Annotated in this window: 91 protein-coding genes, 1 other RNA gene, 2 pseudogenes, 1 riboswitch and 2 other annotated features (1 of these 97 running past the window's edge); of the genes and pseudogenes, 64 read left to right on the plus strand and 30 right to left on the minus strand. The window is 35.8% G+C overall.

Going from position 1 to position 95,247, the window contains the following annotated elements:
* The 11 genes from FS802_RS21815 to eno all read left to right on the plus strand — a co-directional run.
* Positions 1-365, plus strand: partial view of an imm11 family protein gene (locus tag FS802_RS21815; protein ID WP_000708219.1) — the 3' portion only. Its footprint begins 205 nt before the window's first position; 365 of the gene's 570 nt are visible here — the last part of the coding sequence; the start codon falls outside the window, past its left edge; its stop codon occupies positions 363-365.
* A 37-nt stretch (positions 366-402) separates the two neighbouring features.
* On the plus strand, positions 403-678 hold the full coding sequence (locus FS802_RS21820; RefSeq protein WP_000380119.1) for a hypothetical protein: 276 nt from the start codon (positions 403-405) through the stop codon (positions 676-678).
* Between the two features lie 419 nt (positions 679-1,097).
* Positions 1,098-1,394: a hypothetical protein gene (locus FS802_RS21825; RefSeq protein WP_098653617.1), complete on the plus strand. Its 297-nt coding sequence runs from the start codon at positions 1,098-1,100 to the stop codon at positions 1,392-1,394.
* A 272-nt stretch (positions 1,395-1,666) separates the two neighbouring features.
* Positions 1,667-2,974: an RNA polymerase factor sigma-54 gene (gene rpoN, locus FS802_RS21830; protein ID WP_098653616.1), complete on the plus strand. Its 1,308-nt coding sequence runs from the start codon at positions 1,667-1,669 to the stop codon at positions 2,972-2,974.
* 9 nt (positions 2,975-2,983) lie between these two features.
* Positions 2,984-3,229 carry a glutaredoxin family protein gene (locus FS802_RS21835; protein ID WP_000869735.1) on the plus strand — a complete coding sequence of 82 codons (246 nt, stop codon included), beginning with the start codon at positions 2,984-2,986 and terminating at the stop codon, positions 3,227-3,229.
* A 135-nt stretch (positions 3,230-3,364) separates the two neighbouring features.
* Positions 3,365-4,393, plus strand: a complete 1,029-nt coding sequence (gene cggR / locus FS802_RS21840; RefSeq protein ID WP_001258183.1) for a gapA transcriptional regulator CggR — start codon at positions 3,365-3,367, stop codon at positions 4,391-4,393.
* A 26-nt stretch (positions 4,394-4,419) separates the two neighbouring features.
* On the plus strand, positions 4,420-5,424 hold the full coding sequence (gap, locus tag FS802_RS21845; RefSeq protein WP_000161234.1) for a type I glyceraldehyde-3-phosphate dehydrogenase: 1,005 nt from the start codon (positions 4,420-4,422) through the stop codon (positions 5,422-5,424).
* A 139-nt stretch (positions 5,425-5,563) separates the two neighbouring features.
* On the plus strand, positions 5,564-6,748 hold the full coding sequence (locus FS802_RS21850) for a phosphoglycerate kinase (RefSeq protein WP_001036333.1): 1,185 nt from the start codon (positions 5,564-5,566) through the stop codon (positions 6,746-6,748).
* A 32-nt stretch (positions 6,749-6,780) separates the two neighbouring features.
* Positions 6,781-7,536 (plus strand): triose-phosphate isomerase, encoded by a 756-nt coding sequence (gene tpiA, locus FS802_RS21855; RefSeq protein WP_001231043.1) that lies wholly within the window; start codon positions 6,781-6,783, stop codon positions 7,534-7,536.
* Positions 7,533-9,062: a 2,3-bisphosphoglycerate-independent phosphoglycerate mutase gene (gene gpmI, locus FS802_RS21860; protein ID WP_001231145.1), complete on the plus strand. Its 1,530-nt coding sequence runs from the start codon at positions 7,533-7,535 to the stop codon at positions 9,060-9,062. Before tpiA ends, gpmI begins: the two co-directional genes overlap by 4 nt.
* A 30-nt stretch (positions 9,063-9,092) precedes the next feature.
* A complete protein-coding gene (gene eno / locus FS802_RS21865; RefSeq protein WP_000103948.1) occupies positions 9,093-10,388 on the plus strand; it encodes a phosphopyruvate hydratase in 1,296 nt (431 codons plus the stop codon).
* Positions 10,389-10,439: 51 nt separating this feature from the next.
* Here the strand turns inward: eno and FS802_RS21870 are convergent, their stop codons facing one another.
* Positions 10,440-11,390 carry a nucleoside hydrolase gene (locus FS802_RS21870; protein ID WP_098653615.1) on the minus strand — a complete coding sequence of 317 codons (951 nt, stop codon included), beginning with the start codon at positions 11,388-11,390 and terminating at the stop codon, positions 10,440-10,442.
* A 335-nt stretch (positions 11,391-11,725) separates the two neighbouring features.
* Here FS802_RS21870 and FS802_RS21875 point away from each other — a divergent pair, with 335 nt between their 5' ends.
* The 13 genes from FS802_RS21875 (at position 11,726) to alo (ending at position 25,340) form a co-directional block, all read left to right on the plus strand.
* Complete coding sequence (locus FS802_RS21875) at positions 11,726-12,094, plus strand: CidA/LrgA family holin-like protein (protein WP_000673212.1); 369 nt, start codon at positions 11,726-11,728, stop codon at positions 12,092-12,094.
* Positions 12,091-12,783: an LrgB family protein gene (locus FS802_RS21880; RefSeq protein WP_000078299.1), complete on the plus strand. Its 693-nt coding sequence runs from the start codon at positions 12,091-12,093 to the stop codon at positions 12,781-12,783. Before FS802_RS21875 ends, FS802_RS21880 begins: the two co-directional genes overlap by 4 nt.
* Positions 12,784-12,877: 94 nt before the next feature.
* On the plus strand, positions 12,878-13,111 hold the full coding sequence (secG, locus tag FS802_RS21885) for a preprotein translocase subunit SecG (protein WP_000557263.1): 234 nt from the start codon (positions 12,878-12,880) through the stop codon (positions 13,109-13,111).
* A 162-nt stretch (positions 13,112-13,273) separates the two neighbouring features.
* Positions 13,274-14,014, plus strand: a complete 741-nt coding sequence (estA, locus tag FS802_RS21890; protein ID WP_000761972.1) for a carboxylesterase — start codon at positions 13,274-13,276, stop codon at positions 14,012-14,014.
* Between the two features lie 142 nt (positions 14,015-14,156).
* Positions 14,157-16,589, plus strand: a complete 2,433-nt coding sequence (gene rnr / locus FS802_RS21895; RefSeq protein WP_097860409.1) for a ribonuclease R — start codon at positions 14,157-14,159, stop codon at positions 16,587-16,589.
* A gap of 248 nt (positions 16,590-16,837) precedes the next feature.
* Positions 16,838-17,305: an SsrA-binding protein gene (gene smpB / locus FS802_RS21905; protein ID WP_001123922.1), complete on the plus strand. Its 468-nt coding sequence runs from the start codon at positions 16,838-16,840 to the stop codon at positions 17,303-17,305.
* A 125-nt stretch (positions 17,306-17,430) separates the two neighbouring features.
* Positions 17,431-17,785: a transfer-messenger RNA gene (gene ssrA, locus FS802_RS21910) on the plus strand.
* Between the two features lie 387 nt (positions 17,786-18,172).
* Complete coding sequence (locus FS802_RS21915) at positions 18,173-18,853, plus strand: response regulator transcription factor (RefSeq protein WP_098653614.1); 681 nt, start codon at positions 18,173-18,175, stop codon at positions 18,851-18,853.
* Between the two features lie 520 nt (positions 18,854-19,373).
* The gene (locus tag FS802_RS21920) at positions 19,374-20,387 is read left to right on the plus strand and encodes a siderophore ABC transporter substrate-binding protein (protein WP_002144931.1); all 1,014 of its coding nucleotides are present in this window, start codon (positions 19,374-19,376) and stop codon (positions 20,385-20,387) included.
* 19 nt (positions 20,388-20,406) lie between these two features.
* Entirely contained in the window at positions 20,407-21,423 is a 1,017-nt protein-coding gene (locus tag FS802_RS21925; RefSeq protein WP_002129872.1) for an ABC transporter permease, read from the plus strand.
* Positions 21,420-22,484, plus strand: a complete 1,065-nt coding sequence (locus FS802_RS21930; protein ID WP_078214700.1) for an iron chelate uptake ABC transporter family permease subunit — start codon at positions 21,420-21,422, stop codon at positions 22,482-22,484. Before FS802_RS21925 ends, FS802_RS21930 begins: the two co-directional genes overlap by 4 nt.
* Positions 22,481-23,233 carry an iron ABC transporter ATP-binding protein gene (locus FS802_RS21935; protein ID WP_078214699.1) on the plus strand — a complete coding sequence of 251 codons (753 nt, stop codon included), beginning with the start codon at positions 22,481-22,483 and terminating at the stop codon, positions 23,231-23,233. The genes FS802_RS21930 and FS802_RS21935 overlap by 4 nt, the downstream gene beginning before the upstream one ends.
* 568 nt (positions 23,234-23,801) lie before the next feature.
* A complete protein-coding gene (gene alo / locus FS802_RS21940; protein WP_002167407.1) occupies positions 23,802-25,340 on the plus strand; it encodes an anthrolysin O/cereolysin O family cholesterol-dependent cytolysin Alo in 1,539 nt (512 codons plus the stop codon).
* A gap of 51 nt (positions 25,341-25,391) precedes the next feature.
* Here alo and FS802_RS21945 read toward each other — a convergent pair whose 3' ends face one another.
* From FS802_RS21945 to FS802_RS21955, 3 genes are all read right to left on the minus strand, one after another.
* A complete protein-coding gene (locus FS802_RS21945; RefSeq protein WP_144525466.1) occupies positions 25,392-26,672 on the minus strand; it encodes a purine/pyrimidine permease in 1,281 nt (426 codons plus the stop codon).
* 127 nt (positions 26,673-26,799) lie between these two features.
* The gene (cynS, locus tag FS802_RS21950) at positions 26,800-27,249 is read right to left on the minus strand and encodes a cyanase (RefSeq protein WP_001081567.1); all 450 of its coding nucleotides are present in this window, start codon (positions 27,247-27,249) and stop codon (positions 26,800-26,802) included.
* 31 nt (positions 27,250-27,280) lie between these two features.
* Complete coding sequence (locus tag FS802_RS21955; protein WP_002129867.1) at positions 27,281-27,862, minus strand: beta-class carbonic anhydrase; 582 nt, start codon at positions 27,860-27,862, stop codon at positions 27,281-27,283.
* 167 nt (positions 27,863-28,029) lie between these two features.
* On the opposite strand from FS802_RS21955, the gene FS802_RS21960 reads away from it, so the two are divergent.
* Complete coding sequence (locus FS802_RS21960) at positions 28,030-28,461, plus strand: Lrp/AsnC family transcriptional regulator (protein ID WP_002016035.1); 432 nt, start codon at positions 28,030-28,032, stop codon at positions 28,459-28,461.
* A 281-nt stretch (positions 28,462-28,742) separates the two neighbouring features.
* Here FS802_RS21960 and FS802_RS21965 read toward each other — a convergent pair whose 3' ends face one another.
* On the minus strand, positions 28,743-29,696 hold the full coding sequence (locus FS802_RS21965; protein WP_144525467.1) for a DUF4822 domain-containing protein: 954 nt from the start codon (positions 29,694-29,696) through the stop codon (positions 28,743-28,745).
* Positions 29,697-30,125: 429 nt separating this feature from the next.
* Here FS802_RS21965 and FS802_RS21970 point away from each other — a divergent pair, with 429 nt between their 5' ends.
* Positions 30,126-30,560 carry an Lrp/AsnC family transcriptional regulator gene (locus tag FS802_RS21970; RefSeq protein ID WP_144525469.1) on the plus strand — a complete coding sequence of 145 codons (435 nt, stop codon included), beginning with the start codon at positions 30,126-30,128 and terminating at the stop codon, positions 30,558-30,560.
* Positions 30,561-30,600: 40 nt separating this feature from the next.
* Here FS802_RS21970 and FS802_RS21975 read toward each other — a convergent pair whose 3' ends face one another.
* Positions 30,601-31,158, minus strand: coding sequence for a cysteine hydrolase family protein (locus tag FS802_RS21975; protein ID WP_144525471.1), 558 nt, complete (start codon positions 31,156-31,158; stop codon positions 30,601-30,603).
* Positions 31,159-31,452: 294 nt separating this feature from the next.
* Between FS802_RS21975 and psiE the strand changes: the two genes are divergently transcribed.
* The 6 genes from psiE to FS802_RS22005 all read left to right on the plus strand — a co-directional run bounded on the left by psiE (position 31,453) and on the right by FS802_RS22005 (position 36,649).
* Complete coding sequence (gene psiE, locus FS802_RS21980) at positions 31,453-31,857, plus strand: phosphate-starvation-inducible protein PsiE (RefSeq protein WP_000834706.1); 405 nt, start codon at positions 31,453-31,455, stop codon at positions 31,855-31,857.
* 361 nt (positions 31,858-32,218) lie between these two features.
* Complete coding sequence (gene speG, locus FS802_RS21985) at positions 32,219-32,734, plus strand: spermidine N1-acetyltransferase (protein ID WP_000076834.1); 516 nt, start codon at positions 32,219-32,221, stop codon at positions 32,732-32,734.
* 435 nt (positions 32,735-33,169) lie between these two features.
* Positions 33,170-34,717, plus strand: coding sequence for an ABC-F family ATP-binding cassette domain-containing protein (locus FS802_RS21990; protein ID WP_098653610.1), 1,548 nt, complete (start codon positions 33,170-33,172; stop codon positions 34,715-34,717).
* Between the two features lie 5 nt (positions 34,718-34,722).
* Positions 34,723-35,916 carry an MFS transporter gene (locus FS802_RS21995; protein ID WP_144525473.1) on the plus strand — a complete coding sequence of 398 codons (1,194 nt, stop codon included), beginning with the start codon at positions 34,723-34,725 and terminating at the stop codon, positions 35,914-35,916.
* Between the two features lie 159 nt (positions 35,917-36,075).
* Positions 36,076-36,309 (plus strand): DUF3955 domain-containing protein, encoded by a 234-nt coding sequence (locus tag FS802_RS22000; protein WP_080349982.1) that lies wholly within the window; start codon positions 36,076-36,078, stop codon positions 36,307-36,309.
* Between the two features lie 100 nt (positions 36,310-36,409).
* Positions 36,410-36,649 (plus strand): DUF3947 family protein, encoded by a 240-nt coding sequence (locus tag FS802_RS22005; RefSeq protein WP_000980964.1) that lies wholly within the window; start codon positions 36,410-36,412, stop codon positions 36,647-36,649.
* 33 nt (positions 36,650-36,682) lie between these two features.
* Here FS802_RS22005 and crcB (FS802_RS22010) read toward each other — a convergent pair whose 3' ends face one another.
* Both crcB (FS802_RS22010) and crcB (FS802_RS22015) read right to left on the minus strand, forming a co-directional pair.
* On the minus strand, positions 36,683-37,039 hold the full coding sequence (gene crcB / locus FS802_RS22010; RefSeq protein WP_064476233.1) for a fluoride efflux transporter CrcB: 357 nt from the start codon (positions 37,037-37,039) through the stop codon (positions 36,683-36,685).
* Entirely contained in the window at positions 37,036-37,440 is a 405-nt protein-coding gene (gene crcB / locus FS802_RS22015) for a fluoride efflux transporter CrcB (RefSeq protein WP_176545795.1), read from the minus strand. The genes crcB (FS802_RS22010) and crcB (FS802_RS22015) overlap by 4 nt, the downstream gene beginning before the upstream one ends.
* Before the next feature lie 54 nt (positions 37,441-37,494).
* A riboswitch (Fluoride riboswitch) is annotated at positions 37,495-37,554 on the minus strand.
* A 221-nt stretch (positions 37,555-37,775) separates the two neighbouring features.
* Between crcB (FS802_RS22015) and FS802_RS22020 the strand changes: the two genes are divergently transcribed.
* From FS802_RS22020 to tyrS, 5 genes are all read left to right on the plus strand, one after another.
* Positions 37,776-38,834, plus strand: a complete 1,059-nt coding sequence (locus FS802_RS22020) for an endonuclease/exonuclease/phosphatase family protein (protein WP_000734839.1) — start codon at positions 37,776-37,778, stop codon at positions 38,832-38,834.
* Positions 38,835-38,868: 34 nt separating this feature from the next.
* Positions 38,869-40,371, plus strand: coding sequence for a DUF4077 domain-containing protein (locus tag FS802_RS22025; protein ID WP_078183283.1), 1,503 nt, complete (start codon positions 38,869-38,871; stop codon positions 40,369-40,371).
* 211 nt (positions 40,372-40,582) lie between these two features.
* Complete coding sequence (locus FS802_RS22030; protein ID WP_000573650.1) at positions 40,583-40,978, plus strand: SET domain-containing protein; 396 nt, start codon at positions 40,583-40,585, stop codon at positions 40,976-40,978.
* A gap of 388 nt (positions 40,979-41,366) precedes the next feature.
* Positions 41,367-42,284, plus strand: coding sequence for a UDP-N-acetylmuramate dehydrogenase (gene murB, locus FS802_RS22035; protein WP_144525475.1), 918 nt, complete (start codon positions 41,367-41,369; stop codon positions 42,282-42,284).
* A gap of 97 nt (positions 42,285-42,381) precedes the next feature.
* Positions 42,382-42,597: a binding site (T-box leader), on the plus strand.
* A 52-nt stretch (positions 42,598-42,649) separates the two neighbouring features.
* Positions 42,650-43,909: a tyrosine--tRNA ligase gene (gene tyrS / locus FS802_RS22040; protein ID WP_001021120.1), complete on the plus strand. Its 1,260-nt coding sequence runs from the start codon at positions 42,650-42,652 to the stop codon at positions 43,907-43,909.
* Positions 43,910-44,105: 196 nt separating this feature from the next.
* Here the strand turns inward: tyrS and FS802_RS22045 are convergent, their stop codons facing one another.
* The 3 genes from FS802_RS22045 to FS802_RS22055 form a co-directional block, all read right to left on the minus strand.
* Positions 44,106-45,284: an NAD(P)/FAD-dependent oxidoreductase gene (locus tag FS802_RS22045; RefSeq protein WP_144525477.1), complete on the minus strand. Its 1,179-nt coding sequence runs from the start codon at positions 45,282-45,284 to the stop codon at positions 44,106-44,108.
* A gap of 44 nt (positions 45,285-45,328) precedes the next feature.
* The gene (locus FS802_RS22050; protein WP_001115312.1) at positions 45,329-45,769 is read right to left on the minus strand and encodes a DUF1641 domain-containing protein; all 441 of its coding nucleotides are present in this window, start codon (positions 45,767-45,769) and stop codon (positions 45,329-45,331) included.
* Between the two features lie 430 nt (positions 45,770-46,199).
* Positions 46,200-46,547, minus strand: coding sequence for a winged helix-turn-helix transcriptional regulator (locus tag FS802_RS22055; RefSeq protein ID WP_000760478.1), 348 nt, complete (start codon positions 46,545-46,547; stop codon positions 46,200-46,202).
* A 395-nt stretch (positions 46,548-46,942) separates the two neighbouring features.
* Between FS802_RS22055 and FS802_RS22060 the strand changes: the two genes are divergently transcribed.
* From FS802_RS22060 to FS802_RS22075, 4 genes and pseudogenes are all read left to right on the plus strand, one after another.
* Positions 46,943-48,106, plus strand: coding sequence for an MFS transporter (locus tag FS802_RS22060; protein ID WP_176542134.1), 1,164 nt, complete (start codon positions 46,943-46,945; stop codon positions 48,104-48,106).
* A 15-nt stretch (positions 48,107-48,121) separates the two neighbouring features.
* Positions 48,122-48,961: an aldo/keto reductase gene (locus FS802_RS22065; RefSeq protein ID WP_144525479.1), complete on the plus strand. Its 840-nt coding sequence runs from the start codon at positions 48,122-48,124 to the stop codon at positions 48,959-48,961.
* Between the two features lie 124 nt (positions 48,962-49,085).
* Positions 49,086-50,015: a thioester domain-containing protein gene (locus tag FS802_RS22070; protein ID WP_144525481.1), complete on the plus strand. Its 930-nt coding sequence runs from the start codon at positions 49,086-49,088 to the stop codon at positions 50,013-50,015.
* A 570-nt stretch (positions 50,016-50,585) separates the two neighbouring features.
* Positions 50,586-54,381, plus strand: a pseudogene (locus FS802_RS22075) (putative mucin/carbohydrate-binding domain-containing protein).
* A 42-nt stretch (positions 54,382-54,423) separates the two neighbouring features.
* On the opposite strand, the gene FS802_RS22080 reads toward FS802_RS22075, so the two are convergent.
* On the minus strand, positions 54,424-55,062 hold the full coding sequence (locus FS802_RS22080) for an NAD(P)-dependent oxidoreductase (RefSeq protein ID WP_000689918.1): 639 nt from the start codon (positions 55,060-55,062) through the stop codon (positions 54,424-54,426).
* A gap of 299 nt (positions 55,063-55,361) precedes the next feature.
* On the opposite strand from FS802_RS22080, the gene FS802_RS22085 reads away from it, so the two are divergent.
* From FS802_RS22085 to FS802_RS22100, 4 genes are all read left to right on the plus strand, one after another.
* On the plus strand, positions 55,362-56,792 hold the full coding sequence (locus tag FS802_RS22085; RefSeq protein WP_001022949.1) for an alanine/glycine:cation symporter family protein: 1,431 nt from the start codon (positions 55,362-55,364) through the stop codon (positions 56,790-56,792).
* Between the two features lie 332 nt (positions 56,793-57,124).
* The gene (locus tag FS802_RS22090; RefSeq protein WP_000346396.1) at positions 57,125-58,567 is read left to right on the plus strand and encodes an alanine/glycine:cation symporter family protein; all 1,443 of its coding nucleotides are present in this window, start codon (positions 57,125-57,127) and stop codon (positions 58,565-58,567) included.
* Positions 58,568-58,932: 365 nt separating this feature from the next.
* Positions 58,933-60,114, plus strand: a complete 1,182-nt coding sequence (locus FS802_RS22095; RefSeq protein ID WP_000673848.1) for a NupC/NupG family nucleoside CNT transporter — start codon at positions 58,933-58,935, stop codon at positions 60,112-60,114.
* 356 nt (positions 60,115-60,470) lie between these two features.
* The gene (locus tag FS802_RS22100) at positions 60,471-61,652 is read left to right on the plus strand and encodes a NupC/NupG family nucleoside CNT transporter (protein WP_000706847.1); all 1,182 of its coding nucleotides are present in this window, start codon (positions 60,471-60,473) and stop codon (positions 61,650-61,652) included.
* A 43-nt stretch (positions 61,653-61,695) separates the two neighbouring features.
* Here FS802_RS22100 and FS802_RS22105 read toward each other — a convergent pair whose 3' ends face one another.
* From FS802_RS22105 to FS802_RS22115, 3 genes are all read right to left on the minus strand, one after another.
* Complete coding sequence (locus tag FS802_RS22105; RefSeq protein ID WP_098653602.1) at positions 61,696-62,865, minus strand: DUF418 domain-containing protein; 1,170 nt, start codon at positions 62,863-62,865, stop codon at positions 61,696-61,698.
* A gap of 147 nt (positions 62,866-63,012) precedes the next feature.
* Positions 63,013-63,519: a ferritin gene (locus tag FS802_RS22110; protein WP_000949397.1), complete on the minus strand. Its 507-nt coding sequence runs from the start codon at positions 63,517-63,519 to the stop codon at positions 63,013-63,015.
* Positions 63,520-63,572: 53 nt separating this feature from the next.
* The gene (locus FS802_RS22115) at positions 63,573-63,896 is read right to left on the minus strand and encodes a MazG nucleotide pyrophosphohydrolase domain-containing protein (RefSeq protein ID WP_098653601.1); all 324 of its coding nucleotides are present in this window, start codon (positions 63,894-63,896) and stop codon (positions 63,573-63,575) included.
* A 73-nt stretch (positions 63,897-63,969) separates the two neighbouring features.
* Here FS802_RS22115 and FS802_RS22120 point away from each other — a divergent pair, with 73 nt between their 5' ends.
* Together FS802_RS22120 and FS802_RS22125 are read left to right on the plus strand one after the other, a co-directional pair.
* Positions 63,970-64,548, plus strand: a complete 579-nt coding sequence (locus tag FS802_RS22120; RefSeq protein WP_098653600.1) for an LOG family protein — start codon at positions 63,970-63,972, stop codon at positions 64,546-64,548.
* Between the two features lie 118 nt (positions 64,549-64,666).
* Entirely contained in the window at positions 64,667-64,948 is a 282-nt protein-coding gene (locus FS802_RS22125) for a hypothetical protein (protein ID WP_048563497.1), read from the plus strand.
* Between the two features lie 16 nt (positions 64,949-64,964).
* On the opposite strand, the gene FS802_RS22130 is transcribed toward FS802_RS22125, so the two are convergent.
* The 3 genes from FS802_RS22130 to FS802_RS22145 all read right to left on the minus strand — a co-directional run bounded on the left by FS802_RS22130 (position 64,965) and on the right by FS802_RS22145 (position 67,957).
* A complete protein-coding gene (locus tag FS802_RS22130; RefSeq protein ID WP_000656330.1) occupies positions 64,965-65,162 on the minus strand; it encodes a hypothetical protein in 198 nt (65 codons plus the stop codon).
* 512 nt (positions 65,163-65,674) lie between these two features.
* Positions 65,675-66,115 carry a Dps family protein gene (locus FS802_RS22140; protein WP_001041898.1) on the minus strand — a complete coding sequence of 147 codons (441 nt, stop codon included), beginning with the start codon at positions 66,113-66,115 and terminating at the stop codon, positions 65,675-65,677.
* A 408-nt stretch (positions 66,116-66,523) separates the two neighbouring features.
* Entirely contained in the window at positions 66,524-67,957 is a 1,434-nt protein-coding gene (locus tag FS802_RS22145) for an alanine/glycine:cation symporter family protein (RefSeq protein ID WP_098653599.1), read from the minus strand.
* 409 nt (positions 67,958-68,366) lie between these two features.
* Here FS802_RS22145 and FS802_RS22150 point away from each other — a divergent pair, with 409 nt between their 5' ends.
* From FS802_RS22150 to nprB, 7 genes are all read left to right on the plus strand, one after another.
* Positions 68,367-68,864 carry a cation:proton antiporter regulatory subunit gene (locus tag FS802_RS22150; protein ID WP_001026069.1) on the plus strand — a complete coding sequence of 166 codons (498 nt, stop codon included), beginning with the start codon at positions 68,367-68,369 and terminating at the stop codon, positions 68,862-68,864.
* Entirely contained in the window at positions 68,865-70,064 is a 1,200-nt protein-coding gene (locus FS802_RS22155; protein ID WP_000380224.1) for a cation:proton antiporter, read from the plus strand.
* Positions 70,065-70,144: 80 nt separating this feature from the next.
* A complete protein-coding gene (uptA, locus tag FS802_RS22160; RefSeq protein WP_000900216.1) occupies positions 70,145-70,738 on the plus strand; it encodes an undecaprenyl phosphate transporter UptA in 594 nt (197 codons plus the stop codon).
* A 137-nt stretch (positions 70,739-70,875) separates the two neighbouring features.
* Positions 70,876-71,310 (plus strand): DUF3920 family protein, encoded by a 435-nt coding sequence (locus FS802_RS22165; RefSeq protein ID WP_000422829.1) that lies wholly within the window; start codon positions 70,876-70,878, stop codon positions 71,308-71,310.
* 112 nt (positions 71,311-71,422) lie between these two features.
* The gene (locus tag FS802_RS22170) at positions 71,423-71,833 is read left to right on the plus strand and encodes a MarR family winged helix-turn-helix transcriptional regulator (protein ID WP_000845461.1); all 411 of its coding nucleotides are present in this window, start codon (positions 71,423-71,425) and stop codon (positions 71,831-71,833) included.
* Between the two features lie 51 nt (positions 71,834-71,884).
* Entirely contained in the window at positions 71,885-72,583 is a 699-nt protein-coding gene (locus tag FS802_RS22175; RefSeq protein WP_098720812.1) for a pirin family protein, read from the plus strand.
* Between the two features lie 156 nt (positions 72,584-72,739).
* Positions 72,740-74,389 carry a neutral protease NprB gene (gene nprB / locus FS802_RS22180; protein WP_033657710.1) on the plus strand — a complete coding sequence of 550 codons (1,650 nt, stop codon included), beginning with the start codon at positions 72,740-72,742 and terminating at the stop codon, positions 74,387-74,389.
* A 42-nt stretch (positions 74,390-74,431) separates the two neighbouring features.
* Here nprB and FS802_RS22185 read toward each other — a convergent pair whose 3' ends face one another.
* The 4 genes from FS802_RS22185 to FS802_RS22200 form a co-directional block, all read right to left on the minus strand.
* Positions 74,432-74,749, minus strand: a complete 318-nt coding sequence (locus tag FS802_RS22185) for a metal-sulfur cluster assembly factor (protein ID WP_000082523.1) — start codon at positions 74,747-74,749, stop codon at positions 74,432-74,434.
* A gap of 117 nt (positions 74,750-74,866) precedes the next feature.
* On the minus strand, positions 74,867-76,558 hold the full coding sequence (locus FS802_RS22190; protein WP_001009430.1) for a methyl-accepting chemotaxis protein: 1,692 nt from the start codon (positions 76,556-76,558) through the stop codon (positions 74,867-74,869).
* Positions 76,559-76,782: 224 nt separating this feature from the next.
* Positions 76,783-78,477 carry a methyl-accepting chemotaxis protein gene (locus tag FS802_RS22195; protein ID WP_098720811.1) on the minus strand — a complete coding sequence of 565 codons (1,695 nt, stop codon included), beginning with the start codon at positions 78,475-78,477 and terminating at the stop codon, positions 76,783-76,785.
* A 411-nt stretch (positions 78,478-78,888) separates the two neighbouring features.
* Positions 78,889-79,707 carry a class I SAM-dependent methyltransferase gene (locus tag FS802_RS22200; RefSeq protein WP_001072278.1) on the minus strand — a complete coding sequence of 273 codons (819 nt, stop codon included), beginning with the start codon at positions 79,705-79,707 and terminating at the stop codon, positions 78,889-78,891.
* A gap of 114 nt (positions 79,708-79,821) precedes the next feature.
* Positions 79,822-80,092 (plus strand) — a binding site (T-box leader).
* Positions 80,093-80,165: 73 nt separating this feature from the next.
* On the opposite strand from FS802_RS22200, the gene metG reads away from it, so the two are divergent.
* Positions 80,166-81,800 carry a methionine--tRNA ligase gene (metG, locus tag FS802_RS22205; RefSeq protein ID WP_000021555.1) on the plus strand — a complete coding sequence of 545 codons (1,635 nt, stop codon included), beginning with the start codon at positions 80,166-80,168 and terminating at the stop codon, positions 81,798-81,800.
* A gap of 41 nt (positions 81,801-81,841) precedes the next feature.
* On the opposite strand, the gene FS802_RS22210 is transcribed toward metG, so the two are convergent.
* The 5 genes from FS802_RS22210 to FS802_RS22230 form a co-directional block, all read right to left on the minus strand.
* Positions 81,842-82,744 carry an EamA family transporter gene (locus tag FS802_RS22210; protein ID WP_000410502.1) on the minus strand — a complete coding sequence of 301 codons (903 nt, stop codon included), beginning with the start codon at positions 82,742-82,744 and terminating at the stop codon, positions 81,842-81,844.
* A 139-nt stretch (positions 82,745-82,883) separates the two neighbouring features.
* The gene (locus FS802_RS22215) at positions 82,884-84,326 is read right to left on the minus strand and encodes a sensor histidine kinase (RefSeq protein WP_000201984.1); all 1,443 of its coding nucleotides are present in this window, start codon (positions 84,324-84,326) and stop codon (positions 82,884-82,886) included.
* The gene (locus FS802_RS22220) at positions 84,304-84,969 is read right to left on the minus strand and encodes a response regulator transcription factor (RefSeq protein WP_000148836.1); all 666 of its coding nucleotides are present in this window, start codon (positions 84,967-84,969) and stop codon (positions 84,304-84,306) included. Before FS802_RS22220 ends, FS802_RS22215 begins: the two co-directional genes overlap by 23 nt.
* Before the next feature lie 364 nt (positions 84,970-85,333).
* A complete protein-coding gene (locus FS802_RS22225; protein ID WP_000735052.1) occupies positions 85,334-85,795 on the minus strand; it encodes a L,D-transpeptidase in 462 nt (153 codons plus the stop codon).
* Between the two features lie 30 nt (positions 85,796-85,825).
* Positions 85,826-86,269 carry a DUF3978 family protein gene (locus FS802_RS22230; protein ID WP_000388758.1) on the minus strand — a complete coding sequence of 148 codons (444 nt, stop codon included), beginning with the start codon at positions 86,267-86,269 and terminating at the stop codon, positions 85,826-85,828.
* Positions 86,270-86,682: 413 nt separating this feature from the next.
* Between FS802_RS22230 and FS802_RS22235 the strand changes: the two genes are divergently transcribed.
* Positions 86,683-87,297, plus strand: a complete 615-nt coding sequence (locus FS802_RS22235; RefSeq protein ID WP_000454765.1) for a DedA family protein — start codon at positions 86,683-86,685, stop codon at positions 87,295-87,297.
* A 55-nt stretch (positions 87,298-87,352) separates the two neighbouring features.
* On the opposite strand, the gene FS802_RS22240 is transcribed toward FS802_RS22235, so the two are convergent.
* The gene (locus FS802_RS22240; protein WP_144525483.1) at positions 87,353-88,141 is read right to left on the minus strand and encodes a hypothetical protein; all 789 of its coding nucleotides are present in this window, start codon (positions 88,139-88,141) and stop codon (positions 87,353-87,355) included.
* 164 nt (positions 88,142-88,305) lie between these two features.
* Between FS802_RS22240 and FS802_RS22245 the strand changes: the two genes are divergently transcribed.
* The 4 genes from FS802_RS22245 to FS802_RS22260 all read left to right on the plus strand — a co-directional run bounded on the left by FS802_RS22245 (position 88,306) and on the right by FS802_RS22260 (position 90,556).
* Positions 88,306-88,527, plus strand: coding sequence for a helix-turn-helix transcriptional regulator (locus FS802_RS22245; protein WP_000776169.1), 222 nt, complete (start codon positions 88,306-88,308; stop codon positions 88,525-88,527).
* Positions 88,517-89,224, plus strand: a complete 708-nt coding sequence (locus tag FS802_RS22250; RefSeq protein WP_033657711.1) for a DUF3169 family protein — start codon at positions 88,517-88,519, stop codon at positions 89,222-89,224. The genes FS802_RS22245 and FS802_RS22250 overlap by 11 nt, the downstream gene beginning before the upstream one ends.
* Before the next feature lie 12 nt (positions 89,225-89,236).
* Positions 89,237-90,319: a M50 family metallopeptidase gene (locus FS802_RS22255; protein WP_000353765.1), complete on the plus strand. Its 1,083-nt coding sequence runs from the start codon at positions 89,237-89,239 to the stop codon at positions 90,317-90,319.
* A gap of 96 nt (positions 90,320-90,415) precedes the next feature.
* Complete coding sequence (locus FS802_RS22260) at positions 90,416-90,556, plus strand: DUF3985 family protein (protein WP_000404783.1); 141 nt, start codon at positions 90,416-90,418, stop codon at positions 90,554-90,556.
* Positions 90,557-90,814: 258 nt separating this feature from the next.
* On the opposite strand, the gene FS802_RS22270 is transcribed toward FS802_RS22260, so the two are convergent.
* Positions 90,815-91,201 carry a DUF3938 domain-containing protein gene (locus FS802_RS22270; RefSeq protein WP_001077775.1) on the minus strand — a complete coding sequence of 129 codons (387 nt, stop codon included), beginning with the start codon at positions 91,199-91,201 and terminating at the stop codon, positions 90,815-90,817.
* A 461-nt stretch (positions 91,202-91,662) separates the two neighbouring features.
* Here FS802_RS22270 and FS802_RS22275 point away from each other — a divergent pair, with 461 nt between their 5' ends.
* Positions 91,663-92,184 (plus strand): GNAT family N-acetyltransferase, encoded by a 522-nt coding sequence (locus FS802_RS22275; protein WP_098720810.1) that lies wholly within the window; start codon positions 91,663-91,665, stop codon positions 92,182-92,184.
* A gap of 110 nt (positions 92,185-92,294) precedes the next feature.
* On the opposite strand, the gene FS802_RS22280 is transcribed toward FS802_RS22275, so the two are convergent.
* A complete protein-coding gene (locus FS802_RS22280; protein ID WP_000530033.1) occupies positions 92,295-93,188 on the minus strand; it encodes a YitT family protein in 894 nt (297 codons plus the stop codon).
* Positions 93,189-93,464: 276 nt separating this feature from the next.
* Between FS802_RS22280 and FS802_RS22285 the strand changes: the two genes are divergently transcribed.
* From FS802_RS22285 to FS802_RS31730, 3 genes and pseudogenes are all read left to right on the plus strand, one after another.
* On the plus strand, positions 93,465-93,749 hold the full coding sequence (locus FS802_RS22285; protein ID WP_000394931.1) for a hypothetical protein: 285 nt from the start codon (positions 93,465-93,467) through the stop codon (positions 93,747-93,749).
* 28 nt (positions 93,750-93,777) lie between these two features.
* Positions 93,778-94,560, plus strand: a complete 783-nt coding sequence (gene yidC, locus FS802_RS22290) for a membrane protein insertase YidC (RefSeq protein ID WP_000920517.1) — start codon at positions 93,778-93,780, stop codon at positions 94,558-94,560.
* A 129-nt stretch (positions 94,561-94,689) separates the two neighbouring features.
* A pseudogene (locus tag FS802_RS31730) lies at positions 94,690-95,247 on the plus strand (hypothetical protein); the annotation flags it as partial.

Consider the following 95,247-nt stretch of genomic DNA (forward strand, 5'->3'; position numbering starts at 1 on the left):
TAATTAGTGAGAAAGCTAAAGGAGTATTAGAACCCTTAGTAGGCAATAATGTTGAATTTTTACCATTAATTCATAAAACAACAAACGAAAAGTACTATGCTATTCATGTTTTACGTGTATTAAATGCACTTGATATTAATAATACAATATTTGAAAAGTTAAGTTCAGGTTTAATAATAGGCTGTGAAAAATTTGTATTTATTCCTAGTGTTGTTCAAAATGAAACGATTTTTAAATTGTATATAAATGAAAAAATTCATCCGAACTATCTGTTGGTATCAGATGAATTTAGAAATGCAGTTTTAGAGAGTGATTTAAAAGGCTTTGAATTTGTAGAGGTATGGGATTCAAAAGCGGACATGTAAAAGAAAGTCCTTAAAATAACTGATAGGAGTTAACAGCATGGACACAAAAGTTTCAGAAATCCTAAGAATGTTAGACAATTATGAGGGGAATGAGAAAGAAATTTTTGAACAGATTCAAGCTAAAGCAATGGTTAAATATAAACAATGTGAAGAAATGATAGATACGATACTTAATAATAAGTCTAGAACTGAAACAGAAAAACATGAAGCTATAATGAATATGATAGGGCATATCTTCACTTGTGGGGTTTCTTATGGAACTGTTCAAATTCCATTAGCAATGATTGAGAAACATCAATCGTCTACGCATTAATTTATATTTTAAAATAAAGGTGAAACAATAGAAGAAATGAAATTAATATTGAAAAAAGTACGTAAGCGATTTATAATCGAAATAGTTTAGCATACATAACGTTGTATGTTCATGTCAAAAAAAATCATTTCTAAATTACATGCAAGGTAAAACCTTGATTTTACTGATAATTTTACATAACCGTTACCGTTTGGTTTCCGGTACCACGTCTGCCGGGGGTTCGAATCCCTCTGGGCGCGTTATGTATTGTTGGTGTTATGTGTTGAAAATAGATAGTAAATTTAAAACAACCTCTTGTATGTGATTAGAAATAATCGTGTATAGGGGGTTTTTGTTATGGCCCTACAAGGTTCTTCTGTTAATTTTGTAATGAGTTTATACTAAAATTATCTAAAACTTATAGTATGAGGGGATTGCAGGTGCGTAAAATTAGTGGATATTTAAGCATTTTAGGGGATAACGAACGTAGAACCGTTGCTGTATCTGATTCTGGTGAAATTACAGGCGATGAGATGTTGAAATTCATGTTAAATATGGAATTGCACTATAAAGAAATTGATAGGGATTGTTTTGGACCTAGTCACTATTTGCCTAGCGGAGGCTACCATAAGGATTTCATAGCGATTGTCTTTACGGCTGAAATGATGTTAGACGAAATGGAATTAGAGGGTGAATGGCCTGCTGAAGAAGGGGATGTTATATTTAACGAAGCATAATGAATCTATCTGCATAAAAAGGTCTGCACTTACAAATATAAGTGCAGACCTTTTTTATTAATGCTTGTTATATCTGATAATAAGATTTACTATTAGTATGTGGTAATAATTTTTATCGCGCTATTATTTTCTTTCAATATTATTCAAATTTCGGTTGTAAGTTGTAAATCTCATTAATACATATAAATTAATAATATTTTGGAATGGGTGTCTGTGATAGCATTCTCCTTTTACCAAACTTATTGTACAATAGAAACAAGGGGGAGATTAGTTTGAAGGCAAGTCTTTTACAAGAACAAAGCTTACGTTTGGCAATGACACAAGAGTTAAGGCAAGCGATTACAATGCTCCAGTATAATGTACAAGAATTATCGGAGTTTTTGTATGAGCAATCGTTAGAGAATCCCCTTATTGAGTTAGGTGGTTTTGAGAGGGAGAAGAAAAAGAGCTCTAACAACAGTAAAAGTACCAGCAAACAAGTCGAGAATCAGATGGAAATCTACAGTGTGGATTCAACAACGATTCAACAACATTTATTAAATCAAATACAGTATTATAAAATAGATGAAGAAGAGAGAAAATTAGCTTCTTTCATTATTATGAACATGGATGGAAATGGGTATTTACAAGAAACGAACGAAGAGTTAGCGGAGCTCCTTTCCGCACCGATCCATGTAGTCGACCGCTCTGTAGAGCTTGTCCAATCACTCGAGCCAGCAGGGGTAGGAGCGCGTAATATTCAGGAATGTCTAACTTTGCAATTGAAGCGCTTACAAAGACGGAATGGATTAGCGGAAGAGGTTATAGAGGATCACTTCGCTTATTTCGTGAAGAAAGATTGGCGAAAGCTCGTTCAAGTGTTGAAGTGTAGTAATGAAGAATTGCAATCGGCGGTGAACTGTATTACGTCATTACAGCCGAAACCAGGTCTTGCGTTTTCTTCTGATAAACCACTTTATATTGTGCCTGATATGGCGGTGAAAAAAGATGGTGATCGTCTCGTTTTACAAATGAACGAGAGAAATATGCCGAGAATTGAAATTCATTCTGAGTATAGTGCGCTTCTGAATAATAGTGAAAGTGAAGTAGCATCTTACGTATCAGAAAAGTATCAGCATGTGCAGTGGATTATGCGCAGTTTAAAACAGAGAAAACAAACGCTTCTGCAAGTGATGACTATTATTATGGAAAAACAACGTGATTTCTTCTGGGAAGGTCCAGAATATTTAAAACCGCTTGCTTTAAAAGAGGTAGCGGAAGAGTTAAGTGTGCATGAATCTACAATTAGTCGTGCAACGCGAAATAAATATGTGCAAACACCACACGGTTTATTTGAGATGAAATCGTTCTTTAGTAATGCTGTTTCGACTACTGAGGATGAAGCAGTTTCTACAAAGCGTGTGAAACGATTTATCCAAATGCTTGTTGAGGCAGAGAATAAGAAAAAGCCACTTTCAGATCAAAAGATTTCAAAATTATTAGAAGAAGAGCATGAAATCATTATTTCTCGAAGAACAGTGGCGAAGTATAGAGAACAAATGCACATTCCAGCGTCATCATTACGAAAAACGATCGGATAGGTGAAGAATATGAAAGTTGTACTGTATACAAAAAAAGATTGTGGCCTTTGCGTGCAGGCGAAACAAGTTTTACAGGAAGTACAATATGAATATTCTTTTCAAATCGAGGAAATAGATATATATGAAGATAATGACCTTTTGGAGAAGTATCATTTAATGATTCCGGTTGTAGAAATAGGCGGGAAACAGGTAGAATATGGTAACATTCACAAAGGTGTCATAATAAACTATATAAACAATGCAGTTAAGAGTTGAATAAGTTTCTATCTCCTGTTACAATAATACACGTAGCAGGGATTATTTTTTTAACCTATGTGGGACACAAAATGTCACTACGGGACGTAAAGTGACCACGAGGAAAAATGAACCAATGTAGTGAGGAGAAAAGATATGCGCTCATGGATTCAGAACACAAAAAAATTATTACCTGATCTGCTACCTGTTATGCAAACGAGAATGCAAATTCTTCAATACATTAGGCTCATGCAGCCGATTGGAAGAAGAAACTTGTCAGCAAGTCTCGGTATGACAGAACGAGTATTGCGAAGTGAAGTTCAAGTTTTGAAAGAACAAAACTTAGTTCACGTCGCTTCTTCTGGAATGACTTTGACAGAAGAAGGAACAGCTTTAGTTCTTGCTTTGGAAGACTTTATGAAAGAAATTTCCGGGTTAAAGGTTTTAGAAAAACAACTTAAGGAAACATTAGACTTGGATGAAGTTTTCGTTGTCCCTGGTGATAGTGATGAATCACCTTGGGTCAAACTGGAGATGGGCCGTGCTTGTGTGACTTGTATAAAAGACCGTCTGACAGCGAATAATATCGTTGCTGTGGCTGGAGGAACTACGCTAGCTGCTGCTGCGGACATGATGCAGCTTGATTGCAAAGATTTACATATGCTATTTGTCCCAGCGCGTGGTGGAATTGGAGAGGGCGTCGAATTAGAAGCCAATACCATTTGTGCCAAGATGGCGCAAAATACGATGAGTAATTATCGCTTATTGTATGTTCCAGACCATGTTAGTAGCGAAGCATATGCGTCTATTGTGACAGAGCCTTCCGTGAAAGAAGTTCTTGAGTTGATTCGATCTTCCAATATCGTCATTCATGGAATAGGTGATGCGTTAACAATGGCACGTCGCAGAAATACTTCAGAAGCAGATTGGTTAAAGATTCAAGCAAGCGAAGCAGTAGGCGAAGCTTTCGGTTACTACTTTAATGAACAAGGAAATGTTGTTCATAAAGTAAGAACAGTTGGTATGCAACTTGAGGATTTACAACATGTATCTCACGTTGTTGCAGTCGCTGGAGGTTCTTCAAAGGCAAAGGCAATACAGGCTGTAATTAAACAAGGGCACACTTCAATTCTAATTACAGATGAAGGTGCAGCAAAACAGTTAACAAAGGGTATTACCCTTTAATATAATCCCCCAAGGAGGAAATTCAAATGACTAAAATTGGTATTAATGGATTTGGACGTATCGGACGTAACGTATTCCGCGCAGCTCTTAACAACTCTGAGGTAGAAGTAGTAGCAATCAACGACTTAACAGATGCTAAAACATTAGCTCACCTTTTAAAATATGACACAGTTCACGGAACTTTAAATGCAGAAGTATCTGCTAACGAAAACAGCATCGTTGTTAACGGTAAAGAAATTAAAGTTATCGCTGAGCGTGACCCAGCTCAATTACCATGGAGCGACTACGGAGTAGAAGTAGTAGTAGAATCTACTGGCCGTTTCACTAAAAAATCAGACGCTGAAAAACACTTAGGTGGATCAGTTAAGAAAGTTATCATCTCAGCTCCAGCTTCTGACGAAGATATCACTGTAGTTATGGGTGTTAACCACGAACAATACGATGCAGCTAACCACAACGTAGTATCTAACGCTTCTTGTACTACAAACTGTCTAGCTCCATTCGCTAAAGTATTAAACGAAAAATTCGGCGTAAAACGCGGAATGATGACAACAATTCACTCTTACACTAACGACCAACAAATCTTAGACTTACCACACAAAGATTTACGTCGTGCTCGTGCAGCAGCTGAAAACATGATCCCAACATCTACTGGTGCAGCTAAAGCTGTAGCATTAGTATTACCAGAACTTAAAGGTAAATTAAACGGTGGCGCTGTACGTGTTCCAACTGCTAACGTTTCTCTTGTTGACTTAGTTGTTGAACTTGACAAAGAAGTAACAGTTGAAGATGTAAACGCAGCATTCAAAGCAGCAGCTGAAGGCGAATTAAAAGGTATCCTTGGATACAGCGAAGAGCCATTAGTATCTATCGACTATAACGGATGTACAGCTTCTTCTACAATCGATGCATTATCTACAATGGTAATGGAAGGTAACATGGTTAAAGTACTTTCTTGGTACGATAACGAAACTGGTTACTCTAACCGCGTAGTAGACCTAGCAGCATACATGACTTCTAAAGGTCTTTAATTCTTAATTATATAAGTAATCAATGACAAAACGAGGGAGAGGGTTTGTTCCCTCTCTCTCTTCTTTCGTTTTAAAAGCAAATGTGTTAAGCTTTTGAGTGGGTTTTGTCAATCCTAACTAGTAGTCGGAGGGAAATCCAATGAACAAAAAATCAATTCGTGACGTAGATTTAAAAGGTAAGCGTGTATTTTGCCGCGTTGATTTCAACGTACCTATGAAAGAAGGCAAAATTACAGATGAAACTCGTATCCGTGCAGCTCTTCCTACAATTCAATATTTAGTAGAGCAAGGTGCGAAAGTTATTTTAGCAAGTCACTTAGGCCGTCCAAAAGGTCAAGCAGTAGAAGAATTACGTCTTACTCCAGTAGCAGCACGTTTAGGCGAGCTTCTTGGTAAAGATGTTAAAAAAGCAGACGAAGCATTCGGACCAGTTGCACAAGAAATGGTTGCAGCAATGAACGAAGGCGACGTATTAGTTCTTGAAAACGTACGTTTCTATGCGGGCGAAGAAAAGAACGATGCAGAACTTGCGAAAGAATTTGCAGCTCTTGCTGATATCTTCGTAAACGATGCATTCGGTGCAGCTCACCGTGCTCACGCTTCTACAGCAGGTATCGCAGACTACCTACCAGCAGTATCTGGATTATTAATGGAAAAAGAGTTAGATGTACTTGGAAAAGCACTTTCTAACCCAGAACGTCCATTCACAGCTATCATTGGTGGTGCGAAAGTAAAAGATAAAATCGGTGTAATTCGTCATCTATTAGACAAAGTAGATAACTTAATCATCGGTGGCGGACTTGCTTACACATTCGTTAAAGCTTTAGGTCATGAAATTGGTCTATCTCTATGTGAAGACGACAAGATCGAACTAGCTAAAGAATTTATGCAACTTGCAAAAGAAAAAGGCGTAAACTTCTACATGCCAGTTGATGTTGTAATCACAGAGGAATTCTCTGAAACTGCAACAACTCAAATCGTAGGTATCGACTCTATTCCTTCTACATGGGAAGGCGTGGACATCGGTCCTAAAACACGTGAAATTTATGCAGATGTAATTAAAAATTCTAAGCTTGTTGTATGGAATGGACCAATGGGTGTATTCGAAATGACTCCATTCGCAGAAGGTACAAAAGCAGTAGGACAAGCATTAGCAGATGCAGAAGATACATACTCTGTTATCGGCGGTGGTGACTCTGCAGCAGCTGTTGAAAAATTCGGTATGGCTGATAAAATGAGCCACATTTCTACTGGCGGCGGTGCGTCATTAGAATTCATGGAAGGTAAAGAGCTTCCAGGTGTAGTTTGTCTTAACGACAAATAAGTAGCAGCCAAAGAAAAAGGACGGTGCAAAGCATGCGTAAACCAATTATCGCAGGTAACTGGAAAATGAATAAAACTCTATCTGAAGCAGTTAGCTTCGTAGAGGAAGTTAAAGGTCAAATCCCAGCAGCTTCAGCTGTTGATGCAGTAGTTTGCTCTCCAGCTCTATTCTTAGAGCGTTTAGTAGCAGCAACTGAAGGAACTGATTTACAAGTAGGTGCACAAAACATGCACTTCGAAAAAAATGGTGCATTCACTGGTGAAATTAGCCCAGTAGCACTTAGCGACTTAAAAGTAGGCTACGTAGTACTTGGCCACTCTGAGCGTCGTGAAATGTTTGCTGAAACAGACGAGTCAGTAAACAAAAAGACTCTTGCAGCATTTGAACATGGTTTAACACCAATCGTATGTTGTGGTGAGACTTTAGAAGAGCGCGAAAGCGGAAAAACATTTGATCTAGTAGCAGGTCAAGTGACAAAAGCACTTGCAGGTTTAACAGAAGAGCAAGTTAAAGCAACTGTTATCGCTTATGAGCCAATCTGGGCTATCGGTACAGGTAAATCTTCTTCTTCTGCAGATGCAAACGAAGTATGTGCGCACATCCGTAAAGTTGTTGCAGAAGCTGTTTCTACAGAAGCTGCAGAAGCTGTTCGTATTCAATACGGCGGTAGCGTAAAACCAGAAAACATTAAAGAGTATATGGCACAATCTGACATCGACGGCGCTTTAGTTGGCGGTGCTAGCTTAGAGCCTGCTTCGTTCTTAGGTCTTCTGGGGGCGGTAAAATGAGAAAGCCAACAGCTTTAATCATTCTTGATGGTTTCGGACTACGTGAAGAAACTCATGGGAATGCTGTAGCACAAGCTAAGAAACCTAATTTTGATGGTTACTGGAACAAATTCCCTCACACAACGCTTACAGCTTGTGGTGAGGAAGTAGGTCTTCCAGAAGGTCAAATGGGTAACTCTGAGGTTGGTCACTTAAATATCGGTGCTGGCCGCATCGTATATCAAAGCTTAACACGCGTAAACGTTGCAATTCGTGAAGGTGAGTTCGATCAGAACGAAACTTTCCAAAATGCAATTAAAAGCGTAAAAGAAAAAGGTACTGCTCTTCATTTATTCGGTTTACTTTCTGATGGTGGTGTGCACAGTCACATGAACCATATGTTTGCTCTTCTTCGCTTAGCAGCAAAAGAAGGCGTGGAGAAAGTTTATATCCATGCATTCTTAGACGGCCGCGATGTTGGACCACAAACAGCAAAAGGTTATATCGATGCAACAAATGAAGTAATTAAAGAAACAGGAGTAGGACAATTCGCGACTATCTCTGGTCGTTATTACTCCATGGACCGTGACAAGCGTTGGGATCGCGTAGAAAAATGTTACAGTGCTATGGTGAATGGTGAAGGCCCTACTTATAAATCAGCAGAAGAGTGTGTAGAAGACTCTTATGCGAACGGTATCTATGATGAATTCGTATTGCCGTCTGTAATTGTTAACGAAGATAACACGCCAGTTGCAACAATCAATGATGATGATGCAGTTATCTTCTATAACTTCCGTCCAGACCGTGCAATTCAAATTGCTCGTGTATTTACAAACGAAGACTTCCGTGAGTTCGATCGTGGTGAAAAAGTGCCTCACATTCCTGAATTCGTTTGTATGACACATTTCAGTGAAACTGTAGATGGTTACGTGGCATTCAAGCCAATGAACCTTGATAACACATTAGGTGAAGTTGTTGCGCAAGCGGGATTAAAGCAACTTCGCATCGCGGAAACTGAAAAGTATCCGCACGTTACATTCTTCTTTAGCGGTGGTCGTGAGGCTGAATTCCCAGGAGAAGAGCGTATTTTAATTAACTCACCGAAGGTTGCAACGTATGACTTGAAACCTGAAATGAGCATTTACGAAGTAACGGACGCTTTAGTAAATGAAATCGAAAATGATAAACATGATGTTATCATTCTTAACTTTGCAAACTGTGATATGGTTGGCCATTCTGGGATGATGGAACCAACAATTAAAGCAGTAGAAGCAACTGACGAATGTTTAGGAAAAGTTGTAGAAGCGATTCTTGCAAAAGATGGTGTAGCACTTATTACTGCTGACCATGGTAATGCTGATCAGGAGTTAACTGCTGATGGTGGACCAATGACAGCTCATACAACTAACCCGGTTCCTTTCATCGTTACAAAAAATGATGTAGAGCTTCGTGAAGGTGGTATTTTAGGAGATATCGCTCCAACAATGCTTACGCTTTTAAATGTGGAACAACCGAAAGAAATGACAGGTAAAACAATTATTAAATAATTTGCTTATATAAAAAGGAGAGAATTTATTATGTCAACAATTATTGATGTTTATGCTCGCGAAGTCCTTGACTCTCGTGGTAACCCAACTGTAGAAGTAGAAGTTTACACAGAAAGCGGCGCTTTCGGACGCGCTATCGTACCAAGTGGTGCATCTACTGGTGAGCACGAAGCAGTAGAATTACGTGACGGTGACAAATCTCGTTACCTTGGTAAAGGTGTTCTAAATGCAGTAAACAACGTTAACGAAGCAATCGCTCCAGAAATCGTTGGTTTCGACGTAACTGACCAAGCTGGTATCGACCGTGCTATGATCGAATTAGATGGCACTCCAAACAAAGGTAAACTAGGCGCTAACGCTATCCTTGGTGTATCTATGGCAGTAGCTCACGCAGCAGCTGACTTCGTAGGTCTTCCATTATACCGTTACCTTGGTGGATTCAATGCAAAACAATTACCAACTCCAATGATGAACATCATCAACGGTGGTTCTCACGCTGATAACAACGTAGACTTCCAAGAGTTCATGATCTTACCAGTTGGCGCTCCAACATTCAAAGAATCAATCCGTATGGGTGCTGAAGTATTCCATGCGCTTAAAGCTGTATTACATGACAAAGGCCTTAACACTGCAGTAGGTGACGAAGGTGGATTCGCTCCAAACCTTGGTTCTAACCGTGAAGCATTAGAAGTAATCATCGAAGCTATCGAAAAAGCTGGTTACAAAGCTGGCGAGAACGTATTCTTAGGAATGGACGTTGCTTCTTCTGAGTTCTACAACAAAGAAACTGGTAAATATGACCTTGCAGGCGAAGGCCGTACTGGCTTAACTTCTGCAGAAATGGTTGATTTCTACGAAGAGCTTTGCAAAGACTTCCCAATCATCTCTATCGAAGATGGTTTAGACGAAAACGACTGGGATGGTCACAAATTATTAACTGAGCGTATCGGTGATAAAGTACAATTAGTTGGTGACGACTTATTCGTAACTAACACTCAAAAACTTGCTGAAGGTATCGAAAAAGGTATCTCTAACTCAATCTTAATTAAAGTTAACCAAATCGGTACTTTAACTGAGACTTTCGAAGCTATCGAAATGGCTAAACGTGCTGGTTACACAGCAGTTGTATCTCACCGTTCTGGTGAAACTGAAGATGCTACAATCGCTGACATCGCAGTTGCAACTAACGCTGGCCAAATCAAAACTGGTTCTATGAGCCGTACTGACCGTATTGCTAAGTACAACCAATTATTACGCATCGAAGACGAACTAGGCGAAATCGCTGTTTACGATGGTATCAAATCTTTCTACAACATCAAACGATAATTGTAGAAAATAACGACAGACCGTGAGAAATCACGGTCTGTTTTTTTATGCTTAAAATTGCTCACCCGTCATAAGTGACATGAAATGTTTAAAGAAACGGTTATAATCAAAATCAATTGCAATTTGATGATTCGGCCAATCAGTAAATGGTTTAGATTCTCCTAAAGAGCGAAATTCTCCAATGCTTGCTCCTTGTGCATAGGATTCCGTCATGACAACGATAGGTGATTTGTGATACGTAAACATAGAGTTATCGAGTAAAGCGAGTATTGGCATTGTGTCATGGAAGGGGCTTCCCTCTAAATGCGGTAAGGCGTCTTTATAATAGCCGTAGTAATAATGATCGAATAACGGTTTGACGAGTGGGGCTTTTCCTTTTGCTTCAATGTATTCAGCCATTTCTGGTGTAATGATGGAATACTGAGTGACGTTTAATGGATAGATGTACATGTTAGGTGAGGATTGAAGGACTATATTAGCGGCAGTAGGATCGCCATAAAAGTTCGCTTCGGAAATAGGGGTCACATTACCAGGATGTAAAAAGGCGCCGCCCATTACGTAGTAAGATTTAATTTGCTTCATGAGCTGTTTACATAAGATGAATAAAATTGCTAGGGAGGTAAGTCTTCCTAAACTAACAATGATTAATTCATCTTTATACTGTTCAATAAGAGGAATGACTTCGAAAAAATTCTCCATTTCTCCGTTAGTCACATGTCCCTTTGGAATAATTGGCCCGAGCCCTTGTTTCCCGTGTACTTCCGTAAAGAAAGCAGGAGGGGCGCCAGTAAGTGGGCGTTCTGATCCACCAAATATCTTGATATTTCTATCCTTTGCTTCGCTCTTAAGAAAATGAGCGTTTTGTACGGCCATTTCTTTTGGAACATTGCCGTAATCAGCAACAATGCCGACGATTTCTATTTCATCGATAAAGAATGCTAAGAGGAGAGCCATCGTATCATCAATCCCAGGATCACAAAAAATAAGAACTTTTTTTGGCATATGCTCACCACCTATCTTGTTTATCCCGTAAAAGTCCGATTGTGGGGAGGAACAAAACTGCCACTAATGAAAGTTTCACTTTATATATATGTAAGTTTAAGGATAAAAAGATTATTTTATTGAAATAATAATGTTACAAATTCAGAAAATAAAAACTTTTTATATTAGGTCAAGGGTTTTGACTTATTTTTTGTTTAGAAATGCAGTCATATCAAGGGTGTAAGCGTATAACATAGGCTGTTTTTGCTGTCGAGTTGATAAATTGCAGCTTTTTACAATTTATACTATGATAAAGATATTAAGAGAAGATCGTATAAACATGAGGGATGATGAACATGAAATTTACAAAGATTCTTGTCCAAATTGCAGCTCTTTACGTTTTTTATATGGTTGGAAATTGGGTACAAGAAGTGTTAAATATTCCGATTCCAGGAAGTTTGATTGGAATGTTCCTCTTACTTGTTTTACTTAGCCTAAAAGTCCTTCCAGTGAAATGGTTCGATTTAGGAGCAGAAACACTCGTTGCTATTATGCCGTTTTTATTAATTCCGCCAACGCTTGGCCTAATGAATTACGGTGCTTTTTTTATGAGTAAAGGAATTTCTCTTTTCATTACAATTGTAGCGAGTACATTTTTAATTATTATTGTCGCAGGACATACAGGACAATATCTTGCGAATAGAAAGGAAAGAGAGTCGCGATGAGCCAAATATTAATCGGAATCGGTTGGGTTCTTTTTACGGTGCTATTATACCAATTATCTAAAAAAATCTATAAATTATTTCCAACACCATTCACCATTCCAATGCTTGTAGCAACAGGATTAATGGCTTTCTTATTTATCATGCTTGATATACCATATCAACATTATATGGAAAGCGGTGGTGGCTGGATTGCAAAACTGCTGGGACCCGGTGTTGTAGCATTTGCAATTCCTCTTTATAAGCAACGTCACGTTCTGCAAAAATATGTTGTACCGATTGCTGGTGGCGTATTAGTAGGGACAACAGTTGCAATCGCAAGTGATTTTGCCATCGCATCACTTATGGGAACAGATAAAAGCTTAATTTTATCTTCTTTACCAAAATCGGTGACAATGCCAGTTGCGATGAGTGTTTCAGAGCAAGTTGGTGGTGTACCTTCATTAACAGCAGCTTTCGTTGTTATCGCAGGTATTACTGGAACGATTACCGGCCCACTTTTATTAAAATGGAGCCGTGTTACAAACTCAGTTGGTAAAGGTATCGGATTTGGATGTGCTTCTCATATTATGGGTGTAATGAGAGCGATGAAAAATAATGAACATGAAGGTGTTATTGGATCGGTAACAATGACATTAACAGCAATTTTGACATGTTTGCTCGGGCCGTTATTTGCAATGATGTTTATGTAATAGAAGAAAAGCGAGAGCGACTCTATAGCTCTCGCTTTTCTATAGAATTTATGCTACAGTTAAAATAACTGAATCTTTGTAGGAGGTACGCCAAGTGCATACGTTATTATCCGTTTTACTTATTATTGTATCGATTTTAATGATTGTTATGGTACTTATGCAGTCTAGTAATAGCTCAGGCCTTTCAGGTGCAATTTCAGGCGGTGCAGAGCAATTATTTGGTAAGCAAAAAGCACGTGGAATTGAAGCAGTATTAAACCGTATTACAATTGTTTTAGCTGTTCTATTCTTCGTATTAACAATTGCTGTTACGTACTTAAATTTATAGAATTGAAAGAAGAAGCGTTAGTAAGATGTACTAATGGTTCTTCTTTTTTTATTTTGCCATTTGAAAGATGTTTCTAATTAGATTATAGAAATATAAATATGGTACACTAAGATATAGAAAGAATACGACTAGATTACAGAAGAGAAAGAGGAGAAGTACATGATGAAATTAGCATCTCCGAAACCATTTACATTTGAGGGTGGAGACCGCGCTGTTTTATTACTACATGGTTTCACAGGAAACTCAGCTGATGTACGTATGTTAGGGCGTTTCTTAGAGAAGAAAGGCTACACTTGTCATGCGCCAATTTATAAAGGGCACGGTGTACCACCAGAAGAGCTTGTTCATACAGGTCCTGAAGATTGGTGGCAAGACGTAATGGAGGCATATCAGCTTTTAAAAGATAAAGGCTTTGAGAAAATTGCTGTTGTTGGATTATCACTTGGCGGCGTATTTTCTTTAAAATTAGGTTATACAGTACCTGTTTTAGGTGTAGTACCAATGTGTGCACCAATGTATATTAAGAGTGAAGAAACGATGTACCAAGGTATATTGGCATATGCCCGCGAATATAAAAACCGTGAGCAAAAATCACCAGAGCAAATCGAACAAGAAATGTTGGAATTCCAAAAGACACCGATGAATACATTAAAAGCATTACAACAATTAATTGCTGACGTACGTAACAATGTGGATATGATTTATGCACCGACATTTGTTGTACAAGCACGTCATGATGAAATGATTAATACAGATAGTGCTAACATTATTTATAACGGTGTAGAATCTACGTTAAAAGACATTAAATGGTATGAAGACTCTACGCATGTCATTACACTTGATAAGCAACGTGACGAGCTACATGAGGATGTATATAACTTCTTGGAGCAACTAGATTGGTAAGATCTAGTTGCCTCTTTTTTTCATAAGGAATTTTTTGTGAAAACTGTAAAAATCATTAGGGGAGTATTAAAGTTTCGCTTTATACATCCCCAGTCTTTCGGATACACTAAATAATATAAGGGTTTAAAGGAGGTATTTCTGCTTGGAAGAAATCATACAAGAAAATATTGATAAGTTGTTATTATTTATGAGAGAAGAAGCGTATAAACCGTTAACAATACAAGAGTTAGAAGAGGCATTTGGAATTGAAGGATCTGAGGGCTTTAAAGATTTTGTAAAGGCACTTGTAATGATGGAAGAGAAGGGACTTGTTATTCGCACACGTAGTAACCGCTACGGTCTTCCTGAAAAAATGAATTTAGTACGCGGTAAATTAATTGGACATGCACGTGGCTTTGCATTCGTTGTACCAGAAGAGAAGAAAACGGGAGATGATGATCTTTTCATCCCGCCTACAGAGTTAAACGGTGCACTTCATGGTGATACAGTATTAGCGCGTGTTAGCGCACAATCAAGTGGATCACGCCAAGAAGGTTCAATTGTACGAATTTTAGAGCGCGGCACAAAAGAACTAGTTGGTACATATACAGAATCGAAAAACTTTGGATTTGTTATACCTGACAATAAGCGCTGGACGAGTGATATCTTTATCTTGAAAAGTGCATCAATGGGTGCTGTAGAAGGCCATAAAGTAGTTGTGAAAATTACGAGTTACCCAGAGAATCGTTTAAGTGCAGAAGGTGAAGTTATTCAAATTCTAGGTCATAAAAATGATCCAGGAGTAGATATTTTATCAGTTATTCATAAACATCATCTACCTTTAGCATTCCCTGAAGAAGTGATGGAGCATGCAAACAGTGTACCAGAAACGATTTCAGAAGAAGATTTAAAAGATCGCCGTGACCTGCGTGACCAAATGATCGTAACGATTGACGGTGCAGATGCGAAAGATTTAGATGACGCTGTTACAGTAACGAAGCTCGAGAACGGTAACTACAAGCTTGGCGTTCATATTGCGGATGTAAGTCATTACGTTCAAGAAGGTTCTCCAATTGATGTAGAAGCAGCGGAAAGAGCAACGAGTGTATATCTTGTTGACCGTGTAATTCCGATGATTCCGCATCGTCTATCTAACGGTATTTGTTCGTTAAACCCGAAAGTAGACCGTCTGACGTTATCTTGTGAAATGGAAATCAACAACTTAGGTGATGTTGTAAAGCATGAGATTTTCCAAAGTGTGATTAAAACGACAGAGCGTATGACGTATGCTGACGTAAGAAGCATTTTAGAAGATGAGGACGAAGAGTTAATCAAACGCTATGAGCCGCTAGTACCGATGTTTAAAGAGATGGGTCAATTGGCACAGATTTTACGTGAAAAACGTATGCGTCGTGGTGCAATTGACTTTGACTTTAAAGAAGCGAAAGTATTAGTAGACGAAGAAGGTAAACCGACAGATGTTGTCATGCGTGATCGTTCTGTATCAGAGAAGTTAATTGAAGAATTTATGCTTGTTGCGAACGAAACAGTAGCAGAGCATTTCCACTGGATGAACGTACCATTCATGTACCGTGTCCATGAAGATCCGAAAGAAGATAAGCTGGAACGTTTCTTCGAGTTTGTAACAAACTTCGGATATGCAGTAAAAGGACGTGCGAATGAAATACATCCTCGTGCGCTGCAACAAATTCTTGAAATGGTTCAAGGACAACCTGAAGAAGTAGTTATTTCAACAGTAATGCTTCGTTCAATGAAGCAAGCGCGTTACGATGCGGATAGCTTAGGACATTTCGGTTTATCAACTGAGTTCTACACACATTTCACATCACCAATTCGTCGTTACCCAGATACAATCGTTCATAGATTAATTCGTGAATACATTATTAACGGTAAAGTCGACAACGAAACACAAGCAAAATGGCGTGAAAACTTACCTGAAATTGCAGAGCATTCTTCTAATATGGAACGTCGTGCTGTTGAAGCAGAACGTGAAACAGACGAAATGAAAAAAGCAGAGTATATGGTTGATAAGATTGGCGAAGAGTATGACGGTATGATTAGCTCTGTAACAAACTTCGGTTTATTCGTAGAGCTTCCAAATACAATTGAAGGTCTTGTACACGTTAGCTACTTAACGGATGATTACTACCGTTATGACGAGAAACATTTCGCAATGATCGGAGAACGTACAGGTAACGTATTCCGCATCGGAGACGAAATTACAATTCGCGTTATTAACGTAAACAAAGACGAGCGTGCAATCGACTTTGAAATCGTTGGCATGAAAGGGACGCCTCGTCGTAAGTTCAAAGATCGTCCAGTCGTTATCGAACAGCCAAGAACAGGCAGAAAGAAACGCGGTGGACGTAGCGAACGCAGTGATGAGCGCGGCGGAGAACGTGGTACAGGTAGAAAATTCGACCGTGGTGGCAAAGGAAAAGGAAGAGGATCAGCTTCTGCTTCCACTTCCACGTCCGCTAGTCAGCCAGGGAAAAAAGATGGTAACGGTAAGAAGAAAAAAGCATTCTTCGAAAATGTACCAGGATTCAAGAAGAAAAAGAAAAAGCGTAAGTAAGAAAAGGAGGGCTTCGCTTTGATGAAAAGCGGGGCTTTTTCTTTTTTATTGGTGGCTTGAGAGCGAGCCACTTTCGCTTTTTGTTGGAATCCAGCTACAGTGGCTAGAATGTTCGGCGGCTTCGCTTCTTCCCGAGAGGCAAAGAGCGCCTCAAGGTCAGAAGCTCCATCCACCTTACATTCTGAGCGAGCCACTTTCGCTTTTTATTAACATTTGTTACAATAGTAAAAATAGAGGAGGGACGTTATATGCCAAAGGGTACAGGTAAGGTTATTGCACAAAATAAAAAAGCATTTCATGATTATTTCATCGAAGAAACATACGAGGCAGGGCTTGTCCTTCAAGGAACTGAAATTAAGTCGATTCGCGCTGGACGCGTGAACTTGAAAGATGCGTTTGCACGTGTACATAATGGTGAAGTATGGGTACATAATATGCATATTAGTACATATGAGCAAGGGAATCGTTTCAACCATGATCCGCTTCGCACGAGAAAGTTACTTCTTCATAAAAAAGAAATTGAGAAGTTAACGGGTGCTTCAAAAGAAACAGGCTATGCATTAGTTCCAGTTAGAATTTATTTGAAAAATGGATTCGCGAAAATGGCACTTGGTTTAGCAAAAGGTAAAAAGCAATATGATAAGCGTAACGATTTAAAAGAGAAAGAAGCAAAACGTGAAATTGCACGCGCGTTCCGTGATCGTCAAAAGATGTAATACAGATATTTACATTTGTAAAACGACGCGCGTATGTTATAATAACTTATGTAAGATTGTTGCACATTGAAAAACAGCTCTTAGTAGCTATCACGATATTTCTTCGTATGCTCCATTTTTATCATGGGGACGTTACGGATTCGACAGGGATAGTTCGAGCTTAGGTTGCGAGTCGAGGGGATCGGCCTCGTTAAAACGTCAAAGCCTATAATTGGCAAACAAAACAATCTTTCTTTAGCTGCTTAATTGCACTAAAGGTTCCTCCCTCCATCGTCCATGTGGTAGGGTAAGGGACTCAAACTAAGTGGACTACGCCGGAGTTCGCCGTCTGAGGGCGAAGGAAGAGAACAATCAGACTAGCAACTTGGAAGCCTGTCGATAGGCCGAAGAGTTCGCGAAATGCTAATATATCGACTACACTCGTAGAAGCTTAAGTGCCGATATTTTTGGACGTGGGTTCGACTCCCACCGTCTCCACCAATACATATTTGGTGGTTTTTTTATTTTGTGTGATTTGAACCATAAATTTGCCAGATTGGCAAGGTTATGGTTCTTTTTGTTTTGTAGTTTTATAAAATGTTTAAGTTGATGGGGAAAGGGTGGTACCCCTGAAAAAGAAAATGAAGAAATAGTTATTGACGATAAACAGGTAGATACTATAGCTACCTTTAATGATTACATAATATGTATTTAAATCTTCATATCCTTTGTGTTTCTATTCGTATTTATTGTAAGATTATATAGAGTTCTCCTAATAAGCTGTTACAATGGCCTTTTTTAGGGGGTTCATATTTATAAATTTTAAAATGTTTTTTTGAGATAATTTTTTATCTAACTAAGTTATATTGAAGTAGAGGTGAACCATCGGTGAAGCAGGTGTTAGTAATTAAGAATGAACGGTCTTTTGCGAAGAAAATCGTAAGCGGTCTAACGCAAGAGGGCTATTTCATTTTAAAACTTCACAATGAAAACCAAGGTTTAAATATAGTATATGAACAAGATTGGGATATTATCATATTGGATTGGGATTCATTAAGTATATCGGGGCCAGAAATTTGTAGACAAATACGACTTGTTAAAACGACACCGATCATTATTGTGACCGACAATATTTCTAGTAAGGATTGCATAGCAGGGCTACAAGCAGGAGCAGATGATTATATTAGAAAACCATTTGCGAAAGAAGAATTAGTAGCAAGGGTTCAAGCTATTTTAAGGAGAACTGACTATAATCAGCAAAATGAGACAAACTTTTTTCAGTTTAAAGATCTCTTTGTTGATGCATCTAGCAATATTGTGAAAAAAGGTAGCGAAAATCTCTCGCTTACGAAGCGCGAGTACGATTTACTCGTATTTTTAATCAAGAATAAAAATACAATATTGAGCCGTGAAATGCTTTTGAATCAGGTTTGGGGATATAACGTAGTAGTGAATCCAAATGTAGTAGACTTATATATTGGGTATGTAAGAAAAAAGTTAAAGTGCGAGAAGAAAGACAGATATATTCAAACGATACATGGCAGAGGCTATTCAATGGTTGAAAGATAAGATAATAGAAAAAACGAGTAAAACTATTTCCTTCAGTTGTACTCGTTTTTTTCTGTTAAATCTAATAATCAAATAGTTTCTGAGAAATATTAAAAGAATATTGCTATCAGGCAATGGATTATGAAAAGAGTAGCTATTAATGGGCGTGTTTTATAGGAGAAATTATGGTTTATAAGGTGCTCATCTAGTGGTTAGTGTGGAGGGGACGATTCTAGTAAGGATTAGTTGTGACCGTATCCAATGAAAGTCCTTACTCGAAAAGAAAATCAATATTCTCTGTAAAATAAGGGTTAATCAACACGCCTGACTTCACATATTACTTTTCGTATACAAATTATGCGTAATTCTATTAACTCACACCATTCACAAGATTTTCACAGAATTAATGACTATACTAATTAACAGGATATTTAAATGAAAATGATTATCAATATTGGTTTAGGTGAATAGCAGTTACTATCTAATTCAATCTATGGACGTCATCATTTTCGAACTAAATTACATAATAAGGAGTATACGTATGAAAAAAACTATGCTTTTAAAATTAGTAAGTATTCTAGCGATTTTCACTTTAATGTTAGTAGCTTGCTCAGATTCAAGTAAGGAAACTTCGAAAGCTAATAAAGGTGATAGTAGTGATAAGCCAAAAACGGTTGAAATCACTGATGCACATGGAACTGTTAAAGTCCCTGTAAATCCAAAAAATGTAGTTGCTTTGGATAATAGAACTTTTGAAACTTTAGCTGATTGGGGAATTAAATTAGCGGCTGCTCCAAAGGATGTAATGCCTGCAGATTCAGCATATGTAAAGGATAGCAAAGTTCAAAATATTGGAAATCACCGCGAACCAAATCTTGAAATTATTGCAGCGGCAAACCCTGAACTTGTAATCGTTGGTCAAAGATTTGCTGGCCATTACGAAGAAATCAAAAAATTAGTGCCAAATGCAGCTGTTATTGATCTTAATGTTGATGTTTCTGAGAAAGCTACTAAGCCTGGAGAAAACTTAGTAAAAGGACTTAAAGATTCTACAATTTCTTTAGGAAAAATCTTTGATAAAGATAAAGAAGCCAAAAAATTAGTAGCTGATTTTGATAAATCTATTGAAAATGTAAAATCTGCTTATAATGGAAAAGATAAAGTTATGAGTGTTATCGTTACTGGTGGGAATATTGGTTTTGCTGCTCCACATTCTGGTCGCGTTTGGGGACCGATGTATGAAATTTTCGGTTGGACTCCAGCACTAGAAGTATCTAATTCTACTGCAGGTCATAAAGGTGATGACGTTTCTGTTGAAGCTATTGCACAAACAAATCCTGATTGGCTTTTCGTATTAGATCGTGATGCTGCAACATCTGATGCTGCTACTTCAGCTCCTGCTAAAGATGTTATTTCTAAATCACCTGCTCTTCAAAACACAACTGCTGTTTCTAAAAAACAGGTTGTTTATGCACCAGAAGATACTTACACAAATGAATCAATTCAGACTTACATAGAGTTATTTGGTAATATTGCAAAAACTTTAGCTAAGTAGTGTAAAGGAGTACGAAACAGTGTCAAAAAATATAATTTCTAGGGTTGAGAATACTTCTCAACCCCAGTTTTATAATCACAATAAATTATGGACAAAACCTTTTATAATAGCGATTATAGTTGTTATAATTTTAGGGATTATATCACTGTTTACTGGAGTTTATGATATACGCGGACAAGAGGACGGAATGGAGATGTTTTTCATAACTCGTGTTCCGAGAACAGTTGCATTAATGCTTACTGGTGCTGCAATGGCGATGGCAGGACTCGTAATGCAACTCATTACACAGAATCGTTTTGTTGAACCTACTACAACGGGGACTATTGAATGGTCAGGATTAGGCCTGCTTTTTGTATATTTATTATTTCCTGCCCCGACTTTAGTTCAAAGAATGACTGGTGCAATCATTTTTTCTTTTATAGGAACTATGATTTTCTTTTTATTTTTAAGAAGAGTTAAACTTCGTTCGTCTTTAATTGTCCCGATTATCGGATTGATGCTTGGAGCAGTTATTTCTGCAGTGTCTACTTTTTTGGGACTCCTTTTTCAAATGACGCAAAGTATTGAAACTTGGTTTGTAGGTTCATTTGCTAACGTTCAGGTTGGAAGATATGAATATTTATGGCTAATTGTTATCATTACTTTGCTTATTTTTATGTATGCTAATAGATTGACTTTAGCTGGACTAGGAGAAGATGTCGCAACAAGCCTTGGAGTTAATTACAATAGAATTGTTCTTTTTGGGACTGGCCTTATCTCTGTTGCAGTTGGAATTGTTGCAGCTGTTATTGGACACTTACCTTTCTTGGGATTAATTGTTCCAAACATTGTTTCAATGTTTAGAGGTGATGATCTTAGGAGTAATTTACCTTGGGTGTGCGTGATCGGAATGGGGACAATAACTGCCTGTGACATCATTTCTCGAACAATTATAAAGCCTTTTGAAGTACCTGTTTCTTTAATACTTGCAACAGTGGGAGCAGTCGTGTTTATTACTATTTTATTGAGGCAAAGAAAACCAAGGAGGCTACGATGATCACATTAGAATATAAAAATAAAGAAAATGTCGAAATCGATTCTAGCCTTCATAATGAAAATAGATCAGCTAGTGCTTTTCGTTCTAAGAAGGAAGCAAGACGTTATTGGATTTTACTGATAACATTGATCGCTTTAGGTCTTCTTTCTTCATATGGACTTTTAGTTTATAACAATCCAGTTCCGATAGATTCACCTTCTTTTATCCCAGTTGTTAAGAGAAGGATAGTAGCTATTGTTGCAATGATTATTGCTGCAGTTTGCCATAGCTTGTCGACAGTTGCTTTCCAATCTATTACGAATAATAAAATTATTACTCCTTCGCTTTTAGGTTTTGAATCACTTTATTCAGCAATTCAAACGAGTACAATATTCTTCTTTGGTGCTAGTGCATTGATAAATTTTAGTGGAATTGGATCATTTTTATTCCAAGTTGTTGTTATGGTCTTCATGAGTTTGATACTTTATGGATGGTTACTTTCCGGTAAATACGGGAATTTACAACTTATGCTTTTAGTTGGAATTATTATTGGTACCGGGCTAAATTCTGTGTCAACTTTCATGAGAAAGCTACTTGCGCCTTCAGAATTTGATATTTTACAAGCAAGATTATTTGGTTCTGTTAATCATGCAGATCCTGCATATTTTCCTATTGTAATTCCTATGGTTATAATTGTAGCAGTATTAATTTTGGCTCATTCTAAGAAGTTGAATATCTTATCACTAGGAAAGGATGTTTCTACTTCTTTTGGAGTTAAATATCAACCTAGTGTAATTTATACGCTTGTATTAGTTGCTATTTTGATGTCCATCTCAACAGCTCTAATTGGACCACTTACTTTCTACGGCTTTTTAGTAGCGACTTTGAGTTATCAGGCGGCGTCAACTTATGATCATAGATATATTTTTCCAATGGCCTTTGCAATAGGATTTTTGATAATGACGAGTGCATACTTTTTAATGTATCATGTATTCCATGCTCAAGGTGTAGTTTCAGTTATTATTGAATTATTTGGTGGAATAATATTCTTAACTATAGTTTTAAGGAAGAGGGCTTTATGATAAAAATTGATAATGTTAAAAAGTTCTATACTGATAAGGTAAAAATAGGACCTTTAGATATTGAAATACCAAAAGCAGGCTTTACTTCTTTAATTGGACCAAATGGTGCTGGAAAGTCCACGACACTATTGATGATTGGCAGACTTTTAGATATGGATGAAGGTCAAATTCAGGTAGCGAATATGGATGTTTCTGAATCTAAATCAAAAGACTTAGCAAAAATTTTGACTATATTGCGACAAGAGAATCATTTTGTAACTAGGCTTACTGTTAGACAATTAGTTGGATTTGGGCGCTTTCCTTATTCAAAGGGAAGATTAACTAAAGAGGATGAAGCTATCATTTCTAAATATATCGATTTTCTAGATTTAACTAATTTAGAGAATAGATATTTAGATGAGCTTTCTGGTGGTCAAAGACAAAGGGCATATGTAGCGATGGTATTGTGCCAAGAGACTGAATATGTACTTTTGGACGAGCCTCTGAACAACCTTGATGTTGCTCGTTCTGTTCAAATGATGGAGCATTTGAGACGTGCAGCTAATGAATTTGGAAGAACAATTTTGACTGTTATGCATGACATAAATTTTGCAGCCAAATATTCGGATAAAATTTGTGCTATGAAGGATGGACAAATTGCTGCTTTTGGAACAGTAGAAGAGGTTATGGACCCAACAATTTTAACAGATATTTTTGAAACGAAAATTGAAATTATCAATGGTCCTTATGGGCCAATCGCTGTTTATTAGTTACAAAATGTGAAAAATGAGTATGTCAAAAAAATACTGTAGCTTGTGTAAATCATGCCAGCTACTCTAGTTGAAGTTGCTGTCTGTATTTTATAGGCAGCAGCTTTTTTTAATGCGGTTGCCCATGATAACTCTTAATATTTCTGGCTGCTCGTAACAGTCCTGCATGTATTTCATTACTTCCGGTCCTGCGATGCTTCCAACAATAAACTTGTAAATTACTCATGAAATGCAAAGAACGCTTCGTATTTTCAAGTATTTACCAAACTTAAAATTTATCTCTGTATAACTTTTTATAAGAATTCAGCTTGTTTTTTTTGTATGTAATATTGCATATAAGAGTGTATTGATAAAAGTGTAAGGGGTCACTATAATGAGGGCATAAAGATAAATCACATTTTCGTAGCAATAAAAAAGGAGGAAATAATATGGAAATCGCAATGGCAGTTTTGAAATTTGTAGGTGGCGTAATCCCGTTAATTCAAGAACTTTTGAAAGCATTTATGTAGGTTTATTAGTTAGCTATCATTTATCAATCATTATCATATCTTACTAAAAAAAGAACGGGGTGATTTTTCTGAATATTAAGAAAAACACTAAAAGAAGAAAGTTCCTTGCGTGTTTATTAGTTAGTCTATGCACTATTAATTATTCATCTATTTCCTTCGCAGAAACACAAGTAGGTAATGCAACTGATGTAACCAAAAATGCTAGTGGCATTGATACTGGTATAGCAAATCTTAAATATAATAATCAAGAGGTTTTAGCTGTAAATGGTGATAAGGTAGAGAGTTTTGTTCCTAAAGAAAGTATCAATTCAAATGGTAAATTTGTAGTAGTGGAACGCGAGAAAAAATCACTTACAACTTCACCAGTCGATATTTCGATTATTGATTCTGTGGTGAATCGTACGTATCCAGGAGCGGTACAACTTGCAAATAAAGCTTTTGCAGACAATCAACCGAGTTTATTAGTGGCTAAGAGAAAGCCTTTGAATATTAGTATAGACTTACCTGGCATGAGAAAAGAAAATACAATTACTGTCCAAAATCCGACATATGGTAATGTGGCTGGAGCAGTAGATGATTTAGTATCTACTTGGAATGAAAAGTATTCTAAAACACATACGTTACCTGCAAGAATGCAGTATACAGAATCTATGGTTTATAGTAAATCACAAATCGCAAGTGCCCTTAACGTTAACGCTAAATATCTTGATAACAGTCTAAACATTGATTTTAATGCGGTTGCAAATGGAGAGAAAAAAGTGATGGTAGCGGCATATAAGCAAATATTTTATACCGTAAGTGCTGAACTACCTAACAATCCATCCGATCTTTTTGATAATAGTGTTACTTTTGGTGAGTTAACTCGTAAAGGTGTAAGTAATTCGGCTCCACCTGTTATGGTCTCAAATGTAGCTTATGGTAGAACTGTTTATGTAAAATTAGAAACAACATCTAAGAGCAAAGATGTACAAGCTGCTTTTAAAGCCTTACTTAAGAATAACAGCGTCGAAACGAATGGACAGTACAAAGATATTTTTGAAGAAAGTACCTTTACTGCTGTAGTATTAGGCGGAGATGCGAAAGAGCATAACAAGGTTGTTACTAAAGATTTCAATGAAATCCGAAATATCATTAAAGATAATGCTGAATTAAGTCTTAAAAATCCAGCATACCCAATTTCATATACAAGTACTTTTTTAAAAGATAATGCAACTGCTGCTGTTCATAACAATACAGATTATATCGAGACGACAACTACAGAATATTCAAGTGCTAAAATGACACTGGATCATTACGGTGCTTACGTTGCGCAATTTGATGTATCTTGGGATGAATTCACATTTGATCAAAATGGTAAAGAAGTACTAACACATAAAACATGGGATGGTAGCGGCAAAGACAAAACGGCTCATTACTCTACAGTTATCCCTCTTCCACCAAATTCAAAAAATATAAAAATCGTAGCAAGAGAATGTACTGGTCTTGCATGGGAATGGTGGAGAACAATTATTAATGAACAAAATGTTCCATTAACAAATGAAATAAAAGTTTCAATTGGAGGAACAACATTATACCCGACTGCTAGTATTAGTCATTAGGTATAAAAAGGCGCCCTGTAAGCAGGGCGCTTTTTTACTTAGTCACAAATTTTACTCTTTCCAAAACTGTTCCAATAGAATGACAAGCATGGTACCCACAAGTAATCCATTACTTAAAACATATTGTAAGGAAGAAGGAATTCCGCTAAATGCACTTTCTGGAAGAAACATTATTCCCAAACTGATTAATAATGAAATTCCTAATATTGTTAATCGGCGTTGATTTAATTCTTCACGTAAAATGGATTGAAATGAAATGCCTATTACTTGGACAAATGTTGCTAAAAGTGCGGCATTAGCAATAGGACCTGGTAGTAAGGATATAAAGTTTACAATTGAAGGAATAAAAGAAATTCCTGCTAATATAAGACTTGCTATAAGGAACGACTTCACTTTTCTTTGTCCTGTTAGTTGAATAAATCCTGCTGATGCAGGTAATGGTACAATTCCAATTGTAGAAAACAACGACGAGATAATATGCGATATACCTCCGGCCCACACGCCGCGGTTCAGTATTTGCTTTTCATTTTCTTTAGATAACGGAGCCACTTGTTTTACAGCCGAAATAGCAGCGATTGTATTTGCAACTAAAAGAAATGTAAATAAAGTTGCAGTTAGAGCCATTCCAATATTGAACCTAGGCATGCCCCAAGCGAATATCTCTGATAACTTAACTAACGGTGTGTGTGAAGGCAGATGAGATGATTTTCCTAATACAGCATACAAAAGCCAACCACATGAAATTCCAAGTAACACAGCGTAACTTTTCATCCATCCTTTCCCTTTAATTGATAAGAAAGTAATAAGCGCAAAAACAAAGAGCGCAATAGTAGCCGTTGTATAATCAGGATGAGTTACAGCTCCTTGTAATCCCATCATTCCTTTTAGTAACACACCACTAAGCTGAAGAGATAATATTAAAAGAAAAGTTCCTGTAACTAAAGGGGTAAATAAACGCAAGGTTCGATGTACAAGCCCTGTTATACCAAGCGTGAAGAGTAATATACCTGCAATAATTAATCCGCCTTCTAAAAGTTGTAATACATCCTTTGCACTTTGTCCCTGATGCATAGCGACTTGTCCCAATATGACAAATATACTTACCCATGAACCGGCTGGCCCATCCGCTATGGGATAGCGATGCCCAAACCATGCTTGTATAAATGAACTTACTCCTACAACTAAAAAAGTTCGTTGCATTAATGTTGAGATATCTTCTATTGATAAATGGAATATGCCACCAATAATGATAGGCAATGCAATTGCATTTGCTAATAAAAACACAAACCACTGTAGAATACTAAAGCTCGTATCGACGTATTTTTTATTCATATTATTCTCCCTTGTATAAAAAGAATCTCATAGTAAAAATCCATCCTTTCTATACAGCTAGATTAAAAAGGATGGATTTTATAAATCTATAAAATCACTTTAATTATATAGATAGATTTTTAATTAATTACCATGTACGGAACGGTAAGAATTTCCCGTTAAGTGTAATCACGATACGAGGGTCGCCACCTTTTGGATCTTCTTGTGTGTCCACACCTAGATTGAAGTTAATTGCACTCATTACACCTTCACCAGCTTTTTCTAGAATTAATTCTCTAAGAGTCGGTGCGTATTGTAACATCATTTCATATAATCGATATAAGATTGGGTCAGTAGGAGGCATTTGCATTACTTGACCTCTAAGTGGAACTACTGTTAATGCTTGAACTACTTCTTCATCTAATTCTAATAGTTTACCGATTTTTTCTGCTTCTGGACGTGTCATTGTAGCTTGTCCTAATAACGCTGTTACAACCCAAGTCTCAGAGTTTTCACTTACTTTTGAAATTTCTTCCCATGTTAAACCTTTTGCAATTTTTGCTTCCATAATTTTTTGTGTAGCTTCTTGTCTATTCATATCTAATAACTTCCCTTCATTTAAGTAATAATTAATTTTTCATACCATTTAATGCTTTATATCCATCAACTATTAAGTCTAATTTACCTGTGTGAGGATCAATAACTAAACCATGTACAGGAACATCTTTTGGAATAAGTGGATGATTTCTTACTAAATCAACATTAGCCTGAGTTGAACCGTTGACATCATCGAATCCAAATAACCATTTTTCAAGGTCAACACCAGCATATTCAATCGCTGATAAAATTTCTGGTGAAGCTACTCCACGATCTAATATTTTTTGAAGTGTTCCTTTTGGATTAGTTTGGCTCGCACCACATCTTTGGTGTCCGATAAGGAAGATTTCATCTGCATTTAGATCATATACTGATGCGACAACACTTTGCATAACACTATCGAAAGCAGAAGCAATTTTACCACCTGCATTTCTGATAACTTTTGCATCACCATCGTGTATATCTAAAGCTTTTGGAAGTAGCTCAATTAAACGAGCGTCCATGCAAGAAACAACAACCATACGTTTTTTAGGCAGTTTTGTCGCTTCACGAGGAGCGTATTCTTTATTTTCTACAAATTGTTCATTGAACGATAAAATCTCTTGTAATAACATATTTGTAACCTCCTTTAAATCTAGATGTATTTTTTTGTTGCGTCCTCTGTGTTATAAGTAAATATAACTGATAAACAATGTGATGTAAGAGGATAAACTAAGTATAGTGAATTGTATCGACAAGCAGAATAAGTTGGCGAAACACTTTCTGGCTTTCTACTTTCACGATGAAAGGATTGGTTTATATCATTGATCAAACAGATTTTGAGATACTGAAATTATTAGGAGAAAACTCAAGAATACAATGGAAAGAACTTGGTCAAAAAATACATATGACGGGGCAGGCTGTAGGAAATCGAATTCGAAGATTAGAGGATTTAGGGATTATTGAACAATATACAATCGCAATAAACCGAATCAAATTAGGACAAGTAGTGACTGCATTTGTTACTTTGTTTGTAACAACAGCTAACCATCAAGAGTTTATGAATTTCTTTCAAAAAGAAGAAGGGATTTCTGAAGTAGACCGTATAAGTGGTGAGGGATGTTATTTATTAAAAACACATTTTGCTTCTAATGAAGAATTGGATAACTTTCTAGGACGACTATTAAAGTATGGGAATTACCGTGTTAACCTATCAATAGGGAAGTTAAAATAAGATTTCTTTTTTTGAGGTTATAGTAACATTATTTGCTAAACCTTATTTGTATAGAGATAATAAAATTTTTATCTTAAATAGTCGGAGCCTTACTACAATTTATGTGTAGTAAGGCTTTTTAAAGCTGTTAAAAAAATGAGAGATATTATATTCAATAATCGTGCTGAATTGTTGAGGGGGATATAAGACAATTTTTTTCAAGGGAATCATAAATGATTTTTCTTTAAAAAAATCCTGCAGCTCAGTACAGGATTTGTAATCAAACGTTTTTAAAAGCTAAATTATGGTTTTATATCACCTTTATAAGGCTCATGTTCAACGAATATAGTTATGTCTTTACCCGCTTGGTCTTTACCAGTTCTTTTATACGTAAATTTCTTATTATTCAGTTCAGTAAGTTCAAGAGCCGCACCATATTTATTATTTCCAATTGAAACATGAGCTCTTATTTTATTTTCATGTACAACATCGAAGTAGCCATAATCACCGCGGCTTTGACCTGTTTCGCTATTGAAGAACTCGTATTTATTAGACTTGTCATCAAATTTTGCTAGACTTATAAAATTCGAATTAAACTGCGTTACATCATTACCGGCTTCATCTAATACCTTTGTTCCATGCCAAAGGGTTCCGCCTAAAATTTTACCTCCATCCACGTTTTTAACGATATCACCTGTAGTAGAGTTTAGCTGCTTATCCGGATCCGTGAAAGAAAGCTCTTTTTCTTTATATGGAACATGTTCAACGAAAACTTCTACATCTTTACCGTTAGCATCTTTCCCCATTCTTTTATAGGTAAATACATTTTTATTTAGCTTTGTCATGTCAACAACAGCTTGATACTTCATTGATTCTGAAATTAATATTCTTTTCTTCCCATCATTTGTGACAAAGAAAGTTCCTTTATCGCCACGGCTTGCACCAGTCTTAGCATCAAAAAATTCATATCTTCCTGACTTCGCATCATATTTTGCAAGACCAATGAAGTTTACATTTTCTTTCGTTAAGTCATTTTTATCTTTGTCATACACTCTTGTACCTTGCCAATTTGTCTCGCTAAGAATATTAGCCATTTTTTGCCCTTTAGTTAACTTATTTTCCTTTTTAGTATCTTTCGCAGCTTGTTCTTGTTTTTGTTTACTATGATTTTCTTCAGCTTTCGTGCCAGCGTAACCTGTTAATGCTAATGTGAATCCTAGCAGTATGGATGATAGTACTTTTGTTTTTTTATTCATTTTTATCGTCTCCTTATTGTATGATTTTAGTTAGTACGGTTTGCGATTATAGTAGCAGTTCGTCCTTTTAAATTTTTGTTATATGAAAAGATTCAGGTGGGAGCAACGAACTTAGTTACTACGTTTATCATGTTAATCCCCGAGTATAAACTCCCTCTAAATAAATCATTAAAAAAAGATAAACTAATTCCTAAAAAATTTTCATATTTATAAAAAACAATCGCTGGCTTACTGGATGGCCCTTTCGAACGCTTATCAATTTTTTTCTGATACCTACGAGTAATCGAAAAATACATAGTAAAGGAAGAAGGAAAGCTGTTAACAGTAATGTAATTCTTAATAGAGTTAATCGAGTGTATTGTAAAAGTTTTTAAGATGAATTGTAGGGGAAATGATGATCTTATAGAAGGTGATTCCTATAGGAAGGGGATGTCCATGTTTGATTCAACAGATTTTAAAATTATAAAGTTACTACAAGAAAACGCTAGAATGAACTGGAAGGAAATTGGAGAGAGAGTACATTTGACTGGCCAGGCTGTTGGGAAACGAATTAATAAATTAGAAGAGGCGGGTGTCATTCAAAAATATACGATAGATATCGACAGGGCTAAGTTAGAAGGGTCTATTATGACGTTTGTTACACTATTTCTGCATGCACCACATTATCATAATCAAATTCAAACTTTTTTTGAAAAAACGGACTTAATTACTGAAATGTATCGTATAAGTGGCGATGGGTGTTATATCATGATTCTTCACACATCTTCGCACCAGCAATTAGAAGAGACTCTTGCAGATGTTTTACATTATGGTGATTATCGTATAAATACTGTCATTAAGACAATCGAAAAAAAGAAAGAATAAGAGATTTATTCTTTCTTTTTTTATATGGAACTGTAATTCTTTATTTGCTCTTGTTTATAAAACAGTTTGCCGACATGATTTTCGCATAAATATCACCAAACTCTAACGAACTCATGAACGATTGATGAGCGTGTACTGCGGGGATCAGATTTCCTTGAAATTCTAAATCTCTTGTTGTACAAGCATCTTCAATTACAACACATTGAAATCCTAAATCACTGGCAGCACGTACTGTTGCATCAATACATACATGAGTCATCATACCGCAAATGACTAGTTGATCTATTTTTTCTTTCTTTAATGTTTCAAATAAATTGGTTCTTAAAAAACTGTTAGGGTGATGTTTTTGTATGACTCTTTCGTTAGCAATTGGCTGTACATCATCATGAATTTGAACACCTACTGTTTCAGGTAAGAAGAAAGTAGCTCCTTCATTGTTCGCAATATGTTGTACGTGAATAACTGTTCTATGTTTTTCACGAAATACTTTCAAGACTTCTTTCGCTTTTTGTGCGGCTTTTTCAGGTTGATGCAATTCCATATTGCCGCCTTCAAAGTAATCATTTTGTATGTCGACTAATAGTAACGCTTCGTTCATAGTTAATCCCCCCACATATATTTGTACAGTACGTTGTTTGTACTGTACCGTTATTATATAAAGTGTAGGTATGTGCAGGTAATAATGTCTTGAAACGATTTTGACGCATATAGTTTCATTGTGAAAAAGCTAAAAGATACAAAGTAAAGATTGGGGAAACGGCTATATTAAGCGTAAATATCAGGATGGTGAAGTGATAGTGAAAGAGGACGATCATATTTGATTTAACACTTTTGCTAGTATAATTTTGCTATAATAAATACGTACTTACACGAAGGGGAGTTTAAAGATAAAATGAAGTCGTTTAATATCGATCATCTTATAGCTAGTGTTTTGCAATGGATATTAAATATAGCTTTAATTATATTATCCATTGTGTTATCGATTTTCTTAGTGAATGAGACAATTACATTTGTGCAGTATATCTTTTCGGAAAAGGAGTATACATCGTATAAATTGGTTGAAAGTATTATCGTCTACTTCTTATACTTCGAGTTCATCGCATTGATTATTAAGTATTTTAAGTCGAATTATCATTTTCCGTTACGTTATTTTATTTATATCGGAATTACGGCTTTAATTCGATTAATTATTGTATCTCATGAGGAACCGATGGAGACGTTGTTATATGCGGGATCCATTCTTGTTTTAGTTATTGCTTTATACATATCGAATATGAGAGATTTGAGAAAAGAGTAGTGCAGACATAAGTTTGCGCTATTTTTCATTTTTTCGTTAATAAGTTGTAAATTTCGACATGAAATTTTTATATTAGTTTATCATGTTTTTGTAATAAGGAAATCTAAAAAGGAGTGATGTGATTCATGTTTAACAAATTTTTGGGGAATTCAAGAGCAAAAAAGATTTGTGGAATTGGGGCATTAGCAACTTTAATAGGTTTTTCGTCGTTAGGGTCAGTTAGTGCAGGCGTAGCTTGCACTAACTTTTTATGTCTTGACCTTCAAGTTGCTTGAAAGTTTACAATGTAAATAGGGCGTTTGAAATTGAAAAAAATTGAGAAATTAAGTGAAGAGGTTTCTTTTACTTGGAGGTTATAACAATGAGTCAGGAATTGAAGTTACGTCCTTTAGAACGGGAAGATTTAAAGTTTGTACACGAACTTAATAATAATGCCCATATTATGTCGTATTGGTTTGAAGAGCCGTATGAGGCATTTGTGGAGCTGCAGGATTTATACGATAAACATATACATGATCAAAGTGAACGCCGATTTATCGTTGAGAAAAATAATGAGATGGTTGGATTGGTCGAATTAGTGGAAATCGATTATATTCACCGAAGAACTGAATTCCAAATTATTATTGATCCTAATTATCAAGGGCATGGCTACGCAGCAGAAGCGACGCGTTTAGCGATGGATTACGCTTTTTCTGTATTAAATATGCATAAGATTTATTTAGTTGTGGATAAAGAAAATGAGAAAGCAGTCCATGTGTATAAAAAGGTTGGATTTATAGTGGAAGGCGAGCTTTTAGACGAGTTTTTCGTTGATGGTAACTATCATAATGCGATAAGAATGTGTATGTTCCAGAAGGAATATTTTAAAAATAAGTAGTTGAATGATTTGGAGGTAATGTTGACGCTTCGTAAAACTGTATGCTAAAATCCCTTTTAAGTATTAAGGAAGGTGCAGAACATGCTTTATATAAAATTTGTAAAACTCATTAGAAAACTTTGCTCCGCACAAATGTATACGGTGAAGTGTTGTACGGAGCTTAATCAAGGGGCATAAATCCCTATATTCATCGACTGAATAACTTTTCTAAAAAAGTATAGTTTATCTATGCTTATTTGGTTATGGTTTTTCAGCTGATGTATAAAATAGATTAAGGGGCCATAGACAATGCTTTGTCTATGGCCCTTTGTGTATATTATTCCAATGAGCTTTTACTGTAAATTGGAGTAGTATGGGAAAAACCACGAAGCAGAGGGCTAGTGTCGAATGACGCTATCTCTCTGCTTTTTTAATTTCAGGAAAAGAGGAATAAAAATGAGTTTACTTAAAGTTGAAAGTTTATCACATAGTTTTATAGATAAAGTATTATACGAAAATGCTTCTTTTGATTTGTATAAAGGGGAACATATGGGGATTGTTGGACAGAATGGTGCAGGGAAAAGCACATTAATGAAAATATTGGTAGGGGAAATTATTTCTGATAAGGGGAGCATTAAGTGGCAACCTAATATTCAAATTGGACATCTTGATCAATATGCAGAAATTGATGGGAGCTATACCATTTCACAATATGTAAAGCGAGCCTTTTATGATTTGTTTGAAATGGAAAAGAGAATGAATAAGTTATATGAAGAAAGTGCGATGACTGGAGATGAGAATCAACTATTGAAAGCAGCTGAAATACAAGAACAGCTTGAGGCTCGTGATTTTTATTCAGTAGACAGCGTAATAAATAAGGTGGCAGCCGGTTTAGGTATTGATGCGATTGGGATGGATCGTGTTATTGATGAATTAAGCGGAGGACAACGGGCAAAGGTAATTTTAGCAAAGCTTTTATTAGAAGAGCCTACTATTTTATTACTAGATGAACCGACAAACTTTCTTGATAAAGGGCATGTTGAATGGCTTGCTAATTATTTAGTGAATTTTGAAGGGGCGTTTATTGTCGTGTCACATGATTTTGACTTTCTAGAAAAAGTGACTTCTTGCATATGTGATGTAGAGTTTGGAACGGTGAAGAAGTATTGCGGCAAATACTCAGATTTTGTAAGACAAAAGGAGCATTTGCGAAAAGATTATATTCGCCAATACTATGCACAGCAAAAGAAAATTGAAAAAACGGAAGAGTATATTCGTAGAAATATTGCTGGAGTGAATTCAAAAATAGCACAAGGACGTAGAAAGCAGTTGCAACGTATGGAAAAAATTGCGCCACCAAGTGTTACTCATAAACCGTCTATTCATTTTCAGGAACTTCCTATTTCGGTTCAGACAGTTCTGGAAGTAAATAATCTTGAAGTTGGTTACGATTTTGCCCTCTTACCAAAATTGAATTTTTCAGTGATGGGTGGGCAAAAACTTGTTATTACAGGGTTCAACGGAGTAGGGAAATCTACTTTATTAAAAACAATCGTTGGAACTATTTCTAGTATTGCCGGAGAATTTCACTTCTCAGAGCAAATAAAGATTGGATATTATGAGCAAGATTTAAATTGGAATAACGATAATTTAACGCCGCTTCAAATTATTTCGGAACAGTTTCCTAAACTAAATGTGAAGGAGGTACGTCATCATTTAGCTGCATGTGGTGTGAAAGATACTCATGTTTCACAAGAAATTCGTACGTTGAGTGGTGGTGAACAATCAAAGGTTAAATTATGCGGATTATTATTATCACCTTGTAATTTCTTAATTTTAGATGAGCCGACAAATCATTTAGATGCAGAAGCGAAGGGAGCTTTGCAAAAGGCACTCATTCAGTTTAAAGGTAGCATTATACTCGTATCTCACGAAGCAAGTTTTTATCTTGATTGGGCAGATAGTATTTTTAATATAGAGACAGGATTAGTTAAGGGGGTGTGAAACATATGAGTGGAAATAATCGGAAAAAGAAAATTATTTTATTTTTGACCGCTCAAACGATCTCTTTGTTCGGTTCCTCTCTCGTGCAATACGCGATTATATGGTATATCACCTTAACAACATCGTCAGGGTTAATGTTGACCATTTCAACTGTTTGCGGATTCCTACCGCAAATTGCAATATCTTTATTTACAGGTGTTTGGATTGATCGTTACGACCGTAAAAAGATGATTATGTTATCGGACGGGAGTATAGCAATTGCTACGTTAGTTTTAGCAGTTTTATTTTTAACAGGATATAAAAATATTTGGTTACTTTTTATAGTACTACTCATTCGTTCAGCTGGGACAGGGGTACAAACGCCAGCTGTGAATGCGTTAATCCCACAAATCGTTCCGAAAGATTATCTTATGAAAGTAAATGGGATAAATAGCGGTATTACATCTTTAATTATGTTTCTTTCTCCAGCAGCAAGTGCTGCAATTCTTTCTATTGCTAGCATTGAAACGACATTTTTTATTGATGTTATTACGGCTATGATTGGAATTAGTATTATGTTTATCATTCAAGTGGAGAGACATGTGAATACAGAGAGTAAGCAAAAATCTAATTTACAAGGTATAAAAGAAGGCTTTGCTTACTTAAAAGAAAATGTATTTATTAAAAGGCTACTCTTTTTATTAATCATTGTCATGATTTTAATAAGTCCAGCCGCCTTTTTAACACCTTTAATGGTAACTCGTTCTTTCGGTGCAGAAATGTGGAGACTTACTGCTAGTGAGATGACTTTTAGTGCGGGGGCGGCAGCTGGTGGCGTATTGATTGCGGCATGGGGTGGTTTCCGTAATCGTATGCATACAACAGCGCTAGCTTGTGCGTTGTATGGACTGCTTATGATTGGACTAGGGATTGCTCCGGTATTTATTGTGTATTTAGTATTTAACTTTTTAATTGGTATAACAATGCCGTGCTTCAATACACCGGTTACCGTGTTATTGCAGGAAAAAGTAGAACCTTCTATGCACGGACGAATGTTTAGTCTTGTACAAATCGCTAATTCATGCGCGTTTCCTTTAGGAATGATAATATTTGGTCCATTGGCTGATATGTTTAGTGTAGAAATTTTGTTAATTTATGCTGGGATATTCGTGCTATTGTGTGCGATTTATGTTGTAGTAAGCAAGAGGTTTGAAGTGTAAATATTTATGTTTGAAAAGGTTTGTGAGGCAATTTAAGGTGCTTCATAAACCTTTTTCTATTTATAATAATCAATAATTATTTATTGTAAAACAATAAATAATTATTGACGAATGATTTTGTTTTAGGTAATATGATGTTAATAATCTAAGGGTAATTATATGAATAGAGGAGAATGTGAAATGATAAATAAATACGTAGTAGCTATTTCTTTCATGATTTTAGCGATCATTTCTTTAGCTATACATGCTTCAAACAGTAAAGTGGGAGCGAATGGATTCCTTGAAGAACCTTTCTTTTTCTTAGTACCGATAAGTTATGTATTGTTCTTGAGTGGTATTGGTGTATTACTATTTGGATTTATTACTTCAAAGCTGAAAAAAAGTAATAGATAAAATGAAGTTTAAGTAGTGAGGGATTCATTAATCGGAACAAAACACTCACCATGAAATAGAAACATACTATATGGAAGAAAAATAATAAGTGAGCTGAATCATGATGAATCATTATTTTTATAGTGGTAGACAAGTGGGAGCAGCTATTACACTGGCAGGAGCACAGGGGACAATTCATGCTGTGAATCAAGCGATTCAAATGCAGCAGCAAGCATATTTTGCACAAATGATGCAAGGGCAGTATATGTCGTACTCACAGCCTCCGATGCAAATTGTACATTACGATGTGCATCCAGCGGGTTTATTCTCCATTCCATATGGCGGGACATACTTCTTATGAAAGAAAGCGACTGATAAGAGTCGCTTTCTTTTTTTATATTCCGCCTAGCTTCATTCCAAGGAATGCAAAAAGGATACCGATTATATAAGTAGCACTTAAATATAGAAATAGTATGCAAAAGTTTTTACGATTGAAGAGCTGAATGGACTCTAGTTTAAATGTTGAAAATGTCGTGAAGGCACCCATAAATCCAGTACCTAATAATAATTGCCAACCTGTAGTGACGCCATTGCCAATTATATATCCGAGTAAAAACGCCCCTGTTATATTAATGAGAAATGTAGCAATTGGAAAGGAAGTTTTATTTCTTTTTTTAAACCAATTGCTAATTGCAAATCGTGTAATAGCACCGAAGAAACCTCCAGTTGCCACTAATAAAGCTTCCATCATAAGTGATCACCTTTCGTAAGATGTTTCTTAAGTAAGAAATCACCTAATGTATAGCCAAGACCAGACATAATGAGTCCACCAAGTATGCTGCATGATACATATAAGAAAGCCGTACTCCATTCAGAATGATTGATTAATTGCACAGTTTCTACACTAAATGTCGAAAACGTCGTAAAGGAACCGATGAATCCAGTTCCAACGCCTGTGATAATTTCTGAAGGCAAGATATTTCTTCGAGCGATATACGTAGTTAGCCACGCTAATAAGAAGCAGCCGGCTAAGTTAATAAGTAACGTAGCTAATGGAAATGAATGATGCCATGAAGTATGAATAGTAAGACCTAAATAATAACGAGAGAGGGCTCCTAATATACCGGCTATGCCAACGATAATATAAATCAATTTCTTCACCTCTTTAAATAGCTTGCTCAAAAAAATAGACTCCTACCAGTAGTTATACTGGTAGGAGTCATTAGCTAAGCAGCAGTTATGGCGAACTCCATCGCCTATAATTATTACATATAGTGTACTAAAAATTGCGTAGAATTTCCAGTGAAGAAGTGGAGCTGTTTTGTATGTATGTGATGCTTTAAGATAGGGAACTTCTGTTTATAAACTAAATATAGTGATATAAGGTTTTTGATGTGATAAAATGTTTCTTATGTCTGTCATCTGTTTTTAGTTAACTGAAAATAAAGAAAAGTAAAATTGGTAGTTTTAGAAAAGGAGTCGTTCGTTTGAAAAAATTATTAAAAATAGTACTTATATGTATTTTAGTAGGATTGGGAGTTGTAGGTGGTTTTTTAGCGTATATGACACTTACAAAAGAACAGCCGGCTAATGTTATAAGTTTGAAGGTGGAGAATAATAAGGAACGCGTGTTAGCACTTGGAAATGAATTTAAAGTTACAACATTTAATATTGGCTATGCTGGATTAGATAAGGATCAAGACTTCTTTATGGATGGTGGAAAGAGATCTGGTTCAAGTAGTAAAGAGCAAACGGAAACGAATTTAAAGAATATGCTTTCGTTTTTACAAAATGAGAATAGTGATTTTACCTTATTACAAGAGGTTGATATAAAATCACTGCGATCTTTTGATGTAAATGGACATGAATTTTTGAAAAAAGGATTACCTGATTATGCTTCGTCGTTCGGAAAGAACTATGATACAAAATGGGTCCCTGTACCAATTACAAGTCCAATGGGATATGCGGAGGCTGGACTAAGTACGTTTTCTAAATATACAGTCCAAACAGCGCAGAGGTTCCAACTTCCTGGAATGGAGCCTTGGCCAAAGCGTTTGTTTGATTTAGATCGAGCGATTGTTGAGCATAAAATACCTGTTAATAATGGGAAGTTTGTGAGACTCGTAAATTTACATTTGTCTGCGTATGATGAAGGCGGGAAAATTAGAAAACAGCAAGTAGAGTTTTTAAAAGAATATATGAACAAGCATTATGAAAATGGTGATTACGTAATAATGGGCGGAGATTGGAATCAATTACTTTCGAACGCTCAGTTAAGTGATCCGAAGTTTGTGAAAGAGCGCCCAGAGTGGTTAGTAGAGTTACCAAAGGACTTTACTGATGGTGGCTTTAAGTGGGCTGTAGATCCGTCTGTTATGACGGTGAGAGATGATGTGAAGAAATATGTGGAGGGTGAAAACTTCGTCACGATTATTGATGGTTTTATCGTTTCACCGAATGTGGAAATTGTAAATGTACAAGGGAAAGATTTAAAGTTTGAAAATAGCGATCATAACCCAGTAAGTGCGGTATTTAAGCTGAAGTAATCGATATGTATAAGTAGAAGGTGGGGCTTCATATATGGAGTGGTTAAAGAGAACTTGTTTTTCTAACCTTGAGAAAGAATCACAGAAAAATCATTTATTGCTGTTCATTACGATTTGTAGTTTCTTTCTTGGAATAATCGCGATTGGGTATTACGGATATATTTTTACAGAGAGAGCAATAGCGTTTTGGGTTTGTGGTATTTCAGTTGTTGTATTTGGAACGCTTCTTACTTTTATAGAAAGCATGGAAGCGATGTATAAATATATCATGACATTTATGTTGCTTATTATGTCTTTCATTATGGTACAAGCTTTTAATGAAAGTCCGGCTGTATTTCAAATGGTCTACTTTACGCTAGCAGTTTCACTTATTTATTTAAGTGAACGTCTCGTTATCATTCTCGGCGGAGTGGCGGTTGTTAGCACATTTATTCTTTGTAGTTATTGGCCGAAGCAATTTTTTGCTTATACAGCGGCATCTGAAGCTGCAAACTTCGCAAGCTTGTTAGCAATCGTAACGATCGCTATGTGGGGCGTAACGAAGATTGGCTCTAATCTGCTAGCTCGTTTAAGTGATGAGAAGCAAGAGGTGATGAGGAAAGCTCAGGAGCTAGAAGAGACTCAAAGACTTATTGAGGAAACTGTTGTGAAACTAGATAGTAATTTCAATCATTTAAGACAAAATATGAATACATCGATGGAGTCGATGAGTGAAATTAATTTTGCTTTTGAAGAGGTGGCAGTTGGTACTCAATCACAATCAGAGATGATGCATCGTTCGGTAGAAGTATTGAATGATATGGAGGGGAATATTGAACAAATCATTTCGCAAGTAAGAAATGCATCGACTCGTGTTGATGAAAGTTTAGAGATTTCAAAGGGTAGTGTACATACTTTACGAAATTTTGAAGCGAATATGAGAAGTTTAAATGATGTTGTTTCACAATCAGGAATTATATTTAGAGATTTAATGATGCAGTCGAAGCAAATTAATGAAATTGTAGATGTAATAACGAATATCTCAAGTCAGACGAGTTTGCTAGCTTTAAATGCAAATATAGAAGCGGCAAGAGCAGGCGAGCATGGAAAAGGATTTGCTATTGTAGCGAATGAAGTATTAAAGCTTGCCGAAGAATCGAATCGTTCTGCGGGGAGAATTCAAGGTATTTTGAAGGAGTTTAGTAATCAAGCAAGTAAAGTAGAAGTGCAGGTAGAGAAATCAGAAAAAGTACAAGAAGAATGTAATGAAATGCTAGCAAGTGTTTTAACAAATGTAACGGATTTAGGGAAGTTTATTGATGCAATTAATGATGTAATGAGAGAGATTGTTGGTCATCAAGAAAACTTGCAGATTAAAACGACGAATATCGTAAAGGATGTTACACATGCTTCTAATGTAATTCAGCAAACTTCTGCGGCTACGGAAGAAGTGTTAGCAAGTGTGGAAGAAGAAAAACATCGAAATGATATATCGGTGAAGACGTTACATACTGTTAGCGAGCAAGTGAAGTTGCTAGAAAATATTTTAGAAAAGTAATATCTCTTAAAAAGGGCACACCGTGTGTGCTCTTTTTTCATTTAAATGAATACTTGATAGTAATTTAATTGCTTTTCTGCGCGTTTTCTGCCAAGCTTAAGGAGATAAACTGAGACTTTAATTAGTGGGGCTATACGCTACTGATTATTAGTTGAACCCCGCAAATAGCGGAATAAAATACTTCAAAGAAAGAATTATATAGGTGACGCATATGATCGAAGTTAAGACTTCTGAACTTAGTGATGGAGAATTTAATAGAGGGGTATTTGCAACTCGTGATATTAAAAAGGGTGAGTTGATTCACTCAGCACCAGTTATCTCTTATCCGAATGAACAGCATGAACACATTGAGAAAACGTTACTTGCTGACTACGCATTTGAGTATGGGGTAAATCATACGGCATTCCTTTTAGGATACGGCATGTTATTTAATCATGCATATAATCCGAATGCAACGTATGATATTGTCTTCGAGAATCATACGTTTAACTTCTTTGCTTACAAAGATATAAAAGCGGGAGAAGAGATTCTAATCAATTATAATGGTGAAGTTGATGACGATGAGCTATTATGGTTTGATAAGGAAAAAGAAGAGAACGAAAAGTAAATTATAATAAGTAATAAAAAAGATGCTTTTACCTATGTAAAAGCATCTTTTTTATTGATGAAAATAAAGTAAAGATTACAAAAAAATACCACTTTATTTTCGTATGGTATAGTAAGATACTGAAGGATAGTGTTTTGAAAAAGTAATATATTTTACAAATTGTTGTCTTTCTGATGACATGTCAAGTTTAGTAGCCCATTTTGGTTGCTTTATTATGCAATATATATTTTAATATGAGTGGCACCTCTTATAAATTAAGAGGTTTATAGGTGTCTCGAATTGATTTTGGGTACACTGTATCCACCACTTTAGGTTCGTTCATGTATGTGGGGATATTATGGGCCCGTATAACGGGATAAAAAGAATATAGAAATAGAGGAATCGTAAAATGAATATGCAAGAGGTTTATGAATATTTAAGTACGGTATTGCCTGAAGGTCATGTGAAACAAGATGAAATGTTAAAGAATCATACACATATTAAAGTTGGTGGAAAAGCAGATGTGTTCGTTGCGCCGACAAATTATGATGAAATTCAAGAAGTTATCAAATATGCTAACGAATATAATATTCCAGTTACGTTTTTAGGAAATGGATCGAATGTCATTATTAAAGATGGTGGAATTCGCGGGATTATAGTAAGTTTAATTCACATTACAGGTGTGACTGTAACAGGAACAACGATTGTAGCACAGTGTGGTGCAGCAATTATTGATGTATCACGTATTGCATTAGATCATAATTTAACGGGTCTTGAGTTTGCTTGTGGTATTCCAGGTTCAGTTGGTGGAGCGTTATATATGAATGCTGGTGCTTACGGCGGTGAAGTATCGTTTGTATTAACAGAAGCTGTCGTAATGACAGGTGATGGAGAGCTACGTACTTTAACGAAAGAAGCATTTGAATTTGGATATCGTAAGAGTGTATTTGCAAACAATCATTACATTATTCTTGAAGCGAGATTTGAGCTTCAAGAAGGTGTACGTGAAGAAATTAAAGAAAAAATGGATGATTTAACGTTTAAACGTGAATCAAAACAGCCTCTAGAATACCCTTCATGTGGTAGTGTATTTAAGCGCCCACCAAATAACTTTGCTGGTAAATTGATTCAAGAATCGGGCCTACAAGGTAAGCGAATTGGCGGAGTGGAAGTTTCTTTAAAACACGCTGGATTTATGGTGAATGTTGATAACGGAACAGCACAAGATTACATTGATTTAATTCACTTTGTACAAAAGACTGTTGAAGAGAACTTTGGCGTGAAGTTAGAGCGAGAAGTAAGGATTATTGGAGAAGATAAAGAGTAACGAAATACGTATGAAAATGTGAATTATTTTAAAATAACATTTGGGTATTGTTGACAAGTTGTTTTCAATTCAATATAATGGCTAATAATTTAACAAATAATATACGTTGAAAGAGCCCAGTAGCAGTTTGTCACTGTTAACGAGAGAGCTAGGGGTTGCTGGAACCTAGCACAAACAAACTTGCGAATTACACTCTGGAGTATCTTAGGTAATGCTAAGCGGATTGGCAATCGATATTATTGCTAAGAGTGGTATGAGTAGCTATGCTATTTATACAAACTGGGTGGTAACACGGTGAATAATCGTCCCTATGTCATAGACATAGGGACTTTTTGTTTTCAAAAAAATAGAGGGGATGACAAAAGATGAATATTATTGATGAATTAGAATGGCGCGGCGCTGTGAATCAACAGACTGATGAAGAAGGTTTACGTAAGCTAGTAGAAGAGAAAAAGATTTCACTATACTGCGGAGTTGATCCGACTGGTGATAGTATGCATATTGGACATTTGATTCCGTTTATGATGATGAAGAGATTCCAGTTAGCTGGCCATCATCCAGTTATTTTAATTGGTGGGGCAACAGGAACAATTGGTGATCCGAGCGGACGTCAATCAGAACGTCAACTTCAAACGTTAGAAGTAGTTCAGCATAATGTGGATGCGTTAACAGCGCAAATGAAAAAGCTATTTGATTTTGGTGGAAATAGCGAAGTGAAGATGGTAAATAACTACGACTGGACACATGAAATAAGCATTATCGAGTTTTTACGTGATTACGGGAAAAACTTTAGCATTAATAGCATGTTAGCGAAGGACATTGTAGCAAGTCGTTTAGATACAGGAATTTCTTTCACAGAATTTACGTACCAAATTTTGCAAGCGATGGACTTCCATCATTTATACACGAAAGAAGATGTTCAACTGCAAATTGGTGGTAGTGACCAATGGGGAAATATTACGAGTGGTTTAGATTTAATTCGTAAGTTAGAAGGGCACGAAGCGAAAGTATTTGGATTAACGATTCCGTTATTACTGAAATCAGATGGTACGAAGTTCGGTAAATCAGCAGGTGGTGCAGTTTGGCTTGATCCTGAAAAAACAACACCATTTGAATTTTACCAGTTCTGGGTGAATACAGATGACCGTGATGTAGTGAAATACTTGAAATACTTTACGTTCTTAACGAAAGAGCGCATCGATGAATTGGCAACGAAGGTAGAAACAGAGCCTCATAAACGTGAAGCGCAAAAAGTATTAGCGGAAGAAATGACGAAATTCGTTCATGGAGAAGAGGCATTCCTGCAAGCTGTGAAAATTACAGCAGCGTTATTTAGCGGAGATATTAAATCGTTAACAGCCGATGAAATTGAACAAGGCTTTAAAGAGATGCCAACATTCCAGTCTGCAAAAGAGACGAAAAACATCGTAGAATGGCTAGTTGATTTAGGGATTGAACCATCTAGACGACAAGCACGTGAAGATATTAATAATGGAGCTATTTCTATGAATGGTGAAAAAGTAATGGATGTGGGTACAGATGTTACTGTAGAAAATTCATTTGATGGACGATTTATTATTATTCGTAAAGGGAAGAAGAACTACAGCTTAGTGAAATTGGGATAATAATTTTTGTGGAAGGGTGGAAGTAAGAAAGATGCTTTCACTCTTTTCATATACAAAATTTCGATGCGAAAAAGTCAGTATATTTAGATAATTAAAAAGGGTTATAGTAATTCTTTGCCGAATATAAGTAAGTAGAGAATATTACGGATAAAAATAGCCCGAACCATGTCGGGCATGATTCGGGCTTATATTCAGATTAGTAAGCTAAGCTGAATAGACCTTTAATGTGTGATAAGTAACGAACGTTACTTGCTTCTTTCATTAATGATGCTGGTAAGCCTTTAAGTGGAGTATTACTTGCTCCAATTGTAGCAACAGCATCTTTACGTCCTAGACTAGCAAGTGTTCCAGAGTTAATAGGTGCGAACTCTTCGAAAGCTTTGCCTTCTAGTGCTGCGTATAAGTTGTATCCAATTAACTCACCCATTTGCCAAGCGATTTGTGCAGTTGGTGGGTATGGACGACCGTCTGGAGAGAAGACAACAGCGCTGTCTCCAGCAACGAATACGTCTTTGTGAGAAGTAGATTGTAGGTATGCATCAACTGTTGCACGGCCACGGTTTACTTCAAGACCTGATTCACCGATTAATGGGTTACCTTGTACGCCGCCTGTCCAAACGAATGTGCTAGCAACAAGTTTTTGACCGTCTTTTAAGTCGATTTCATTGCCAGCAACGTTTGTTACAGGAAGACCTGTTAAGAATGTAACACCGCGTGCTTCTAGGCTAGTAGTTGCACGTTCGATTAAGTGGTCTGGTAATACTGGAAGGATTTTTGGACCTGCTTCAACAAGAAGAAGTTTAACTTCTTTTGGATTTACGCCGTGGCTTTTTGCAAGTTTAGGCATAATGTCAGCAAGCTCACCAACTAGCTCAACGCCAGTTAATCCGCCACCGCCGATTACGATTGTAGCATCAGCTTCGTTTTTCGTTTTCGCGTATTCACGAATACGGTCTTCAACGTGTTTGTAGATTTTGTTTGCATCAGCAGCAGATTTTAATACCATGCTGTTTTCTTCTAGTCCTGGAATACCGAAGTAAGCAGTTTTACTTCCTAAAGCAACTACAAGTGCATCGTAAGATAAAGTAGTGCCACCAGCTAGTTTAATTTCTTTGCTATCAACTGAGAATGACTCAACTGTTGCGATTTTAAGATCGATGTCTTTACCTTTGAAAAGCTTTGTAAGTGGCATTGCAATTGCTTGCTCAGCAACGTTACCAGCTGCAAGGCGGTGTAGTTCAGTGATGATTTGGTGTGTTGGGTATTGGTTAATCACTGTAACTTGTGCTTCTGATTTGCTGTAATATTTACGTACGTTTAAAGCGGCAAGAAGACCGCCATAACCAGCGCCTAAGATGACAATTTGTTTTGACATAGTATGATATCCCCCGTCTTTACTAATTGTTGTTATAAGTTAAATTATTTATTGTTACGTTCTGCACTAATTTGAAGGTATGCGTTCACAAAGCGGAACATTTTTTGTGCTTGTGGGTCTTTTAGTAATTTTAATAGACCGAACAGGCCGATAACTTCGTTGCTTTCGTCAGCACGATCTTTCGCTTCGATAGCAGTTGCAGCCATGCCTTTCACTGTATCTTTTACAGGTTCTACAAGCTCTGTGATTGCACTAACAGTGTCGCTTTTTAATACTTCATCAGTAGCAACAGTTTGAGCGAAGTCATAAGACTTAGTTAAAATATTAACAAGCTCAGTTAATTTTGGGAGCTGTTCTACTAGTGTTGTTAATGATTCTTGTACCTCAGGTTTTAACAACTGATCAAGTACATCAAGTTGTCCTTGGCTAGCAGAAATTTGTACAGTTTCTTGTTCTGGCTTTGTTTGAGTCATAGTTTCTGGCATCTCCAATTCTCCTTTACGATAGCAATACTCTTATTTTTTATAGGTAAGATAGTAAACGTTTGCGAAACTTTATACAAAGTTTCACAAAGCACAATAAAATGCCTTTAAATTTATGCCAGCAAGTAAGCTGAAATCATAAATCCAAAACCATAATGTCCTACCTATTATTTATGAACTGTCCGATACATGGCTTGTCCGCATAATGGAAAGTTCCTTTATCGGAAAGTGTATATAATATATATCCTATATTATATACTATATACACCTATGTTAACATAAAAATGATTCTTAATTATTTGATATTAAGCGTATAACGTAGTACTGACAAGGCGTGAAAGCGCATAAATTATTTTGATAAGGTAGGAAATGTACGTATATATAAATAAAAAAAGGAAAAAATGGACAAATTTATGTTCATTTTTTCCTTTTTTTATTGTTCACCTTCTGTAATTAGCATCGATGTGTTACCGCTTTTTTCAAGGTGGCATTCGCCCCAAGTACAAAGAGAATCAAGAATGGATTCTAAAGACCAACCGTAGTCTGTAAGAGAATATTCTACTTTCGGTGGTACTTGATTGTATACCTTTCTTTGAATAACTCCGTCTTCTTCTAATTCGCGTAATTGCTGTGTTAACATCTTTTGTGTAATACCAGGCATGAGACGTTTTAATTCACTCGTTCTCTTTGTACCTTTCGTTAAGTGGCAAAGAATAACGACTTTCCATTTTCCGCCGATAACCTCTAAAGTCGCTTCAACGGGAATATTATATTTCTTCATATAAAAAATCTCCTTTGATGAATATAGATTTCAGTTCTCTAACAAAAGAAGCTAAATAATTTAAATGTTACTAAAAAGTACCTATAGCACTTTAAAGTACGTACTTTTTATCGTGTTGAATATGTTCCATAATAGCATATGTAAGAGGGAAATGAGTAGTACGGTACTAAAAAGTGCCTATGTTACTTTTTGGTACCTATCGTACTTTAAAGTGCGTTCTTCAAAAAAAGAGTGAAGCCATTCATAATAGCATATATCAGCAGTAAAGTTATGTTTGTAGAAGATAAAAAGGCCTTTTTATCATACTATTATGATTGGATTTCTCGCATTAAGGAGGAGTTCAATTGAATTCATATACAGTATCTTCTTCGGCAGTACAGACGAATCGAAGAAGTATGTTTGCTTTATTAGCACTAGCAATTAGTGCGTTTGGAATTGGTACAACCGAATTTATTAGTGTCGGTTTATTACCATCTATTTCAGAGGATTTACATGTTTCTGTTACAACAGCGGGTTTAACCGTTTCTTTATATGCATTAGGAGTAGCGTTTGGTGCCCCAGTATTAACGTCGTTAACAGCTAGTATGTCGCGAAAGACGTTATTAATGTGGATTATGATTATTTTCATTATTGGTAATGGAATTGCGGCAGTGGCAACAAGTTTTACTGTGTTACTTATCGCGAGGGTTGTATCTGCGTTTGCGCATGGTGTTTTTATGTCGATAGGATCCACAATTGCGGCTGCGCTTGTACCAGAGAATAAACGTGCAAGTGCAATTGCATTTATGTTTACTGGTTTAACTGTTGCGACCATTACAGGTGTACCGATTGGAACATTTATCGGTCAACAATTTGGTTGGAGAGCATCGTTTATGGTAATTGTGGCAATTGGAATCGTTGCCTTAATCGCTAACAGTATGCTGATTCCGTCTAACTTGAAAAAAGGTACATCCGTATCATTTCGTGATCAATTCAAACTGATTACGAATGGAAGACTATTACTTGTATTTACTATTACTGCATTAGGGTACGGGGGGACATTCGTAACATTTACGTATTTATCTCCGCTATTACAAGAAGTAACAGGATTTAAATCAAGTACCGTTACAATTATTTTGTTAGTGTACGGAATTGCAATTGCGATTGGGAATATGGTTGGCGGAAAATTATCAAATCATAATCCGATTCGAGCATTATTTTACATGTTCTTTATTCAAGCGATTGTATTATTTGTTTTAACATTTACAGCACCATTTAAAGTCGCTGGACTCATCACAATTATTTTTATGGGACTATTTGCGTTTATGAATGTTCCAGGGCTACAAGTGTATGTCGTTATCTTGGCTGAGAGATTTGTTCCAAGTGCTGTTGATGTTGCATCAGCGATTAACATTGCAGCATTTAACGCAGGAATTGCTCTTGGTGCTTACTTGGGCGGTATTGTAACGAACTCGTTAGGGTTAATTCATACGGCCTGGGTAGGAGGCATTATGGTAGTAGGTGCTGTTATTTTAACAGCGTGGAGTATGACATTAGAAAAAAGAGATCAAGTGAAATAAGGGAGAGAAAATATAATGAAAAATTTACAAAGTACAACAACATTGCATAACGCTGTAGAAATGCCTTGGTTCGGTTTAGGTGTATTTAAAGTAGAAGATGGACCAGAACTTGTAGAAGCAGTAAAATCGGCGATTAAAGCAGGATACCGCAGTATCGATACAGCTGCGATTTATGGAAACGAGAAAGCTGTAGGAGAAGGAATTCGCGCTGGTATAAAAGAAGCAGGGATTTCTCGAGAAGATTTATTTATTACTTCAAAAGTGTGGAATGCAGATCAAGGATATGAAACGACATTTGCTGCATATGAAGAGAGCTTAAAAAAATTAGAGCTAGATTATTTAGATTTATATCTTGTTCATTGGCCTGTAGAAGGGAAATACAAAGATACGTGGAGAGCATTAGAAACACTTTATAAAGAAGAACGCGTACGTGCAATTGGCGTAAGTAACTTCCAAGTTCATCACTTACAAGATGTAATGAAAGATGCGGAAATCAAGCCAATGATTAACCAAGTAGAATACCACCCTCGTTTGACACAAAAAGAATTACAAGCTTTCTGTAAAGAACAAGGTATCCAAATGGAAGCATGGTCACCATTAATGCAAGGTCAATTATTAGATAACGAAACATTACAAGCAATTGCTGAGAAACACGGTAAAACGACAGCTCAAGTTATTTTACGTTGGGATCTTCAAAATGGAGTAATCACAATTCCGAAATCAACGAAAGAACACCGTATCATTGCAAACGCTGATGTGTTTAACTTTGAATTAACGAAAGAAGATATGGAGAAAATCGATGCGTTAAATGAAAATCATCGTGTTGGTCCAGATCCTGATAACTTTGATTTCTAAACTTATAGTGGAGAGAAAGAGTGCAAACAGTTTGCACTCTTTTTTGTTTTGTTTATGCATAAAAAAAGTTTCTAACTAAATAATAAACAGAAGAAAATTTGTTATTTCATAAGGGGTTGTAAACATGAATATAAAAAGATCTTTCAAGCTAATGGCCGCTTTTTTGAGTGTTTTATTTGTATTTGCGAACTTATTATTTCCACTTCAACAAGCATTCGCGGAAGTTATGGATCATACAAAGTATGAAATGGATTGGAGTTATAGTAAGTCAAAGAAGAAACCAATTCGAACAGAGCTTATTAAAACGGCAGATGGTAAAATTGCCTTTTGCTTAAATGTAGATTTGAAATCTCCAAGCGGTCAAGATTTACCGGAAATGGGGAAAGTGGATATTAATGTGTATCGTGTACTATTAAATGGATATCCACAAAAGAGCCCACAAGAATTAGGTGTTTCTGATTGGAGAGAAGCGCATTATGCAACGCAGCTTGCAGTATGGAATGCATTAAAACAAATCGATATTAATGATTTAGATTTTCGAAATAAAAATGTAGAAAAGGTAACGAAAGATATCGTTGCAAAGGCAAGCGCTAGTGAAGAATTACAAGAAATTACGATGAGTGTCGTGCCGTCAGAAGAGCAACAAGCAGTGTTGAAAAATGATTTCTTTGAAACAGGTTTATATACAGTAGAAACAAATGCGAAAAGCGGAACGTATAAAGTGCAAGCAACAGGTGCACCAGAAGGCGCGAAATTTGTAAATGAAAAGGGCGAAGCAAAAACGGAATTCAATGTAGGAGAAAAGTTCCGCATCTTAATTCCGAAACAAACACCAGCTGGTGGGTTTAGCTTTAAAGTATCAGGGAATTTAACGAAATTACAAGGAATTGCGCATAAAGGCACACCAACAATTCAAAATGCGGTTGTATTACTTGAGCGTAGTGAAGAAAAAACAAGTCCGGAGTTATCGGTAAGTTGGAAAACAACAAATGGTCATGATAATAATAAACCACACACTCCAAATGAACCGCATAAACCGAATCAAAAGAGATAAAGAAAAAGCATTGGCGTTTGCCAGTGCTTTTTTATATGAATGATAAAATTATATTAGGAAAATTAAATGTAGGATGAAATTACTGTTTATACAGTTTAAACTCTATTTAGAAATAATATAAATATATTAAAATTCAAACGTTACAATTAATAGATTATATTCGCGGAATTGTAACATTATTCCGATTGAAAAGGCTATCAAACAGTGTAGAAAGCGTGTAAAATTCAGTTGGAAAAACTACCTATAGATGGTCATATATGAAGAAAATGTAAGTTCCTATTGTTATTTGTATTTATACATGTATAGATGACAAGACTAAAAATCTTTTACTATTCTCTTTTTATGTAGACAGAGAACTCATCACAAGTAGAGGGAAGTGAGGAGGATACAGTACATAAAAATTTTTACAATGTAATAAAGCGAATACATTGAAAGGAATGCGGTAGTAAATGATGTAGGTGTGCGAGGTGTTAGTCTATTCGTTAAATGTTTTTATAAAAATAATAGGATTATTTATTAAATGAATATATAGGATAGTTTCTCTAAATAAAGGAACAGGGGATACAGATTATGTCGAAGAAACAGAGTAGTAGGGTATTAGTGGCTGGAATATGTATATCTACATTATTATCGCCAGTAGCTTTTGAAGCATCGAAAGGATATGCGGCGCCTTTGGAAGATGTTAAAGGTGGGAGTTTGGAAGAGAACAAATTTGAGCAAAGGACGTTTCATTTGCCTGGAAAAGGGGATTTAGAAGCGGAAACAAACCGTTTAAAAGTAAGTTTTCATCTTTCTGCTAATGAACCAACTGGAATTTATGCAAAGGAAAATGAAGAGATTGCAATTGAAATAAAAGGAACGCAGTCTATTCAAGCTTTTATTGGAACAAGATCATATGATGAAAAAGAACCTGAAAAGTTTGAGTTAAAACCGGGAAAAAATGTTATTTCATCGCCGAATGGTGGTATTTTATATTTTTATAATATGAATAAAGAAGGGGAAGTAATAGCTTCTGTTACGAATGGTGGTAGCCATTTTCCTTTGTTTATTTTAGGTAAGCATACGAAAAAAGATTTTGATGAAATGTTGAAGAAATATAAGGATCCTTATGCAGTTGAATTAAAAGGTGAGAGAAGTTTAATTACTGCGAGTTATAATGCTGTTCAAGATCATATGAACGGTACAGATCCAACAAAGCTAATGAAATTACACGATAAGATTATTCGTCTGGAAAATGCAGTAGCAGGATTATCTGAGGACGGTATTGGAGTCGCGAAATCTCCAAATCATTACGTTCAGTTTGTTGAAGAACGAAAGCCTGATGAAGATGATTATATGTTCGCAACAGATTATCGTACAGCATATATCCCAAAAGTAATGAATAGAGTATTGGATTTAGAAGTACTTGAAAAGGATGGTTGGGGACCATGGCATGAAGTTGGACATTTACATCAACAAAGGCCTTGGGACTGGGATGCTGTTGGGGAAGTAACAGTTAACATTTATTCTTTAGCAGTACAAAAAGCATTAGGGAATAAACTAGACATGGAGGATCATTATAAAAAATCATTTGAGTATTTAGAAAGACCTATAGAAGAAAGAATAATTGATAATTTCGATCCGCTTACAATGTTTTGGCAATTAAATGTAGTGTACGGAGAACATTTTTATCCTACATTGCATCAAGCTTATCGTTTGTTATCTGAAGAGGAAATGCCTACTTCTGATGAAGAGAAAAAGCAAATGTTTATTTATATGACATCAAAAGTGGCGGGGCAAAATTTAGTTCCTTTCTTTGAGGAATGGGGATTAACTCCAAATGATGAGACTAGAGAAAAAATAGAGAAATTAAATTTACCTAAATTAGAAAAAGAAATATGGAAAGCAACAGATAGTAACGATATTCGTGAAAAACAAGTTACGCCATATGAAGTTCCATATGGTGAAGCATTTAATGTGGAGCAAGACCTTGTAGTAGGTACGGATTTTGATGAGAATTTAGCAAGTCAACTGGTTCAAAATCTAGGTGAGAATGTAAAAGTAACAGGTAAGATTATTTGGCCTAGATTAGAGAATGGAAAACAGGAAGTATTAGTAGAAATTGGAGACGAGAAAGGGAATAAAAATTTAATTCCTGTTCCAATCAATGCTCGTTATGGGGATACTATGGTAATTAAAGGTTTTGGTGATGAAGTGAATTCTGTTATAGCACTTCTTCATAATGAAAAGAAAATTGATGTTGTTTTCGAGGGTAATGCATTGCATCAGCGATTTAAAAATGAAAAATATGTAGAGATTACAGTATACGATAAAGAAGGTAATGAAAAGAAAAATATTTCTGTAGAGGGACAAGAAAGTTCAAAAAAATTGCTGCGCAATTGAAGGAGTTTGAATTCCAATATGGGGACGTCGTGAGAGTATTTCATGCGGAACCGGATCGTTTTAGTTGGTATCAAAACGACAAACTGGTAAATCCAGCAGAGAATAAAAAAGAAAAGTTTTTCAAAATTACTCCGCAAGGATTTGAATTAAAAGACGGTTTGCAAGAAGTAAAAGCTGTGCCACAAAAAGTAGTAATCGGAACAAATAGCGAAGCATTAGATGCGAAGAAGTTTGTTGAAGTAAAAGATGGAGAAGTAATTGGTTTTGTAGAGAAACCAAATACAACGAAACTAGGTGAACAAAAAGTAAAAGTAGAAACGAAAGACCGTTTTGGAAATAAGCAAGTAACGGAAGTACCTGTAGAAGTGATTTATGGAGATAGCATTGCTTATATAGGATATAACATGAAATCGCATCAGTTGTAACATTAAAGCATGAAGAGAAGAAATTACATGCGACTGAAATGGATGAACAAATTCATGAGTATTTTAATAAAGAACAATATATAGGAATTACGTTATATGATCAAAACGGAACTGAGAAAAAACATGTAACAGCAGAAGGACAAGAAACTTCAAAGAATTTTGCTGAACAAGTGAATGGACTGCAATATGAATATGGGGACGTTGTGAAAGTATTTCATGCAGAACCAGACCGTTTGAAATGGTATCAAAATAATAACTTTGCTGGTCAAGGTGAGAAAGAGGGAGTAAAAGAACTATTCTTCAAAGTGACAGAAAAAGGTTTTGAGAGAATGGATATGTTGCAAGAAGTAAAAGCGGTTCCACAAAAAGTAGTAATCGGAACAAATAGCGAAATGTTAGACGCGAAGAAATTTGTGGAAGTAAAAGGTGGAGAAGTAGTAGGGTTTGTAGAAAAACCAGACACAACGAAAATCGGTGAACAACAAGTGAAAGTAGAAACGAAGGATATATTTGGAAATAAGAAAGTGACAGAAGTTCCTCTAACAGTAACATATGGAGATAGCCTACTTGTATATGGATTAAGTTATGGTGCCGACGATATGAAATCAATTGTAACTTTGCATCATGATACGAAAAAACTGAGTGCGACAGATACAAAGAACCTAATTCATGATTACTTTAAAGATGAAAAGTATTTTGAATTCACATTGTACGATAAAGAAGGAACAGTGAAGAAAAATATAGTGGTAAAAGGTTTAGAGAATACGCAAGAATTTGCTAAGGAAGTAAATGGACTTGCATTTGAGTATGGCGATGTAGTGAAAGCATATCATGCGGAATCTTCTCGTTTACATTGGTATCAAAAAGATGTATATGTGGGCGAAGGAAAAAGTAAAGAGATAAAGGAATTAGTCTTCAAAATCACTGAAAATGGATTTGAAAGATTAGACGGTGAGCAAACAGTAAAAGCAAATCCGCAGCAAGTAGTAATCGTAACAAATAGCGAAACGCTAGATGCGAAGAAATTTATTGAAGTACAGGGTGGAGAAGTAGTAGGTTTTGTAGGGAAACTAGATACGACAAAAATTGGTCAGCAAACAGTGAAAGTAGAAACGAAAGATCGATTTGGAAATAAGAAAGTGACGGAAGTTCCTGTAGAAGTGACATATGGGGATAGTCTAGTCTATCAAGGTGTGTCCGATGTTACACGTTCTATTATTACGTTAAATCATGATGAAAAGAAGTTACATGCAACATTTACGAATGATGTGATTCATTATCGTTTTGTGAACGAAGAGTATATAGGCTTTGCGATTTATGATCAAAATGGGAATAAGAAAAAGCATATATCAGCGGAAGGGCAAGAAACTTCAAAGAATTTTGCGGAACAGGTAAATGTTACTTCATTTGAGTATGGTGATGTAGTAAAAGTGTATCATGCAGAACCAAGTCGTCTGAAATGGTATAAAAAGAATGAGTTAGCAGAACAAGTGGCTTCAACAGAAGTTGAATTTAAAATCACTCAAAGTGGATTAGAGCTAGTAAAGAAAACATTGTAATAAAAAATGCGCGTAGATGTTGGGTCTACGCGCATTTTTGTATTATTCAGCTTCAGAAACAACTGTGAAGCGTTCGTTTAGGTGTTTCGGATTTTCGATTTCATCAAGTGCTGCAACTGCGAAGTCTTCGTAACTTACGTAGCTATCACCTTTTGCGTTAACAAGAAGGTTGTCTTTGCCAGCTGTATAAGAGCCTGTGCGTTTTCCTAATGCAAATAGTGCAGAAGGGCTGATGAATGTCCAAGTAATATCGTTAGTTTGTTGCAGAATTTCTAAGTTTTTTCCTTGGTTTTGAGCTGTTGCAAGGTATTCATTTGGGAAACCTGGCGTATCAAATACACGCGTTGTTTTCTCTTCGTCTACAAATAAGCTTCCAGCGCCGCCAACTACAAGTAATTTTGTGTTAGGTGCACCTTTCATAGCTTCAATTAGTACGTTTCCTGCATCTACGTGAAGATGTTCTTCTCCTGCTGGAGCGCCGAATGCATTTACAACTACGTCAAATGCTTGTAGGTCATTGGATGTAAGAGAGAAAACATCTTTCTCTAAAACCTTTACGTTTTTTTCTGTAATTTTCGCGGCGTTTCTTACGATTGCAGTTACTTCATGTCCGCGATCTAATGCTTCTTTTAAAATACGACTTCCTGCTTTACCAGTTGCTCCGATGATTCCGATTTTCATAATAAATCCCTCCAAAGTGTTTTGTTAAAGTGCATATCTGAAAGTAAATGAATTTGTTGTAATAAGGTTTGTTACAACCTGATGTAATCATTATAGTTACAGGTTGGTGTTTTTGTCAATGGGGTAGTTTGTAGATTTACTTTTTGTTTAGTATGCACAGTTAGAGGAAGGAGAGTCGTAAAGATATTGTTACTTCGTGTCTGGCTAATATTTGGAAAATGCAAATTGTCGAAAAATGTTGATTTTTAAATGTTTTTTAAATATAATTCGTTTTATGGAGAAAAGGAGGGGTTAATTGTATGAATATTTTAGAGCAATTTGTTTCATCAACGAATACAATTCTTTGGTCATATATTCTTATTGCAATGTTAATTGGTTTAGGTCTTTATTTTTCTATTAAATTGAAATTCGTACAAATTACTCATTTAGGGGAAATGGTTCGACTAATGAGTGATGGATTAACTGGAAAGACGCGTAAAAAAGGTAGTGTATCTTCTTTCCAAGCGTTCTGTATGAGTTCAGCAGCTCGTATTGGAATCGGGAACTTAGCGGGCGTAGCGTTAGCTATTTCTATGGGAGGACCTGGAGCAGTATTTTGGATGTGGGTTATTGCAATTGTCGGAGCGTCTTCAAGTTTCGTGGAAAGTACGCTTGCACAAATTTATAAAATAAAAGATGGCAGTGGCTTCCGTGGTGGTCCTGCTTATTATATGGAAAAAGGTTTAAATAAACGTTGGATGGGAATTTGGTTCTCTATCCTTATTACAATTAGTTACGGATTAATTTTCAACTCCGTACAAGCAAATACAGTTACATTAGCATTTAAAAACGCTTTTGGTATTGAGCGTTACGTTGTTGGGATTGTATTAGCAGTATTAGTTGCGGTTATTATTTTTGGTGGCGTGAAAAGTATCGCGCGTATGTCTGAAATGATCGTTCCGCCAATGGCACTTATTTATATTGCAGTAGCAATTTTCGTTGTTATTAAAAATTATTATTTAATACCGGATATGTTTACAGAAATCTTTAAAGGTGCATTCGGTTTAGATTCAGCTGTAGGTGGCGGTATTGGTGCTGCGATGAAATATGGTATTCAGCGCGGATTATTTGCGAATGAAGCAGGTATGGGTAGTGCGCCGAACGCGGCAGCAACAGCGGATGTAACACATCCAGCGAAACAAGGATTTATTCAAACAATTGGAGTATTAGTAGATACATTTTTAGTATGTACATCAACAGCATTTATCGTACTATGTTCTGGTGCATATAAAGCAACAAATTTAGAAGGTATTGAATTAACGCAAGTTGCGTTAAGTTCACAAATTGGTTCGTGGGCAAGTAGCTTCTTGGCGATTATTATTTTCTTATTCGCTTTCAGTTCACTTCTAGGAAACTACTATTATGGTGAAACGAACATTGAATTCATTAAACAAAGTAAAACTTGGTTAACGATTTACCGTATTGCGGTAGTGGGAATGGTATTATTTGGTTCTGTTGCGACGCTTCAAGTTGTATGGAATATGGCGGATTTATTTATGGGACTAATGGTAATCACAAACTTAATTGCGATTACACTTCTTGGACGATTTGCATACGCTGCATTGGCGGACTATGTAAGGCAAAAGAAACAAGGGAAAGATCCAGTCTTCAGTGCAGATTCTATTCCTGGTTTAACGAATACAGAGTGTTGGGATAAGCCGACGGTAACGGATAAAGAAAAAGCAGTGTAATGAAAAGGTGAGCATCGAGATAAATTCGATGCTCGCCTTTTTTGTTGTAGTAAATGATGAAAAGGGTGAGAGGTAATTAGTAATATAATTTTTGTTTGTTCATTCCTCTCGTTATTTGTAGAGAACGCACTGTCTTAAAAGTATGACCGGTCGAATGGGATGAGTGATTGAGTATTGGATAAATGCACGTACTGGTTATATTTTACGTAAAAAAACATATATGTTAAGAAGTTTAACGCGACCATGTTATAAAACCTAACATAAAGTTCTTGATTACTAAAAGTTTTTAGAATATAATTTTCTTATTGTTAGGAAGAGGGGGTAATGCAATTATGGATTTTTTAGCTAAGGTAATTGGGGATGTAAATAATGTCCTTTGGTCATATATCATTATTGCGATGTTAATTGGGTTAGGGCTTTACTTTTCATTTCGTGTGAAATTTGTCCAAGTTCGTTACTTCGGTGAAATGATTCGTTTGCTTGGGGATGGGGCAAGTTCGAAAACGAGGAAAGCTCAAAAAGAGAAGAGCGGTGTATCATCGTTCCAGGCTTTTTGTATGAGTACAGCATCTCGTGTAGGTACTGGTAACTTAGCTGGTGTAGCTATCGCAATCTCAGCAGGTGGACCAGGAGCGGTATTTTGGATGTGGTTAATTGCGGTAATTGGGGGTGCTTCTGCATTTGTAGAGAGCACATTAGCACAAATTTATAAAGTAAAAGATGGGAATGCATTCCGTGGTGGTCCAGCGTATTATATGGAAAAGGGTTTAAAGAAACGCTGGCTAGGAGTTGTCTTCTCTGTTCTAATAACAGTTAGTTTCGGATTAATTTTCAACGCCGTGCAGTCAAACACAGTAGCGGCGGCTTTTGATGGAGCATTTAACACAGATGGTAAGTTTGTAGGTCTGTTTATGGCTGGTTTACTTGCAATCATTATCTTCGGCGGAGTAAAACGTATTGCACGTGCGGTTGAAATGATTGTTCCAGTAATGGCAATTATATATGTAGCAGTGGCATTATTCGTTGTTGTAACAAACATTACGGCAATTCCGTATGTATTTAAAGAAATTTTCTTACATGCTTTCGGAATTAAAGAAGTAGTAGGTGGGGGATTAGGAGCTGCGATTTTACTAGGGGTAAAACGTGGATTATTCTCAAATGAAGCAGGTATGGGTAGTGCGCCGAACGCAGCTGCAACTGCAAACGTAACGCACCCAGTTAAACAAGGTTTCATTCAAACTTTAGGGGTATTTACAGATACATTATTAATTTGTAGTTGTACAGCATTTATCATTTTATTATCAGATGTGCCTGGAGCGGCTGATTTAAACGGAATTCAATTAACGCAACAAGCATTAAGTCAACATATCGGACCGTGGGCTTCTATATTTGTAGCAGTTGCAATCTTCTTGTTTGCATTTAGTTCATTAGTAGGTAACTACTACTATGGTGAAACGAATATTGAATTCTTAAATGGAAGTAAAGTGTTATTAAATGCATACCGCATTGCTGTACTTGGTATGGTTGTTTTAGGATCTGTAGCAACAATTCAAATCGTTTGGGATTTAGCAGATTTATTTATGGGGATTATGGCTGTTATTAACTTAGTGGCGATCGTATTTCTTTCTAAGTATGCTTTCGCGGCATTATCAGATTACGTTAAGCAAAAGAAACAGGGAAAAGATCCAGTATTCTATGCGGAGTCTATTCCAGGTTTGAACAATACAGAGTGCTGGGATAAGCCAGCAGTAGCTGATAAAGAAAAAGCAGTATAATGAGGTGAGCATCAAGTGAAACTTGATGCTCATTTTTTTGTTTTATCCTGCTATTTGTGAACAGTAAAACTCTCGATTGATACGGGCTAATAATCAGTGGGGATGATACTGATTAAAGTTTCGCTATATAATGTAAAAGACGAACATTCATGAACGTTTTATAATAAAATGTAATTTTTTTAAGAAAAATGCGGATATGAGTTGTGATTTATGTTAGAATGGAAAATGCCTTTGAAACAAGAGGTTTTATGATCTTTCCTATCCGATTGAAGGTTTTAGAGGAGAAATGGAAAGTTCGGATTATTTCTTATTTTGAATGGTCAGACGTTCAACGTTAATGAAGAGTTAAATGGAGGATTTTATTAATGAAGTTTGTTATGTTTCTTGTAGGATTGCTCGTTGTATTCGTACTCGGTTTTCTTATAAGTGCCGATCGAAAGAAGATTAAGTATAAACCAATCGCAATTATGCTTGTTATTCAGCTAGCGTTAAGTTATTTCTTATTAAATACGCAAGTTGGTTATATTTTAGTAAAAGGAATTTCAGATGGATTTGGCGCGCTTCTTGGATATGCGGAAGCTGGAATCGTTTTCGTATTTGGCGGTCTTGTTAATAAAGGAGAGGTTTCATTCTTCTTAACAGCGTTATTACCAATCGTATTCTTTGCCGTTTTAATCGGAATTCTGCAACACTTTAAAATTTTACCGATATTTATTCGTGCTATTGGTACTGCGCTAAGTAAAGTAAATGGTCTAGGAAAACTAGAATCATATAACGCAGTAGCAGCTGCCATTGTTGGGCAAGCGGAAGTATTTATTACAGTAAAAGATCAATTAAGTAAAATCCCAAAACATCGTTTATATACATTATGTGCATCTTCCATGTCGACAGTATCAATGTCAATCGTAGGTTCTTATATGAAAATGATCGAACCGAAATATGTAGTAACAGCACTTGTATTAAATTTATTTAGTGGTTTCATTATTATTCATATTATTAACCCGTACGATATTACAGAAGAAGAAGATACACTGAAATTAGAAAATAAGAAAAAACAGTCATTCTTTGAAATGCTAAGTGAATATATTATGCTTGGTTTCACAATCGCGATTACAGTAGCGGCAATGTTACTTGGTTTCGTAGCATTAATTACAGCAATTAATAGCTTGTTTGATTCAATGTTCGGTATTACATTCCAAGCTATTTTAGGATACATTTTCTCACCATTAGCATTCGTAATGGGTATCCCGCAAGCAGAGATGGTAACAGCTGGACAAATTATGGCAACAAAATTAGTATCAAATGAGTTTGTTGCGATGCTGGATCTTGGAAAAGTAGCTGGTGATTTATCAGCTCGTACAGTTGGTATTCTTTCTGTATTCCTTGTATCATTTGCGAACTTCTCATCAATCGGAATTATCGCAGGTGCAACGAAAGGTATCGATGAAAACCAATCAAATGTTGTATCATCATTCGGTCTACGCCTTGTGTACGGTGCGACATTAGTAAGTATTCTATCAGCGATTATCGTTGGTGTTATGTTATAAAAAAAAGGTTGGCTCTAGCTCATAGCTAGGGCTATTTTTTTTATGGTAAATTTGCATGAAAAACCCAATTAATTAGGAATATATTAACATATAAAAATCTTTTAAAATTTATATTGCATTTCGCCTAGATAACGCTTACAATTTGATTTGTAGGTGGTATCAATTTCAGACTTTCAAGTATGGTAGGAGAGAAGAAGCTACCTTTTATAAATTGCAATTTATGTAAACGCTTACTGATTTTAGAAAACAGTTGAATAATATTTAGGGGTTTTAAATTTTTTTAACATCAATGGTCAGACGTCATTCGTTATACGTTATACGACCGATAATTCGTGGGAGAAGTGGAGGATTCACATATGAAGATCGTAATGTTTCTAGTCGGTTTACTTGTAGTATTTGTACTAGGGTTCCTTATCAGTTCAGATCGTAAGAAAATTAAATATAAACCAATTGCACTTATGCTTGTCATTCAATTGGTACTTGCGTATTTCTTACTAAATACAAAGGTCGGATTTGTATTAGTAAAAGGGATTGCAGATGGGTTTGGAGCTATTTTAAAATTTGCGGAAGCAGGGGTTAATTTCGTATTTGGTGGTCTAGCAAATGATGGACAAGCACCATTCTTCTTAACAGTATTATTACCAATTATTTTCTTAGCAGTATTAATTGGGATCTTACAACACATTAAAGTATTACCAATTATCATTCGTGCAGTCGGTTTCCTATTAAGTAAAATTAACGGCTTAGGAAAACTAGAATCATATAATGCAGTAGCAGCTGCAATCGTTGGTCAAGGTGAAGTATTCATTACAGTAAAAGATCAACTAAGCAAATTACCGAAAAATCGTTTATACACACTTTGTGCATCTTCCATGTCAACAGTATCGATGTCAATCGTCGGTTCTTACATGAAAATGATTGATCCAAAATATGTAGTAACAGCACTTGTATTAAACTTATTTAGTGGATTCATTATCGTTCATATTATTAATCCATATGAAGTGAAAGAAGAAGACGATATTTTAGAATTACAAGAAGATAAAAAACAAACATTCTTTGAAATGTTAGGCGAATATATTATGCTTGGTTTCTCTATCGCTGTAACAGTAGCGGCGATGTTAATCGGTTTCGTAGCATTAATTACAGCAATTAACGGTGTATTCGATTCAATTTTTGGAATCACATTCCAAAGCATTTTAGGATATGTCTTCTCACCATTAGCATTCGTAATGGGTATTCCAACATCAGAGATGCTAACGGCAGGACAAATTATGGCAACGAAATTAGTAACGAACGAATTCGTTGCAATGCTTGACCTTGGAAAAGTAGCTGGTGATTTATCAGCTCGTACAGTAGGTATTTTATCTATCTTCCTTGTATCATTTGCAAATTTCTCATCAATCGGAATTATCGCAGGTGCAACGAAGAGTATCGATGGCAAACAAGCAAACGTTGTATCTTCATTCGGATTAAAACTTGTATACGGTGCAACGTTAGTAAGTATATTATCAGCGATTATCGTTGGGGTTATGCTTTAATAAATTAAGAGAAGCAATGAGCGTAGGCTCATTGCTTTTTTATTTAACTTGCTCTATCTAAGTCTCTTTTAAATTGTGGTTTCTCCAAATAAGTTCCAAGCCTCCATATATACTCAACAGGACCCATTCGATATTTTCGCAGCCAATATGTGCTAACAAATAATTGAATTGTATAGATTCCAATCGTTAAAAGAATACCGAAGAAATATCCTATTTTACCGAATAAGCCAAAGCCGTATGCGTAAAAAATTGTTGTTGTGATAATAGACTGGGCTAAATAATTACTAACCGACATTTTTCCCATATTGGCCATATATGTTAGTAGACGGGTTGCTTTTTTGTAATGGAATAATAAAATAATTGTGCTTCCGTAAAAGAAGGTCATGGTTACTGGTGTAAGGCCGTCTTGTAACATAAGTAAAATAGGATGTTTAACGAACATAGCTGAAGTTTTGATTGTAAAAGAGAAAATACAAGTAAGAATCCAGACCTTTTTGACAGCAGAGATATGCTTATCAATCTCAAATAACCATCCTTTTTTTCCTACGTACATACCGATTAAGAAGAGTGGAGATAGGAAAATGAGTGTGAAAAGTGTTATAAAGGTTAATCCGAAGAAACCGTCAATGCCTATATATTCGAAAGGATTTTCAGTTAACCTAAAGTTGACATGATCCATATAGCTTCCAGTCTCATGAACTTTATGTTCTTTTTCAATATAAGGAGCAAAATCAGTAACATTTGTATTTGGGTCAGTTGAATAAGTCATAAGTGTAAGGAGTGCGAGTAGAATAGTTGCCCAAATTAATAATGTTTTTGGCTTTCTGTTTATAAACATCAGTAAGAAAATCCCGATGAGGCCATATGAGAATAAAATATCCCCGGACCAAATGAGCACGCCGTGAATAAAACCTAGTAGTAAAAGAATAAGAATACGACGTAAATATGTAGGGGAAAACTTTTTTCCTTTTGCGACAATGCTTTTTTGTAACAAAATAATGCTAAGACCAAATAAAAAAGAGAATAAAGAAATGAAATTTTGTGTGCCAAAAAATTGAATAAACCAATTAGCACCTTTATCGAGTCCGCCAAATATATAGGATGGTTTTTCATTAGCGAAGAACCCGAATTGAATTAATGTTATATTAACAAGTAAAATACCAAATAAAGCAAAACCACGCATTGCATCAACAACTTCTACACGTTGATTCATTTTTTCTCTCCTTTTATATTATTTTATATTGAAAATAATACCATTTTATAGTTGGCACTATGTCAAATACGAGGAAATTTAAGGTGATTTTAAGCTAAAGAGAAAATAAAAAATCACCTTAATACATTCATTAAGGTGATTGAAATACTATTCAGCTGGAGGCGTAAATGTACGTTTCTCTAATTCAGCATCTAGCATAAATAGTGCGTTTGAATCGCTTGTAATACGTTTTAATTTTTGGATGATGCTATCGAATGAAGATTCTTCTTCTACTTGCTCATCGACGAACCATTTTAAGAATGTAATTGTTGCATGCTCACGCTCATCCCAAGCGATATCAGATAAGTTGTAAATACGCTTCGTTACTTCACGCTCGTGCTCAAGTGCTACTTCAAAAGCGTTCAGTACAGATTCATATACGTTATTTGGATTATCAAATCCAGTAATAATAGCGCGCTCACCGCGGTCATTAATGTAGTTGTAAAGCTTCATTGCGTGGAAACGTTCTTCTTCAGCTTGTACAAGGAAAAAGTTAGCGAATCCATCATAGCTCTCAGATGTACAGTAAGCAGCCATTGCCATATAAGCGTGGGCAGAGTAAAATTCAAAGTTCATTTGATCGTTTAATGCGTCGTGCAATTTTTTAGATAACATAAAATCCCCCTTAGTATTGTGACAAGAATATTATACCATAATTGATAATATTCTCATTTGGATACTTCGAACCTTTTCGAAAGCTTTGTGACGTGAGCCTCCATAATGTCTTGTAAATCTAAATCATATTTTTTTGAAAGAATAATAAGATTAGATAGTACATCACCAAGTTCTTCTTTTAACTCTTGTTTTAGTTCTTCTTCTGTTTTCACTTTTTCGTCAGGACGATCACGGCCAATTTCGATTGCGCGAACAACGCGTGAAACTTCTCCAACTTCCTCTGTTAAGAAATTTAAGCGAATAAAGGAATTATACTGTGACCAGCTTCGTTTTTCGTAAAATTCCTCCACCCATCTTTGAAATGCGACGATATCCATTTCTTCCTCATCCCTTCAATATGTTGTACAATGTTCATTGTATCATAACAATATATAGTTTCGGGGTGTAGGAATGAGAAAGATTTGTGTGTTTGCAGGTTCCAACTTAGGGGAGAGACCAGAATTTAAAGAGCAGGCAATAGCGTTAGGAAAAATGTTTGTTGAGAGCGATTATGAGCTTGTATACGGTGGTTCTTGCGTTGGATTAATGGGAGAAGTGGCAAACGAAGTTCTTCGCTTAGGCGGACGTGTAACAGGTGTTATGCCACGCGGTCTATTCCGAGGAGAAATTGTTCATACAGGGCTAACAGAATTAATTGAAGTAGAAACGATGCACGAACGTAAAGCGAAAATGGCAGAGCTTGCGGATGCTTTTATTGCATTACCAGGCGGATACGGAACGTTTGAAGAGCTATTTGAAGTAGTATGTTGGTCGCAAATTGGTATACATAATAAGCCGGTTGGTTTATTGAACATAAAAGGCTTTTATGGACCAATTCTGCAAATGGTTGAGCGTGCAGCAGAAGAAGGATTTATGAATCCATCAAATAAAGAGTTGATCGTTTCAGCTGAGACGGCAGATAAACTAATTCATGCAATCCAAAATTATGAGCGTCCTGTTTTAGGAACGAAGTGGAAGCAGCTATCATAATACAATTTTATAGATATTTTTGGAAACACATGTCATTTTACTTTGAAAAGGCATGTGTTTTTAATTTGGTTAAATATGTTAATGTTGAGATATAATGTTTTTGGAAAAGGAGAAATAGATGGAGGAGTTTGTGTATTTACGTCCTGTTTTTAAAAGTATATTAGCAGCATCTATTCTTGTTATGCTAATTGTTTCAACACAAAAGAAAGAGCTAATTAATGAATTTTCGCTTTGGTTTATTTCGATATTGTGTATTGGTGTTGCCGCGATAACGTTGTTTATGTCGGGATTTATCGTTGATGAGTATAGTCTAGCTGGGGATGTACAGAGTTTTAGCATGTTTATTGCAATTGGTTGTATTAGCGGTTTGAATTTTATTATTTATTATAGACGGCAATAAAAGAAGGCATTCCGTATTACTTTGGAATGCCTTTATCACTTTGATTACTTTGTTTTTTATACAGATACCAGCCACCCCAGCCGCCACCAATTGCTACAACAACGAGGAAAGCATAGTCTTTAACCTCGACACGTATATTGAAAATATTAGCTATAAGTAAGACAATCCCAACTGTTATTAACGCAAAAAATGCTCTAATTAAGTAGTCTTTCAACTGAACCACTCCCGCCATTTAAGTAGTAAATGATGAATATGGAAAAGCTTTTTTGGATCTATTTTACTAAAGGATGTTACCTATATTTTAACATAAAAGAGATTGGAATATATTGATAAAAGTAGAGGAGAGGGGTGCTAATATTGTCGTGATTTGTCGGTAAATCGATATAATTAGAAAATCGCTGATATAATTTCATGTACCAGAACGTACGACAATCCCCATAGAAAAAAGCGACTCTGAACGAGCCGCTTCCGCTTTAAATGATATCCAGCTCCAGCGGCTAGAACAGTCGGTTGTTTCACTCCTTCATTCGAGGCAAAAAGCGCCTCGTAATCAGGAGTTCCAACACCCTCCTGTTCTGAACGAGCCGCTTCCGCTTTAAATCTATCTAGCTCCGGTGACTAGAACAGTCGGTCATTTCGCGCCTTCCTGTGAGGCAAAAAGCGCCTCTTCGTCAGGAGTTCCAATGCCCTTTTGTTCTGAGCAAGTCACCTCCGCTTTAAAATCTATTATTGATTCAAGAACGCGCGTAGCATCCAAGCGTGTTTTTCTAGTTCTGTGTAGATGCCTAGTAGTAGGTCAGATGTCATTTCGTCATCAGAGTTTTGAGCGATTTCCATGCCTTTTTTCAGTTCAACTAGCATCATTTCGTAGTCTTTCATGATTGATTCAACCATTCCTTCTGCAGTTTCGCCGTATGCTGCTTCTTGAATAGAAGATAGTTCTAAGTATTCTTTCATTGTTGCTACTGGTTTGCCGCCAATTGCTAAAATGCGTTCTGCAATTTCGTCGATGTGAGTAGCTGATTCTGTGTAAAGTTCTTCGAATTTCTCGTGTAATGTGAAGAATTGAGGTCCTTTTACGTACCAATGGAAGTTGTGTAATTTTGTGAATAAAACGCTCCAGTCTGCTACTTGTTTGTTTAATACTTCGATTACTTGTTTGTTCATTATGATCAATCTCCTTTTGAGTTGTTATGTTATATCAATTACTAATTTATAATCATTATAATCTAGTAATTTGTATAAATCAACCCTTTTGCTGGAATTAATTTGAACAAATTATGAACTGTTATAAATAAAAATCCCTATTACTGTGGAGTAATAGGGATTTTGTTTGATATATAGCTCTTGTTCTAAACGAGCCGCTTTTGCTTTTAATTATATCCAGCTCCAGCGGCTAGAATCTCCGGTCATTTCGCTCTCTCGCTCAAAGCAAAAAGCGCTTCAAGGTCGAGAGCTCCAATGCCCTGCGATTCTAAACGAGCCGCTTTTGCTTTAAATGATATCCAACTCCGGTGACTAGAACAGTCGGTCATTTCGCTCCTGTTCTGAGCAAGTCACCTCCGCTTTTAATTATTATACAGCCTTTTGCTTCTCTTCTACATCCTGTCCATCCCAGCACTCTGTATTCTGTAAGCCAGGGATAGAACTTGCAACGAAGACAGGATCTTTTCCTTGTTTCTTTTGCTTTATATAGTCTAATAAGGCTGCGTATGCAAACTTGCTAAGGAATGAGATGGCAATTAAGTTTGTGAATACCATTAGTCCCATAAAGAAATCAGCTAAACTCCAAACCGTTTGAAGGGCAGCGATAGATCCGAAGAACACCATTCCGACAACTGCAACACGATAAATCAGTAACCATGTTTTGCTTTCTTTAATGAATGCGATGTTTGTTTCACCATAATAGTAGTTTCCTAGTAAAGAACTGAAAGCGAATAGGAAAATAATAATCGCTAAGAAAGTGCTTGCCCACGGTCCAATTTGTGAACTTAATGCTCGTTGTGTTAATTCAATACCTTCTAAATTCGATCCTTTGTAAAGTCCAGAACATAATACGATAAACGCTGTTGATGTACATACTAAGAATGTATCTACGAAAACACCTAATGCTTGAACAAGTCCTTGTTTTACAGGGTGAGATACATCTGATGTTGCTGCTGCGTTAGGGGAGCTACCCATACCTGCTTCTGTCGCGAATAAACCGCGCTGAATTCCGAATTTGATTGCTGCTCCAATACCACCAGCGATAGCTTGGTCTAAACCAAATGCGCTGTTAAATATTTCTGTAAAAATGCTTGGTAACATATTGAAGTTGTTAATTACGACAAAAATAGCCACACCGATATAAATGATCGCCATTGGAGGGACAATCATTTCTGTAATACGTGAAATGCTCTTGATACCACCAAAAATAATAACTGCAACTAATAAAGCTAATAGAGCTCCTACAATCGTTCGCTCTAGTCCAAAAGCATTTTCAAACGCTATTGTTACTGTATTTGCTTGTACAGAATTGAAAATTAATCCGTACGCAACTGTAATAAGAAGTGAAAACCAAACACCCATCCAGCGTTTGTTTAATCCTTTTTCCATGTAATATGCTGGTCCACCACGGAACCTGCTTCCATCTTTTACTTTATAAATTTGCGCGAGCGTACATTCTACGAAACTAGTAGCTGCTCCAAGGATAGCGATAAACCACATCCAAAATATTGCGCCGGGTCCACCCATTGAAATGGCTAATGCTACACCAGCTAAGTTTCCGATACCGATACGTGCCGCTGCACTTAAGCAAAATGCTTGGAATGGAGAGATGCTATCTTTCTTTTTTTCTTTTCGATTAAACCCTTTACTAATTAAACTGACCATCTCACTGAAATGAGTAATTTGGACGAATTTTAATTTGAAAGAGAAATAAAGACCGAAGCCGATTAGCATTGCAATAAGAATATATGACCATAAAATATTATTCGTTACCTCAAGGAATCTGCTAAAGATATCAACCATATAATACACTTCCTTTTTTCCGTAATAAGAAAATTATATGCAAAAAATATACGAGAATCAATTTTTCTAAAAAATTATGTTACATAAACGTATTTTGTGTTATGATTATGTTACATCGTAATATTTTTAGAATTATTTACATTTTAAAAAACTAAATTTAAAACGAGAAAGAGGGGATAATTTGAAAGAAGAATCTTTATTGAATATAAGCCTTAAGAGTTTGAAAATGAGAAGTAATATATTTTTTATCATTACATCTTTAAGTATTTTTTTAGGAGCCACTTATTATTACAATAAAAGATTTCCAAGTCATAGGTATCCTGAATGGTTAGAATTTCTAAAATTGATTGGATGAACAAAAGACAGAAAAACAGAAAATTAAAATAAAGAAGTTATGGAGGAGCTAAATATGAATATTAGAGAAAGTGAACTTCCGGGTATTGGTTATAAGTTTCAAATCGTTACGAAAGGTAACGAAAAGATGGTGATTGTCATTCATGATGATGGGCGTAGAGAAATGTATCATTTTGATTCAGATCATGAAGAAAGTATCTCAAGTATTTCATTACGTGACTCAGAGGCGAGACAAATTGCAGCAATATTAGGTGGAATGGTATACAAACCTAGAGCATTAGAAAATGTTGAAATGGTCTTTGAAGGTTTAGCAATTGAGTGGTTTAAAGTGGAGAATGCAGCTCCGGCAATCGGAAAAACAATTGGCGACCTTGAAATAAGAAAAACATATAGCGTAACGATTATTGCAGTTATGAAAAAGAATATGAAAAAGCTATTCAATCCAGGACCAGAAACGGTAATTGAAGAAGGCGATATGCTTGTAGTTTCAGGTGAGAGAGAAGAAATTAAAAAAATTATTAATGAGTTACTTTCGAATAGGGGGACTGACTAGATGGATACGTTAATTTTTGAAGTTGGTACAGCTTTAGTTTTAGTAGCAATTGCGGCGGTAATTGCTGGAAAGTTTAAATTCTCAGTAATTCCTTTTCTAATTGTTCTTGGGATGTTAGTAGGACCGCACGCACCGACAATAGGTGTTATCGATCTCAAATTTATTGAAAGTGCGAGTGTCATTTCCTTCCTTGGACGGATTGGTGTTCTGTTCCTTCTGTTCTACCTAGGACTAGAGTTCTCGATGAAAAAACTAATTAAATCTGGACGTTCTATTGCGATTGGCGGAACAATCTATATTTTAATTAACTTTTCACTTGGATTATTATACGGATTTATAATGGGATTCCCTTTACTAGAAATTTTAATTATTGCGGGTATTATTACGATTTCTTCTAGTGCTATCGTTGCTAAAGTGTTAGTGGATTTAAGAAGAACTGGTAATAATGAAACCGAATTAATTTTAGGAATTATTATGTTTGAAGATATATTCCTTGCTGTATATTTATCAGTCGTATCTGGTTTAGTTCTAGGAGATCATGCTTCCTTCCTAGGTGCTCTTACTTCAATTGGAATTGCTTTAGGATACATGCTTCTATTCTTTATTGTAGCTAGAAAGGCGACACCTTTATTAAATAAATTGCTCAATATTAGTTCAGATGAAATTTTCATTATTGTAGTATTTGCTTCGTTATTCTTTATTGCAGGTTTCTCGGAAACAATTCACGTTGCCGAAGCAATTGGAGCACTTCTTTTAGGATTAGTTTTCTCTGAGACAGAGCATAGTGACAGAATTGAACATCTCGTTGTTCCATTTAGAGACTTTTTCGGAGCTATTTTCTTCTTCAGTTTCGGATTAAGCATTGATCCGTTTTCATTAGGCGGAGCGATATGGTTAACATTAGGTGCTGTCCTTCTTACAATCATCGGAAACTTTGTTGCAGGAATGATTGCAGGGCGACAAGCTGGATTATCTCATAAAGCGTCAACAAATATTGGATTAACAATCGTTTCAAGAGGAGAATTCTCCATCATTATGGCCAATATCGGCATCGCCGGTGGTTTAATGTCAGTCTTGAAACCATTCTCGGCACTATACGTGCTTATACTATCGATCTTAGGTCCACTTCTGACGAAAGAGTCAAAGAATGTATATAAATTTTTAAATAAAATCTTTAAGTGGGATACGAAGACTAGCTAATTTTAAAAAAATAAAAGTACAAGATATTTACTGCTTGTACTTTTATTTTTTGCAATGAAAACAGTAAAGAGAGGTACATGATGTTAGGAGAGTTGATTCATTCCGTTTTAGTTTTTCTAGAAGGACTTGGTTATTGGGGAATTATGCTTGGATTGATGTTAGAGGTTATTCCGAGTGAAATCGTATTGTCTTATGCAGGTTATTTAGTATCAACAGGAAGCATTACGTTTTGGGGCGCTGTCGCGTTCGGTACAATTGGTGGTGTAATTGCACAACTATTCATTTATTGGATCGGTCGGTACGGAGGAAGACCCGTCCTTGAGCGATATGGAAAATATATTTTAATTCAAAAGAAACATATTGATTATGCTGAAGATTGGTTTAATCGTTACGGAACTGGCGTTATTTTTACAGCGCGTTTTATTCCTGTTGTGCGTCATGCTATTTCGATACCAGCGGGTATTGCGAAAATGTCACATGCTAAGTTTATTACGCTAACTACATTAGCTGTTATTCCATGGTCAATTGTATTTGTATATTTAGGTTTTAAATTAGGAACAGAGTGGGAAAGTATTAATAAAGTAGCTGGGCCATATGTGAAATACTTTGCACTTGCAGCTATTGTTTGTGCAATTGGTTACTTTGTATTAAAAAAAGTGATGAAAAAAAAGTGATTACGTAAAAAGAATCTATGCTGACATAGATTCTTTTTTTATTGTCATTTTTCGAAAGGGGAAAGAGTAGGTTTAATATTTTACATACTGTGGCATACATATAGGAAAAGGGAGTTTGGAAAGGGGATTATAGAGAAATGGAACTCCAGTTTCAAAATGTATATCAACAAGTTGAGAATTGGTATGTGTTGGATTCGGAGCTTCCTTGGGATGTCAAAAGGCTTAGAGATGATTTGTTTTCACTGATTGAAGTATGTAAAACACCAGTTGTTTTTTGTGATACGTGTGATGCGAATCATGTGCTTCTATCATTAGGAGAAGAAGAAGAGGAATTCTTATTCCCAGTAGGTGGTTTTTATCATAAAGAAAAACAATTAATTTTTGTTTGTATGTGGGAAGAGTACGAGCAGGTGCTCAAAACACTACTGCATGAGTTTCGTCATGCGATGCAGCATAAGAGAGAAGTATTGTATGTTGGAAGTGAAGTGTACGAAGATAGATGGATTGAGAAAGATGCGAGAAAGTTCGCGGAGAGGAAGTTAGATGAATATAAAAATAGAAAGTTAATGTAAAGCATAGTGGAGAAATGGCACTGTGCTTTCTTTGTTGATTACTAAAAGTAAGTGATTGACTTTTATAAAGTTTAGTTCTAAACTAATGGTATGAAATGAGCGAGGTGATAGAATGAAGACAGAAGATAGACTCGGATTACTATTATGGTTTCGTTTATCACGTTTTTATAACAAAAGTATTCGTGAGACGAATCAGCATTTGAAAGAATGGAATGTATCTGCCGCTCAGTTTGATGTGCTAGCTCAAGTTGGAGGACATAATCGTCTAACGCAGCAAGAGCTCGGAAATAAACTATTTGTTACGAAGGGAAATATCACGCAGCTATTAAATAAAATGGAGCAGCTGGAGTGGATTCATCGTGAACAAGAAGGTACTACAAAATATATTTCGTTAACAGAAAAGGGAAAAGTTTTATATGAAGAAATCGTCCCGCCTCAAGAAACGTTCCAAGCGGAGCAGTTTCAAAATTTAAATGTAGAAGAACAACATCAATTATTACAATTACTAAAAAAATTACAGTGAGAAAAATTTTTAAAATAAATCTTGAATTCGAGATAATGTGAGGTGAAGGATATGTTTAGAAAAGTTGATCATAAAAATATGGGAAGAGCAAATCACGGTTGGTTAAATACACATTTTCATTTTTCCTTTGCGAATTACTATAACCCGAATAACATGAACTTTGGAGCATTGCGTGTAATTAATGATGACCTAGTAGCGGCACAAACTGGTTTTGATATGCATCCGCACCGCGATATGGAAATCATTTCGTACGTTGTAGATGGTGCTTTAACACATGAGGATAGCATGGGGAATCGCGGAACAATTGAGCGAGGACATGTTCAATATATGAGTGCTGGCACAGGTGTATTTCATAGCGAGCATAATTTAGGAAATGAAACACTACGTTTATTACAAATTTGGATTTTACCAGATCGTGCGAATCATAAACCAAACTATGGTGAGTTTACATTTGATTGGAGCAAGCGTGAAAATGAATGGTTCCATATGGTATCTCCAGTAGAAGGAGAGGCACCAATTCGTATTCACCAAGATGCGAATTTATATTCTTTATCGTTAGATCCTGGAAAAGAAATTCATTTCCCGGTGCAAGAAGGCCGTCAATTGTACCTTGTACAAATTGAAGGGAGTAGTGTAATAAATGGTGAAAATCTTGTTATGCGTGATGCAGCAGAAGCAGTAGAAGAAGATATTCATATTGAAGCGAAAGAGCAATCACACTATTTAGCAATCGAATTGAAAAGACAATAGAACGTTTATGGAAAAGAGGACATCGAATTGATGTCCTCTTTTTTTGAGTGGAATTGTCAGAAAAAACTTTCTCAATATTTAGAAAAAGGTATTAGCCCGGAAAATAAGAATTGTATAAAAGTGTCAAAAATCTTTATGGGAATGGGGAATGTTATAGTGAAAAAGCAAGTCATTTCATCAGCATTAGCGTTAACTGTTATAGCCGGGGGATTTGGAACATTTGGAGCAACGACAACGAAAGCAGAAGAACAAAAAATTCAATATCATCAAGAATTTAAAACACCTGCATACATAGGTGAAGAATGGAAAGCACCAGAAGGACTAGATAAAAAAGAGACGGTCTTTCAATATTTAGAGAGTAAGAAAGATATGTTTAAATTAGCAGGAAATATTGATAAACACTTCAATGTCGTTGGGGAGGAAAAAGATGCTGAATCTGGTACGACACATGTGAAGTTAGTTGAAAAACATAATAATATTCCTGTGTATGGTTCAGATCAGACTGTTACACTAGATAAAGAAAATAATGTAAAAGCATTCTTCGGACAAGTTATTCCGAATTTAGAGGATAAAAATATTCCTTCGTTTGCAAATATTAGTGCAGAGCAAGCTGAAACGATTGCAAAGGCAGATATTGAAAAAGAAGTTGGTAAAGTAAAGAATTATGACGGTGTGAAAAAAGATTTATTTGTGTATGAAAAAGATGGGAAGTACTATCTTGCATACTTAGTTAAAGCATCGATTTCAAAACCAGCTCCAGGATACTGGCATTATTTTGTTGATGCAACGAATGGAAATGTGATTGAGAAATATAACGCTGTAGATCACATTACAGGATTTGGTTACGGAGTACTAGGCGATAGACAATCATTTGAAATTGCTCAAGATGAGAAAACAGGAGCGTTCAACTTGTTTGATGGTAAACGAGGACAAGGTGTTCATACATTTGATGCAGAAAATATGGATGAAAACTTGTTTAACTTATTCTCACAATGGCTTGGATACACAGGAGAAGAAGTTGAGAGTAAATCTAAGTTCTTCGAAGATAAAGCAGCGGTTGATGCGCATGTAAATGCAGGAAAAGTATATGATTACTACAAAAAGACATTTAATCGTAACTCTTTCGATGATAAAGGTGCGAAGCTTATTTCTACTGTTCACGTTGGAGAAAGCTGGAATAATGCAGCTTGGAACGGTGTACAAATGATGTATGGTGATGGAGACGGTACGACGTTTATTCCATTATCTGCTGGACTAGATGTTATCGGCCATGAATTAACGCATGCTGTAACTGAACATACAGCAAACCTTGTTTATAAAAATGAGTCAGGTGCGTTAAATGAATCGTTATCTGATATTATGGGTGTCATGGTTGAGAAGAAGAGCTGGGATTTAGGTGCTGACATTTATACACCTGGAAAACCTGGTGATGCACTTCGTTCTCTGAAAGATCCAGCATCTATTCCAAATCCATTAAAACCAGGTGAAGGTTACCCAGATCATTACAATAAACGCTACACTGGAACAGCTGATAATGGCGGCGTTCATATTAACAGTAGTATTAACAATAAAGCTGCATATTTAGTATCTGATGGCGGAGAGCATTACGGTGTGAAAGTAACTGGAGTAGGCCGTGAAGCGACAGAAAAAATTTATTACCGTGCTCTTACGAAATATTTAACTGCAAACTCTGACTTTAAGATGATGCGTCAAGCTGCTCTGCAGTCAGCTGAAGATTTATATGGTAAAAACTCTAAAGCTGTACAAGCTGTAACGAAAGCTTATGATGCAGTAGGCGTAAAATAATAAGAGAAAAAGACCTGACTAGGATGTCAGGTCTTTCTTTATTTAGTCACGAATACCTAATGCGATTTTCGCCATACGTGACATGCGTTCTTTAGACCAGGGCGGATTCCAAACGACATTTACTTCTATTTCATTGACTTCAGGTACGTTCGTTGATAATACCTTTTTTACGTCTGATACAATTTGCCCAGCCATTGGACAACCGATAGAAGTCATCGTCATCGTAATGACAGCATTATTATTTTCATCTGCTGTAACGTCATAAACTAATCCAAGATTAACAATATCAACACCTAGTTCAGGGTCAATAACAGCTTCTAAGTTTGCATATAACTTTTCTTCAAATGCTTGTTGTGACATGTGTAGCACCCCCTGCATATTAATGATATCGATTCTCATTATAACGGATATATATATATAATGCAGGGAATGAGCTCAAAAAAATATTCCTCTTGGAAGAGGAATATTTTTTGAAAGCTATTCAGTTTTGAAATGAGATACGAGTTGATCTAATTCTTCAACTGTTTGTTTCATTTGTTTAGCAGTTTGTGTCATCTCATTCATCGTAATGACTTTTTTCTCAGCAGATTGTGCTGTTGCCGCTGTTTCACTAGATACTTCAGTCGAAATAGAAGCGATGTTATTCAGTGAAGCGTTCATTTCTTCAGCGCTTGCAGCCATTTCCTCAGCGGTTGCTGAGATGTCTTGCATTTGAGTAGATACTTTATTTACTTGTTCCACAATCGTTGTGAAAGAGTTGCCAGCTTCACGAATGACATGAATACCTTCAAATGCTTCCGAACGACCTTGTGACATCATAGAACTTGCAGTTTCAGTGTCTTGTTGAATTTGATGTAGTAATTGGTTAATATCTGTTGCCGCTGTTTTAGATTGTTCCGCAAGTTTTCGAACTTCGTCAGCTACGACAGCGAAACCTTTTCCTTGTTCGCCAGCACGAGCTGCTTCGATAGATGCATTTAAAGCAAGTAAGTTTGTTTGTTCTGCGATATTAGAAATAGATTGTACAGCTGTATCAATATATTTCGTGTGGGTGATTAGACGTTCGACCACTTCTGACGTAGCATTTACCGCGTCGTGTATCGTGGTCATTTGTGAAACGGATTTTTGAATAACTGAACTTCCATCGTTAGCCTGTTCAGATGTAGTTACAGCAAGTTCAGTTACAGATGAAGCAGATTCAGCAATACGCTGAACGCTTACTGTCATATCGTCCATTGCAGTTGAGCTTTCTTCCATACTAGAGGCTTGCGATTGAATATTTGCATTTAAGCTAGACATCGAGCTTTGAACTCTTATTGTTGCCTCGCGTGATATATTCGTCTTTTCTAGCATATTTTCAGAAGCGTTTTGTACTTCTACGGATGTTTTTTGAACACGATTGATAATATGTTGTAGGTTTTCTAACATTTTATTAAATGATGTTGCAATCGCACCAATTTCATCATTACTATTTACCTGTAGGCGGGCTGTTAAGTCACCTTCTTGAGATGATAATTCTTTTAGTTTACTATCAATTTGTTGAATTGGTTTTACAAGCTTACCAGAGAACCACCATGCAAGAATGATAGCTACGATAATACAAATAACAAGTGATAAGAAGACAACATATTCAATTTGTAGTGAAGATTGATCAATTTTTTTGATAGATTGATCACGTAACTTAGCTTGTTCATTACTGTAATTTGTGAAATCACCAATTACTTTATAAACAGAGCCATTCTCTGTAGAAGCCACTTGTAAAGCTTCTTCCCATTTTTGTTCTTTTGCAAGGGTGAAGACTTTTTCTTCAATAAATTTTCTCCAAGTGGACCCTAAATTCATTGTATCTTTCACGGATTGAGAAATATTTGGATTAGAAAGAAGTTTATCTTTTGAATCCTCCAGACGTTTACTCATCTCGTTAAACTTGTCTAATTCTACTTGATCGTGTTGTAGTAAATAACCTCTTAAAGCAGAAAGTTGTACTTGATAAGCGTCTCCACGCTCTTTCAATTCTGTTGCCAGAGGAGAAATTTCTTTTTGTAATGTTTCAGCTTTACGAGATTGGTCAATAGCAAAAAATAAAATAAAAGCTAAGGCGATGCCAAATAAAGCGCAAATCGTTCCCATCATGAACATTAGTTTTTTTCGAATGCTAATAAAATTCATATGATAAAAAGCCTCCTTGTGAAATCTTAGTATTAGAATTAACAAATGCAAAAAATTGAAAGAAAGCTTTACTCCGTCGGGAATAAAGCTTTCTTCTTTCCTTTAGGAATTATAGCAGACGGAATGAGAGATAGAAAGAGATATTTTAAGGTGAAAAAAGAGAGACTGTAAATCTCTCTTTTTAATAATTTGAAGCTTATAAAAGGATAAATGAAAGTTTCGCTTTAAACGGTTGTTTTGAAATGAGAAACGAGAACTTCAAGTTCTTGTACGGTCGTTTTCATTTCAGAAGCTTTTTTAGCAACGACACTCATTTTATTTACTTGGTCACCAGCCGAAGTTGCTGTTTGTGATGTTTCGGCGGCAACTTCATTTGAAATAGAGGCGATGTTATTTAAAGCTGCATTCATTTCTTCTGAACTTGCGGCCATTTCTTCAGCAGTTGCAGACATTTCTTGCATTTGTGTAGAGACTTTGTTAATGTGGTTAACAATTTCCGAGAATGAAGATCCAGCGGTACGAATGACTGTAATCCCTTCCGAAGCCTCTGACTGACCTTGTGTCATCATTTCATTTGCTATTTTTGTGTCAGCTTGAATTTGATGAAGTAAATGGTTAATGTCAGTTGCCGCTAGCTGAGATTGTTCAGCAAGTTTTCGTACTTCATCGGCAACAACGGCGAATCCTTTTCCATGTTCGCCAGCACGAGCTGCTTCAATTGAAGCATTTAAAGCGAGTAAATTCGTTTGTTCCGCGATATTAGAAATGGATTGAAGTGCAGTATCAATATGATTCGTATGTGTAATGAGTCGCTCTACTACTTGTGATGTAGCGTTAACAGCTTCGTTAATTGTATGCATTTGTGTAATAGATTTCTCAATGACTTTATTCCCACTATCTGCTTTTTCTGAAGTTGTAACAGCTAGGCTAGCAACAGAGGAGGCAGATTCTGCAATACGCTGAACACTCGTTGTCATATCGTCCATTGCAGTTGAACTTTCTTCGATACTTGAAACTTGTGAACGAATATTATACTCAAGAGCATTCATAGTTTCTTCGGTTTTTGCTGTATTTTCCATAGAAGCAGTGGTTTCGATAAACACATTTTCAGACGCTTCTTTTACACTTGTTGATGTTTGTTGCACTTGTTTTATGATACGTTGTAAGTTAGCGAGCATTTGATTAAAGGAATTGGCGATATCACCAATTTCATCTTTACTCGTTACGTGTAATCTAGCAGTTAAATCGCCATCTTGAGAGGCTAATTCTTTTAATTTCTCATCAATTTGTCGTATCGGTTTAACGAGTTTCCCAGAGAACCACCATGCTAATAAAATAGATGTTAACGTACATGTAATGAGAGAGAAGAAAATAATATATTGAATAAGAGATGAAGAAGACTCTACGTCAGCAATTAATGCGTCACGTTTATCATTTTCTTCATTTGCATATTTAGTAAAACGGCTTAAAAGATTGTTTACATAATCGGTTTGAGCTAAAGCGATTTTGGATGCTTCGTCCCATTTTCCTTCGCGAGCGAGAGGGAGGGCTTCATTATCTATGACGCTTCGCCATTTTGCTCCCATTAAAATCGCTTCTTTCATTCCTTCTGGGAGTTTTTTATCACTTGTTACTTTCTCTCTAGTATCAGCAAGTTTTTTTCCTTCTCGGTTGAATTTATCCAATCCTTTTTGATCATGTGACAGTAAATATTCTTGTAAACCGGCAACTTGTGCTTGGAACCAATCACCACGTTCTTTTAAAATTGTTGCTCGTTTAGATACATCATTTTTTAACGTTTCAATTTCGCTTGCTTGGTTCATAGCGAATGAAAGAATAACAATAAGAGCAATACTAAATAAAGAAGAAATGCTTAAGAGTGTGAACAGTAGTTTTTTGCGAATACTAACATATTTCATCGTTATCCCTACCTTTAAAAACTATTTATTATGATTTATAAATATTAAGAACGACATTAATAAAAACACCATTATGAAGTTATTAATCTGTTCAATGAAAATTATAGCAGATAATGGAAGATGGCAGATTAATATGAGTAAATGTTCTTAAAATGTATACATTTGTATATCAAAAAGTTCATAAATAAAAATTAGAAATGCTATTGTAATTTGAAATAACATCATGTATACTTTTAATTAGTTGATAACGATTATCACTATCAACTGTAACATTACTCTTCGTTATGTTGGTCATACCCCTTTTTGACGACGTAAGTCAGAGACGAAATGTTGAAATATCTTGTGTCCTATTCTACAGAATTATGGTAATCTCCAACCTCAACTTATATGCGTGAGCATGCAAAAAGGATCCTATCCGTGAAGGGATCCTTTTTTGCATGCTGTCGCAATTAATGTATATAGACCTGGTATATGTTCTTCAATTCCTTCCGGTGCAGTAGGAGGGAAGACCCACCTTTGATGAGACCCGTGTTCTTCAATTAGTTTTTCAACTTTAAAATGTTCTTGTGCAAGTGTTGTAATAATTTCTCCTAGCGTCCAGCGACGGATGGTTGTTTTAGGCAATGATTCTTTCTGCGCTTCTGTAAGAAGGATGCTATAAGCCACATCATCTTCAATCAATTCTTCATCGAAATAATTTCCATTGGCCCGAAATGATGGGTGGTCTACTCCTAATAATTTCGTGTAAACAGGATGATAGTCACGAAGGATAAGCGTTCCATCTCCTTTAAGCATGGTAGCAATTTTTTGAAAGAGCGGTTTTAAATCTAGAAAGTAATGGAGTACACCAAGTTCCAGTAATACGATATCAAATGATTCGGAGAGCTGCACATTTAGTACATCAGAAACGACATACTGGATAGAGACACCTGCTGCTTCCGCAAGTTCATTTGCATATTTTGCATTACTTGCTGAAATATCAACAACTGTTACATCAGCGCCTAAAAGAGCGAGAGCAACGGCTTTATTTCCTTTTGACCCGAGTAAGTTAATAATACGTTTTCCTTTTGGAGATTGTATGTAAGGTAAATAGTGTTCTACTTCGCGCACGGGATCTTTCATAAGCTTTTTTGCATAATCGGCTGGTGCCCCGTGGCGATTCGTCCAAGCTTCATAAGCAGCTGCATTCCAGCTTTTTTCATTACGTGTGCTTAGTTGTTTTTGATTCAATCGTATCACTCCTTTTGTGAACGTATAGTTATTCTGCAGGAGAAGGGGATTTCCTTTTCTTTTTGAATTTAAGTTTGATTTTTCTGCAATTAAGTCGTAAAATACGTGTTATATATAAAAGCGTTGAAAAGGAAAAGTAGAATGAAATCATTCTGTCCAGAGAGCTTCGGTAGCTGAGAAGAAGCAAGAATATTCATTTGAACAATGGCCTTTGAGCTTCGTTCTGAACTTATCAAATGATAATAGTAGGCGGTGACGAGAGTTGGTACTCGTTATCAAAACCACAGTATAAGAGCATATAGCTCCGTACTTGTTAAGGCTAATTATGTGAGTAATTGGCGAAATAAGGTGGTACCGCGACTGTTTATACAGCCCCGCCCTTATCTTAAAAAAGCCCCGCCCTTATCTTTTTTAAGATAAGGGCGGGGCTTTTTTATATTTAAAAGGAGGAATGTAAGATGAGTATTTTTATTGGAGGCGCTTGGCCGTATGCAAATGGTTCGTTACATCTTGGACATATTGCGAGTTTGTTACCTGGAGATATTTTAGCACGTTATTACCGGGCAAAAGGTGAGAATGTGTTGTATGTTTCGGGAAGTGATTGTAATGGAACACCGATTGCAATTAGGGCAAAACAAGAAGGTGTGACGGCGAAGGAAATTGCTGATAAGTATCATGAAGAATTCCAGCGATGTTTTCATAAACTTGGTTTTACGTATGATTGCTATACACGTACAGATAGCGAGCACCATCATGAAACTGTTCAAAAAGTTTTTTTACGTTTATTAGAAGAAGATTATATTTATAAAAGGACAGTGGAACAAGCGTATTGCGAAGCATGTACGCAGTTTTTACCTGATCGTTATGTAGAAGGCATTTGTCCACATTGCCATGAAGCAGCAAGAGGAGATCAATGCGATGCGTGTGCAGCTATTTTAGATCCACTCGATTTGCTAGAAAAGAAATGTAAGTTATGTGGTAGTACGCCATCGATACAGGAAACAGAGCATTTCTATTTCGCATTGCATACATTTCAGCAGCAAATTAAAAGGGCTGTAGAAATCGCAAAGCAAACAGGGGCATGGCGTGACAATGCGATTCAACTAACAGAGAGATATGTAAAGGAAGGATTACTAGATAGGGCCGTATCACGTGATTTACCAATCGGGGTACCAATTCCAGTAGAAGGGTATGAAGATAAGAAAATTTACGTATGGATTGAAGCAGTGACAGGATATTATTCGGCGAGTAAACATTGGGCTGAAGAAACAGGGAAAGATGATCAAGAGTTTTGGGATAGAGAAGCGAAAACATATTATGTGCACGGAAAGGATAATATTCCGTTTCATTCCATCATTTGGCCAGCGGTATTGCTTGGAATAGGAGAAGGAGCCATTCCTCGTCATATCGTTTCGAATGAATATTTAACAGTTGAAAAAAGAAAGTTATCTACGAGTAAAAACTGGGCAGTATGGGTGCCTGACATATTAGAACGTTACAATCCAGATTCTATTCGTTACTTTTTAACAGTAAATGCACCAGAAAATCGTGATACTGATTTTTCATGGCGTGAATTCATTTACAGTCATAATAGTGAATTGTTAGGTGCATACGGGAACTTTGTGAACCGGACATTAAAGTTTATTGAAAAATATTATGATGGCATTGTGCCGCAGGGGAGTATTGATGTAGAACTGAAAGATAAAGTAGAAGGATTATATAAAAATGTAGGAGAGTTGATTGAGCAAACTAAATTTAAGGTGGCGTTAGAAACAATATTTGATGCCGTACGTTTTGCAAATAAATACTTTGATGAGAGACAGCCTTGGAAACAAAGAGAAGATGATCCAGCTTCATGCGAAGAAACGATTTATAACTGTGTGTATCTTATCGCTAATTTTGCAAATCTCCTTGAACCGTTTTTACCATTTTCAAGTGAAAGAGTTAGAAACACGTTATCGATTGTGAACCGAAATTGGGAGCCTCAAAACACGTTGCCGAATAGAATTGATAGTGTGCAGCCACTATTTGAACGAATCGATGTAAAACAAATCGAGCATGAGATAGAAAAGCTATATGGAGCAGTAAAGTGAGATAGAGAAAAAGACCTTTCAAATCAATGAAAGGTCTTTTGTTACGCACTATGCACGCTACTATGTTTCTTTTCTTTCCTAGCCGTAAGCAGCTGAGGGGTGAAAATGCCAAGTAGTATAAAGATGATCCCAATCCACTGCATGAAGGTTACGACTTCATGTACAAGTGTAATAGAAGCGATAATGGCCGTTGGTAATTCAGCTGCTCCTAGTATTGTACTAAGTCCTGTTCCTACTTTCGGTACACCAATTGAAAAACAAATGACAGGTACGACAACGCCGAACAATCCGAGGAAGAAAGCGTATTTCCAAAGACCGGCTTGCAGGGCACCATCCGTTAAAAAGGTTGGCGGGAAGAATAGGCATACGATAAGAGTAGCACTTGTTGTCATAAGAAAGCTTTTCGTATAAGGCGGAACTTCTGTAGCAACACGCCCGCTTGCAAAAACATAGAATGAAAAAGAGACAGCGGCTAATAGACCAAAGATAATACCTTTCGTGGAAAAGTTTTGTCCGAGACCTTCAAAGACACCGCCTGCAAACAATGTTCCAGTAAATAAAATAATGATAGATATAACTTTCTCACGGCTTGGTAATGTTCGATTAGCGATTGCTTCTATAACTACACCAATCCATGTGAACTGGAAGAGTAGGACAACAGCGATAGATGCTGGTAGTTCTTCTACAGAAATAGCGTAGAAGATACCAGTCATACTCATTGTTGTGCCAACTGTTAGTAAGGAAAAGAATTGCTTTTTTGTTACTTTATGACGTGAAACGAAAAGAACGAGCAGAAGAAGCCCAATCCATCCGAAGACATATTGTCCTCCTAATAGTTGATGTGCTGAAAATCCATCAATGAATCCGAGTTTGAAAATCGTTGAAAGTACGCCGTAGCTACAAGCTCCGAATAAAACAAGTAATGAATACTTAAATTTCTCCATGAAAATCCTCCTTTTAAATAATAAAAAACGCCCGCTATCCAAATAAGGACAACGGGCGAACGAAACAGAGTAAGACACTCTACAAAATTCCGCCACTCATACGAAGTATGAATTTGGGGTATGAAATTGTAGTAGGTTTTTACATTGCTTTTGGAAATACAATGGAGCATTTTACACCTTGAGGTGTGTTTTGTATCCCATAAGGAAACTGATGCTTATCTAGTATTTGTTTTACAATGTATAACCCAAGACCACTACCTTGTACTAAGCCGTGTTTGTCAGGGTTTGCGCGATAGAATGGTTCAAATAAATGGGCAAGTTTATCTTCATCTATTTGTGAACCTGTATTTAGTACTTCTAATGCGTAACCGTTTGGCTTTTCATAAAGCTTTATATATACATGCTGATGGTCAATTGTGTAATGAATTGCATTTGAAATAATGTTAAAAATAGCAGTTTGAATAAATTTAGGGTCAGCTAAAATTTGTACATCTTGCTTAATGTTAGATTGAACATTTAATTGCTTTACAGATACAAAGTAATCTACTTTCTTCATAACATCCTCAATAATAGTAGTTAATGAGATAACTTTTAAATCAGGTTTAAATTGAGGGTTTTGTATTTTGGATAATTCCGACATTTTTTCCGTTAATATGTTAATATCTTGCATCATTTCATAGGAACGTTTTAAATATTTATCTCTATCTTTATAAGCTCCAATTCCGTGAATCATGCCATCTAGTTGTCCCATAACGGCTGCGATTGGTGTTTTTAATTCATGGGATACCATAGACATAAATTCTTTACGAGATTGTTCTAATTGTTGTTCTCTCTTGAGCTCGTTTCTTAAATCTTGATTGCTTGCATGTAAATTCTTCACGATATTTGGGACCTGTGAAGCAGCTACTTGTAAATTAAAATCAGTTTGGTCTGTATTTTTGTTAAGTAGCTTTTTATCTGAGAAATCAAGATTCATAATATCTTTTAAAGCATCGCTCATAAATTGAAAAGGTTTGGCAATTAGTTTTGTATAAATTAAAGATCCGAGTAAAGATAATGCAAGCATTGTCGCGCCAATATGTGGAGCTAATTGCTGCAGTACATCTGTTAATTTTGGATTATCTTGTGCATCATTTGTTTTACTTGCTGCATTTTGTTTATGTAAGGCATCATTAGTAGCGACTTGCTTTTCCATCTCTGTAAGTGGAGCAGAAGTGCTATTTTTCCCCGTACTACTTTGTGTATGTTCTTTTGCTTTTGCAGTTTGGCTAGGCTGCAAAAGATGATTGATAGCTGTAGAGAGTGATTTATAATCTATAATAGAAGATTGGAAATTAAAAATGTCTCCCTGTGATACAGCTTTATTTTGATTCGTTTTACTTTGGTCGTTTTGTTTGTCTGAATCTGCTTGTTCTGTAGACAGCGCTCCATTTTCTTTTGCAAAACGTTCTTTATCGTAGTTTGAAGCTAGGAAGTAAATAATTTGATAAAGACAAAGTGATAAAAGAATACAAAATAATAAGGTTTTGATGAAAATATTTTTGGTGATGTTGTCTGTGCTACGATTCGATTTTGTAGCCAATGCCTTTCACCGTTTTAATATAAGGAATCCCTAATTTTTTTCTTAAGTTTTTAATATGTGTATCTATAACTCTTACATCACCATAATGTTCATAGCCCCATACCTTATTCAGCAAATCACTTCTTGATAATACTTTTCCCCGATTTTGCAGTAAAGTATAAATAATTTCAAATTCCTTTGTTGTTAATTCAATTTGATTACCATGAACATAAGCGGCATATGCTGTAGAATTTAACATCAATTCACGGAATTGTAGTATATTTGCGGTTTCTGCTTCCTTCGTTGCTGCCCTTCTTAATACAGCTTCTACACGTTTAATAAATACGGTGTAATGGAACGGTTTCGTAATATAGTCATCAATACCTAATTCAAATCCTTTAATTTCACTTTCTTCATTATGTAAGCCTGTTAACATAATGATCGGTACATCAGATTGTCCTCGCATAATTTTACAAATACTATAGCCATCTATATCTGGTAACATCACATCAAGGAGGACAAGATCGTATGAATTTTTTTGGAAAAGAAGTATACCTTCTGTTCCAGCGCCAACGACATCAACGGTAAAGTTTTGTGCCATTAGAAATTCACGAATTAGTTCTTGTATATCTGGGTTGTCTTCAATCACCAGTATATGCGTCATAGTAACACCTCCTAAATAACGCTTTTTACTGCAATATTCGAATTCATCATTTTTCCGATGACTCAGATTGTTTATACATATAATAAGCCCCCGCCATAAAATAATCATGAAAGTAGCAAGGGGAGTTGTTTAGTGAAACTGAATATTTAAGAATTACAGTAATTCTATTATAGTATGTATTGTAAAATTTATAAAATATTATAACTGTATAATTTTAATATCCATGTTTATCAATGTTTAGATGTTACTTAATACAATCTATCCCTATTATATATGTAAATACAGTTGTTTTGCTACTGTAAATGAAGAAATAAAATAAGCCAAGATATAAAATTCTTGGCTACACGTAAATCGTGTTGTTAGGTTATTTTACAGTGACAGTAGCCTGCTGGGGAATACGCTCAAATAACCAGTGTATATCATTGTTATACATACGAATGCAACCTAGTGTTGTCCATTTGCCAATTGCCTGATTATTGTTCGTACCATGAATCGCATAAGTTGTTCCGTAAGTTCCTGCCATGTTTAGTCCGAGCCAACGGTCACCAAGTGGATTACGTGGATCGCCGCCTTTAATTTTGCCTGTATAATAAGGACGATTTTTAATTTTATTTACGATTTGAAAAGTACCTTTAGGTGTAGGAGTAGCTGCTTTTCCAGTAGCGACAGTAAAACTCTTTATAAATTTTCCATTTTGATAATAATCCATTTTATTTAACTGCGTGTTTACAATCAGTTGATCGTTCGTTGTAGCTGCCTCAGCATTTGTGAATGGAATAGTTAAAAATCCTAATGATAATAGTGCGCTTAATAATAGTTTTTTCATTATATTCTCCTTTTTACTATTGTAATAGTCTTACATACAATGAATTTGCAATCCTCGTAATACTTTATTTACATTTTCATCTAATGTTTCAAAGAAGGTAGTAATCTTTGGATTTTGTTTGTTGTTTTTATCAATAAGTAATCTTTCATTTAGTAAAAGTTCACCATGTAGTCCAAAACTTTGAACTTGAATATTTAGCTCATCTTCAGTTTCAGAAATAATTGGTAAGAAGTAGTGGAAAGCTTTCGTTGGAATGATGTAACTTTTACCAATCATGCTTTCTTGATTTGAATTAATCCATTTTTTCGTAACAATCTTAATGTTCTTTTTTGAAACGATAAAAGACAGTGTTGTAGATTTTGTTAAACTTACGTCAAATTCACTTGTTTCACATATGTGTAAATTAAAAACGGTTTCATTTTGGTGAGATTCAACATTTGTATTAATAAAATCGTGCATTTTATAAGCTTCCATTTCTTATTCACCCTTTTTTTAATTTCGAAAAGCGACTTATATTTATTCAATTTAATGATTAGTAATATATTAGTTAAATTTTTCAACAAATTCCGCTATAATCTTACAATACGTATATGAAGCTAATATGAAGTTAGTATGAGTTTGTAGTGGTTTTTTATTGAGAACGAAATAATGTGATTTTTAAATGTTAAAAACTGGATGGAAAATGTATATTAAGGCCAGGTTTCTCACGGTATATATTTGTTAAGTTGTTTTTAAATGAACGTACATAGAAGTAAATAAAGAACAGAAAACTTTAGTGTGAGTCTTACAAAAATGTAATAAAAATGTAAGCTATTGTGATAGTTATTTCGACAATTTTTTTATACAATAATAGTAAGAAGTTGTACGTGATTGAAAGGAGAGATGACATGGAATGGATTCATGAATTATTTCAGCAATACGGGTACTATGTTGTACTTGTTGGTTTGCTGTTAGAATATATTGCACTTCCTTTTCCGGGAGAGCCAACGTTAGCATATGCAGGATTTTTAGCGCAGAAGGGCGATTTAAGTTTACCGATTTTAATTATCCTATCCTTTATTGGGACAAGTGTAGGAATGACAATTCAATACTTTTTAGGAAATAAATTAGGTATGCCCTTTGTTCAAAAGTATGGGAAATACGTATTTTTAACACAAAGAAAAATCGACTTAACAAGAATGTGGTTTGATAAGTATGGATACTTCCTGATTTTTATCGGTTTCTTTATTCCTGGTGTACGTCATTTTACAGGATACTTTGCAGGAATTATTAACTTACCATTCCGTCGTTTTGCAATTACAATTTACTCAGGTGCTCTATTTTGGGTATCATTCTTCTTAATCGGTGGTTACTGGTTAGGTGGCAACTTACATGATATTTTTGGAGTGTTAGAAGGTCACATCGGTAAAATCATTTTTGGAGTGATTGTGATTGTAGCAATTACGTTAGGTGTTCGTTTCCGCAAACAGTTGAAACGAGTATTGTTACAAAACGCAAGTTAATATGAAATCCATTCTATGTCAAAATTTAGGAAGGCAGTGCAAACGCACTGCCTTTTTATTTTATATTCCAATCTATTCTCAACTTTCCTTTTAACTTATTGCCATTAACTATAATGTAATACGTTCCCGTCTTAATTGCTGCAAATTGGTATGTATTAGGACCGTTTGAAGCTAAATAATTTTCTTCCTCTTGAAACTCACTAGCCATTTTTACGGCTCCCATGTAGCCATCCGGATTTTCAGCTCGTGATTCAATGGTAAATTCTAATATGTCACCTCGTTTTAGTTCAATGGGGACTTTATGTTCACCACTAAAATGTTGAAAAGATGCTTCGAAAGAGTTTTCTGTTTTTGTTTCGACCCATTGTTCTTTTGATGTTCCAACCTTTTCTAGATCGATAAAGTTGATTGTGATAAATATAATAAGCATAATGCCTGGCACGACATATTGTATCCACTTAAGTTTTGTTGCTATAACTGCACATAAGTAGAAAAAAAGAGAACACACTGCTCCAATTGATCCGAGAAACAAGAACTGTATTAGACTAGCTTCTTTAAACATTAGGAATGGAAGAGAAAATAAATAGCCGCAAAAAATATAAAGGCATAATGTCTTCAGTCTTGTATATGTTTTTAATTTCAATTTATCGATGCAAATAGAACAAAAAATTGCATATGCCGCAAGAATAGGAACGAAGGGAACATATAGTAGTTCTCGTAATCCAGCTAAGAAACTATATAATGTTTGTTGACTAGTTGTTAAGAGAAGCGTGCTAATAAGTAATAATAATAAAGCTGCTGTAAGCTTAGTAAGAATGTAAGAAAAGGTAGATGTTTTCTTCATATGGAACCTCCTTTGTTTAATATTTCACATTCATTATATAAGTTATTTTCATCATAATACATCTTTATTTTTGTCAATTATTATAGTCGTAATGACAATTATAATTGACAAAAATGAGGATGTTATTTACAATTTTAATTAAATAAATGAAAAAGAGGGAAGACATGAAGCTTCAAAATCGAGTGAGGGAATTGCGAGCAAAGCATCGTTTATCACAAGGGGATTTAGGGAAAGCGATAGGATCATCACGGCAAACGATTAGTTTAATTGAGCGCGGGGATTATGCACCATCTATTGTATTGTCGCTAAAAATCGCACAAATTTTCAATGTACGGGTGGAGGAAATATTTACGTTAGTGGAGGGAGAAGAGGATGATGAAGAGTAAACGAAAAAAACAATTTGATTTTGTGGGGAAAATAGCATTAAGTATGATGGGTGGCTTTTTAACATCTTATATAGCTTTAAATTTACTCTCGGATGAACCGAGAGAATTATCATCTAATACATTTATAGGTGTATGTACTATTTTTGGAATTTTAATGATGTACTACACTTGGAAGAATACACGTATGTTAGCGGAGGCACGCGATGAAGAAGAGAGCGTACAAGGCAGAAAATTAGGCATTATAAGTATATATTTACGTGTAGGTGATATAGTTACGCAGGCATGGTTTGTATATGCAGTTATTACATGTAGACGTGCACTGTTGCAGGATACAAATGTTTCATTTGCAGTGTGGAATTTAGTAGCTTCTATCTTCTGTTTAACTATTGTAGTGGTTATCGGGCTCATAACAAAAAATCGTTATAACAAGCTATATCCTGAACAAGGTGTAACGTATATAGAATCTATGAAAATGTGGACGAAAAATGCAGATGAAGGATTAAAGCACATTGTGCATGAGGCTGGATATAAAGCGTATGAATTTACGAATACAATATTAGCATATGTATGGTGGGCTGCCGTTATATATACAGCGGCTAGTGATATCGATTTTGTATTAATTGGCTTAATCTCATTTATTTGGATATTGCATCTTGGAAAATTCATGTACGAAATGCATAGAAAAATGATTTATTAAGGGGAGAAAAAGGTGGATATTTTAAGAAGGCCAGCTGGTTCACTGACAGTGGCGTTAATTCTGTCCATTTTATACGGAGTAATCCGAACTGGAAAATTAGAAACAATGTTGAACATATGGGTATTATTGGCTATTTTTCTGTTAGTGGTAATCATTCATGAGTTAGGACATGTCATATTCGGCGTAATGGGTGGTTTGACATTTAAATTTATGACAGTAGGGCCTATTACTGTTCAAAAAGAGAAGGGGAAAGTACGTATTCGAGAAAATAAATTATGGGCATACTTCGGAGGCGTGGCAATGTTAATACCGCCTTCTATAGTAACACCGAACCTTTCGAAAAAATGGGCATGGATGACTTTAGGTGGACCAATTACAAGTTTCCTATTTGGTATTACTTTTGGTTACATATACATGGTGAGTTATTATCAATATCTGTTATATTTTTCTGTTTTCCATTTTATCATTTTTGCGGTTACAATCGTGCCGATAAAAGGAACACTTATGAGCGATGGTATGCAATTTCTCATTTTAATTAAAGATGATGGAAAGGCGAGGCAGCATTTATATAATATTCAAGTATCAAGTGAGTTATTTAGTTATAAGAGGCCGAAAGATTGGGATAAGAGGTTAGTAGAACTTACCGAAGATAAAATAAAAGAACATAAAAGTGTAAGAGAGATCATGAGCGGACTTATGCTTGTCTTCCTTGCCCGGTCGGATCAAAAGGGAATGGAAAAAGCGATACCGTATGTAGAACAAATCGTGAAACTCCCTGTAACGAAAGAAAATAAATTTTTCGTTAGTAGTTTTCATAGTTGGTATCTTTTATATAAAGCTCTTTATGAGATGGATCGTCTTTCTCTGCAAGAAGCGAAGGAACATTGGAAGGCCATTACAAAAATAGACTTACATGGTTATTATCGAGCACAAGCAATTGTTACATATGCAGAGAATGATTTAGAAGCTTCCCGTATGTATATGAAGAAAGCCGATAAAGAATTACAGAATGCTGAAAAGAATGAACTGGGATATTTACAATTAGAGAGAGAATGGTTTGAGCAGTTGAAAGAGAGGGTATCTTACGATGGGTAAGGTATCCTCTTTTTTCTATGTCGTCTTCTGCCGTTCCATAAAAAGTCTGTGGCGAGTAAAATAAGATAAGAAGAGCAAAGCTTGGAGGAATTCTAGATGGAAATTTTAACGATTATTTTAATAGTCTTGCTCATTTATGCTGTTTTTAAAGTAGCATATGTGGCATTAAAGATACTCGCGATCCTATTAGTTATCTTTTTAATCGTAGAGTTCGGCAGTAAATTGCTTGGGGGATAGGGTATGTTGTACGCTTTGAGTGTCGAAGGATGTCGGTAAGTTGATATCCTGTGTCGAAGCGTCGATATAATGAAAAAATCGCCGATATAAGTGGAGAAATGATCGATATATTTAAAAAATCGTTGATATATTTTAGTGAATACTGAATGGGGTATGTGGAAAAGAAGTTGCCGTGGGGGTAGCTTCTTTTTATTTTAGTGATGGGGTATGAACAGGAAAGAGTAACAAAACAAAAAAGCTGGAAGAGTATCTTCCAGCTTACGAGTTACTTTCAATTTGGCGACCGTTCTCTTCTTCATTGTCTTGTAAAAGGTTGAATACGTCTGCTAGGCAGAATGCAATGAACCAAGTCCATAGACCGTGGAAGAAAGCTGAGCTTAATTGAAGTGGTAATGTATAGTTAGTCATTGAGTAGGAAATACATCCGCCAACGATTCCGATCATTGTTAATAACATTGTTTTTTGTGCATTTTCTTCTGGATTGAAGAGGAAGTAAATGTATCCACCTAAAATTGAAGCGCTTACAAGCGTTTCGATTCCATTAAAAATGATATTCTCTCCAAGCTGAGTGTTTGTCCAGAAGCAGATTGTTCCGCCGATAATAGCAAACAGGACAGCTATTGTATATCTTATATATTGATTCATATGTTCATCTCCTTATGTAATAAGATGATTTGGAAGTCAAAAAGGTAGGTATAGTATATTGAAGTGAATTTTAGTTGTACGTATCTTTTTATAAAAAGATCATGGAAGAATAACTAAGATGATCGGTTTTTTAAACCGTTACGTGTATGGTGTTTGAAATATACCTGACTGCTCGTTTCTTTTTGCTTGTAAAAATAAGAGAAACTTCCAAGTCTATATACTCTTTTTTTGTGAGTCTGCTTTCATTATAACACATTTAGGGCCACAATAATAGAATTATCTGATTTTGTAATAAGTGTAAAAAATAAAAATCGCAAGGAAATACCACTAACAATGCATTTTAGTGGAAGAAGGATTTTAATTTATTATGATGAAATATGTAATCAAGGTGAGATCTAAGAAGGAGGCTTAAATACTATAAAAAATGTTTTGTAGCATGAATGTAAGGGAGGAGAGCTAACTTGGAGATCTCAACAGAAAGATTAATAATTAGACCTTTTAAGAGTACTGATTTACAGGATGTATTTGCTATTTATAATAATGATGATACATGTAAGTTCCTATTACATAATAAGTGGACTCATGAAGACATGCAGAAAAGATTTAATAAGAAGCTAGCAAACAATGTACTTACTGAAGAATCAATATTAAGTTTGGCAGTTATATACAAGACTAAAGTAGTTGGTGATTTATCCGTATGGTACACAAATATGAAAGACACTGTTGAGATTGGTTATAGTTTTTCAAATGAAGTAGCTGGGAGAGGTTTGGCAACAGAAGCAGTAAGTAGTTTGGTATTTAAATTATTTAATGAATTTCATGTACATCGTATACAAGCTAATCTTGATGCACGTAATACAGCTTCACAAAAATTGTGTGAACGAATAGGCATGAGAAAGGAAGCCCATTTCATACAAGATTTTTGGAGTAAAAATGAATGGACAGATAGTATTGTATACGGAATGCTATCCTCCGATTTGTAGTAATAAACTTCGTGAGTTTATTATGCTAAAGGGTGCGTTAGTTGAATAACAAAGGGCATAACATATTATATATGACTAATATGTTATGCCCTTTCATGTATTAACCTTTTTTATATGCGTTTGAAACGGCCGACAATTTCAACTGTTTCAGTAATGTTCATGAATGCTTTGTTATCCACTTGACGGATAATACGTTTCATTTCGCCTAACTCATAGCGAGTCACGACAGTGTAAATCATTTTTTTCTTATGGTTTGTATAGCCGCCGACAGCATCTACCATTGTCACCCCGCGTATGCCGTGATGCAATAGTGCGCTTTTTATTTCCTCGCCTTTTTCTGTAACTGTCATTATCGTTAATTTAATATGTTTCGTATGCACAGCATCGATAACTTTGCTGACTACAAACCGGCTAATTAACGTATAAAGCGTAATATCCCATCCGAAAATAAATCCTGCTGCAACAAGTAAGATTAAGTTGAATCCAAAGATGATTGCTCCAATTGAAATATCTCGATGTTTCGCTACAATCAATCCAACAACATCAAAGCCACCTGTTGAAGAAGCAAATCGGAATATGATTCCGGAAGCTGCTCCGCAGATTACACCACCAAATACAGAAGACAGTAAAATATCGTCTGAAACTTGGTGTACAGGGATAATGTTCATCGCTAACGATGATATAGCTACAAAGTACGCTGTTAAAAAGGTTGTCTTCTTGCCTAAGTAAAAGTGACTTAAAATAAGAAGAGGAATGTTTAGTAAAAAGATAAGTGCACCGATATTGTAGTGCATTAAATAACCGATAATCATCCCTACACCAGCGAAGCCACCGCTAATCATGTTATGCGGGATAAAGAACATATTCATAGAAATTGCATACAAAATAGAGGCTACGAAAATAACAACCAACTGTATGATAAATTCTAAGTGAAATGTTTTAGCTGCTGGGAAGGATAAAAAGGCGGTGTCGGGAACGTAATCGGCGTCTCCTAGTTGACCCATAGTATGTTTCATCTCCATATTCATTTTTGATTACAAGAAGAGAATAAAGGTTTTTTCAAAAACTGGCAATAGTTTTATTATAATGCGAAAATTTTATAAATTTCTAACAAATTAAACCTATACAAGGATACGTGTGAATATACTAAAGAAAGCGAATACATTAGTTTTTTAGCATAGTTTTCTTGAGAAAATATGCAAAATACTTTTTTGACGATAAAAGGAAATAGAGAATGTTTGTTGAATGTGCTAAAATGACCTTATTAAGGATGTGAAGCGATGGAATTTTTATTGCAGGATGCAATTCTATATATATCGTTTGTAACGACAGCACTTTGTTTATTAGAAGTTTTCTTCCTTGCTAACGTTTCTCGCTTTGTGCGTCAGCAAGCATCAAGCGGTAGACAAAGAGCTTTTAAACTAGTTAATACGTGTGAAGAGGGTACTGGTAATGTATCGCTTTTCTCTATTTTTTATAAATATGGAATGATTCGTTCTGTGCGCAGACAAGAATCCAGTGAAGAGAATGACGAGGTCGGTCCGTATACACCAATGTTTCGCTAAATAATTACGAAACATTGGAGGAATGAACATGTTAAAATCATACCGAGCTGCGCTCATTAGTTTATCAGTATTACTTGTTTTTGTTTTATCTGGCTGCAGTAATGCAGGCACAATCGATGCACATAGTACGGGAATTTGGGATCATTATTTCGTATATCCAATCTCGTATATGATTCAATTTGTTGCTCATCATATACCGGGAGCTAGCTTCGGGATTGCTATCATTATTATGACGCTCGTTATTCGTTCAGCAATGATCCCATTAGCTGTTTCGCAATATCGTAGTCAAGCGAAAATGAAGAAAATGCAACCTGAACTGCAGAAGCTGAAACAAAAATACGGTGATGTGGGTAAAGATCTTGAAAAACAAAAGCAGTATCAAAAGGAAATGTCGGAACTAATGAAATCAGGCGGTTGGAATCCTCTTGCTGGTTGCTGGCCACTCTTTATACAAATGCCGATTTTCTCTGCTTTGTATTATGCGATTAGCCGAACAGAAGAGATTCGCACATCTTCATTTTTATGGGTGAACTTAGGACATGCAGATCCTTATCATATATTACCGATTATCGCAGCATTAACGACATTTATTCAGATGAAAGTTTTCCAATCTAATATTACACCTGGAGAGCAAGTACAGATGCTGAAAGTGCAGCAAATTATGATGCCAGCAATGATTCTATTTATGGGATTTGCGGCGCCATCAGGACTTGTGTTGTACTGGATAACGGGTAATTTATTTACAATGACACAAACAATTGTATTAAGAAGAATAATGGAACGTGAAGAATTACAATTACAAAAAGCTTAGAACAACGCCGCTCGGGATGAGCGGCGTTTTTTTGTTAAGTCGTTAAGGAAATGTTAAGAAACCAACATTACTATAGGCATTGTATACGAAAGTGTACATGCTTTAGAAATATGAAGGAGGAAATTTCCTATGAAGAAGAAAACAGTTGGGTATTTAGCGATTGCAGGTGCTTTATCATTCGGAATCATTGGAGGAGTCGGTATTCCGGCATTCGCGGCAATGAATACTCCAGCAGCTGAGCAGTCTACAAAAACGGCGAAAAAAGATTTGGATGACGCTACAAAACAAAAAGTAAAAACGATTATGGACGACACAAAGAAACAGTTGAAGGAGTTAGGTGTAAACCTTCCAGAGAAAGAAAAACGGAAAGATATGTTTGCAGGGCTAGATGATCAGGCGAAAGAAAAAGCGAAATCGATTTTAGAGCAAGAGAAATCCGGTAAATTAACACGTGAACAAGCAAAAGAAGAATTAACAAAGCTAGGTGTGAAATTCCCTGAGAAAGGTAAGCGTAAAGACATGCTTGCTGACTTAGATGAAGCAACAAAAGAAAAAGCAAAGTCTATTTTTGAACAAGAAAAATCTGGGAAATTAACTCATGAGCAAGCGAAAGAAGAATTAACAAAGCTAGGTGTGAAATTCCCTGAGAAAGGTAAGCGTAAAGACATGCTTGCTGACTTAGATGAA

Origin of the sequence: Bacillus sp. DE0042 (assembly GCF_007680225.1) — a bacterium.
Taxonomy (GTDB): Bacteria; Bacillota; Bacilli; order Bacillales; family Bacillaceae_G; genus Bacillus_A; species Bacillus_A wiedmannii.

Coding starts and splice junctions, on each gene's coding strand:
- FS802_RS21875 (WP_000673212.1), top strand. CDS start 11,726: ATGAAATTTACAAAGATTCTTGTCCAAATTGCAGCTCTTTACGTTTTT.
- cggR (WP_001258183.1), top strand. CDS start 3,365: ATGCGCTCATGGATTCAGAACACAAAAAAATTATTACCTGATCTGCTA.
- tyrS (WP_001021120.1), top strand. CDS start 42,650: ATGAATATTATTGATGAATTAGAATGGCGCGGCGCTGTGAATCAACAG.
- FS802_RS22210 (WP_000410502.1), bottom strand. CDS start 82,744: ATGGAGAAATTTAAGTATTCATTACTTGTTTTATTCGGAGCTTGTAGC.
- estA (WP_000761972.1), top strand. CDS start 13,274: ATGAAATTAGCATCTCCGAAACCATTTACATTTGAGGGTGGAGACCGC.
- FS802_RS22025 (WP_078183283.1), top strand. CDS start 38,869: ATGGAGTGGTTAAAGAGAACTTGTTTTTCTAACCTTGAGAAAGAATCA.
- FS802_RS22155 (WP_000380224.1), top strand. CDS start 68,865: ATGGATACGTTAATTTTTGAAGTTGGTACAGCTTTAGTTTTAGTAGCA.
- FS802_RS22045 (WP_144525477.1), bottom strand. CDS start 45,284: ATGTCAAAACAAATTGTCATCTTAGGCGCTGGTTATGGCGGTCTTCTT.
- FS802_RS22110 (WP_000949397.1), bottom strand. CDS start 63,519: ATGTTATCTAAAAAATTGCACGACGCATTAAACGATCAAATGAACTTT.
- FS802_RS21960 (WP_002016035.1), top strand. CDS start 28,030: ATGAAAGGATTGGTTTATATCATTGATCAAACAGATTTTGAGATACTG.
- FS802_RS22175 (WP_098720812.1), top strand. CDS start 71,885: ATGTTTAGAAAAGTTGATCATAAAAATATGGGAAGAGCAAATCACGGT.
- FS802_RS21975 (WP_144525471.1), bottom strand. CDS start 31,158: ATGAACGAAGCGTTACTATTAGTCGACATACAAAATGATTACTTTGAA.
- FS802_RS21920 (WP_002144931.1), top strand. CDS start 19,374: ATGAAAAAAACTATGCTTTTAAAATTAGTAAGTATTCTAGCGATTTTC.
- FS802_RS22230 (WP_000388758.1), bottom strand. CDS start 86,269: ATGGAAGCTTATAAAATGCACGATTTTATTAATACAAATGTTGAATCT.
- FS802_RS22185 (WP_000082523.1), bottom strand. CDS start 74,749: ATGTCACAACAAGCATTTGAAGAAAAGTTATATGCAAACTTAGAAGCT.
- speG (WP_000076834.1), top strand. CDS start 32,219: ATGAGTCAGGAATTGAAGTTACGTCCTTTAGAACGGGAAGATTTAAAG.
- murB (WP_144525475.1), top strand. CDS start 41,367: ATGAATATGCAAGAGGTTTATGAATATTTAAGTACGGTATTGCCTGAA.
- FS802_RS22280 (WP_000530033.1), bottom strand. CDS start 93,188: ATGGGTCAACTAGGAGACGCCGATTACGTTCCCGACACCGCCTTTTTA.
- FS802_RS22285 (WP_000394931.1), top strand. CDS start 93,465: ATGGAATTTTTATTGCAGGATGCAATTCTATATATATCGTTTGTAACG.
- metG (WP_000021555.1), top strand. CDS start 80,166: ATGAGTATTTTTATTGGAGGCGCTTGGCCGTATGCAAATGGTTCGTTA.
- FS802_RS22080 (WP_000689918.1), bottom strand. CDS start 55,062: ATGAAAATCGGAATCATCGGAGCAACTGGTAAAGCAGGAAGTCGTATT.
- FS802_RS22145 (WP_098653599.1), bottom strand. CDS start 67,957: ATGGTTGATATCTTTAGCAGATTCCTTGAGGTAACGAATAATATTTTA.
- FS802_RS22050 (WP_001115312.1), bottom strand. CDS start 45,769: ATGCCAGAAACTATGACTCAAACAAAGCCAGAACAAGAAACTGTACAA.
- FS802_RS21965 (WP_144525467.1), bottom strand. CDS start 29,696: ATGAATAAAAAAACAAAAGTACTATCATCCATACTGCTAGGATTCACA.
- FS802_RS21820 (WP_000380119.1), top strand. CDS start 403: ATGGACACAAAAGTTTCAGAAATCCTAAGAATGTTAGACAATTATGAG.
- FS802_RS22000 (WP_080349982.1), top strand. CDS start 36,076: ATGAATAGAGGAGAATGTGAAATGATAAATAAATACGTAGTAGCTATT.
- FS802_RS22165 (WP_000422829.1), top strand. CDS start 70,876: ATGGAACTCCAGTTTCAAAATGTATATCAACAAGTTGAGAATTGGTAT.
- FS802_RS22070 (WP_144525481.1), top strand. CDS start 49,086: ATGAATATAAAAAGATCTTTCAAGCTAATGGCCGCTTTTTTGAGTGTT.
- yidC (WP_000920517.1), top strand. CDS start 93,778: ATGTTAAAATCATACCGAGCTGCGCTCATTAGTTTATCAGTATTACTT.
- FS802_RS22120 (WP_098653600.1), top strand. CDS start 63,970: ATGAGAAAGATTTGTGTGTTTGCAGGTTCCAACTTAGGGGAGAGACCA.
- FS802_RS21970 (WP_144525469.1), top strand. CDS start 30,126: ATGTCCATGTTTGATTCAACAGATTTTAAAATTATAAAGTTACTACAA.
- FS802_RS22170 (WP_000845461.1), top strand. CDS start 71,423: ATGAAGACAGAAGATAGACTCGGATTACTATTATGGTTTCGTTTATCA.
- FS802_RS22270 (WP_001077775.1), bottom strand. CDS start 91,201: ATGAATCAATATATAAGATATACAATAGCTGTCCTGTTTGCTATTATC.
- FS802_RS22260 (WP_000404783.1), top strand. CDS start 90,416: ATGGAAATTTTAACGATTATTTTAATAGTCTTGCTCATTTATGCTGTT.
- FS802_RS21945 (WP_144525466.1), bottom strand. CDS start 26,672: ATGAATAAAAAATACGTCGATACGAGCTTTAGTATTCTACAGTGGTTT.
- FS802_RS22005 (WP_000980964.1), top strand. CDS start 36,410: ATGATGAATCATTATTTTTATAGTGGTAGACAAGTGGGAGCAGCTATT.
- uptA (WP_000900216.1), top strand. CDS start 70,145: ATGTTAGGAGAGTTGATTCATTCCGTTTTAGTTTTTCTAGAAGGACTT.
- FS802_RS21935 (WP_078214699.1), top strand. CDS start 22,481: ATGATAAAAATTGATAATGTTAAAAAGTTCTATACTGATAAGGTAAAA.
- FS802_RS22095 (WP_000673848.1), top strand. CDS start 58,933: ATGAAGTTTGTTATGTTTCTTGTAGGATTGCTCGTTGTATTCGTACTC.
- smpB (WP_001123922.1), top strand. CDS start 16,838: ATGCCAAAGGGTACAGGTAAGGTTATTGCACAAAATAAAAAAGCATTT.
- FS802_RS22140 (WP_001041898.1), bottom strand. CDS start 66,115: ATGAACAAACAAGTAATCGAAGTATTAAACAAACAAGTAGCAGACTGG.
- tpiA (WP_001231043.1), top strand. CDS start 6,781: ATGCGTAAACCAATTATCGCAGGTAACTGGAAAATGAATAAAACTCTA.
- FS802_RS22100 (WP_000706847.1), top strand. CDS start 60,471: ATGAAGATCGTAATGTTTCTAGTCGGTTTACTTGTAGTATTTGTACTA.
- FS802_RS22235 (WP_000454765.1), top strand. CDS start 86,683: ATGGAATGGATTCATGAATTATTTCAGCAATACGGGTACTATGTTGTA.
- FS802_RS21995 (WP_144525473.1), top strand. CDS start 34,723: ATGAGTGGAAATAATCGGAAAAAGAAAATTATTTTATTTTTGACCGCT.
- FS802_RS22195 (WP_098720811.1), bottom strand. CDS start 78,477: ATGAAATATGTTAGTATTCGCAAAAAACTACTGTTCACACTCTTAAGC.
- FS802_RS22190 (WP_001009430.1), bottom strand. CDS start 76,558: ATGAATTTTATTAGCATTCGAAAAAAACTAATGTTCATGATGGGAACG.
- FS802_RS22245 (WP_000776169.1), top strand. CDS start 88,306: ATGAAGCTTCAAAATCGAGTGAGGGAATTGCGAGCAAAGCATCGTTTA.
- FS802_RS22250 (WP_033657711.1), top strand. CDS start 88,517: ATGAAGAGTAAACGAAAAAAACAATTTGATTTTGTGGGGAAAATAGCA.
- FS802_RS21870 (WP_098653615.1), bottom strand. CDS start 11,390: ATGCCAAAAAAAGTTCTTATTTTTTGTGATCCTGGGATTGATGATACG.
- FS802_RS22225 (WP_000735052.1), bottom strand. CDS start 85,795: ATGAAAAAACTATTATTAAGCGCACTATTATCATTAGGATTTTTAACT.
- FS802_RS22055 (WP_000760478.1), bottom strand. CDS start 46,547: ATGAAGAAATATAATATTCCCGTTGAAGCGACTTTAGAGGTTATCGGC.
- FS802_RS22030 (WP_000573650.1), top strand. CDS start 40,583: ATGATCGAAGTTAAGACTTCTGAACTTAGTGATGGAGAATTTAATAGA.
- FS802_RS21930 (WP_078214700.1), top strand. CDS start 21,420: ATGATCACATTAGAATATAAAAATAAAGAAAATGTCGAAATCGATTCT.
- FS802_RS21880 (WP_000078299.1), top strand. CDS start 12,091: ATGAGCCAAATATTAATCGGAATCGGTTGGGTTCTTTTTACGGTGCTA.
- FS802_RS22115 (WP_098653601.1), bottom strand. CDS start 63,896: ATGGATATCGTCGCATTTCAAAGATGGGTGGAGGAATTTTACGAAAAA.
- eno (WP_000103948.1), top strand. CDS start 9,093: ATGTCAACAATTATTGATGTTTATGCTCGCGAAGTCCTTGACTCTCGT.
- FS802_RS22220 (WP_000148836.1), bottom strand. CDS start 84,969: ATGACGCATATACTGGTGATTGAAGACAACCCAGATATACAAGAACTA.
- FS802_RS21955 (WP_002129867.1), bottom strand. CDS start 27,862: ATGTTATTACAAGAGATTTTATCGTTCAATGAACAATTTGTAGAAAAT.
- gap (WP_000161234.1), top strand. CDS start 4,420: ATGACTAAAATTGGTATTAATGGATTTGGACGTATCGGACGTAACGTA.
- cynS (WP_001081567.1), bottom strand. CDS start 27,249: ATGAATAGACAAGAAGCTACACAAAAAATTATGGAAGCAAAAATTGCA.
- gpmI (WP_001231145.1), top strand. CDS start 7,533: ATGAGAAAGCCAACAGCTTTAATCATTCTTGATGGTTTCGGACTACGT.
- FS802_RS22065 (WP_144525479.1), top strand. CDS start 48,122: ATGAAAAATTTACAAAGTACAACAACATTGCATAACGCTGTAGAAATG.
- FS802_RS22060 (WP_176542134.1), top strand. CDS start 46,943: ATGTTTGCTTTATTAGCACTAGCAATTAGTGCGTTTGGAATTGGTACA.
- FS802_RS22240 (WP_144525483.1), bottom strand. CDS start 88,141: ATGAAGAAAACATCTACCTTTTCTTACATTCTTACTAAGCTTACAGCA.
- crcB (WP_064476233.1), bottom strand. CDS start 37,039: ATGATGGAAGCTTTATTAGTGGCAACTGGAGGTTTCTTCGGTGCTATT.
- FS802_RS22090 (WP_000346396.1), top strand. CDS start 57,125: ATGGATTTTTTAGCTAAGGTAATTGGGGATGTAAATAATGTCCTTTGG.
- psiE (WP_000834706.1), top strand. CDS start 31,453: ATGAAGTCGTTTAATATCGATCATCTTATAGCTAGTGTTTTGCAATGG.
- FS802_RS22085 (WP_001022949.1), top strand. CDS start 55,362: ATGAATATTTTAGAGCAATTTGTTTCATCAACGAATACAATTCTTTGG.
- FS802_RS22125 (WP_048563497.1), top strand. CDS start 64,667: ATGGAGGAGTTTGTGTATTTACGTCCTGTTTTTAAAAGTATATTAGCA.
- FS802_RS21850 (WP_001036333.1), top strand. CDS start 5,564: ATGAACAAAAAATCAATTCGTGACGTAGATTTAAAAGGTAAGCGTGTA.
- FS802_RS22105 (WP_098653602.1), bottom strand. CDS start 62,865: ATGAATCAACGTGTAGAAGTTGTTGATGCAATGCGTGGTTTTGCTTTA.
- FS802_RS22150 (WP_001026069.1), top strand. CDS start 68,367: ATGAATATTAGAGAAAGTGAACTTCCGGGTATTGGTTATAAGTTTCAA.
- FS802_RS21990 (WP_098653610.1), top strand. CDS start 33,170: ATGAGTTTACTTAAAGTTGAAAGTTTATCACATAGTTTTATAGATAAA.
- FS802_RS21835 (WP_000869735.1), top strand. CDS start 2,984: ATGAAAGTTGTACTGTATACAAAAAAAGATTGTGGCCTTTGCGTGCAG.